We start from the raw sequence: 115,343 nt of genomic DNA on the forward strand, positions 1-115,343 counted from the left end.
TGCATGTATTAGGCACGCCGCCAGCGTTCGTCCTGAGCCAGGATCAAACTCTCCAATTAGGTTTTATCGAGCAGCTGCTTCCCCGAATCACTCCGAGAAAATAACCCTCCATAAAGATATTGAAAAGAGCGATTGCTCATTTTGAAACATCTGACGAGAATTTGCATTCTCTACCGATTCATCTCCAGCATTTGCATGCTGTAAGAATCCTCTTTGTTTGGATTTCACTTTCGTGAATTCCCACTCACTCGTTGTTCAGTTTTCAAAGATCAAGCAGCCTTCTCAATTGGCCGGATAATTAATATATCATGTTTGTTATAGTCTAACAAGTTGTAATAAATTCCAAATCGTTATTCACCAGTCAGTGTTGGCGACTGGACTAATAATATAACATTCTCGTAAGAAGAAGAACAACAATCAGAATATTCCAGTCTCTATAGAAAAGACGTCACAGCTGACACCATACCACTCTACCAATAATCATGCAGTCAGGTCATGGTAAGTCAGATCGCTCAATTCCTCTTCAAAGTTACATGATTTAAGAAATCTCGGCGTGGTCGTCACCACCGGAACGGACGAAAAAGAAAATATCCCGCCCTGGCGCTTTCGTCCAAAACGGGATGCAAGTGCTTATTTAGTTATTTGCGTTTTCCTTGGTCACCAGCTTCAATTCAGCCGGAATCGATTTCTCTACCTGCTTGCCTTCCAGCACATCTAGAGAAGCTTGCACCGCCAACTGGCCAATCAGTACCGGCTGCTGAGCAACCGTGGCCGTCAACTTTCCGTCTTGAATGGATTGGATCGCATCGTCGTTGCCGTCAAATCCGATCACGGGAATGTCTTTGCCTGAGCTTTGGATCGCTTCGATGGCTCCCAGTGCCATCTCGTCGTTATGGGCAAATACCGCCTGCACATCAGGATTGCCCTGCAGCAGGTTCTCCATCACATTCAAACCTTTGGAGCGATCAAAATCGGCAGACTGTTTGGCAACCACATCCAGTTTCTGGTCGGCAACTTCATGGAAGCCTTTCCCCCGCTCTCTCGTTGCGGAAGCACCGGGCACGCCTTCAAGCTCAATCACCTTCGCTCCCTCACCAAGCTGTTCAACAAAGTGTTCCGCTGCCATTCGCCCGCCTTTGACGTTATCGGATGCGACCAAGGCCGCCACCTCGCCTTTGTCAGCGGAGCGATCCAGCGTAATAACGGGAATGCCCACACTGTTGGCGGATTGAACCGCCGTGGAGATCGCCGCGGAGTCCGCAGGATTAATCAGGAGGGCATCGACTCCCTGCTGAATAAGATCATCCACATCATTGGTCTGCTTGGCCGAATCGTTCTGCGCATCAACCACGATGACCTGAATCCCCTGCTTTTCTGCTTCTGCAACTACCCCGTCCTTCAGTGACACAAAGAATGGATTGTTTAGAGTAGAAATCGACAGACCGATTTTCTTCTGTTCCTTACTTCCAACCGGGTCAGGCTTAGCCCATCCCGGCGGCTCGAGAGAGCACCCGGCCAGAACGATGATTATCAGCATGCTTACGAGCGTTAAAGTCCATTTTTTCATGTTTGCTTTCCTCCTTAAGCCGTTTTTTTGCGGTCCAGCAGGACAGCAATGGCAATCACGATACCTTTCACAACCATTTGATAAAAGGAATTCACCCCGAGCAGGTTCAATCCATTATTCAGCACGCCGATAATCAGAACACCGATCAATGTGCCGACGATTCGTCCGCGTCCGCCCGAAAGGCTTGTTCCTCCCAGAACGACGGCCGCGATAGCATCTAGCTCATAGGACGTTCCGGCCGTTGGCTGTGCGGAGTTCAGACGCGATGTTAGAATCGCGCCTGCCAGCGCCGCAAGCATGCCCGCCAGGGAGTAGATCATGATTTTCACGCGCGTTACTTTGATCCCCGAGATAATGGAGGCTTTCTCATTGCCGCCGACGGCATACGTTTTGCGGCCAAAGGCCGTTTTATGCAGAATAGTCCACAGAATCATGAAGGTAATCAGCATTGTTATGGCAGGTACCGGAATGCCCAGCAGGTAACCGCGTCCAAACAGTTGGAACAGCAGGCTGTCGCCGAGCCCCGTAATCGGGTTGCCATTCGTGTATACAAGCGTTAATCCTCTGAATATCGTCATGGTCGCCAAGGTGGCGATGAACGGAGCCATTCTGCCTTTGGTAATCATCAAACCGTTCACCATACCCATGACACCGCCGAGTACTACCCCGATAATGATCGATAATATCGGGTCCAGGCCGGATAACATCATATTGGCTACAAAGGCACTGGATAAAGCCAGAATGGAGCCAACCGACAAATCGATTCCGCCTGTCAGGATAACAAACGTCATACCGAAGGCAATCAGCGCATTAATCGAGACCTGGCGCAATAGATTCAAGATGTTCAACGGTTCCAAGAAGCTTGGATTCAATACCGATACGATTACAATAAGAATGATCAAACCGAGCAGTGGTCCTAATTTTTGTGTCACGTTTGACAAGCGGAAGCCGCTTTTGGCAGTTTTGTTTTGCTGCATTGTTGTCATTTCACTGTCCCCCTGTGGCCAATGTCATAATGTTTTCCTGCGTTGCTTCTTCCCTCGCCAGCTCGCCGCTGATGCGCCCCTCATGCACGACCGCGATCCGGTCGCTCATGCCGAGCACTTCGGGAAGTTCCGAAGATACCATAATGATCGCGACCCCGCGGTCTGTCAGTTCATTCATCAACTGGTAGATTTCGCGCTTCGCTCCGACATCCACCCCGCGCGTCGGTTCATCAAGGATGAGCACGCTTGGACCGATGCCGACCCATTTGGCGATAACTACCTTCTGCTGGTTGCCCCCTGACAGATTCCGGGCCGCCGTTTCTGAAGATTGCGTCTTAATCTGCAAACGTTTGATCAGCGTATCGACGAAATCTTGTTCTTTTGCAGCCGAGATGAACCCTTTGCTTGAGAAACTGAACAGATTTGGCAGCGCCATGTTCTCGCGAATGGAGAAATCAAGCACAAGGCCTTCATCCTTGCGGTCTTCCGTAATGAAACCGATGCCATGTCTGACCGCATCTGCCGGCTTTCGGATGTTCGCCTTTTTGCCACGGATCATGACGTCGCCGCTGTCCATCGCATCCAAACCAAAGATCGCTCTCATGATCTCTGTCCGTCCCGAACCCATCAACCCTGAGAAGCCGAGAATTTCACCCGCTCTTACAGTGAAACTGACATTCCGAAACAACCCTTTGCTGCTTGCGTCCCGTACTTCCAGAACCACTTCACCATAAGAAGGATTCCGGGCCGGATATCGTTCCGTAAGCTCCCGACCAACCATTTTCCGCACTACTTCATCAAAACTTGTCTGTGAGATTGGTTTGGTATCTACCGTTTTGCCGTCACGCATCACGGTAATCCGGTCACAGATCGTAAAAATCTCCTCCATCCGGTGAGAAATATATACGATGGATACCCCGTTCTTCTTCAGTGAGGTGATTACGCCAAACAGCTTCTGTATCTCGCGCTCCGTAAGCGCTGCGGTTGGTTCATCCATAATGATGACCTTGGCATCGGTCATCAGCGCCTTGGCGATTTCGATCATCTGCTGCTGGCCGACGGAGCATTCTCCCGCAGGCCGTTCCAGCGGAACTTGCACGGACAGCTTGGCGAATTGCTCCGTGGCAAGCGCTTTCATTTGTCTCGTATTAAGCAACCCGAAGGAAGACGTCACTTCCTTACCGATGAAGAGATTATCAAGCACCGTCATTTCAGGCCAAACATTCAGCTCCTGATGGATAAAAGCAATGCCCAGTTTCTCTGCTTCCTTCGGACTGCCGAAATAGGTTTCCTTCCCGTCAATGGAGATGGTTCCCTGATCCCGCTGATGGAGTCCGATCAAAATGTTCATCAGCGTGGATTTGCCGGCTCCGTTCTCGCCCATCAGGGCATGAACCTCACCTTCCTTCAGTTCGAAATCCACTCCGCTCAGCACCTGATTGGTGCCGAACGCTTTATGAATATCTTGCATCTGAATATGCATAATGAAGTAACCCCCTTTTATCCGAAATGGACACCCGATTGTAAAATGCAATTGGCATACGGCGTGGCTTCACCCGTGCGAATGACCGCTTTGACCTGCCGGGTTAGCGCTTTGAATTGTTCGTGGCTGACGGAAGCATCAATTGCATCCTTTCCGAATTTCTCCGTAATGAACTGCAAAGCCACGGGATTGCCTTCCCGGGTCTCTTCTGCAACAATCACTCTCTCAACGACCATATCGTCCGCGATCAGTTCCACCACTTCCCGAAAGCTTGGCGTTCCCAATTTCAGAGCCACATCGATTTTGAGTACCCCTTCAGGAACGGGAAGGCCAGCATCCCCGATGGCAATCATGTCCGTATGGCCCAAATCAGACAGTACCTTGGAAATGTGACTATTCAATATGCCGTTTCTTTTCATTACAAACTCTCCTCTACTTCATCTCTCGTCGGCATGCCACCCTGAGCTCCGAATTTGGTCACGGACAACGATGCAGCCCGATTGGCGAATCGTATGCTCTCCTGCAACGGTTTGCCTTCAGCCAAAGCGACCGCGAAAGCGGCGTTGAACGTGTCCCCTGCCCCGGTGGTATCCAATGCCTCCACCTTGTAAGCCGGTACAACAATTTCCTGTTCCCCGTCAAAATAACGTACGCCTTTGCTGCCCTCCGTTATGAACAGCTTGTTGGGATATTGGCGCAATGCTTCCGCCGGACTTATGCCTTGAAACAAGATCTCGGCTTCATGCTCGTTCGGCGTGAGATATGCGGCATTGTCGATAACTTCTTGCGGCAATTTTCTCGCCGGAGCCGGATTGAGCAGCAGAGGCGTTCCGGACCCGGCGCACATCGCGCTGACATGAACCACGGTTTCCTCCGGAATTTCCTGCTGAATCAGCACGATATCGGCACTGCGAATCAACTCAGCCGCCTGATCAACATATGCAGGAGTGACCTCGCGATTCGCCGCCTCGACGACCACGATACTATTATCGCCTTCCGCAAGTACGATATGAGCCGTGCCGCTTTCCATATGTGTAACCGGTTTCACATATTGCGTATTTACAGTATTTGCTTTGAAATTATTTAAAATGGCCGTGCCGAAAGCGTCGTCGCCTACCCGGCCGATCATCGCAACTTCGGCACCCAGCCGTGCAGCGGCAACAGCCTGATTGGCTCCCTTGCCGCCGGGAACGGTTTTGAAGCTGTCGCCAAGGACGGTTTCACCCGCCCCAGGTCTCTTTGAAGAGGTAACAACCAGATCCATGGAGCTGCTGCCGATTACGCATATTTTAGCCATTTGTACTCACCTTTCTCGTTGTGCCCCGTTCAATGAACTCGACGGGCAGCTGTATGTTTTTATTCTCGATTGGAGCCTGTTCCACAAGTCCGATAAGTAATCCCGCCGCTTTCCTTCCCATCTCGTATGCCGGTTGGCGGATGGTGGACAATCCCGGCGATAAAATGCTGCTCATCGGGATATCGTCAAAACCGATAATTTGCACGTCATCGGGAACCTTTCTACCGATTCGCAATGCCTCATGCAATACCGCCATGGCTGCGATGTCATTGCTCGCAATGACCCCGTCTGTATCGGAATGTTTGCTGAACAGCTCTTCCGCCCATAATCCGGCCTCGTTAAAAGAAAAGGAGGTGGTCTGAATTACGCGGTAATCCAAACCGGCGTCCCGAATGATTTCGATGGCTCCTTCGAAACGATCCTGCGCAGGCCTGATATGTGACGGTCCCTGCATGACTGTAATCCTGCAGCTTCCGCGCTTGATGATCTCCCTGGCAGCCAGTCGTCCGCCCTCTCTGCCGTCCGCATACACGGATGGACTATCGAGTGAAGTCCTGTCAAGAAACACAACGGGGATCTTCAAGTTCTCGTATATTGGAGAATGGGGGTAGTTCGTTGAAGAGATCACACCCATCACGTTATTCTGGATAAACGTCTGGATGTAATCCTGCTCCTTCCGTTCATCCTCATCACTATTTCCGAATATCAGCCTGAAATCCTGCTCCTGCATCCCGTCCTCTACGCCGCGGGCCAACTGCGGGAAGTAAGGGTTTGCAATATCCGGCAGCAGCAGGCCTATCAGTTTGGATTTACGTGTATATAATGAGCGGGCCACTTCATTGGGGGAGAAGTTAAGCGCCTTCACGGCATCTTCCACTTTCTTGCGCGTGTCCGCATGAACATAACCCCTGTCATTAATGACCCTTGATACGGTGGCTACCGATACGCCAGCCAGATTAGCTACGTCTTTGATTGTTGTTGTCATGTACTGTTCACCTCTATGTGTAACCGGTTACAGATATTAAATTATCATATTTTTTTCGATTTGACAATCACTTTATCACTGGAAATTTATCCAAGCCGTTCTTGAGCCAGGTGTCTTTGGCTTACCCAATCATAAAACGGCCACAAAAAAAGGCCAACCAGAAGATTCTGGCTAACCTGATATCCATGAAACGCAAAAATCAGCGCTTCAAACTTCGTCATGAAGTAGCCAGAATTTGAATCAAAATCTCCATTTGTAGACCAAAGGGCTTCTCGCTGAAAATTATCTAATCAAGAAACCGGGCAGGTTCAAGGCATATTTTGTTCTTTTACGCTCAAGCTTCTCCAATCATTTGCCGTTCGATTTTCTTCATCTCATAAAAATAGCCTTTTTGCTTCATCAACTCGGAGTAGGAACCCGTTTCCACTACCCTGCCTTGTTCCATGACCACGATCCGATCCATCTCTTCCAATCCGGTAAGGCGATGACAAATCAGGAGAAGCGTATCTTCAGCCGCCTGTGCAAAAAGATGCTGCAATACGCGCTGCTCTGTCACGTAATCCAGCGAAGACGTCGGTTCGTCCAGAAGCCATAACCGTCCTTTGCGTAACATTGCCCGCGCCAGAGCCAGCCGCTGCTTCTCGCCATCCGATAGATTCTCCCCTTTTTCATACACCATATCGGTCAACGATGTGTTCGGCAGTTGCACTTTAGCCAGCACATCCGACAATTGTTCGTTAGAATGTCCTTCTTCATTCAGCAGCAGGTTGTCCCGGATCGTTCCCCGGAAGAAATGACTTTGCTGCAACACCACATTAACGGTTTGCCAAATGCTCGCCTCATCCAGTTCTTTCACCGACTCGTCGTTTAATCGTATATCGCCAGCCGTTGGTGTACGCAGCTTGAGCAGCAATTCGATAATCGTTGATTTTCCGGACCCGCTCGGCCCGACAATCGCCGTTTTGGAGCCTGGTAAAATATGCAGGGACATATCCTTCAGCGCCGGTCTCCACTCTCCTTCATATTGAAAGGTAACACTGGATAGCTCTACCGAAACGGCATGATCGGCAGACAACACGCCGTCTGGTTGCGCAGACTGTACATCGGAGGTCAATACCGTTTCCGTCAGCCGTTTGGCTGCGTGTTCGCTATCCTGCTTATACGCGGGTAATGTGGACATTGCTGCAGCTTCTTCGAATACCGTAAGTGAGGCCATGACCAGCATAGCAAGAAACACGCCAGCAAGTGCTCCGTCCATGATTAAGTAGGCTCCAAGCGACAGCACACCCCAAGAAATGAAGAGTGTAACAAAAGCATGCATGGATTGCCCGCGCAGCAAGTGCCCGGCTGCTCGTTGCTGCTCGGCTGCCAATCTAGCGGAAGCCTGCTGAAGCTGCTGCTCCCGCTGTGCCAATTGGCCGTATACTTTCAAATCCCGGAAACCATACAACACTTCGGTTACTTCCGTAGAAAGCATAGCCCGTTGCTGGCGAACACGTCCATGTATTTTCCGCTGCCCTAGTAAAACAATTCCCGGAACAACCAATGCCGTTACCAGCATTCCTAGTACAAACAAGCACGCAATCCAGAACGAAAAGGCAGAAGTAAACAGTATCGTAGCTAAAAAGACCATGACGACAATGATCGGTGGATAGGCGACGCGCAAAAAATAATTTTGTAAGCTTTCCACATCCCCAACGATCCTCGCAAGCAGATCCCCGCTTCGATTTTTGTTCAATATACCAGGCGTTAAAGGAATAAGCTTGGCAAAAAAGGAGGTCCGTAAACGGCTAAGCATGGAGAACGTCGCCCGGTGGGAATACAAGCGTTCTCCGTAACGACTCGCCGCCCGAAGCAGGCCCAGCAGTTTGACCATCGAGGTGAGTACAATTAATGTGTATAGCGGTGGCGCAAATACCGTTTGCGAAATCAAATACCCGCTCGCGGAAAAGAGAGCCACACCTGCTATACCGGCGATAAATCCGCCCACAATCGAAAGGACGATATCCTTGCGCTCCTGCATCATCGCCTTTGACAGAATAGCTAGCTCATTCATGCTAACCCCCCTTTTCGTTGAACATCAACCATCTCGGCATACTGAGGCAGGCGCTCCAGAAGCTCATCATGACGTCCCGAATCCACTAACACTCCATTGTCCATAAACAAAATGTTGTCGGCATGTTGAATCGTATATAATCGGTGAGCCACCGTAATCATCGTCGCCGTTTTTGCCAGTGTAGCAATGGAACGTTGCAGTACCCGCTCGGTGTGCAAATCCAGTCCCACTGTGGGTTCATCAAACAAAATGATAGCAGGTCGCTTCAAAAAAGCGCGTGCCAAGGCAAGCCGTTGCTTTTCCCCACCAGACAGTCCCCTGCCGCCTTCACCAACAAAGGTATCAAAGCCCTGCTCCAATTGGGCGGCAACCGCAGCAAGTCCGGCTTCCTCCGCCGCCTGTTCAATTTCAGCCCTGGAGACCTTACGACCCGCGCCAATCGCAATATTTTCAGCAAATGTGCCTGCAAAAATATACGGATGCTGTGTTATGTAGCTAACACGTTCGAACCATGCAGTCTCATCGTATTGCGAGAGTAAACTTCCGTTCACCAGAACCGCTCCCGATGCTGGTTTCAGCAACCCGGCAATGAGATGAAGCAAAGTCGTTTTACCTGAGCCGCTTTTTCCGACAATGGCGATGTGTTCTCCCGGTCCAAGCGAGATCCGGCCAGCCACAAGCTCAAATGAATCGGGTGCGTACCGAAACCGGACATTGTCCAGTTCAATGGATGGTGGCATTGGAATCACTTCCGTATAGGCTGTGCGGCTCCCTTCCGGCTGCGCCATCCGATCGTTTCTATCGCTTGTGTACTCTCCCTCTTCACCCTCGGTTTGCGCGCTTCTGCTGCTCGTTTCCGCAAGCATCTGTTCCACCTTACGAACCGCTCCCATACTTGTTCGACCACTGTGAAAAGCTGTTCCCGTATTCTTTAACAGGCTGTAAAACTCGGGAACGAGCAGCAAAACGAGAAAGGCGGTGTGGAACGTCATAGATTTGAAAACAAGCAACTGAATGGCCAGTTCGAGGGCAACAATGCCGATGCTTAGCATAACGATCGATTCCAGCATGAAGGTGTTCGTAAATGCGATTTTCAAAATGCCCATCGTGGCATCACGATAACCTAAGCTGCTGCGTTCAATTTCCTGCTGTTGACGGTGAGCCCGTCCAAATATTTTCAACGTAACCAGCCCTTGTAGAGAATCCAGAAACGTACCGGAAAACTCGGCCAGTTGCGCATATTTCTCTTCTGATTTGTTCTTCGTTTTCAGACCCACCAAAATCATGAACATCGGGATAAACGGCGCCGTAAACAGCATAATGAAGCCTGTATTGGCATGTTGGATAAACGTAACGGCCAAAATCAGAATCGGGATAATAGCAGCTTCCATCATACGCGGCATGTACTGACTGAAATAACTGTCAGCCTCATCCACAGCATCCAGGGCAATGCTGACCTTTCCTCCCGTCTGTCCACGAAGGGTTGAAGGCATGGACGCATGGGTCAGGTTTTGCAGCACGACTGCTCGCATATTCGTCTTGGCACTGGCAGCCATCTGCAAGCCAACTTTCCCGTTTCCATACGACAACAGTGTGCGTACAGCCATAACAGCCAACAGTATGCCGAGCAACATGACAACCGATGAAAAAGAAGCTTTCTCCACAAAAATCCGCTGGACTGCTTCAGCAAGCAATGCGGCCTGGCTTGTAATAGCTACACCAAGTGCCAGTGAAATGATGGCAAGTATAACTATGTTTTTCCTTTGCGAAGACATTTGATGAGAGATCAGACTGGACTTCCGCTTCACAGAACTCTCCTCCTCTATATAAAAGCCTGTAAGGGAACCACTCACATGGCTTTATGATCAATCAGCCTTATTTTTTCCCTTTTACATAATCCGCATCAAACAGGAAAAGTTTGAAGACCAGAATAAGGGAAGGGATCAATAGGCACAGACCACCGATAAATACAACAACTAGCGCGAAGCCCATCGATGGTGAAGTGGCGCTGCTCTGAATCGTGATATATGGATCGAGAATATAAGGGTATTGCCCAATCCCGTAAGCGAAAAAGGCGCAGAAAAATTGCAGCATGATGGATATAAAAGCTAATCCGTAACGGCGTCCATTATATAACAGCCACATCGCGATCATGAAGAAAGCAACGGAAAGTGCAAGCAGCCACCATAAATCCATCATATTTTGAAAATGCCGCTCATTGTGTTGGCCCAAATAAATAAATGCTGTCAGTGCGAGAATAATTGTCGGTGTGCTCCAGAACAAGGCATAGTTCCGCATCAGCTTCAACGCGGAGTGATCCTCTGCCCGAGAAGCATAAAATGCCAGAAATGAACCGCTAATGAACAAAACTGACACGATCGCCAGTCCAACGATGCTCCACGATAACGGATTTGTAAACAGCGCCCAGTAATCCAGAGAAACCGTCTCACCCTGCTTCACGATAAAGCCACCTTCAGACAGCGTCAGCGCCACTGACAAGGAAGCCGGAATAAGCAAACCCGTAGCTCCATATAAAAACAGATACACGATGTTATTTTTGGAACCGTAATTTTCAAAGGCATAAAACGAACCGCGAATGGCAAGTAGAATAACTGCAATGCTTCCTGGAACAAGCAGTGCGGAGCCATAATAATAGGCCGTATCCGGAAAAAATCCGACAATGCCGATGTAGAAAAAGACAAAAAACACATTGGTGATCTCCCAGACCGGTGATAAATAACGGGAGATCAGACGATTTATCAGGTGGTCCTGCTTCGTCAGGCGTGCATAGAAGGCGAGGAAGCCCGCCCCAAAATCAATGGAAGCTACAATTAAATAGCCGTACAAGAACAACCAGAGTACCGAGATGCCAATCAATTCATAACTCATCGTGCAGGCTCACCCTTCTCCGTAGATTGATTAGGCTTCTCCTTCATCCATTTCTCCATCTCGAGTTCAGCGGGATTATTATGGAACAGGCGTCTTAGCACGAGAACACACATGATGCCCAATACGATGTACAGTAGCAAGAAGAGGAAAAATAAAATTCTCACATTCGGTGAAGAAGTAGCGGCTTCCTCTACACGCATATATCCTCGGATAATCCACGGCTGCCGCCCTATTTCTGCATAAAACCAGCCCATCTCAACAGCCAGAAAAGCAAGCGGTGCGCTCAGTGCAATGACACGAAGCAGCCACTTGTTAAGCTCATTGCGCTTCTTCCAGAACACAAACAGGAAATACAGGAATGAAATAGCCAACAGAACGAATCCGATTCCGGCCATTAAATCAAACAAATAATGAACAAGAAGTGGCGGACGCTCATCCAGAGGGAATTCCTCCAGCCCCGTTACCTCTGCATTAAAGTCTCCAAAGGCCAGGAAACTGAGAACTTTCGGCAGGTGTAGAGCCCCTATAATTTCATGCTCTGCATTAAGCCATCCCAATAAAATCAAATCCGCACCGCTTTCAGTCTCAAAATGCCATTCTGCCGCTGCAAGCTTCTCCGGCTGATGCTCGGCCAAAAACTTGGCGGATACATCTCCGGCTAACGTGTTAAGCAAGCTGAACAGCAAAACAACTGCCATCATGAGGTTCAAGGCTTTTTTGTGGTATGCAGACACGCCTTTTCTCAGCATCGTAAAGGCTGCAATTCCAGCTAACAGGGCAGCTCCTGTCAGATAGGCCGAGCTTAATACATGGAACACCTTGGAGAACGTCGCCGTATTCAGCATTGCTTGCACAGGGTTAACCGCTATGAATTGGCCTGCTTCCATTACAAAGCCGCCAGGCTGGTTCATGAATCCGTTCACCGTCGTAATGAAAACAGCAGACATGCCTGCCCCGGCGACAATTGGAATTGTCAGCAACCAATGGATATACGGATTTTTGAACCGGTCCCACGTATACAAATAAATGCCCAGGAAGATGGCTTCAAAAAAGAACGCGAACACTTCCATAAATAACGGAAGTGCAATGACATTCCCAGCCAGTTTCATAAAGTTCGGCCACACCAGAGCCAGTTGCAGTGATATCGCTGTGCCTGTCACGACACCAACCGCCACAGATATAACAAACCCTCGTGACCACCTCTTCGCCATAAGTGTGTAATGGGGATCCTTCTTGCGGATCCCGATGAGCTCTGCGATAGCGATCATCAGCGGTATACCGACGCCGAACGTCGCAAAAATAACGTGAAACCCAAGAGTCATGCCTGTCACCAGCCTGCTCCACAGCACCGTATCAATTGCCATTCTTTATTGCCTCCTTTCAAACTCTAGGCCTGCTACCCATTAGACTACATTCAATATCAGGTGACTGCATTCAAAGTATTAGTATAGACCTAATAATTAAAATTAATATATCTTAGGTTTAAACGTTCATGAAAGGATCAACTCTTTCTGACAACTTGGTGAAAAACAAAAAAATCACCCGATCGAGCTATTGATTCATTTAGCTCATACGTGGTAATACAAGTCCGCTCAACTACATAGGAAAATTTAGTTTTTTATTTTGCATAACGATAAAGAACCATCAAGCGGCAATACCTTCCATGGCTATTCACCAAGCTGCCTCAGTAATAAAACCAGAAAGTAACGGGAATTCTAATATGGATATAAGGTCAACTTGCTTTATCAGAAATTTTAATAAGGGGTGGAGAACGATGAAAGTAGTGGTGACAGGAGCAGCCGGAAAAATCGGCCGATGGACGGTAAGAACCCTATTGGAAGCCGGTTATGAAGTTATAGCCACAGATCGATTATTAAGGGAGGAATCTGCATCAGAAAATTTTATTCAAGCGGAGTTACGTGATTATGGTCAAGTCTGTCAGCTTTTGATGGGAAGTGATGCCGTTGTCCATCTTGGGAATATCCCAACCGATGTAAGGAATACCCCTCAGGCGATATTCGAGAACAACATGCTAGTTAATTTTAACATTCTTGAAGCTTGTAAGGATTTTAAAATCCCCAAGCTGGTATGGGCTTCAAGCGAAACTGTTTTGGGCTATCCTTTTGTTCCGGAAGAGCTTGATTACCTTCCTGTTGATGAAGAGCATCCAACTACAGCAAAGTCATCCTATGCCATGGCAAAGCTGCTGACTGAACACCTAACAGGGATGTATTACAAACTTACGAATCAACAGCTCGTCACTCTTCGCTTTGCGAATATGTATGAACCTGATGAGTATGGAAAAATCCCTACGATGCATTGGAATGATAAAGAAAAGGATATTCAAAAGAAAAACGCCTGGGCCTACTGTGATGTTAGAGATGCAGCAAAGGCATGTCTTCTTGCAATAGAGAAGGACAATTTAGGTAATCAGGTCTTCCATATCACTGCCCCGGACACCATCATGCCGGATCTTAGCCAGGATTTGGTCAAACGATTTTTTCCCAATGTGTCCTTGAAGAGAGAGGTGCAGGGACACGAGACGCTGATGGCAATAGATAAAGCCAGGAATATTCTTGGATATGAACCGAGTTATTCATGGCGGAATGTTCTTCATAACGATGGTTCATCGAAGGCGCTGCCCGAAGATCAACTTGCTTTATCGGCAACAAACATATAATAATCAGATCAAAGAATAAAAGAAACATTATGTCCAAAATCCGTCTCTTCATAAAAAAATGAGCTCAGGTAACGACGTCTGAGCTCATTTTTCTTTGATGCACAAAAGATAATAAGCGTCAAACTACTTCCCACCTTCGAAAGCGCAATCGCTATGAGATACTCTCCCCCAGAAGCCAAGAAGCTAACCAAATTAATCGCCGTCAGCTTTACGGACATCCTGAATGCCCCGACAAAGAAGGGGGTTTACTGTAAATGCAGAGATTCATCAGGATCCATCATTTCCGTTGCACCCGGAGTAACGTTGGCTCCTGGGGAAGGTTTTTGTTTGCCCGGAGGGAAACCGGCATAATCGATCTGCAATACTTGGGCTAAATCCCGGTCGACTGTAACCAGATCCATTTTGTTGATTTGTGCCAAATCCGTTTTCCCAAGGGCATACGCAACTAATTTCATTTCTTCGACGGACGACTTGAGGAAATTAGCTAAATGTTCAGCGCCCTTTTCAACGTCCAAATCTTCTTTGAGCTTTCCCAAATATAAAGGGATTTGCGGCGGGGGTTCAGTCGGAAGCGCCTCCGCTATTTGCGTCTGAAGCAGGGCGATCAGGGCGATTGAACCGATATAGACCGCGTCCGCCCCTAATGCCATAGCTTTGAGGAAATGCCCCGGCGTCGTTAATCCCCCACTAGCGATGACGGAAATGCTTTGTTTGACTCCGTGTTCTTCCAAATACTGAACGGTTCTTGCCAACGCAAATAACGTTGGCAGTCCGACATCATCCTGAAGTGTCGTCGGACCTCCCTGCGTTCCTGCTTCCGCCCCGTCCACGACAAAATAATCGACTCCCGCTTGAACGGCGACATCCAACTCCCGTTCCATAAAATGAGTCGCACAGATTTTAATACCCACTGGTACACCGTATTTGTTTTTCAAGTTCTGTACCAGTGAAATAATGTCCTCCGTTTTGTTTACTCCCGGGATGCGGGAATGAATGACGGAATTTTCGCCAGGTTTCAGTTTTTTGGTGATCCGCAAATCCTCCCCAATCTGGTGCGACCCCATCGACGGAGCGGCCGCCCGAGCTCCTTGACCGAGCTGGATTTCTATAGCGTCCAATTGGCGGAGTGATTCATCGATGTTCATCCATCCGCCACGATGATACTGGCCGATGAAAAACTTGGCTTCCCTTCGTTCTTCATTAATGAAAAGCGCTTCTCCTGAATTGGTAGCCGTACCGGCTATACTGGCACCACGAGCCAAAGCGGCCTTCGCCTTCAAACTTATTGCTCCACCATAAGACATACCGCTAATGAGAATAGGAATTTCGAGATTTAGTGGCTTTTTCGCTTGAGGTCCAATGGTGACGCCTGTTTGGATTGGCACGTCGTCTTGTGTGGGCAGGCGGAACATATGCACGGGGTTAAGCAAAATTTTATGCCAGTCCGACAACACAATCGTACTCCCCAAAGTACGTTCGATTACTTTTCCGCTTTCCGCCCGTATTCCGGCTTCAATGATCGCCCGCGGCGTCAGCTTTTGCATGATTGCAAACATGGAAAACACATTTTCCGTATATGGATCTTGCATCATACGCTTCATATAATGGTCCGCCATCGTGTCCATGACACCGTTCGTCATTTTGCGAATCATCCAACGAAACAAAGAAATCTCCCCCTTGTATGCTAATAGCAGTTACCGGTATAGCTTATTTTTCTCAAGGTTTTTACATAGTAACTCTACTATTCTATTTGTAAATCACAGGTATTTGATACTATCCGGTGCATTTGATGGGCTGTTATGCATTGACTTATTATTTCTTAACGATCCCATCCTATTCATGCGATTCCGTATACTTAACGCTTTTCAATATTTCGATATACCCTTCTGTTCCATGCACGCGAATTCGTTGCCCGTCTTTTATCAGTTTGGTAGCATTCTCCACTCCGACAACTGCCGGTAAGCCATATTCACGTGCGATAACGGCTCCATGGGTCATCAGTCCACCAACTTCGGTGACTAGGCCTTTTATGGATACAAACAATGGTGTCCAGCTGGGGTCAGTAAAGCAGGTGACTAAGATATCTCCATCTTCTAGATCAGCATCCTCCATATTTAAAATGACCCGCGCCCGTCCCTCTATAACTCCGGAAGAAACAGGCAGACCTACAATAGCTTCGGCTGGTAGATTTTCCCGTTTGTACTTACCTGCAATGATTTCACCATCAGATGTGATCACACGCGGTGGAGTTAGTTTGTCATAAAATTTATACTCTTCTTTTCGTTTATTGATGATCTGATAATCCAGTTTATTGGTGCGTACGACTTCGTGAAGTTCTTCAAAAGTAAGATAATAGATATCTTCTTTTTCAAGAATAACGCCTGCTTCTACGAGTTGTCCGGCTTCTTTCAGTAAAGTCTGCTTATAAACAAAGAAGCGATTAATATATGCATATTTTGGATATTCCCGATATCCAATGAGATTTCGGACTAGGTCGATCATTCGTTTTGTCTCTTTGGCTTTTTGTTCGCCATCCGGCAATCGCTTCAACCGCTCTAATAACTCTTGTTCTTTATTCAAAGCTTCCTGTCGCCCTTGCTCAAATTTCCGCTTTCCGGCATTAGGCTCAAAGTTTTTGATGTTACCCAGAATCATGGGGACAAGGGTAATTGGCTTTTCACTCCAACGGGTTCTGGTAATATCGATCTCTCCGGTGCATCGCATTCCGTATTTGCCTAGATAAGCATAGATCGCGTCTTGGGATTCTTGCCCGCCCTCAAACTTAACCAGTTCATCCAAAAAGCGATCATTTTTTACATGTTGTAAATAAGTAATGACATCCGGATAAGGGCGTATCACATCTGCGACATCCATTAGAGCCAAGCCCATTTCCGAAGTGATATTGTTAGGTACAGATTGAGACAGCGTATCTGCTGCGTTTTTTTCACCCAACCACTCCATCATTTTTTCATTGATCCATGCTGAAGCATTCATAGCAGTCATAATCACACCAAAGCTTCGTGGATCAGATACGTTCTTCCTCGTCCTTAGTTCCTGGATATCTTCTTGAATAAAATCAAATAGATCCGCTCCTGATTTCGTTTGGATCTTATATTTTAACTCTTCGATCGATGTTTCACTTCGCTGAATCAAATCAGAAACGATGGCCGGATCATAATCGTTAAGTGTTTCATAATTCGCAGGCGCCGGACCTTGATTGCTTTTACCGTCACTCTGTTCTGTCTTATCATCCGGTGTCGGTTTTATAAAATCCCCCCGCTCTATGACGGTCGTCAATGCATCTTTAATGAGCGGATCGTTTTTTCCCAGGACATTTATTAAAGTTTCCCTGCCGGAAGGTGAAGCCAGCATAAGCGAAACATCAACAAACAGCCTTCCGCCTGCTTTACGCATGGGCGCTGGAGTTAGTAACAGGTAAAAAGACAAGCCCAGTGGTTTCATGGGATCTGTCATCATTTGTTGGTGACCGACAGACACATAAACGTGATTCTCTTGATCATTCGCTTCAGGAATCGGATATAAAGTAGTAATTGGCCGGCTTTGGACAATATAAAAAGTACCATTGGCCAAACACCATTCGATATCTTGCGGGCAGCCAAAATGAGCTTCGATTTGCCTTCCGATGCGTGCCAGCTGTAAAATTTGTGGTTCAGTAAGTGTTTGAGCGGTTTGCTGATCGGGATCGAGCTGCCGGGTATCTGTTCCGCCTTCTTTTAGTCCATAAATAGCCAGTTTTTTGGTTGCAATCCTCTTATCGACGATTTCCTCTTCCTGTACCTTATAACAATCGGCAGATACCAAGCCTGAGACCAGTGCTTCTCCAAGTCCAAAACTGGCATCGATCGATAGCAGCTTCCGGTTTGAAGTAATCGGATCGGCGGTGAATAAAATCCCTGAAGCCTGCGGGAAAACCATCCTTTGCACGATAACAGATAAATAAACTTGACTGTGGTCAAATCCATTATGCATACGGTAGATTACCGCGCGATCCGTAAATAGGGAAGCCCAGCATTTGCTGATATGCTGCAGGATTGCATCGACGCCGATGATATTTAAAAAGGTGTCTTGTTGACCGGCAAAAGAGGCATGCGGCAAATCTTCAGCAGTCGCACTAGAACGCACTGCATAAGCATGATCATCACCAAGCTGGGAGAGATAGTGAGTAACTGCCTTCACAACATCGGAAGGAACTGCTGCTTCCATGATGAGTTGGCGAATCTTCCTGCTGATTTCACCAATTTGATCTCGATCTTCTGCTTTTAGCGTGGTTAGTTGATTGAGCAAACCATGATACGTTTCGTTTTGTTCGATGGCTTTTTGATATCCCGCTGTTGTAACACAAAACCCTTCTGGCACTTGAATTCCTTCAATTTTTGATAACTTCCCCAAGTTCAAACCTTTTCCGCCAACAAGCAATAGCTGCGAATGTTCCACTTCCTGAAAACCGAGAACCAAAGCACTCATTCATGATCTCCCCTAACCCTTAAATTGAAAAAAACTGTTGACAAGAGCTTTCTGGCATGGTAAATTTAAAATGTAGAATACGATATTTTTGTCCATGTATGCCACAAAAGTTGTAAGCTGATTATATCATCGTGCCTGTTTATATGCAATATAAAGAACCTGATAAACTATCCAGGTTCTTTTTTGATTTCCCGCTATATTAGTATCATCAAACCATGGTTCTAGACGAACTCCGTCACTTTAATTGAATGAGTTAACACTATCTCTAAGTTAATTGCTCTGCAATCTCCCAGACATGGCCTGCCGGATCTGTGAAGGCAGCCGTGCGTACTCCCCATGGCCGGTCTACTGGACCGTTAAGTAGAGCAACTCCACGTGTTTTTAATTCGTTCCATACTGCATCTACATTATCCACTCGGATGGTAAACTGAAAGCTAGATCCGGATTCTGGGATTGCGACAGTTCCTGGATGGATCAGATCATATGCTTCGGAAATATTCAGAAGGTTAATGCTCATATTTCCGAAGTTGAATACCGCAGAAACATCGTCTTCATATACAGCGGAAAATCCAAATACTTCTTGATAGAACGCCCTCACCCTTTGCAAATCCTCCACAAACAACGTAATAACATCAACATTCAACGACCCTAAAGTCTTCATACAGTACACCCCTTCACGTAAAAAATATCGAACCAATCCCGTGCGTTGAGCCACCCAAAGCCATCATGTTAAATTGCCTCACCTTAACATATCGTCAAATCAACTTATTTCTATTCTAGAATAGGTTGAGTATTTTAAATTTCTTTTTGTTTGCTATGTTGAGCAATTTTGAGTTCTAGTGCCCGTTAGATTAGCGTGCTTCAGTTAAATCAGAACCACCCGTCCAACGGGTGGTTTGCTCCTGGGGTATAACCCCCTGTTGCCAAACTGCGCCTAAAGACGCTAGCCTGACCACAAATCTGTTCAGGCTCAGTGTTATTTGTCACTTTCACTTACCAGTTAAACTGGTTTATTTCTTTTTGCTCCTGTCGCTGCTGAATGGATCTTCATACTCTTTTACACTCAGCTTATCTATGGCTTGGTCATGTGCTTCTTGTTCTCGAATATATTTTGCTACCGTTGCTTCATTTAAGCCCACTGTACTCACATCATATCCTTCTGCCCAGAATTTCCGATTCCCGTATTTATGATCGGGCATCATGTGGCCTTCTATGATCTCTACTCCCTTGTATTTACATAAGCGTTTGAAAATTTCTATTAAGTCTCTTCTCACTTGATTATAGATCTCTTTCCGTCTATACTTCGGGGTGAATACAATGTGGTATTTGCACATCCACTTTGTGTGAGCTAGGCTGTAGCTCTTGTTTGCCATCTTTGACCATTCCTTTCTGTTGAGCCTGAACATCTCAATTTTATCGGAACGGTCTTGGTGGTCAAACCCTCGTTCCCTCCACCCGCATAGCGGGTGGTTTTTTGTTTCGCGCGTTTCACTCACTCAACTGGCTAAAGCCATAAAACTAAAAACTCCGCGCTAAGCGCGGAGTTACTAATCATTTAATCCCTTTCCATTGAGGATATGCGCGATATATTTTTCAACCCTTGACTCTCGGGTTTTGGATTGCTTTGGGGTAGAAAAATGCAGAATGTATGCTCTTTGCCGTCCTGGCGTCAATGCTTCAAAAGCCGTTTTTAAGTCGGGGATTTCAACGAATTTATTTTCTAATTCTTCAGGCATGATGTATTCCGTATTCTTTTTATAGTTCACTTGCAAGCCGGCTTTCTCAACTTCAATGGCTTCATCAATATATGTTTTCAAGATAAGTTGCATTTCATCGATTTCTTTAACATTGGTGAAGCGAATCTGGCGTGCTGCCTGAACGTTCTCCGTTTGTTGGATTAGGATCCCATGGGGATCTTTTAACAACGCGCCTTTGTGAAACAGAAGCGCACAATAATCCTTAAACCCATGAATCAAAACGATGTTTTGATTGTCAAACGTGTAACAAGGATGCATCCACTTAAAATCCTCGGTCAACTCGCAGTCAAGAACAATATCTCTCAACAGCTCAAATTCTTCCTTCCACTTCTTAAGTTTGTTAAAATAGGGATCAATCTTAGTATTCTTTTCACCTTTAATCATCAAGGTACCCCCTTCTGTTTTTTGATTTAACTTGCTCAATTCGTTCCGATAAATAAAAAGCCCGCGGTTTTCACGGGCTTCGTACGGCCCCTGTTCTTGTTCAACCGACACTTCTATGAACTAAAAAGGATGCGGCAATCAAAGTAATGATTATGGATGGCATCGCTTGTCCGGAAGGATGCTTGATTCTCAAATGTTTTACAATTTATCCAATACCTTTTCAAGCTCGCCGCACCATTTACTCCAGCCATACTTAGCACCACCCAGTGCTTGAGCATTTGAGATTCCGGTTTGTTCGAGATGAAGGTTAACCTTTCCGTTTCCTAAATCTTGTAGCGTCCAGGTGACCGTGTGCTTCTCACCGCTCTCCCAAGTATAGGACAACCGGTGCGGTTCCTCCACGACCAGTACTTCGCCTTCAATAATTCCATTCCAATATTCGGTCGGTTGAGTTCGAAATTGAAAACGGTGTCCTACGACGGGTTCAAAATCATTATCCATCGCTTCACCGGTCTGGATGTTGGCCACCCACTTGGCTAGCTTACTTGAATCAGTTAAGGCGGACCAAAGCTTCTTAATCGATGACGTGAACTGAAAATCCATAGATAATGTTAAACTCATTCTTCTTCCTCCTCTAATAGTTGGTTCAAGCGCAACATATTCTCACTCCAGAACTTGCTGTAGAAAGCTAACCAATCTTGAATTTCTCTGAGTGGTGAGGCGTTTAGCCTAAATCGCGTTTCTCTGCCGACTTTTCGGTCAAGTACCAGTCCAGCCTCTTTAAGTATGGTCAAATGCTTGGATACCGCCGTACGGCCCATTTGAAACTGTGCCGTTAATTCATGAAGCGGTATCTCCTTTTCCTCTGCTAACAAACGAATCAGTCGGCGCCTAGTTGGATCTGCAATCGCATCAAAAACATCCCGCAACTGGTTGTTCTCGCTCACAACACCCTCTCCTATGCATTTCGTCGATTCCTTCATAGGACACCATTTGGTGACAATTCAATTATAGGACACCATTTGGAGTCCTGTCAATAAAGTTTTTAAACTTACGCGGACTTCTAATCGGTTATGTATCCAAGGTCTTGTCAATTTCGGCCAAGTATATCAAAAAAAGCCGAATTTATGCGGCTTTCAATGTCTATATGTTCTTATCGCCCGACATTATTATTCCCGATAAATCGAAGTATATCGTTACATGGGGCTAAATTCGCTGAAGCTAAAAGTTATAGATTGCTGATTATATGAAGCAGCACCCGGCGTTCACCAGGCGCTGCTTGATCAGATCTTATCTTTAGCGCCTGCGCCGGGAAGCATCCAGCCATTCCGGCGTCCAAGCAGGATCTTGATCGTCCATTCTTCTCCCGGGAGGAACGATCGCATCTATGGCGTCCAGCAGATCGGGGCTAAGCGTCAAATCCGTTCCGGCTAAATATTGTTTCAATTGCTCCGGTGTGCGCGGCCCCACAATGATCGAAGTGACCGCCGGGTGGCTCTGGGCAAACGCGACAGCCATATGCGCCAGTGTCATCCCCACCTGATCGGCAACTTGCTGCAGCTGTTCGATGAGCGCGAACTTTTGCGCATTTTCCGGCAATTCCGGATCGAGCATGCGGGCGGCTGGCCCCGTTAAAAGCGCCGCGCGCGATCCGCTGTCCGCTGCCCTGCCAGATGCATACTTGCCCGTCAGTAGACCTCCGGCCAGCGGGCTGTAAGTCAACAAAGCGAGATCGTGGTGCCGAGCGACTTCGGCAGTATCCATCTCGATGCTTCGGTTAAGAATCGAGTATGGAGATTGCTCGCTGACAAACTGCTGCAAGTGGCGACGCTCGCTCGCCGCCTGCGCCTCTGCCAGCTGCCAGGCTTGATGATTGGAAGTTCCGATATAATGGATCTTGCCTTCTTGGATCAGATCGCTCAGCACGCCCAGAATTTCTTCGAAAGCAACGTCCCCGAACGGGCGATGCAGCTGATAAAGATCGATAAAATCCGTCTGCAGCCGCTGCAAGCTTTGTTCGACCGCTTGCCGAACCCAGCGACGGGAAGCGCCGCCTTGATTCCGCTCGCCATTCGGCTCGGCCCCGAATTTCGTTGCCAGAATAACCTCGTCCCTTCTGCCCTTGATCGCCTCGCCGATAATTTTTTCCGATTCCCCATCCCCGTAACGGTTGGAAGTATCGATCAGATTAATACCGGCGTCCAGCGCCCTGTGAATGATTCGGATCCCCTCTTGTTTGCCGGTAAGCGATCCAAAAACGCCCCCTCCCAGGGCATATTGACTCACCCTAACGCCCGTACGCGCCAAATCTCGATATTGCATGAATATCCATCTCCTTTTAATGAACACGTGTTGATACGCTTCATGGGATCCATTATAATAAGGCCAATCGTTCGAAACAATCAACAATACAGCCGAACTGTTCAATAATAAACAGAAGAGTAATACTGTCCATTACGTTTGGCTATCGAAAGGAGTACGGATGATGGAGGGTAGTACGGATCTGCGGGCGGTTCGGAGCCGCAAGCTCATCGAGCAGGCGCTGACAGACATCCTGAGTAATCAAGGGATCAAGGAGTTAACCGTTAAAAATCTGTCGCAAAAAGCCGGCATTAACCGCGGCACCTTTTATTTGCATTACAAAGATATGTTCGACCTGATTGAGCAAACGGAGTGGATGCGGGGTTTGCTGGACATATTCGAGCCCATTATGCTGAGCGATCTGATGAAGCATTCGGATGAGAAATCGTCTTTCCCGGCGATCGCGGAAGCCTTTCGATATTTGCACCGTCATGCTTCTTTTTTCAAGGCCGTCTTTCATCCCTCCGCCCCCGTCGAATTCAGAGAGCGGCTGCAGCACCTGGTCGGTACCCGTTTATACGAAAGTCTGAAGCAGGAGCAACCCGGTTCGAGTTGGTCCGTTCAGCCCGCCGGTTATATCATCGCTTATCTGGGCTCTGGCCAGTTCGGGTTGATCCAGCATTGGTTCATGACCGGTCGAACGCTTCCACCGGACGAGATTGCGTTGATGCTGACTCGGTTTATCCGTAATTCTCCCTGTCTTTCCCATCATTTTAGCGGGATCTGACTCAACAAAAGAAGACGCGGATCGGATCCGCGTCTGCAAGACGGATGCACCCCGGCACCGATTGGCGTTTCTCTTCTTCACCATTTTACTTATCCCTTGATACGTCGGACTCCTTGCACGATCTTTTCTCTCTCACTCTCCCTCAACGAATAGATTACAGGTGCCGTAGGAATCTCAAACTTCAGATGAGAATGAGGAATTTCTGTCAATAAAGTTCCAACAGGTTGTTGGCTTTTTTTACTACGCACAACATTCCAAAATATCCTGGATCTATTTTCCACGGTTCCCCATTTTTCAAGCGAATTTCGGAATAATAAACATTTGCCAATAACGAAATCATGGTCCTCGAGGGGTTCCGTTACTTCGAATCCGGCGTCCTCAAGGCCATCAAATAGTGCAGGCATAAACTGGTCCAAATACAGTCCATAGGCAGCATCCTCGATCTCACGAAAAGCGACCGTTAGTTGATCATGCATCGAATCGTACAAGGGCTTCCATGCCGATCCGATATACCGATTACCTATCTGGGCAATCTCTTCGATTGTCATATCGTAACGAAATATTGCATTAAAGGTCATTCTTATTCCTCCTTGATTTGAACTAACTTCATCATATAACATATAAGCCAATTAGAAGGTTTTTCGGAAATCCCCAAATAAAACAATATAAATACCGGAAAAACGTTACAATAGTTTTAATGTTTTTCTATTCATTAGATAGGGGGGATAACATGGGCTTACGACCAAAAAAACTTGCGAATACATTTATGATAAGCGCCAACACTTTGCGAAACTACGAAGCGAAGGGGGTAATCCCTCCTGCTGAGCGTTCTGCCAATGGATATCGCATGTATACGGAACGGCATGAGGCCTATCTGGCATGTATTCAAGCCATGACCCCTGGATTTGGAATGGAAGTGACGACCGAGGTGCTGCAAGGTCTCCAAAGAAATCAGTTGGACGATGCATTGTGGATCGTTAGGGAAAGGGAGGTCATGCTGCTTCGGGAAAAAGCAAGTTTGGATCAGCTGGTAAGGGAGCTGAATTCGTATGCCGATGGAAGTTTAGCTTACGACTTAAACCAACGCTTCAGCATCCACGAGGTCTCTAGACGGACGGGGGTTCCTAAATCAGCGATCCGTTACTGGGAGAAAAGCGGCCTATTCACTACTGAGCGGGACCCTGATAACGAATACCGTCTATATAATGAAGCACATCTTCTTATAATTAAGATGATTCAGGTGTTGCAGAGCTCTGTTTATTCCGAGGAGACCGTAAACTTAAAGCAATCGATTGCACTTTTAGAATTCCAAAACATCGAGCATGCGATAAAGCTTGCGGAAAGTATCCGAATTCACCTGCATAAAACGATCAAACTCCAGATGCGAGGTATCTACTTTCTCTATCGCTTGATTCAATCATTAGGCTTTTCGGAAACAACCGAAGCCCACCGTTGATCACTCCTCCATACATTGATCAGTATTATCGTAAAAAAAAGAGCCGCCAAATTGGCGGCTTCTTAAACGATATAGATCCGTGTTGGTCTTTGAGCTGGTATTCGCGAGAGCCTATTTATTTCCCTTTTTTATAGGTTATTTCTTTATTACTTACAATGATCTTCCCCTTATCACCGGCATCGCCCACTTGGCGATTCGTTGTAACAGTTGCACTGGGCGGCATGGACTCAGAGGTATCCCCTTTCTTCTTTTTCTTTACATCATAGAGATAATAAGAAACATCCGTCACCTTCAACCCTACATTTTCTGTGTCCTTAAGCTCTACAGTATAGGATTTCATCACAGCAACATTAGCGTCAATCCATCCAGCAACTTCTACCGCCGCCCCCTCACGCCCGCCTTCAGCCTGAACAGATCCAATGGGAAGCCCGTCAGGGTTATAGAAATTGATTTCTTGAGGGGCTATTCTCAAATAATCGATATCGATGTCAAGGATCCGGTTCCGTGTGTCCTCTGCCCGATCCATCCAGGCAATCGTGCCTGCCGGATTCCACTTTATTTTCTCAGAGGGCACATATTGATCCGGTGGCAGCGGTACAGTACGAAGCGGAAATCCTTTATTATTGTAAAAGGTCAATTGGCCGCTCTCATCATCATGTACAAACCTCTTAAAGGTTGGTGAGAGGAACAGGGATGGCGCCCCGGTCGTCGAATGAGGGATTACGCGATATTTCAGAAGATGGACATCGTCCTCTCCTGTATTCAGATCAAAGATCCATACATTCCCGAGGTAACTCTGCATGAATAATTTTTGCTCATTGGTTTTCCATTGGTGTTTATAGATGTAATCATACTCGTCTGTAAGCGGCCAGAAGTCTTCCCGAAGCCGTTCGATGGTCCCTGTGACCACATTATAAGAGGACAAATGATATTGCCCAGCTTCTTCCGTGAGTTCCGATTCCAGAAATAATAGATGATCTTCATCCAACGGAATCAGCATATTGTAGCTGCTCATGAATGTATTGTTCCAACGATTATCGGAATTGCTCAGCTCATCGCTCCATTTCACATGCACCTCGTCCGTAGAAGGATCATGGGCTAACAAAGCGTTGATTGCGTTATGGTCCCCATAGAAGAGATGAATGGTGTGATACAAGATCCCCTGCAGCTCAACCACAGGTCCGCCGCTTATCGAATAGTTATTTTCCGGTAGGCCTACTGGCCTAGCAACAAGCTCTCCATTTGAGTTCCGCTCTGCTCTAAATTCCAAACCTGTGAAGCTTGATTCCTTGAACATGATCTTTTTCATCTCAGCAGTTGATTCTTTAGTAAGTGTATAGCCAATATGCGTTTCTCTCACATCCATAAGCATGGCTTGTTCACTGGTTTCGTTGATCCATAGATGATAAGCGTATTCCTTGTTTTCCGAAGCAAGAACGATATCGTAGTCAGGAATCGCCGTGTTTAATATTCCTGGCGTTTGGACTGCGGTATGGATGGCTCGGACGAAAATTCCTATTGTTTCATTATCTGCGTATTCAACCTTAATTTCAGGATTCACTGAGCCATGGGTAAGAGATTTCGCGAGTGTGATTTGCCTGATGTCCTCCTCTATCTTTAGATTATGGAGTTCGTTTTGTTGTTCATCCGGTTGAAACAAGTGAAGTAAAGCTTCCTTCCCGGTTCCCGGCAGCCTGTAATGCCCATTCTTCCCGGATTTGGTGAATAGGCCGTCATTCTCTCCCTTAATCCAGAATGAGAACTTTTCGCCTTCGCTATCCCCCAATTTTACGGAAGCCACATAATCCGGTCCTGTGATATCAAGCTTTGCGCTGTCGTATTCAGCAGTATGTATAACTTCATCGAAACGTTCCAATAACTTGTCGTCTGTTATGGCCATCAATCCGCCGCTATCGTTCCGGATTGTAATGGAATCAACAGCGTTCAGGTCGATCAGAGTTTGATCCTTCTTCTTGTCCTTGTAGTCCGAATCGACACATCCAACAAGGAGCGCTGAAATGACCGTTAAAAGGACTAGAAGATTTATCTTCTTCATCTAGAGCCCCCCCTTCTTATTCTCTTGGACGCTAGATAGAGGATAAAGTTGCAAATTCATGGAAAATTATGTCCCTTTAACTAAAACAGTCGCAGAGAACCGGCGGTCATGCCGGTGCCCTGCGACTGTTTGACGCGTATTAGATCGAGAAACTTAGTTCATTGGGCTTCCTCATCGGCCGAGGGGCCGTACATGCCCGGCACCGGAATATCGAGAAGCCGCAAATATACCCCGAGCTGCGCCCGGTGGTGGATCATGTGGCTTATTCCGAAGGTGCGGAGAGCAATCGCCCGCGGCTTGCGGAGGATGATATGGCTGCCGTGGCGCAGCGTCCATTCCTCGCCAAGCGTTTTCTCGTCGCATTCGGCGAGCAGCTGTTCAAACTTACCGAGGTTCGTGTCGAACTCCTCCAGAATATCGGCGCGTTTTTCCAAAGGCTCCCGCCGTAGCGGCACTGTCGAAAGATCGAGCTCCGGGTACTGGAAAATCGCGATTTTCCAGTTCAGCAGGTTGATCAGGTGCGTGGCCAACCCTCCAAGCGTCATCGATTTCTCGTGCGGCTTCCACGACATATGCTCCTCGGGCAAGCGTTCCAGAATGCGGCGCGTAGTAGCCAGTTCATGTGTTACGTCGCCGACGATCAGTTGTTTTACCAATAAAATCCTCTCCTTTCTTATGGTTTAGCATACTATAAATTCCACTCGAGTGGAAAGCTTTAGTCCCGGTAGTTTGTCGTTCTTCTAAACTTCAATTTTGCTTGTTTATTACAATCGACAAATTGTAGTTTGCATATTCATTTAAACTTACAAGGAATTGATCTAAAACTTCGTTGGATGGAAATCTGCTCTCAAGAATATAGCATCCATCCCCACTCACTTTGTAAGTATTCAATATGTAATGCTCTTGCGTTTTTATAAAAGAGAGAAAAGATTGATGATACGGATTATTCAGTCTAATCGTAATAAAAGCATGAATTAAACAGTTTAATTTTGCCTGATTTATTGTAACCGTATATTTCTCAATTATGCCGCTCTCCTCTAACTTTAACACTCTCGATGCAGCTGCTTGTCCTGTGAGATGAACCCTCTCTCCCAGCTTCTTCATAGTAATGCGACTATTTTTGGATAACTCTTCAATGATTAGTTTATCTATATTATCAAGCATACGTGATCAAACCCCTTAAATTATTATTCTCATAAATAAAAAAGCAATACATCAAATGAGTGAACTTTCACTCTGTTGTGAATACTAACTTAAAATACTTTCATAATTCAAGTGAATCATAAAAAAGACTTGATCGAATCCATGTACTGTAAATTCCTCAAAGTGTAAGCTATTTATAAATACATTATCAAAGGAGAAGCACAATGAAAATAAATCAAATTCGCAATGCTACTATTATAGTTGAATATGCAGGATATAAATTCTTGATTGATCCATTTTTAGCTGACAAAGGCACCTATCCCCCATTTCCTAATTCTGCAAGGCAAGATCAGATGAATCCTTTAATTAGTCTCCCGACAACTATTGAAAATATAATTAGTAATATAGATGCAGTAATCGTTACTCATCTGCATATAGACCATTTTGATGATGCTGCGAAAGAGGCATTACCTAAAGACATCAAAATGTTTGTACAGAATGAGGAAGATGCCACTGAGGTTAACAATGCCGGCTTTGTCAATGTTGAGGTTCTTCAAAAAGATACCGTCTTTAAGGGGATCCATCTGGTTAAAACCAAAGGTGAACATGGAAGAGGAGAAATATTGAAGCTTGCGGGTCAAGTGTGCGGGGTAGTCTTCAAACACACCAGTGAGAAAACCTTATATGTAGCTGGTGACACCGTGTGGTATGAGCCTGTCCAGGAAGTGATTAACACCCACAAACCAGAGGTTATCATTGTAAACGGTGGAGATAATCAGTTCCTTCAAGGCGGTTCTCTTATGATGGGGAAAGACGATATTTATGAAGTATATAAAGCCGCCACTGACGCAAAAATTATCGTTGTCCATATGGAAGCTGTAAACCACTGGGCTCTGTCGAGAGAAGAATTAAATAACTTTTTGTCTGAAAAAGGAATATCAGGGAATGTTGCAGTACCGGAGGACGGAGAATCCTACGTATTTTAAAAATATATAAGATGACGCGTTTGAATAAAGAAACCCCTATTTCACCCATTAATCGGGTAAAAAAGGGGTTTCTTTGTTTTAATTTAAATTCAGACTAAATGGTTGATATCAAATAAGATAGTGACTTTCAATTAATTTATTCATTTTCGAGGAAATGGCAGCAGTGGCTAGGGGCGTCCACGACTTTCGTCCAGTTCCGCCACCTGCTGTAGTCTGTTCCGAATCGGGCCGTTCTCTGGTACAATATATCCAAATCTTTTGGAGGAGCATTTGATAATGAATTACGAACAGAAAGTGCGCAACGAAATCGCCGCTTGGGAGCGCCAGTTTTTCAATCCGCCCGGATGGCTGGAGAGAACCTCTAAGACGATCGGTAAGCGAATTAACAACTTGATTCCAGCCAAGGTGCACAACGTCATTACGACCACCATAAAGTCGATCGTACGTACAGCGCTGTTCGGGGCGGAGTACTCTCCTCAAAAACCGGTGCAGGGCACTCTCCATCTAGAACTCACCGATCAGGAGGCCAAACGTTTGTTATCCTTATACCAAAAAATCGCGGCTGCCGAAGGCGCAGGCACTGGAGCAGGCGGTATTATGCTTAACATCGTGGACTTCCCTGCGTTAATCGCGATCAAGATGAAATTTTTGTTTGAACTGGCTCATCTTTATGGGTATGACACGAAGCATTTTTCCGAGCGTGTATTCATTCTTAAGGTGTTCCAAATGGCGTTTTCGGGGTCCGAACAGCGTGCCAAGCTGTTAGATTCGATTAAACATTGGGATATTGAAAAGGAGCTGTGGATCTCGGATACCGATTACTACAAAAACATGGACTGGGAGACGTTCCAGAAGGAATACCGCGACGCAATCGACTTTCGGAAAATGCTGCAGATGGTGCCCGGGATTGGAGCCGTGGCGGGCGCCTGGGCGAATCACACCATTCTCGAGGAGCTTGGTGAAGCCGCAACAAACGCATATCGGTTGCGAAGATTGAACGAGCGCTAATGATTTATAGACAAATACAGAGATGATACTCCCCTCTCAAGTGTGAATGGGGAGTATTATTCAGTGGCTGGTCTTCTTATCCTCCGAAAATTCATCCTCATACATTTATTTTAAAATTTATACATTTTACCAAAATATATGATATAGTTGATGAGCAATTAAAAAATAATCGAGAAAAGAGGCTATTATGAAAAAGATTATTTTACTTATATTTGCGGTCTTCATGCTCCAGCTCCCTATTGCCCCTGCAACATTTGCAGCCGGTGAACGTCTTACGACTTCTGAAACAATGTATAACAATGCAATTCCGCTAGTATCAAACAACATTACTTATTCCCTACAATTTAGTGCTGCCGGAGATCTTCAGCTATGGAACAACCGCACACGCACCATGTTATGGAACACCAAAACCTCCGACCTTAGAATATCACAACTCAGAATTGATCAATATAGTGGAAAGCTTAAGTTAATGGATGCTTATAATACTCCGTATTGGACGTCAGACAATAGTGCGTGGGCTAATGCATGGTACGGACAAGGTAATGTCCCGGTGAACCTCGTGGGTGATCTTTTAATAGTTCAAAATGACGGGAATTTAGTTCTTTACAACACAAAAAACGTGGGTATAGGCTGGTATCCTGTCTGGGCTTCAAATACAGGTGGGCAATAGGAATATAATAGTTAGAGCCGTGTTACGATACGGCTCTTTTTGTTTGGGTGAGGTGAAGCGCAGCCCTGGTTGAGCATACGTAAGTTGATTTTGATGTATTACTTCAAGTATCTTCCCGTGATCGACTGCTCCGCATGGATGATCTGCACCGGTGTGCCTTCGAACACCACCTGGCCGCCCTTGCTGCCTCCGTCTGGCCCGATATCGATGATCCAATCCGCTTGGCTGATCACATCGAGGTTGTGCTCGATGACGATCACCGTATTGCCGGCATCCACGAGGCGGTTCATGATCTCCAGAAGGTGACCGATATCTGACATATGAAGGCCCGTCGTCGGCTCGTCCATTACATAGATGCTGCCCTTCTTATGCAGCTCGCTTGCCAGCTTAATGCGCTGGCATTCCCCTCCCGAGAGCGTGCTGAGCGGCTGGCCGAGTGTAATATAGTTCAGCCCCACATCACTCATGGCCTGGAGCTTGCGCACAACCTCTTTTAGCTGGAAAAAATCCAATGCCTGCTCTACAGTCATCTCCAGCACTTCTGCAATTGACTTGCCGTTCAGCTTGTACGCGAGCACCTCGTCCTTGAACCGTCTCCCCCCGCATACTTCGCATGGCAGTTTCACGCTGTCGAGGAATGCAAGGTCTGTATACACAACACCCAGCCCTTGGCAATTCTCGCAAGCCCCCTTGGAGTTGAAGCTGAACAAGCCTTGGCCCACCTTGTTCGCGGAAGCAAACGCCTTGCGCACATCATCCATAATGCCCGTGTAGGTCGCGGGATTCGAGCGTGTTGACACTCCTACTGCCGATTGGTCGATAACGATCGCATCCGGATGATGGCTGAGGAATACTTCGTTAATCAGCGTACTTTTGCCCGAACCGGCGACACCCGTAACTGCTGTCAGCACTCCGGTTGGAATATCTACACTCACGTTCCGCAGATTGTGCAGAGTGGCATCCTTGATGGATAGCTTGCCGGACGGCTGCCTGCAATCGTGCTTCAGCTGGAGCGGCCGCTTCATATGGGTGCCTGTCAGCGTTCCTGCCTCCAGGAGGCCTTGAAAGCTTCCTTCATACACGATGGTACCGCCGCGGCTGCCGGCGTGAGGCCCGACGTCGACGATATGATCCGCCAACTTGATCACATCGGGATCATGCTCAACGACAATCACGGTATTGCCCTTGTCGCGCAGCTTCTGAAGCAATTCATTTAACCGGTGCACATCACGGGGGTGCAAGCCTACACTTGGCTCATCGAAGATGTAAGTGACATCTACCAGACTGCCGCTCAGGTGTTTCACCATCTTGACGCGCTGCGACTCGCCGCCGGACAATGTATCCGTCTCACGGTCCAGGGTCAAGTAGTCAAGTCCGATATCCACCAGATGCTGCAACCGCTCCGTCAGCGACTTGACGACCGGCGCGGCGACAGGATCGTCAATCTCCCGAATGGCGCGGATGAGCTGCCCGACCTCCATGGAGGACAGGTCCGCAATGTTGAGACCATTGATCCTGCAGTTGAGCGCGGCCTGACTCAGTCTCGCACCGTGGCAGCTGGAGCAGGGACCCTCGGAGATGAACGGCGCAACAGCCCGCTGTGTACGCTCAGACTTCATCTTCACATCCTGCTTGATGTATTTGTTGGTGAACTTCTCGATGACGCCTTCCACTGTAATATTCGTTGCCTTCCCGGCGAAATCCATCTTAACTTTCCTTGCCTTGCCGTACAGCAGTTGTTCCAGGTCCTCCTCGGAATATTCGCTTAGCTTCTTATCGGGATCAAAAGACCCTGACTGCACGATCATGTTCCAATCCCAGCCGTTCACCGAATAGTCCGGCAGTATAATTGCCCCTTCATGGAGCGACTTTGACATATCCACCGCCTTACTCATGTCGATACCCAGCCTGCGACCGATCCCGTTGCACTCAGGACACATGCCTTGCGGATCATTAAACGAGAACAGGTTAACTTGTCCAACGTAGGGCTGACCCACTCGGGAAAAGAGAAGACGGAGAATGGGAGAGATATCGGTAATCGTGCCCATCGTGGAATGGGAACCGCCTCCCAGCCGCTTCTGATCCACAATTACAGCCATGCTTAGGTTCTCGATCGCGTCCGTATCCGGCTGCGGATAGCGGGGCAGGAAATTACGCACGAACAAGCTGAAGTTCTCATTCAGCAATCGCGTGGATTCTGCGGCGATCGTATCAAAGACGATCGATGACTTGCCGGATCCGGATACCCCGGTGAAGATCGTGATCTGCCGCTTGGGAATACGCAAGGAAACGTTCTTGAGATTGTTTTCCCTCGCACCCGAGATTACGATATACTCCTGATTAGATTCGCTCATGCCAACATCCTCCCGGGTAGTGTTACTTTCTACTTATATTCACATTGTACCATTCAACAATGTATCATTTGCTCTATAATTTAAATTTAACGTATTATCGGTTAATGAAGAAGCTCGCTTTCCTTTGCTTTTCGGACGATCTTCGAGCTGATACGGTTTATCCATGCTTTTAACGTCAGGCCAAGTATAAGAGCCAGCGCAGCGTACACCCCCAGCAGACACACGTCGCGTACAACGACCTCCCATACGATGCCGCCGACAGCTTCACGCATTGCACTGATCGCGTAGGTGAAAGGGAGAAATGGATGTAACGCCTGAAAAAAAGCGGGAGTCACTTGAATTGGAAACGTCCCGCCGGAACCGGAAAGCTGCAAAACCAGAAGCACAATTGCAAGGGCCTTGCCGACATTGCCGAATACGGAAACGAGCGTGTAGACGATCAGCATAAACAAGGAGCTAATTAACACCCCAAAGAAGATAAACCAGCCTGGATTAGTGACGTATGTGCCGAGCAGCGCCATATCTCCGATGGTTACGAACAAGGACTGTACAATTGCAATCGTCCAGAACGTGAGGAAGCGGCCGAAATAGACTTGGTGGCTTTTGTAAACGATAGCTGAGTATTTATGGATGTCGACCGACAGCAGTGAGACGAGCAGCAATGCTCCAACCCAAAGCGACAATGTACTGAAGAAAGGCGACATCGCGGAACCATAGTTTGGGATCGGGAACAGCCGGTTTTCTTTCAGTATGACCGGTTCGGCGAAAAACTCGCTTTCCTTAGTGGCATCTCTCCTCAGCAGCGCGATCAGATCCTCCAGACTACCCTGCTGCTCCAACGTACGTATTCGCTGCGCCAGCCCTTGCAGCCTTGACACAGCGTCCGGAAAACGGGTGACTGCCTCCTGCAAGGCTTTATCGCCTGCGGCCAGGCCTTGCGCCGCATCCTCTATGATCTGCTGCACATCCGGGATACTTGCAGTTGCCTCATGCAGCACATCTGCAGCAGTTTGCGTGGTTTTCAGCGCCTTGGCAAAGCCCTGCGCAATTTCCGGTTGGATCCCGGCATCGTATCGTTCAATAAGTTCGCCGAGTAAAGCCGAACCGTCCCGGGACAGTTGCTCGAACTCGGCGAGTAGCGATTCGGTTAACTTTCCGCCGTTTAAGATCGTGGTTCGTGCCGTTTCGACCAGCGTGTTCTGCCGTTCAAATTTCGTCTGGATAAGCTTGAGCCCGGAGATCGCCGGCTGTAGCTTATTCTCGCTGGTCAAATTATTCAAACGTTCAAACAGGCCAATCAATGTGACGCTGGCGTTTGATGCTGCGGTCAGCCGTCGGGACATTAAATCCAGCGCCGCCTCCACAACAGCGGGACCGGTATTATTATCATGCAGAACGTATGCCAGCTGGGCGCTCGCGTCCGCAGTTGTTTTTAGCAACTGCATGTTTTGCTTGATAAACGGTCCGGCGGTATCCGCCTCCTTCGTGACACTGTCCAACACCGTAGACAGCCCCAGGGCAAGCTGCTCGCCGTCACGGACCATTTGGGCCATTTGCGGCATTCGCGCCTGAACGCCCGCGACGATGTGTTCTGACGTTTCGACATTGTCCGCAGCCATAGTGAGTGCCTGTCCGATTTCCGGTGTCATCGCTTCCAGCTTGAATATGTAATCGCGCAACGCAAGTAAAGCTGGTAAATTAGCTTGAAGCTCAACGCCGATTTCGTTAAAAATACGAAAAATGGCGCCGTTCGCCGCTTCGGTAAAGCTGCGGTCCACCTGCTCAATAATGCCGCTGGCCCCTTTGGCGGTAATCTTTGGCGCTACAGCGTTTATTTTTTCATTGACATAGTATACGAGCTCGGCTTTTTGCGGCTCGTTCGATAATACGGTAGCAATGCGGGCAGAGAATTGTTGCGGAATAATGATACACGCATAGTAGTCCCCTTGTTTTACGCCTGAAATCGCCTGCTCCTCGTCCGTAAAGGTCCAGCCAATATTGTGATTTTCCTTCAGCGAATCAACGATTTCGTTGCCAAGGTTAATCGCCGTTCCACGCAGCGAGGCTCCTTGATCGAGATTGGCAACAGCGACAGGCAAGCCGCCGGTCTGACTGTACGGATCCCAAGAGGCCAAAATGTTAAACCAGGCGTATAAGGATGGTAGCACGGCGAGTCCGAGCACGATGACAGCGGCCGGCCAGTTGCGAGCGATCCGACTTATATCGTCCGAATAAATGCGAAGAATTGACCTCATGGTTGTTTGTTCCATCCCTTCTGTAATTTCCATCTTAGTATGAATGAAAGAACGGGAAGCCATACGTTAACGTCAATTTATGTTAAGCTTAATATCTTAATGGAAGGGGGATTTAGCGCGAAACCACACACTGTGGCAAGCATGGCGCCTGGAAGAAGGTATCCATGAACTATTTGCCGGCAACATCATATTCTTTTTCATACGGACGCTTCTCAATCTGCTGGTAAAACACCTCTGAATGTAAGTGATTTAGGCGTTGATCTTCTTACTTTGGCTGGACATAAAATGTATGCCCCGAAAGGAATTGGGGCCCTTTATACAAAGAAAGGGATTCATTTGGAACCTCTGATCCATGGGGCAAGCCACGAGCGCGGCAGAAGAGCCGGAACGGAAAATGTCATGTTTGCCGTCGCCTTGGGGACTGCATGCAAATTAGCCTCGGCAATGGACATTGAACAGACCAGAGAATTGACTCGCTACTTCTACACACGTTTGAAAGCTGCTTACGGCGACATTATAAAGCTTAACGGTCATCCGGAAAAAAGACTTCCCAATACACTCAACATTAGCTTTATTGGTTCAAACGGACATGATATTTTAGACGCATTAGATCATGTCGCTGCTTCTACCGGCTCTGCATGCCACTCCGGATTGTCTTCGGTTTCACCTGTATTGAAAGCCATGGGAGTTAATGACTCCGTAGGACAAGGGGCTATTCGGTTTAGCCTTGGCAGATATACGACCCCTGATGAAATTGAAGAAGTGTTAAAGCGACTTTCTCAGATCATTCCGGTAGTTCAGTAGTTCACTAATTCTAATTTGATGATCGAGAATAACGAGGGGGCATGAAGTCAAAGTGAATCGAACCACAGAGTTAAAAAGTTATGTGGATTCTCCAGAAAAACAAAAACAGTTATATCGCCGAACGTTACTAATCGTTGTGATCTCTCAAATCTTTGGCGGAGCTGGGCTTGCTGCCGGGGTAACTGTGGGCGCTCTATTGGCTCAAGAAATGCTTGGAACAGATAGTTATGCGGGTGTACCTACTGCCCTATTCACTTTGGGTTCAGCAGGAGCGGCATTATTAGTAGGGCGACTTTCCCAACGTTATGGACGGCGTTTAGGGCTTGCAACCGGATTTTTGACTGGGGGGATCGGCGCCGTAGGCGTAGTCCTTGCAGCTTTCACTAGTAACATTGTACTTCTTTTTATTTCATTGTTAATCTATGGTGCTGGAACTGCCACCAACCTGCAGGCCCGTTATGCAGGCACTGACCTGGCAATATCCACTAAGCGGGCTACCGCCATTAGCATAGCTCTGGTATCCACAACTCTTGGCGCAGTGGCTGGACCCAATCTAGTCGGTCCAATGGGGCGATTCGCCACCGCACTCGGCGTTCCGGCACTGGCCGGTCCATTTATTCTTGGAGCCGCTGCTTACATTCTTGCAGGACTAGTGCTGATTATGTTTCTTCATCCTGACCCCCTCTTAGTTGCACGTGCAATAGCAAGTGAGGAGCAAAGCAGCATCGGCAAAGACACAGAAGAAAGTTTGGCCCATTCAAAAATGGGAAAACGTGGGGTTATTCTCGGAGCTACAATCATGATTCTAACGCAAATTGTCATGGTTGCAATTATGACAATGACGCCTATACACATGAGGCACCATGGGCACGCCTTAAGTGAAGTCGGTCTAGTTATTGGCATTCATATCGGCGCCATGTATCTCCCCTCTCTCTTTACGGGAATTCTGGTCGATAAAATCGGGCGTATGGCAATGGCGGTAGTAACTGGTGTTACACTGCTCTCAGCGGGTGTTGTGGCTGCTATTGCTCCTTCTGATTCTATGACGCTTCTTATCATCGCGCTCGCTTTGCTTGGCCTGGGTTGGAATTTTGGCCTAATCAGTGGAACAGCGATTCTCGTCGATTCCACTACTTTATCTAACCGGGCAAAGACCCAAGGTTCTGTCGATGTGTTAATTGCTTTGGGAGGTGCAGTTGGAGGCATCTTATCCGGTTTGGTTGTGGCCCACTCCAGCTTTGCTATACTTTCATATACGGGTGCCTTCCTTTCCCTTCTGCTCATACCCGTTATACTATGGTCGCTCAGCAATCGAAAATCTGTGTAGAAAAAGGCTCCCTTCATGTAAATGAAAGGAGCCTTTTTGTTGATCTTATACGGAATATAACTCAAGCCTCCTTCTTAGCCAGAAAGGAATTCAAAGCCATTTCGGCTTCCTCCAGGTTATTAACCGAAAAGGTTATTTTCTCGGTTTGGTCATATTGGTGGGAGGAATGATCATATTTGGGATCATAATAGTGTTCCAACAGCAGCGCTACAGCCTCTGCGAACAGATCCGCTTGTAAATTACGTTCAATTTCTAAAGCCACGGGAATGTGAATCCGGGATTTAATGCTTCGAAATGCAGAAATGTATTCTTCCTTATATTGCTCCGGCCGATAATCCTCAAGAATTTGCTGTACCCTGGAGTGCAGCGGCATCTCAATCCAAATCTGCGTGGCACATTCTTTCTGCTGAGCAGTGGTAGTTCTAGGTTTACTTAATGGCATAGCAGGTGCAATTTTCCTATAAACAAAAGCTCTCTTCAATTCTTATGAAGAGAGCTTTTGTTATAATCAACAGGAGCCAGAATAGCCGTCATCCAAAGTGGATGGCTTACCATTAGTACAAATATGCTTGCTGCCTCCATCCGGTCCCATATCGATGATCCAATTCGCTTGGCTGATCACATCGAGGTTGTGCTCGATGACGATCGGCTCGTCCATCACGTAGATGCTGCCCTTCTTATGCAGTTCGTTTGCCAGCTTGATGCACTTGTATTCTCCGCCCGAAAGCGTGCTGAGTGGCTGCCCGAGCGTAATAAAGTTCAGTCCCACATCACTTATCGCCTAATAAAATGATCAATAATTTTCATAACTTAACCTCCTAAACAGTGTGATCAAAAAGTCAAGTCACCTCCCTTCTGACAATTCCCCAAACTACATGTTCGTATCAACCACAACAGCAAAAATATGGTTTTATATGATTATCGCCAACAATAAGTTTATCAGGAGTCCTCTACGTCCATACTGGATTAAAAGAATCCTTAAGGAGAGGGAGAACGTTCATGCGTTTTCGTAAAAGAAGCCCCCTTAACAAAGTTAAAAAGTCCCAGGTCCAGCACAGCAAGAGTCAACCTGCAGATTCAGAGGAATCGATCAGTGCAAGTCTTGGACAAAACCTTCAGCAGATCAGACAAACCGTCGGTAACAGCACCGACATTATCATCAGGGAAGTTCGCATTGGCAAGGACGGGGGCCAAATCATCGCGATCCTCTATACCGACGGTTTGGTGGATAAAAATATAGTCTCCGATTTCATCATGAAGTCGATGATGCTCGATAGCAGCCTGTCCGAGGACGTGAACCGCAGGATTCAAATCTCCTCCAATGTCTTGCAGATTTTGAAAGATTACGCTCTGACCATCGGTGACATCCGGGATATTACCGACTTTGAAACCTTATATAACGCGCTGTTATCCGGGGATGCAATCATCCTGATTGACGGCGAGACGAAGGGAATAGTGGTCAGCGCACGTGGATGGAAGGATCGCGGTGTCACCGAACCCGCCTCAGAAAATGTCATCCGTGGACCGCGGGAAGGATTTTCGGAAACACTGGGCACGAATACGGCCTTGATCCGGCGCAAGATTAAAGATCCGAATCTGTGGCTGGAAACGAAACAAATCGGTCGCGTGACCAAGACCGATGTAGCTGTCATGTATATCAAGGGGATCGCGAACCATAAATTGGTCGAGGAAGTGCATGAGCGATTGAATCGTATTGATATAGACGGTATTCTCGAAAGCGGGTATATCGAGGAGTTAATCCAGGACGAAACTTTCACCCCTTTTCCAACAGTGTACAACTCCGAACGTCCGGACGTCATCGCCGCCGAACTGTTGGAAGGAAAGATCGCTATCGTAATTGATGGAACCCCGTTTGTGCTTGTCGTACCTGCGCTGTTTGTATCCTTCCTGCATTCGGCAGAGGATTATTATCAGCGTGCAGACATCAGCAGCTTCATCCGGATTATTCGTTACGCGGGGGTTTTTATCTCCCTGCTCGGCCCATCCCTATATGTTGCCATCACTACATTCCACCAAGAAATGCTGCCGACCTCACTGCTGATCGGTTTGGCGGCACAGCGGGAGGCTGTTCCCTTCCCGGCCTTTATCGAAGCACTCATGATGGAGATGACTTTTGAAATATTGCGGGAAGCTGGTGTTCGCATGCCGAAGTACATCGGGGCAGCCGTCTCTATCGTAGGCACACTCGTCATCGGGCAAGCAGCCGTCGAGGCGGGCATCATATCTGCGGCAATGGTTATTGTCGTATCTATTACCGCGATTTCCAGCTTTGTTCTTCCTGCCTATAATATGGCCATCGCTTTTCGTATGCTGCGGTTCCCCTTGATGGGACTTGCCGCTTCATTTGGGCTGTACGGAATCATTGTCGGAGGCATTGCCCTCATCCTGCATCTGTGCAGCCTTCGTTCGTTTGGGGTTCCGTATATGAGTCCGCTTGCGCCCCTGATTCCGGCAGACAACAAGGATACGTTAATACGGCTCCCGCACTGGATGATGGTCTCCCGTCCCCGGTTACTTAATCAGAAGAACGTGAATCGCCAAAACAACGCTTCATCCCGAAAATCACGGGAATAAACCAGAGGAGGCAGATGCGGATGGAAAGGAGTGGACAAGCTTGAAACAGAAGGCCTTTCTTTTTCTAATTCTTACACTGGGCACGCTTCTGACTGGCTGTTGGAACCGCAAAGAATTGAATGAGCTTGCAATCGCCGTCGGTTTGGGAATCGATAAACAGGGAGATCAATTCCGGGTTTCTGTCCAAGTCGTAGATCCTGGAGAAGTATCTACCCAAAAAGGGGCAAGCGGGCGGGCCCCCGCCATATTGTATACATCGGAAGCCGATACCGTATTTGAAGCGGTCCGAAAAATAACAACGCTAAGCCCTAGAAAAATCTATTTTCCCCACCTTCGCATATGCGTGATCAGCGAGTCGATGGCCATGGAAGGAATAGCAAAAGCCCTGGACTTCCTATCCAGGGACCATGAATTTCGCTCCGATTTTTACCTTGTAATATCGAAAGGCGCAAGTGCGGAGGATACGCTCAAAATCATGACGCCCTTTGATCCTATTCCAGCAGACAAGCTATTCTCATCCCTGGAATCTTCGGAAAAAAACTGGTCCCCCAGTACAACGGTAACCTTAGACCAATTAATGGCCGATCTCATAAGTGAAGGAAAGCAGCCTATCTTGACTGGACTTCAAATCGCTGGAGATCAAGACTCTGGAGAAACAAAAAAGAATGTCGAAAAGATCTCCCCCCCTACTAGCCTACAATTTTCTGGGCTTGCTGTATTCAAAAAAGACAGATTGATCGGCTGGTTAAATGAAATTGAAAGTAAGGGTTACAACTTCATCCTCGGCAAAGTCCAAAGCTCTGTGGGATTTGTATCCTGTCCCAAAGGTGGGAAAGTTGCCTTGGAAATCATCCGGACCCAATCCGCCATAAAAGGGAGCGTTAATAGGGGCGAGCCCCGGATTAATATTAACCTCCAGATTGAGGCCAACGTGGGGGAAGTCGAGTGTAGCGATCTGGATCTGACTAAGGTGAGCACGATTTATGACCTTCAGAAGAGAAGCGAAGAAAAGATAGCAGGAGTGATAGAGTCTGCCATCAAGAAGGCTCAAAAATCGTACAAAGCTGACATTTTCGGATTCGGTGAAGCCATTCACCGCAGTAACCCGAAGGCTTGGAAGTCACTGAAACAAAATTGGGATAAAGAGCAATTTCCAGAACTGCAGGTGAACATCAAAGTTGATTTCAGGATTCGACGCTTGGGTACGACTGGAAGCTCATTCCTGAATGAAATTAAGAAGTAGGCTGCCAATTGGTATCATTTTCTCATGCGAAAGAAGGTGATTAACGATGCTAACCCATATGACGGTCATACTGGGAATAATGCTGTTCGCTGTTGCGATCATATTTCTAGAAGTTCCCTACATGTTGAGAAAAAGGTTAAAAAAGGAGCTATGGGTGTTTTCCATCCTGCTCCTCCTTGCGGTGGGGATCAGCAGCGCCAAGGCACTGCAACGGGATATTCCCACCCCTTTGGATTGGATTACAGCCGTGTATAAACCATTCACCGATTTTCTAACCCATATCGGTCTAATAAAATAAAGACGAGGTGAAAGTGGTGTCTAAGCAAGTCAAAATCTCCGGACGTCAGTTTATGGTCTTAACGACTTTATTTACAATCGGCAGCGCAATCCTGATCATCCCCTCAGGTATGGCCTTCCTGGCCAAACAGGATGCGTGGATCGCCGCGCTCGTTGGCGTGGGATCCGGTTTTTTACTTGTATGGATTTACAACACAATAGCGACCCTTTATCCACGGATGACATTGGTTGAGATCATTGAAACCCTTCTAGGAAAATGGTTGGGCAAAACCATTTCTCTTCTGTTTATCGTTACTCTATTCTTGAGTGGTCCTACCGCAGTGTTGTATGATGTAGGAAATTTTCTAACCACCCAAATCATGCCGGAAACGCCGGCTCTATCCGTGAATATTCTTTTTGCCGTCATTGTAGTCATGGGGGCACGGCTTGGAATTGAAACGTTCGCCCGTTCTGCCGAACTATTGTTCCCCTTATTTATCCTTCTTTATATTTCTTTGGTTATTTTAATTGCGCCTGAGATCAAACTGGAAAATGTCGAGCCTGTGCTGGAGGCAGGAATAGGACCGATCTGGCCTGCTGCACTATCCTTTATTAGTGTTTTGTTTCTACCCCATATCGTTTTGTTAATGATTTTTCCGGCTGTGAATCGTATCGATAACGCCCGTAAAGCTTTTTTCAACGGAAGCATGTTTGGCGGGCTGATGATGGTCCTGATTGTTGCATTGGCGATTTTGGTTTTAGGACCTGATTTAACGGCAAGAAGTATATTTCCAAGCTACTTCTTAGCCCAAAAAATCAGCATCGGCAATTTTCTGCAGCGCATTGAAGCCATCATGGCCGTCATGTGGTTTATTTCGCTCTATTTTAGGGCCACTATATACATATATGGAATTGTGTTGGCCATAGCTCAAATTTTTAATTTGAAAGATTATCGCCCTCTAATTTTACCTCTCGGAATGATCTTGGTTGTCATGTCGGTCGTCATATATCCGAATGTTCCTTACCAACAAATGTGGGATGGGACAGTATGGTTATCTTATACGTTATCTATAGGGCTTCTTTTGCCTTTACTGCTGCTCTGTATTCATGTGATACGAAAACTATTGTCAAAGAAAAGAACAGAATCAAAAGGGTAAATCACATCTATTATTCGGATTGAAAAATCGAGTCCATAGGTGGCGAGTTTCATCAATGCCGGACAAACCTCCACCCAAACCATCCCAACGCCATAGAACCTCATGTCCCTTGAGATGCAGCCCTCCAAACCACTCGTCGATGCCCCCTGTACAGCCATGCGGCCCGCTGACCCATCCAGTACTCGATCATGAACGGCCTGAAGCGTAGTCTGTTCCATAATGCCAAGACCGTTCCGCTCCGAAGGCAGCCGCATGAGATGCGCTGTGAAGGCTCATAGGCAAAAGGCGGGCCGGAGGCTGCCTGTTCTGCCTTCTTGTTTGCCAGCAGATCAGCCATTTGAACCGGATCAGGAGAAGCATACGCCTGCCAGAGTTCGCTTCCGAGCTCCATTTCTTGTTACCCGATCTCAGGTCCCGGGTAAGGTCTGAAGCTGTGCTGGAAGTTCTTAGTAGAGATTACACTTGTGGACAAAGCCTTCGAGCCCACCTTGATCGACTTACAATAATTAAAGAATTGGCTTACTACAATCAAACAGTACTTAACAAGATGTCACGGATGATAAACCTGTAAGTACTACTCCTGACTCAACATTTTCAATGAGTTTGCTCTTTCATAATCGTAAATGAGCCGTCGTTTCGGTTCTGGAATACAAGATGCTGCTTAATGCTACCTATGTAGTCGGATAGCAAAAATTCGTTGTTGCCGATCTGGTGCAGTCCTGAACCGTCCAGACGAATGGCGAATGTTCCTCCCATTTCCATGTTTTCAGCACTTGCGGTGAAATACACCCATTCATGCTGGATGTCCAACAGCTCAAGTTCCCAACCGATTATTTTACGAATAATTTGATGTCTCGTAATTCTCAAAAAGGATATTGCTGTAATTACCGTTCAGGACCGGATAAGTCTTCGTCTTGTCAGGACTGGCAACCGTCTTGTACAGCCCCTCATTTGCTTTTGCCCAAAAGATTGTCAACGGTTCCAAGGGCTTTGTATAAGCGATTTGTTGGACTTTAATCTTTAATTCAGGTGCTTGTTCTAGATTTGGAGCGATTTGAGTTGCCCATAATTCGAACTTTTTCTCCTGGTACAAATATTCCACATAAAAGACTATATTCCTCTACTTTTACATAATCAGTAAACAAAATGAATATATATTGAAAACGGTCTCTACAGAGAAAAGGATCACAGAGCGGAATAATAAGCCGCCTGTGATCCTGCTATTGATTGTATATTAAAATGAATTAGAATACCTCGTAATTATGGCCATAATTATTATCCCAATACGTTTGCCCGCCAGTTGTATACGAAATCGTATATTTAACATTTGTAGCATCCGGAACATTGAAACTGTAGCTCCATCTTTCAACACTATCGAAATTATTCACGGAGCCATTAAAAGTGGCGTAGCCCTCATGAGTCGTTGCCCAGTCGTCCGTTGTGTACAGTACTTTTACTGTTTTCGCCGGATTTAGGTTTTTCACATAGATATTTCCGCTAAATTCACCATTGCTCAGGGTACTATTGGCGTTAAGCACATTTGGTGTTCCCAAAATCACAGAACTTAGGGGAACTGTATGATTCACTTCATTGTAATAATTCGCTCCCCCGTTGTTATCCCAATAGGTCTGGTTATTCACTTCGTATTTAATTGCGAATTTTATGAAGCTCAGATTCTTCAACTCTAAATGATCTATTGAGGAATCAGTTCTGGAAATGCCAAAATGCCATTTCTCACGGTTTACATCCGCCGACCCTACATAAGACGCACTCGTATCATACCAGTTTGTGTTATCTGTCGTGTAATGGACAGTTACATTCTTCGAGGGTCCCAGATTAGCAACATCAATATTTCCGCTGAATCCGACATATCCAGGTTTATAAATAACGCTGACATCCGAGTCAATGAGCTTTACCTCATCACCGCTGGCAAATGCTGATCCAGCAAAAGATACACCAAAAATCAGAGTAAACATCATCAATCCAGCAAATAGTTTTTTCATTACTTTCACAGTTCTCGCTCCTCTATTTTTAAATTTTTCACACCTGACTCTGAGTCGACGAGGAAGACATACATTGGTACGCTTTATTTTTCTTTCATCCCTCCTTTAACACTTCGAAAAAAAGTTGTAATTTACAGAAAGGAAATCATTTCCTATTAACAGGATAACTTTAGCTAAAAAATATGTAAATAGTTAATAAGTAACATAATTTGTATATTAAACTATGACATATTTTGTAATAAAAAGTCTAAATAACAGGAATTCAGCACCAACTAGATATTGCGTGCCTCTGGGCACGCAAACAACAATAAAAAAAGCCGCCAATATGGCGGCCTTCAAGAGATAACACCGTCAACAATCTGATCGCTTCAACTCCCATCCGCGTCGGATGTTGCCCCAACAGAATCTCCCGTGATAGTTACCTTGTTGGGCTTACCTCCAAAATACTGGCTATTGCTCAAACGTCCTACTTACTCACTACAGATCGGCGGGATTAATTATGGCCAGAACCTGATGATCCTCCCACACCCCGTTGATTTTCACATTGCTTCGGGAGATGCCTTCTTTGTGGAACCCGGCATTCTCAAGCACTCGGATCGATCCGGGATTCCGGGGAGAGGCTTCCCCTATGATCCGGTGAAACTTCAGCTCGACGAAGGCATAGCGTACCACCTGCTTCACAGCCTCCGTCATATAGCCCTTCCCGTTATAGTCCTGATCTAGGCTGTATCCGATCATACAGCTCTGAAGCGGGCCCCGCGCCACAAAGGAAAGTCCTATGTTACCAATAATCCGGTCGTCCTCTGTGTGGCATACCATGAAGTCATATTTCCGGTCCTCCGCTCTGTCGGCCTTACTCTTAATAATCATTTGGAGCTGGTGCTCCTCCGTATAGACCTCCAGGTTGCTTGGCGAAAATTTCTCAAAAAACTCCCGATTGTGCTTGTACATAGCTGTCAATTCTTCGGCGTCCGCATCCTCCGGGAACCGGACGTACACTCGCTGCTCTGACATCTGCACCATCCCCACAAACCATTATATTTGGATAATTATATCACAGAATAAATGGTTCAGATATTGAAATGCAGTACCTGAATCACCTTAGGATGAGTATCGATTTGCACTAGTACTCCATCAGCCTTTAAAAGATGGGAATAGACGGCGCATTCGAAAGCTACCTCCCGGGAGGCACGCTGTAAACCTAGAGCGAAGATCGCTAGAGTGCACTTTATACATCAGTATGAGGAAAAGGAGGCTCGTTTTAGGATTTCAGTGTATTTGGTGCAGCAGGAACCGCAGCATGAGCCGAAAAGTGCTTTATGGCTATCCTTTGAATGTACAAAATACATCATGATGAATGTTTGAGTCTCGTTTAAACCATTCTGATGTACTATATACATTAGAACAAATTGAAGGCTGGTATTTTTAATCTGCTGCTGTACTAGGCTGCTTCCTTTCAAACACAAACATCCCGCCAGTAAATTTCTGATGGGATGTTTGTATAACACCTTACTTATTCCAGCGACCTGTTTTCAGTCACAAACATTTCATTCAACCTGAGCAGCCGGTCTACATTTACTGTGAAACCGGGATGAGACGGATGTAATCCAGTTCGGCATAACCTGCGCTTCCTTTGGACAGGCGGATAGTGTTGGCACCGTTGTTCAAATTGACTGTCGTTGACACAGTGCCGAATTGCCCCCATCCCGCCGTGGCTGGATAACTGAGGGTCAACGTCGATCCATTATTAACGTTCATACTTTGGGTCGACTCGGTTCCAGTCCCGTTTGCATAGCGGACCTCCAGCTTATAAGGACCTGCCCCCGCTGCCTGAACAGTGAATTGAACGTAGCTGTCCGCATAATCAATCTGACCTATATATTTGCCGGCCGAAGCTCCAGCCGCTTCATTGACGTTAGCATTATTCACTGTCGCGCCTTCCGCTTCATAAATGGCAGCTGGACTCGACACATCTCCCAGTTTAAGTGAAAAGGACTTGAGAACAGGTTCACTCGCCTCATCATAGTCTCTCAGCTTGACTGTGAAGTTATAGGTGGACTGCGGTGCCCCAGACGCCACCGTACCGCTGATCGCTCCGGTAAAGCGGTTTAGCGAAAGGCCGGGCGGCAGGCTTCCGCTCTCAAGCGTCCAGTCATAGAACGGCACCCCTCCCTTGGCTATCAGCTGTGCCGTATAGCTTTTCCCTTGAGTTCCATTCGGGATAACGCTCGTAGTAATCGATGGCGCCAGGAATGGAGTCAGATTCTTGTTTAGCTTCCAGCCTGCATTCTCCGCTATCAGCAGGGAAAGCTTGGTCTGCAGCCATCTTCGGGTAGGAAAGAAATGGTTCCAGCCTCCGCTCTGCCCACTAATCCGATCCCAGCTGGCCTGATCACCAGGAATGTGATAGCTGTTATCCAGTTTCACTGCATGGCCCTGGTAAGCAATCACTTCCGGATCATTGGTACCGTTGCTGTTATAATAAGCAACCATCCCGGGCCAACTGTCGCTGTATGCGAAGCCGTGACCAAATTCATGCATGATCAGGCCATAGACATCGGTGACCTGGCTGAGGTCCGTCTTATACCAATCATCATCGTTGATCGAAGTAAAGACGTTGGTATTCTCATAGAAATCAAGTGCCGCCCCAAGTGAACGGTGCAAATTCCCAGGGGCATTGCCCCCATTAATTTTGTGATATTTTCCGTTGTTGGAGGACCAGCCTGTGGAGTAAGGACCATTGATTCCCCGCAGGAAAATCCACTCTCCCTTAAAAGGGGCATTGTTAGTTACCGTTGTGTTGCCGTTAAAATTGTCGTTGGGTACAATATTGACCTCGTCTCCGGCAGGAACCGTATCAAAGGACGGAAGATCCAGAAAGTAGAAATAATCCTTGATCGCCCGCTCTGCGGCGGTTCGGATTCCGGGATCGTCAAAATAATGATTAACGGTGTCATAACGGTAATCAAACACTAGCGGAAAAGTGCTGTCTGTGTTGTCGTCCTGATCGAGAACCCGAATCGGCATCGTCTGGGTTCTCGTGTTGCCGTTGTTTTCACGGATTTGCATTGAAAGCGTATAGTTCTCCACACTACCTGCATCGCCAACCCGGTCAGGAGCAATTTCGAGCAGAAAGCTTTTGGACTCCGCAGCGTTTGCGAACCTCAGCGTCTTGGTCGCACCGTTTGCAGACAGGGTACTGGGCAAATCCATCATCAGCCGGGAAGAGCCTTCGGCCTGCAGTGTTACCGTAAGGGGATATACAGCATTCGCCGGTGGCTTAACAGTAAGTTTGATATAGGGATTCGCCAGATAACCCTGCCAGTCTACCAGATCAACCCCATATCCGTTCACCTCACGTTCGAATATATCTATCACTGACAGCTCGTTGGCAGCAGCAGCGCTGACTTTACTTCCTGTCTCTCCATTCAAGAATGTTAAACCCAATACCATGGTAGAGCACAACAGCAAGCTGACTCCTCTTCGCATTCAGATTACCTCCGTTTCTTGAACAGACTGATACTGCACAGTTTTCCTGCAGCTCCCTTTTTATGGATGGTCAATTGAATCTTGGGGAGTTTCAGGAGTTTCAGGAGTTTCAGGAGCTTCAGTTGTTTCAGATGATTCAGGCTGTATCAACGAGTCTTCCTCGGAGGGAATGTCCAGCGGCTGGTTTCCTCCGAACAGAGCGGTGATTTCAGAGGCGCTCAGTGCACGGCTGTATATGATAAAATCATCCACGGCTCCATCCAGATTCGGATCGTCGTACTGGGATTTCCCGATATAATTTTGACTGGTGGATCCCAGACTGGACGGTTTCAGGGTCATGCCTGTGTTGACCGCGACTTGTACCCCGTCGACATACATCCGACCCGTATTGCCTGACATTGTCACAGCCACATGCTTCCATTGTCCCGTTACCAGCGGTGAGGATGATGTAAGCTGCTGCTCACTGCCATTACCTTCACTCGTAATCGCAAACCTCATCCCCCCGCCATCGCCGCTCTGCGGGGCCAGGAACATATAGCTATCGGTTCCCGTTCCAAAATCAAAGATCCGGGACCAGTCGCTGTTGGCGGTAATACGTACCCAGGCAGAAACCGTAAAATCATTAAGTTGGCTGACCACACCGGCCGGAAGCGAAGCGTAAGCACTGGTACCGCTCAGATTCAGCGCATTGCCGGCTCCGGAGCGTCCGCCCCCCCAGGAAGTGGTCCCTGTCAGAGCGGCATGGTTGTTGCTGCCGGATGAGTCGGACACAGTGGCTCCGGAAGACTGATTCATGTTGTATTTCACAATTATGCTGGGCGAGGGAGCGACTGTGCCTTGCTGCACCTTAATTGCATAGCTCGCAGCAGTGCCAATGTTCAGGTTTGCCTTTGCCGGCTGACCACTGACCACTGTGAAGCTTCCTGAAGCCACATTGTTGACAGTTACGTTATATGTGCCGGGAGCCATTCCTGTAAAGGTCACCATTGTCGAATGAGCTGTGCCCGGTGTAGCATTGCTGAGCGTAAAGTTGGCGCTGTTCTTCGCTTTGGCTACCGTTGCCGAGGTGTATCTGTCCCGGCCGAGCTCCATACCCCATTTCTCCGTAATCAGGTTCAGGCGCTGGAACACACCATCCTTAGGAGTGACCACATAGCTGGTGCCATTGTCGGTAACGTCGCAGCCATAGCCATAAACTCCAAAAATCGGATCCACCGCCACATCGGAACTAAGCAGTTTAATGGCCCCAAACAATCCTAAATCTGCTTCACCGGACATGCCTCTCCAGCCATTGAACAGGGGGCCGTTATCCAGACCAAGGGCTCCATGATTACCCTTCATAGCCTGGTAGGTCCAGGACACAGCACCGATATCGGCGGGGTCCGGGCTGATCTGTCCGGAATTGATAGCACTCAGGTTCGCAAGCTTTGCAGCATAAGTCAGACGCTGTTCGTATTCCGGCGATGCGGAGTGGTTGCGTACCCAATCATCCATTGCCGTTCCAGCTAGTGAAGCGGTGTACTGGAACTGCCACCAAGGCTCCCCATTGATGGTGACCGGGTCGGAGTGGTAATACCAGACCGGCATTTTCCCCCGGACGGCCCGGGTTTTGGTGTTGATTTTGCTCTTGATGGTTGTATTGTTTTTCATTTTAGCGAGCATATATACGGCTTCCTCACCGGTGTTGTCATAGTTGTATTCCGAGCCGTAAGGATAGGTTGTATTGGAGAAATTATTGTATTTGGTGTTCATCTTGGCAATGATATCATTCGCCTGAGAGGTGAATCCTTCATCTTGCAGGGCTTTGATAATCTCCGGCGTGGTCACTTCACCCATCAGCCCTGTGTTCCAGTTATAAGCCACCGGACCGTCGTAAAGCGCCTTCATAATATTGTAAGCCCGCAGCAGATACGTTGAGCTCGGCTGGCTGTAGGTTACCAGACCGGGATACAGTTTGGAAATCTTGTACATGCTGAAATACGTGTTGTAAATATGAGGATAAGCATAACCCCGGTAGGTAGGAGTCGTATTGGGTGGGGCCATAAGGAAATCGGGAATTAGATAATCGGTATGATGGTCAGCCATCAGAGTCCCCCAAATTGCGGTTTCCAAATACTTGTCGACAGCCGTGATTTCTGAAGCCACCGGCTTCTGCACATTTTTTTCGGCCAGGAATTGACCATGCGTATATCCCCAGTCATCGCCCCAGCCCCAGTAGCCGGCAAAATTATTCCGTTTGGCGTTGTTCTGCATCATCCAATCATCAAACACCTTGTCACGGATATCACCGGGTACATTCCATTGCTGATGATTTACCATAAATGTAGCATGACGCTGAAGTGCGGCATCCACTGGCTCGATCGCGTAAAACTGGAGTACTGTTTTCTCGTTGTCTCCATAATTGACGGTGATATTATTCGGACCCAGGCGGTTCATTTTTAAAGAATAGAGGTTGTGGTCCCCGGCTGTGTTGCCAAGCGAAGTAAGGGTTGTTTCATTTGGATATTGCGCCGTTACAGAGGTGACTTCTTTGGAGGTGCGGAGATCGAATTTGGCTGTCTGGTCGGTTGGGACAATCATGCCAGGCACGACAGAAACATCAACCAAACCTTCAGAGTACAGCTTGTCTTGGAGGGCTTGTTCATTGGGTGACTTGAAGAACTTGAAAGCATAAGTCTTGCTTGCTCCCGGAGCCAGCGTCAGACTGCTGCTGGGCAGATAACCTCTACCCGTGCTTTTGATTACGTTGGAGTGAATGTAATAGACAGAGAGTCCTTCCACCCAGCCGCCCTGATCCCCTGCCCATTTGCTTCCGGGATGATCTTGAGTACGCCAGTTGTCCATATATTCAAACCCGGCTCCAGTGGAAGCATCTGGCACCAGAAGCAGAGAAGGTCCAATGCCGCTTGGTCTCTGGGCAGTTACATAAGAGCTGTTGTTACCAATGAAGGATTGGGTAACCACACGCGTTTCGTAGATTTGCTCGTCACCTCCTCCGGTCCAGAATTCATTAAAGGGAAGCGGAAGTCCGAAATCGCCAATTTCCAGCGTTTGATTGCTTGTATTAGTCACCTGAATACTCCACAGCAAGTAATCGCTTACAAGAGAATACGACTCATTCACCCGAAAATTGCGGATGCCCTCACTGTTTGCTGAGTTCTGGTAGGTGATATTGACGGTATTACCGGACTGGCTTTGTGTGCGGGCATCGGCGGATTTGCTTGTCCAGGCTTTAGTCCAGGCCCCATTATTCAGGCGGTACGTAAACATCAATTCACCCAGCCACTGATGATCGCTCGTATTCTGGTTAGGGGCATTGCTGCTGTTCATGACATAGTTCGTCGGAAAATTGTCGCCGGTCAGTTTCAGACTGGAAATATCGCCATTTGCTCCGGTACTGATATTAAACGTGTTGTTTGACAAGGTGTAGGCGGATACTGGCTGAGCAAACGATAAAAAGCCTAAGGCAGTGGCTATTATCGCCGTGCTTAATAGAGTTCTTTTTTTGAAGAAAACTTGAATATTTCCCGACATGGATTAGCCTCCTTGTGAAGCGGATTATTCAGTATGATTTCTTCTATCTAACTCTCTTGAACTTTTCGGCCAATACGTTAACTCACGCCCCTTTCTTTTGACTTGTCCCTATTTATATATCCTGTTGCCGCCTGAAAAGAGACATCTGGATAGGGATTGCTAAAATTGTAGGCCGGCCATTTTCTTGCTTTTTATTTCTTTAATGCCATTTTCTGATAGTCTATTTATTTCTAATAATACAGGTTTCAGTATGAAAAAAAACAAACAATTTCAACTACATTTTTAACTATTTCAACCTGCTTGAAGTAGATTGCGTCGCACTCACGATAGGAATCCAGGAAATTAGTCTTCAATAAACAATAACCCATATCACCTTTCTGCCATATTCTAATGAAAACGGCAAAAAGGTGGATAACGATGACGGAAATACAAATAGCTGCTGTCGGAGATCTTATGGTCAAACGTTATATTATTTCGGATGCTAAACAGTCTAACGGAACCTATGCGTTCGGCACCCTGTTCGCGAAAGTGGCCCCTTATCTGAAACAGGCAGATTTGACGATCGGTAATCTTGAAACTACCTTTGCCGGAAGCGGGCCAGAATCCCGGAAAAGTCCACGATCTGGGGGTCCGATATTCAAGTGTCCGGACGAACTGGCTCCGGCGCTTAAAAAAACCGGATTCGACGTACTAGTAACGGCGAATAATCACTGCATGGATTATGGTGCCCCGGGCCTGATTCGGACGTTACATGTCCTGGACCGTAATGGAATCGAGCATACCGGTACAGCTAGGTCATTACAGGAATCCAATAACGCTCTGATCAAAAACGTAAAAGGGATTACGATCGGGATCCTTTCCTACACGTCAGGAACCAACAGGATTCCCGTACCGGCGAATCGGCCATGGCTGGTCAATCGGATAGAAACCGGCAAAATCATTCGGGAGATTCGAGAGTTAAAAAAGAAAGTCGATCTGGTCTTGCTGTATATGCATTTCGGTAATGAATATCGGTACACTCCAAACAAAAGGCAAAAGCAGCTGGTAAACCTCTTCTTTAAAAATGGCGCTAATATCATACTGGGATCACACCCGCATGTTCTTCAACCGATGGAAGTTCGGGGGAAAAAACAATTCGTTATTTATTCGTTGGGTAATTTTGTTTCGACTAAACTAAAGAATAATCCTTATACACAAAGCGGAATCATCCTTACTCTTAACATCAAAAAGGATCAAAAAGGAAATACAAGTATAACTAACATCGATTACATCCCGACTTGCGTAGATCGAAGAATGAGAAACGGCAGCAGAATTACAGAGGTCCTCCCTATTCGTGATGCGTTAAAGACGAGCGTTTTTGATCTAAAAACGGGACGGCGAAATCTCCTGAATCGTATGTTGAAGCATACGATGGCAACCTTAAAGCATAATGATTGAGAGGGATTTGACTGCCGCTTCAACCCGGAAATGAAAAAAAACCGGCCATTTTTTCATGGCCGGCTCTTCTTCATTAAGATCTTATAGATAACGCGATATTATGTCTCTTGTGCAGCAGGTGTGTGATCCGGAGCTTTTTGGTTCATGATCGGCACCATGACCAGTGCGCCCAGAAGAAACAATAATCCTGCTCCGCTATAGATCGTACCCAGTGAAAAGGCATCCTTTAACGCACCAGCGAAAGACATGGAAACCACCATCATACCAACGAACATTGGATTCAGAACCCCATTCACCCGGCCCACAATGGAAGAATGTGACCATTTCAGAATCATTGTGCTGATCCCGATATGAATGCATGGGAAAGCAAGCCCATTCAGAAATTGAACGGTCAGTGTAACCGGAACGCTCGTCGAATTCCCGACAATGACTGTGCAGACCGCGCCTGCCAGCATGCCTATCGCCAGAAGAAGCTGCGGCGGAACCCGCTTCGCGAAGACGGCTACGATCCCGCCCCCGATCAGCATGGCTGCGCCATTCACCATCAGCAGATATTGCAGGAACTCCTCACTCCTGCCCAGCCGCTCCGTTACGATGAACAGGTTGAGAGCTTGGGCTACGCCAACAGCGAGTCCCGCCAGAATAAACGCGAGTCCGAGCATACGCAGCACTTGGCTTTGCCAGACATAGCTGAAGCCTTCAATGAAATCTTTACGGAACTGCCCTTTTACAGCGACCTTTTGAGACTCCATCTTATCCTCGGGCAGGCGAATAAGGACGAGTGCGGAAAGCAGAAAAACCACGCCCATTACAGCGATTGATGTTTCAAGGCCAAACGTACTATAAATAAAGGTACCCAGCATAGGGCCAAGCACCATAAAGATGGCCATCAGCGATTGGAATAGAGCCATTCCTTGCTGCAGCTGTTCTTCCGACACATGATACTTAAACAATCGCATGCTTGAAGGCTGCGAGAACTGCGAAAGAATAGCCGAGATGAATGCGACCAGGTAGACGGATTGCCAAGAACCGTAATGTATGGTCAGAAGTACTACGAATACCGATACCGCGGATAATAAATCGCACCAGATCATCGTTAGCTTCGGCCGCCAGCGGTCGGCAAATGTACCTCCGATGAACGAAAATACAAAAATAGGCGCGAATTCAGCTACACTGATTAGTGAAATGGCGTATGGATCATTGTTTGTTCTATCCGCAACATACAGGAGAATAGCGAAATTCCGTACCCAGATGCCGATCTGCAGGAGTACGCTTGATAATAAAATCGTCTGCAGGAACCGATTGCGAAGCAGGCTTGGTGCATTGGTGCTTTTTTCGTGCCCATTCAATCCTTTCAACCTCCAATTCGTCTATAAGGATGCCCATCTTGATTAATGGAATGACTCTCCTTTCCATTCCTAATTATACGGAACTCATCATCGTTCACCTCCTACTAAAGACTGAAATTACAGAGTGCATCTCCAAAAATAACAGTCCGGGTGTCCAATGTACCAATAATAATCAACAATTATCTTAATGGCGAATCCACATTTTGTTTGCTTTTTTTGTCAATTATAGCATACTGGAATATTTGATATTTCTTATCGTTTGCTATGTTGAGTTTTTCTTAAATATAGCTTCGAGTATCGTTGTTCCTGCCAAACTTGTAGACGGCGATTAGAGACAGAACTCCGGCAAAAGCAGCTAGAATCAAAAGGTTCAAAGATAGGTCTCCCATCGAAACCCCTTGCTGTAAATTGCTGAAGGTATCAAGCAGCCAATACTGGGGCAGAAAGTGCGCAAGCTGCTGCATCGCTGCCGGCATTAAAGCAATCGGGAACATACACCCCGCCATCAGGCTGGTAGGAATAGGAATAAGAATCATATTCTGCATTCCACTGGCTATGGAGGAGCGGCTTGAGAAGGCCACAATTGCCAGGGATAGACTTATCGCCACCAGAGCAAATAGCATAAGAATCAGGAACATGCTCCAGAAAGGGATTCCCGACAAGCTCGAGGAGGACACCAGCATAAGGATTAGCAGGTAGCCTATCGACTGATTAGTCTTGTTGTGATTAACGGATTGATTCTCTACTTTCTCAGCTGATAAATGGAAGCCTGACTTTTGGAAATCCTCATAAAGGTCATTAAACTTAACCTCATCCCCATTAGCTACCTGTCCGGTAACCTGTGCGCCCTTGATGGATACGATCTGCACCTCTGCGGGCTTACTGTCAATCAAGCTCTGTGTGAAACCGGCAGGAAGGATGATCGCTGCATCCAGCTCTCCTGAGGCGATCAGATCCTTTACCTCGGGCTCCTCAATCTCTCTTACAAGCATCGAATCTAGTCTGCCTACCGAATATAACAAGAGGTTTATGGGATTCTTAAAGGTAGATAAGAATGTCTTCCGAACCAGCCATAATGTGTCTATCATCCTTATAGCCCCTCCCTTCTGCGCATCATGGTTATTGCGATACCAAGCAAGACGACCGAAAAGCCGACATTTAACAACGTAGCATTCGCCGCCGCAGAAAGGCTGTCTGCTGCTGGATGTGATCATGTCTTATTTTCTATGTCCTCTTTGAGGTCAGCAATTCTGCTTATGTTGGTGTTAAGCAAACGGTAGTAGAGGGAACTTAGCATCGCAACGAGACCGTATGTAACCAAGACGGCTTGAGATTCTTGTGACAGCATCAAGAGCGGAGCCAGCATGAGAAAAATAATAATTCCGCGTTTATGCAGGCTTTTCTTCTGCGGACAGGCAGCCGGTAAAGGATAAAAGGCCGCTTGCCTTCTAAAAAGGACCAAGCGGCCTTTTGCCCAAAAGGAATCAGCGGGCAAGTTTAAAATATACATGATAACGTTCATCTTGAATTAGATACAGGGGAACAAACTTGACGGCATCCAGCATAAACATCAACGGGTTATCCTTTTGCTGAATGATTTGATCCAGAAGTTCTTGCTCACTGCATGTCCAGGTGAGATAATCCTGTTCCCCGCTTATTGCCGCCAGGACATAAGGTCCATAAGCTAGTGTTTTAAGGGTATCGTCATCGGGCGCACCAACCAGTCTCACGGAGCAGGGCAACGTCAGCTCGATTTCATCCTTTTTCCATTCTTTGCGCAGTTTTAAATATCCGTCTTCATACTCCAGATCACGGCAAGGCTCTCCGTTAATCTTTACTTGAAGGGGCGCTGATACCCAATCGGGAATTCTGAACATCAGGGTCGTTTCGGAACCGCCCCCGATCTCAAAGCGGACCGTCTCCAAGCCGTCCCGGTTCTGGATCAGGCTGAGCCCCTGCTCGCTCCAATCCAGTTGAGAAGGAATATACAAGTTCACATACAACCTGTCTTCATTATGAAAATAGATGGCTTCCTGGTATTTAAAATGATTTTCCAGACCGGTTCCATGACAGCAGGTATTCTCATGTGTGTCGAATTTCTTGATCGATCCGGGCGCCAGTGGCATAAAGTAAGTGCTGCCGCCTTCTGCTTTTTGACTATTCTCTGAGGCAAGAATATGGTTATACAGCGCCTTCTCATAATAGTCCATATACGTTTTGCGCGGATTAAACTGAAAAAGCTCTTTGGTCAACTTCAACATATTATAGCTCGCACAGGTTTCCGCCGTTTTATCGGTGAGAAAACCGGCAATGGCGTCTGGCTCCCTGAACATTTCTGTCTCTCCGGTGCCTCCGATGGAATAAATATGACTTTGTGTCACCATCGTCCAGAAGTTATCTGCGATATTGAAATAAGCCTCGTCCCCCGCAACCTCAAACAGCTTCAAGGCTCCAATCACCTGCGGAATGTGTTGGTTGGCATGCATATTTCCCAGAGTGTCTATATTTTCCTTCATCGGAAGGAAGAGCTTTTCATTGTCAAAATATTTTGCGGTCATCAAATATTGTTCATTGCCGGTGATCGCAGATAATTTGGCCAATACCTCATTCATGCCCCCAAATTCCCCGGCAATATAAAGTGACCACATTTTATGCAGTTGCTCTCTTGGAAGCCGGCTTAGCCGGTTGTAGAGCCAATGGCCCAGCTTATCGCAAATTTCCAAAGCTTCCCTCTGACCCGCCAATTCGTAACAATCCAGCAGACCGGCCATAATCTTGTGCAGCGTATAGTAAGGAGCCCATATTTCCGGATAAGTTGTGTACTGCTCCAGCAGATTGAACTGTTCTTCCGAATATGCACTCAGGAAACCCTGGCCATAGCCCGCCAGTTCTGACATGGCTGTTTGACATTTGCCCAATTCTGCAACCATGTATTGAATTTTCCCCAGCAGCACGGAATCCCCCGTGGCATCATAAGCCAGAGCCAGTGCAGATAGGTAATGTCCAGTGGTATGCCCTTTCAGATTGCATTCGGGAGCGTCCCATCCCGTCATCGGCTGTGCTCCTTTGGTATCTCCGGTGGCTGCTGCTCTGAAATTATACAGCATCTGGTCATCATCCGTTGAGCGCACATACTGCAGAAAGCGGTTCATAGCCGCTCCGAATTCACTTTTCCTTTCCAGGTGTACCTTTTGCCCCTTAAATTCTTTTAACCGCTTGGTATGATCGGTTGTTTCCAGAGCCTTCTCCACCACTTGAATGGTGGCTAAGACTTTCAAAGGACTTCCTTCTACTGTACCGTGGATCGGAAAAAATCCAGGTTGCCGGTAAGTCTCCTCTTTGACCAGGTCCCAGGAAACCGGGCTTACCGTATAACTTCCGGTATCATTTTTTACAATGACGACGGTTGGCAGTTCCGGCTGTTCCCCAACATTCGTGCGCACGGTCAGCGGATTAACCGCAACGATCTTTGCTTTATATTCTTCCTGGAGAACCGTTGCTTCAAATGTCTTGCGGGTTTCTGCTCCTTCATATGTCAACGTCGCGACAAGGATAACTTTCCGATTGCCTACCCCAAAGGTAGGTCTGGTAACCTTGCCTGTATGACTTATAAACAGAGTCTCTTTCGATTCCCATTGAATGGAAGAGCCATACTTCCCCTTCAGCGGAAGTTTCAAATCAGCTTCTACTGTATTTAAGTTTCCCAGATAAATTGCATTACCGTCCAGTTCCGTTATTTCTTTCGCGTTTGCCGTTCTGACGGCATTTTGTCTCAGTTCCATCTCCAATCCGCCTTTCTGTACTCTACGCCTGCGCTGCAGCGCCTATTTTTTGTTTGATCCAGTTCTTGCCTTCGATGATCCGTGAAATCACCATACTAATGGCCGGATCGCCGGTTACATTCACCATAGTGCACAGCGGGTCTGTAATCGTTCCCAGAATCACCAGGATCGGAACCGCTTCCATCGGAAACCCGAAGGCGGTACATATAAACAGTTCCCCAATAAACCCGCCGCTGGGAATTGTGCCTACAATAATTCCGCTGATTAAGGCAACCAGAACGGCCTTGACCATATCTCCCGTGCCCATTGTCATATTAAAAATCCCGAACAAGAAAAGAATTTTAATCATTTGGACGGCTACTACGCCATTTTTGTGCATACTTGCGCCAAGCGGTATGATAATGTCACCGATTTCATCGGGAATGTCCATTTGCTTCACGGCCAGTCTGTTCACAGGAATACAAGCTGTACTGCTGCAAGTTCCCATCGCTGTGGTCAGCGGCAGCCATATATTTTTCCAAAAACGCTTGACCCCGGTTTTACCTCCCCCATAATACGTAGCCAAAAAGGAAAACAGAATGAAAAACAGTATACAAAAAACCACATAGATAACGGACGCCCGGGCAACGGACCAGACAATTTGATTGCCTACCTTACCGATCAGTGTCGCGAAGTAGCAGGCGATACCCACCGGAGCGTAATACATAATAATAGAAACGAATTTATTCAGTACGGACGTTAAACTGCTTAGCATTTTGGAAACCGGAGTTCCCTCTTCTCCAATGGAGCTTACGGAAATTCCAAAGAGAATTGCAAAAATAATTAAGGCCATCATATGTTTTAAGGACAATAATTCAACGAAATCGCTTACAGTGATCAAACCGACAATGTCCAGCGACGCAGCCGCCTGGTCCTGTACAGCTTCGCCAAAGCTAACATTAGCGTTCAGGGCCGGATTAAAGATCAAGCCGGTGATCAACGCCAGCACAGCAGTAATGATGCCAGTAACCACCACCACCAAAAAGAATATGCCCAAAATTTTCCCGAGCTTTTTCAAATTAGTCATGCTTGCAATAGAACTGGCTATGGACACAAACACCAGCGGCACAATGATCACAAATACCATGTTCAGAAAAACATCTGCAAAGGGCTGCAGTACAGCGGATTTTTCGCCCATAATCGTGCCAGCAATCGCCCCTATTAAAACACCAGCCAGCAGTATAATCGAAAATTTATAGTTCTTTAGAACTTGCATCCTTCTTCCCCCCAGGTAAATAATGAAATGACATGCTCATTCCGTCGACTGAATGAAAGCGTTATACTTTATAAGCGGACCGTCTTACTGATATTAGTATGACACCCGGCAAGGTAGATTAAAATCATTAAAATAAACCAAAAATATAAGATTATTAACATTAAAAATATAACATTATTATCATAATAATATTTTAGGATTGGTGAATTTATCCTTTTTATCAGCCTTAAATCTGAATTCATTGATCATCCCGACGTTTCCATGCTATGATTTATATAATAAAATTGATTTGAGGTGGCAGAATTGCTATACATCCATTTCAGCTGTCCTCCCTTGCCTCATCTTATCGTCGGGGGAGTATCGCTGTTCCGGAAAGGAGATCTTCACGAGCGCCGTGTACTTGACCAAACCTTTGACCTGATCTTCGTTTTTTCGGGTGCTCTTTATCTGGAGGAGGATGGACGCAAATATACGATTGAGCGCAACCAATATTTAATTTTGCCGCCCGGGAATTTGCATAAAGGCTACAAAGCCTGCACTTCCGACACGACCTTCTCCTGGGTTCATTTCTATACAACGGGACATTACTTCTATTCCGAGAATCCCATCACTCAGGTCGATTCCAAAATGAACAAAACGAAATACTATAAAAAAGATGTGTTTTATATTTCACTTCCCCAATACGGAAGGATTGACGACAGCCTGCATGAAATCATGAAGAATTATATGGATAGTATTTCACAGGTCAAAATTGATAAATATCATAATGAAAAGCTGTTTTATTCATCGACCAAATCCCAGATCGAATACCAGCAGTTATTTCTGAAAATATTAACTATTTTGCGTGATTTACGGGAACATGAAAAAGAAAAAGAGCTGGCAGAGGTAATTTTAGATTATTTTTCTTCACATTATCAGAACCCTTTCGACTTGAACCAACTTGCCGCCCAGTATTCCTTTCATCCGGCCCATATCATTCGCTCCGTTAAGAAAAAATACGGACTGAGTCCATTGCAATTACTGCTCACCATCAGGGTTCAAAAAGCAATGAAGCTTCTGGAAGAAGAACGCCACTCCGTCGGGCAAATCGCTTCCCTCGTCGGCTTTACCGACTCTTCTTACTTTTGCAAGCAGTTCAAAAAGATCACTTCTTTAACCCCTTTGCAATACCGTAATCAGCCAGGTGTCAACCCGTCGACAACAGAGCTTTGATTACTGTATAAACTAATTCTCCGAAAGCACTAGGACAAGAATATATGCATTTAAAAGAACAAAATCACCCTGGCGGGTGAATAACAACTCGGAGCTTAACAAGGCCCGGATTATTGTACAATAGGCAAGATTATCGTCCTTTGGCTTGCATAGAACTCACACTGTTGTACAACGTGCACAACACTCACCCCTATAGCGTGGTTAAGACAATGGTTGATTGTGCGATTTTGCGTGGGTCCCTCTGCGGACACGATGAGGTCCCTTCACGATCTAGCCGCGGCTGATGCGGACAGGAAATCCGTTAATTAGGGAGGATTCGTCTATTCAGCAGGACAAACGGACAGAGATTCCGCTAATTGTCCCATCTCCCCTAATTCTAGGCACAAATGAACGATATAAAGACTCCTGAGTCCGAATTCGCCAGGAAAGCACACTTTTTCGCAAAATAAGATCTTCTCAGTCCGCTTCACTCCGCTGATGGAGCCCAATCCTCCTGCACCGCTTATTTCATATTAAGCTTCCAAGATATCCACATTTTTGGGCATCGCATAATTTCCTAATCGACAAAAAAGCCGCATAAATTGCGGCTTTCAAAGTTAATGATGTTCTTGTCATCGGACAACTAGTATCGTAGAGGTGTTTCTAACCGGCATCATCCGTCGTCACCATTGATCACTGGGGAGTCCTGCCTTCACCGTCGGCCTTCGGCTGCTGGAGCTGCCGCCTCTCCTTAATCAGTTGCTCGTACCGCTCGCGGATCTTCGGTATTGCCTCCTTTCGAGTCTGTTCCAACCTCTCCTCTGCCAGTCGATCCAGCTTCTCTTTCTGTTCCGGGTTAACCTTGTACACTTTTGCCGATATGACCTCAGTTGTTTCAAAAACCGTTTTCGGTTTCTCTAGTGTCTTATTATCGTTGTCCAAGTTTGACACGTTCCCCCTCCTTTCTATTGATTTTCATGACCTTATTGTATCATTGAAAAGCAACTCCTCTATATTGAAATCGTCGGCTGCCGCTTTGCCGGTTGTACTCGTTGAACCCAGCTTATACAACCGGTGCAGCAGCACTGCCGCCTCGGCCCGGGTCGTACCGGCCCGGGGCTTGAACATGCCCTGAGCCGTGCCTTGCAGAAGCCCGGCGCGCTGCAAGCTTATCACGCTCTCCCTTGCGTAACCCGCAATTGAGCCTGCATCGCTGAAGATTTCCTCCGGCGCCTTCTGTATGCCCATTCCGTCCAGCCCGGCCACCGGGATCAACCGGTGCACCATCACGGCCATTTCCTGCCTGCTGATTGGATCGTTGACCCCGAACGAACCGTCTGTCCGGCCTTTGGCAATGTCCAGCAGTTGCATGGCTGTCACTGCCTGATAATACCAGGCACTGCTGTCCATATCGGTCAGCTTGCCATCGCCTAGCTTTACACCGGTCTGTTTCCCGCTCCCTTTCTCATCCGCCGCTTCCCTGCCGGCCAGATCCAACTGTTCGCCAGGAATGGCGTCCGCGAGGTCAAAGATATTCATCAGCAACATTGCAAATTCCGCCCTGGTAACTTCCGCCTCCGGTTCAAAACGCCCGTTTCCCGGCCCGCGGAGCATGCCTTTGGCCGCCAGCTCTTCAATACTCTCCATTGCCCATGGCACCGTACCGATGTCGCTAAAGCTCAGTTCATGGTAAGCCGCGCCGAAGGGCTGAAATGTTTTCAATTGGAAGGTCAGCTTGGCAGAAGAGGGTTCATACCGCCCGTGCCGGACAATCTGCGGGGTTCCGTCATCCCGGAGAGTATAGGCCACCACTTTGCCGGGCTGCTGATCCGGCTTCAGTGTATACCCAAGCTCCAGCAGTACACCGTTTTTCACGATGCTTACTGTTTGGCCATCCAGCTTCAGCAGAAGCTGATACGCCGGGTTATACTCCCATCCGGCAGCAGCATCCCCACTCCCCGACTGCTTCACCAGCGAAGCCTTGCCAAAAATCAGCTCCAGCGTGGAGGCGTTTCCAAATTCTCGAAGCGTATCTGCTGTTAGCGAAATGTCGGCTTCTCCTGCCGCAAGACGTAAGACGTCCAAGGCGTTCAACTTGTCATGAAGTGCAGCCCGCAGTGTCTGCAGCGGAATTTCCAGCCGGATTGCCATAGCTTCTGGCGGCAGTGAGGCCTCTATCGTAAGAATACGGCCAGACTTTGGGCTGAGCGCAGCAGCAATATCCTCTTCGGTGAAGCGGGTAACCGCTTCTCCCTCTGCATTAACCTCAGGTATCGCCTTCAATCGTCCCGGCTCCACTTTAACGCCTGAGGCCGAGGCGGCTATGGCATCGCGCCAGGTGAACGGCATTCCGCCCGTCTTCGGATCCTCCCCCGGCTGTTCTTCCTCAGGCAGCTCCACATCCGTGCCCGGAGGTTCCGGCACTTCCTCCCGAGCCTCCACCCTGAAGCTGTACACGGCAGCCTCCTTAGCTGCTTCGCTGTGCGCTTGCAGTTCGGCGGTCCCCGGGCTCACTGCGGTCAGCCACACGCTGGATAATCCGTTCTCCGGGTGATATACCGCTTCCGACACAGTAGCGACCTTAGGATCACTGACAATGAAGCGGATCGGACCTGCCGTGGCTTCCGCGGGATGAACCGCAGCGGTCACCTGGAAAGAGTCGCCGGGATACAGCACGGAAGGTAGCTGATAGGTGTCCATTGTGACACTTGCATCTTCCATCTGCGGAACCAGCCGCACCGTAACCGAGGTCTGCACCTGACGGCCGAAACGGTCTTCCGCCGTCAGGTCAATCCGGTTCATGCCTTCAGCGAGCGGAATGGCGAGCCGGAAAACGTTCAAATAATGAACACTGTACGGGGTCTCCAGGTCCATTCCGTTATGTTTTACCTTTAGGATGACGCCTTCGCCCGTTCGCCCTGTGATCTCATAGACCGGCCCCGTTGTGTCGCCGCCGGACTGATCCAGCTGCAGCACCGGAGGTGGTGTATCCGATACGGTCTTGGCAGTATTCGCATGTGTAGCTCCGTAAGGATCGGTGGCGGCCAGCGAAAATTTCACAGCATCGGCAACCGTCGTATTGGTCCCGTTAGTTGTCAATTTGACAGAGTTGCCAGTGCCTGCGGCAAGCGTATAGGTTCCGATATGCACCCACATGTTATCATTGTTAGTCTGGTGAATTTTGGGAGCCGTATCTATTCCTCCCTCATGAGTAATCTCCAGCGGAATATTATAGCCCCGGTTCGGGCTGGCGTTCCACAGCATATAGATGTTGTATTGCCCGGGTACCGTGACATATGGCGTCCACTTCGCCCATCTGCCGGCCACGTTGCCGTCATGAAAATAATCTGCGCCAAACCGCGACGCCGACCAGCTGCTGCTGCTCCACTGTCCATCCGAAGCAAACCCGCTATCCCGGTTGTCCACGATAATATCCAGCCGCTCGTCCGCAGGGGTAACTGCTTCGACTGGTGCCGTGCTGCCCGAGGAATTTCCCGAGCTGTCCACAGCCTCCAATTTGTAATAATAAGTGCGGTTCTCCTCGATGCCTGACCGGTCCGCATAGGAATTGGAGGTAAGCAGCGAGGTGATTTTATTAGATATACCAGGGGTGAAATCGGCCGCAGTGCCGCGGTACAGATTATATCCCATCAGATCGGGTTCGGTATTGGCTAGCCATTCCAGCATAATACGAGATGCAGCGGTATCGGTCACCCGGAGGCCCTGCGGGAGGGCCGGAGCCTCCCGGTCCTCTCCTTTGGTCACCGACCGGACCTGGGCACTGGCAGCGGAAATATTACCGGCATAATCCAGCGCCTGCACTTGAAAGGCATACTCCGTCTCCGGTGTTAAACCGGAAATGCTATAGGAGGTGCCATACGTATCAGCGATGAAGGTACCATCCGCATACGACACCCGGTATCCTTTGATGCCCGATCCGGCATCCGTGGCCTGGTTCCAGCGCAGATCCACACTGGTGCGGCGTTCAATCGTAACTTCAAAACCTGCCGGTGCGGAAGGCGCTTCTTTGTCGTTCTCATATACGGGTGCTTCTGTCTCTGCCGATTTGGCGCCGTACAATAGCCCTGTGCCGTTGGTGCCAATGTACACTCTCCCGTGCACTTGCCGGTCCCCTGCCATCGCATTCGGATCATTACCGGGAAAAAAGTCGTCATCGCTTATCTTTATCCAGGTTACACCCATATCGTCCGAGCGGAAAATCGCCTCTTTGGCATATCCCGCTACTTTGCCGTATACGAAGGCGGCGGGGTTCAGACGGCCGGGAGCGTTTTTGCCAAAGCTAAACAGGAAGGCCCGCTCTACGTTGGCGATTTTACTGAAGGAAGCGCCGGCATCGCCGGAGCGGTACAGCCCCTGATCCCCCAGACCGACCCATACCTCGCCCATGGCACCGGGAGCGGCTTGCACGGTATGCCAGGCTACAGACTGTCCGGGCAGCGAAGACACTTGTGTCCATGAGGCTCCCCCATTGGTGCTGCGGTAAAACTTGCCCGATTTGTCGTAAGCGTAAAAATATTGGCCATTGACCTTATCGGAGGATAATGGCTGGTAATAGTTGCCGAAGACATCGCTTCCGGCTTGCAGCTCCGAGGGCAGGCCGCTGCTTTTCACCCAATTTGTGCCGCGGTCCCGCGAATAATAAGCGGCGCTTTTTTGCGGAATCCACACAATATTGTTCCCGTCTGTTGCTGACACAGCCACTTTGCCACCTTGGACGCCTTTGAAGGGCAAGGCCGGGAATGCTTTGTAAGTTATTCCGCCGTCCAGAGAATATCCCCCGTTCCCGGGATCGGGCAAAGAGTCGCCGTTCCAGCCATATGTGCCCACTCTGACCGTAAAATCCGGCTGCGTCTCCTGCACATCAATGCCTGTAGTGGTCAGCAAACGGATGTCCCCGCTTCCGGTAAAATAAGTGGACACCGGAAACTCCGTCAACGAAAAATGGTCAAAACCTCCGTTATCGGCAATACCGCTGTGGAGAACCGCTTTTCCGCCGGGCGGGCTGACCAGATTGCCTACGTTCACTGTCGTTTCCAGTCCTGAAGCATAATTGGTCCATACGGAGGGCGCCGCTCCGATATTGTCCGTCCGCCACACATAATACCAATCGGCCATCCAGACGCGCTGCGGATTGAACGGGTCAATCACCAGCGATGAGGTAGCTGAAGACCAGTGCCAGGCCGGAATCCAAGGCGTCGTAATCTCCCGCTTGATGTTCCCCTGATCCAGGCCAAAAGTTTTCCAGGTGGCTCCGCCATCCTCCGAACGGTAAATCGGATTCTTGTGGTCATCCAGTTTGCGCGAGGTCATTATAACGTCCGGATTGGCCGGATCGATAGCCACCGGGCCAAAGGCCTTGCCTTTGTCGGCCGCAGGCGTAATATCCTCCCAGGCGCTTCCGGTCAGCCTGGCCAAACCGCCGTCATAGGTAACATACAGTCGCCCGCCGGGATCTAGCGCAGCCCGAAGCGGCTTGGCGGGGCTGCCATTCAGCAGTGACCAGGTAACCCCGGCGTCCCTGCTTACGTACACCCCTGAATTGTAAGCGCCTGCATAAAGGGTCTTGCTTGGAGATCCTTTGCGTCCGCTGGCTTGATCAAAAGCGATGAAGGTAATCCCGCTTTTGCTGGTGTCGGCGAAGGACGGGAATGAGCTTACCTTGGCCCACGAGCCGCTCTCCGCCGCGCGGCTGCTGCGGAACAGCCCCTTGGTCCGGGAGCCGAAATACACCGTATTGCCGTCATTCGGGTCCACGGCAAGCCGTTCAGCCGTACGTGCCGGCCCGTTGGCGAACATCGGCACATCAGCTCCATCAGCCTTCAGGTTGGTGCGGGTCCACGTTTCTCCACGGTCAGTTGATTTGTAGATGTCACTTGGCTTCCAGTAATCGTATTTGCCGAGCGCGGCATATACAATATCCGGGTCGGACGGGTCAATGGCAATACTCTCCCCGCCGTACAAATTCACCTCGCTGCGATCGGCAAAGCCCACAAGCTGCTTCCAGCGCTTGCCGGATTCCTCCCAGCGGTAAATGCCGCCTACATCAGTCCGTATGTAGGCCAGATTCTTCTCGGCGGGATGCACCAGCAGCCCGGTCACATACCCTCCGCCGCCAATGGGAACATTGCTCCACACATACGGCTCCGCTGCTATCGCAGCTCCCGCTTCCCCGGCAGTCCTTGCCGTTGCTTCCTCTGGCGGCGTCAACCATACAGCTTCCGCAATTGCTGCATCTTCCGAATCTTCCCGCCCTGCCACTTCTGCCGCAGGTAATCCTCCTGCGGATACTTCTGCCGGTGCCTCAGCAGCCCGGCCCGTTGCCGGGCTCCACACCAGCGTAATCACCATTGCCCAAACGAGCAACTTACTAAGGTTCGTTGTCCTCCGTATTATTTTCAAATGATTCCCCCCTATTACTGTCCGCCAGGAAATAAAGCGCTTTCCATAAATCTTGCGGCAAACCGTTCGTCCCCTGGATTCAACTTGAATCTTAACAAAAGCTGCCTTCCGCAATAATCATCAAATCTTGTGTCCTACGTGAACAAATCTAATTTTGCTGCGGTAAAGGGTACATGAGCTGGAATGGAATATGATTTAAGGGAAATAATGAGAGAAATACCGGGGACGGCAAGTGACATCCTGGCGCGGCTCAGGCCTACCGGAAGGCCTGCTTTTGCGGATCTTTGCGGCTTGTTCTTCCGCACCACCGGGTACCCGTAGTTGCAAAGCGTACGCACAGCAAAAAAGCCCAATGGAACGGCAGGGGCTTCGCCGGTCGCTTGGGCTTTTAGTGATGGTGGGGTTTCATGGCCAAGAAAATGGCTCTAGAGTATCAAACCAGCTTTTCCAGCCAAATATCTTTAAAATCAATCCATCCCAGTGTATTCAGACTGACCCCTCTAATGGATGGATGCAGGGACGTCCGCAACTCCTTATGGTGGAGAAAAATAACGGAAGCTTCGTCCCGCAAATGCTCCTCGATCACTTTCAAGTGCTGGCGTCTGCACACTACGGTATCGGCGCTTAAAGCGTCGTCGATCCGTCCGTTGATCCAGTCTAGAAGCTCGTCGTCCAGATATTCCTTAAAGACACTGTCTCCGTGCTCATAAGCTTCAATCTCACACACTTCGTCTTCGGCCAGAACAAATCCGTGGATCAACAGGTCTTCATCGTGGACCGGAGAGCCGCAGCCTGGAGCTTCTGCCCAGGTAAGAATCTTCATTTCTATATGGATACCCCACTGCCCCAGGCGCTCTACAATCCAGTGGGCATCCTCCCTGAACTTTTCGTGGGCAGTAAAGCGGATGACCGAACCGTCATAATGGGATTCACGCAGAGCGGTCTTTACCCGCTCTGGCCGGAACGGCTCCACGGATCGGGACTGACTCGCTTCCGGACGGAAGCCGAAAGCCGGCATTACACGGTCGCCCCCAAGTTCCGACACGAGATCGCGGGTATTCAAAATCATGCGCACAGCCCGGCGGAATGCTTCTGACTGATGTGCTCCCGGCCGCCGCAGATTCCAGGTCAGCAGTGTGCAGCCACGGCATAATTGCTTGATCGTCTGCCAGTTTTCTTTGTGCTTTTCCAGCGGATGATTCTCGGCGAATTCGTGATGCAGCACCTCCGGCATCCCCACCGCCGTTTGCAAACAATCCTCCGGCATAATAATCACGTCAACACCATCCAGATAGGGTCTTCCCTCATGGTAAGTGGCGTGGGCAGCCAATTCGATGCAGTGAGGCGACTGCGAGACGATCCGGAATGGGCCGGTGCCGATGGGCAGCCGCCAGAACTCCGTCTCCTCCATGCCGCCCAGATTCGCAGGCAGGATCGAGGCCGCGCAGGAGCACATATACCTGTCAAAAATCCGGTTCGGCCGGTTCAAATGTATCCGCAATACACGCGGCCCGAGTACTTCAATTTGCTGCACACCGCGCAGCAGCCAACGGTTATGCATTTCTCCGCGCAGACGCTCCAGTGTAAATGCCACATCTTCCGTGGTCAGCTCCTGACCGTCATGAAAGCGAACACCCTTGCGCAGGTAGAACGTCCACTCCGTTGCTTCCGGATTGGACGTCCAGTAATGGGCGATGCTGGGGGCAATCTTGCCCGCAGCATCATCGAACTGCAGCAGACGGCCATAAATCTGCCGCACCAGATGTGCGTCAAAGGCGTAGTTCACATGGGCAGGATCAAAGGTCGTGACCGGACGGTATACGGGAAAGCGGAGTGTGTCACTGGCAGAGATGCCGTCACGGGCTTCCTCTTTTCGATAGCCGAACTGGCCGTTCAGCCATTCGAGGAACTTGGGCTTGGCAAGAGTCCCCTCCCCGAACGATTGCAGCAATTCAAAGGCTTGTTTATAGTCTCCTTTCTCAGCCCGGTTTTGAGATAATTCCAACAGGAAGGTCTCCTTGTCGGTCTTGAAGGCTATCCGTGAGCGGTTGCCGCGCCCGCGGCCTGGCAGCCAGTCGATCAGCCCTTCTTCCTCCAGCCTGCGCAGAATGAGTTTCGCATTCCGGGTCGTGCAGAACAATGCTTCTGACAACTCCTCCAATGTGGCTTCAACAGGCAAGCCCCTGCTCCGGTCACCTCCGAAACGTCCATAAAGCGTCAAATACCGTTCAGCCGTAATCACCTTTTGTTGCCTCCTTCCAGTGTGTTTCCTTAAAAGGGGAAATCAATTGTGGTTATTATACGCTTTTTATCCCCTTTTGGACAGCGCATAATAAGCCTTAACGAAAGAAGGAAACGGAGGAGAACAGAATGTTGGAACATCCATATATCATAGAGAAACTGGAAGAATACCGGGAGAGGGAAGCCGGAGGGCGGCTTCTTCGCCGGATTAGGAACTGCACAAGAAGACTCATGAAAAGTGAAACAGGCTTCACTCATGAGAAGAGGTCGTCAGGTGGGGATAGTGAAATTATATGTTATAAATAATAAATTTATATAAGTTTGTGATATAATAATCACATGAAAATTAATGCTGATTCTGATGATTTCAACGTCGCTGATTTCGCCATGGTATTTGAGGAACTAACCCGGATCATTATTCGCTTGCCATCCATTGAAAAACTAAGCTTCACTACCCTTTCCGTCCTTCATACATTATCTCGCAAAAGCCCTATGCGGCTAACCGAGCTGGCTGCCACTGAACAAATAACGCAACCGGCGATCACTCAGCTTGTAACCCGTTTGGAGCGAGATGGACTTGTACAGCGCCGTTCGGATCCGAGTGATGGCCGGGTAGTTCAAGTGCATATTACCGAACAAGGGGCAGAAGTTATTGATTCGCGTCGCTCGGAGCGCATAGCGCAGCTCTCCAAATTCTTTGAAGGACTTACGCTTGAGGATAAAACAGCAATTGCATTGGCAATACCTTCGCTGCAGCATCTGGTGGAAATTGGAAACCACATTTAGTCAGGAACCTTTCAAAGGAGGAACTACTATGTCTACCGTTCCATTCCCGCATGAACCCCAACCAATCTACGTATCAGAGGAGTTACTCGCCGATCTTATCAACCGGCTAAAGTCTACTAAATGGCCTCTCGACTCCAGTAACGATGACTGGTTTTATGGCGTAAACCGCAACTACCTTGAAGGTCTGGTCGATTACTGGATAAACTGTTTTGATTGGCGTAAAGCCGAAAAAGCAATTAACTCATACGAACACTATAACGTTCAGGTTGAAGGAGTTCCTGTCCACTTTATGCGTAAACCTGGCAAGGGGCCTAACCCGATCCCCATAATTCTGTCCCATGGCTGGCCTTGGACCTTCTGGCATTGGTCTAAGGTCATTGATCCGCTGGCGGACCCTGCCGCATTCGGGGGCGATCCGGCCGAAGCCTTTGACGTAATCGTACCTTCGCTTCCGGGCTTTGGATTCTCCTCGCCATTACTTCACCACCCGGACATGAACTTTTGGAAAATGGCCGATCTGTGGCATACGCTCATGATGGAAATCCTCGGCTATTCCAAATATGCTGCCGCGGGATGCGATGTGGGTGCGCTTGTGACCGGTCAACTTGGACATAAGTATCCAGATGAACTTTACGCCATCCATATCGGTTCCGCGCAGAAACTAAATATGTTCAATGGGGACCGCGCCTGGGATTTCGCCAAGGGCCGCCCACTTCCCGACAACCTTCCAGAGAGTATCCGAACAAGAACATTGGAGCTGGACCGCCGTTTCGCTTCGCATCTCGCTGTGCATACTCTTGATCCCGGTACGCTCGCCTACGGTTTAAGCGATTCACCGGTGGGAATGCTTGCATGGATACTGGAAAGATGGGTCAAATGGAGCGACAATAAGGGGAATATCGAAAATGTTTTTTCAAAAGACGATCTCCTTACACACGCCACCATCTTCTGGATCACGGGCACCATTGAATCCTCCATGCGTGTCTATGCCAATAATAACCGCTATCCGTGGACACCCGACCATGACCGCTGGCCCGTTGTCGAGGCTCCAACCGGTATAACTTTCGTCGGTTATGAAAATCCACCGGGCATCCAGACAAACAATCGCGTACAGCATTTTCTGGAGAGTGACCGAGCTCCCTGGTATAACCATGTCAACATCACTGCACACGAGCAGGGAGGACACTTCATCCCTTGGGAGATTCCCGAGGAGTGGGTTCAGGACTTGCGCCAAACTTTCCGCGGTCATCGGTGACCTGAATTTGGGCTTCCTCCAGCCAGGTTTCATCCATACCGGACCAGACCTCCACCTAGATTATCCCAGCGCCATGGAACCTCATGTCCGTGAAGGTGCAGCCCTCCAAACCACTCGTCGATGCCCTGAACTGCCACACGATCCGCTGATCCAGCCAGTACATCATTACCCAATTCAGTCAGACTTACTGTGCGGTTCAGAAACTCCGGGATTTGCCTGAAATCCTGGCCAGCTTCAGCCCCGTCAATAATCAGCAAAGGAGAATCGCCTTCCACCAAAGCACGAAGAACTTTCCAATATTCGAGATCACCCATGCCGAGCACATGCAGGGCGTCAGTTACCAGATGAAACAATGCCAATGGGGTACCCCTTCCATCACGAACAGCCTGAAGCGTGGTCTGTTCCACAATGCCAAGGCCGTTCTGCTCCGAAGGCAGCCGCATGAGATGCGCTGTGAAGGCTTCATAGGCAAAAGGCAGGCCGGATGCTGCCAGTTCTGCCTTTTTGTTGTCCAGCAGCTCAGCCATTTGAACCGGATCAGGAGAAGCATACGCCTGCCAAAGCTCGCTTCCGAGCTTCATTTCTTCCCGTCCAATGGTCCTCCAGGTCCCTGATAAGGTCTGAAGCTGTGCCGGAGTGAGCTGTCCCAGACCATGAAACCGTTCGATTCCCGGGAACTCCCCGATACAGAGCAAACTCAGCTTCGTACGGCCCAGTTTCTGTCCTTTGAACCAGTGGAGCAGATAAGCGAGCATGCTCTGATCAAACAGGTCATGCTCAAACCACAACACGACTTCATCGTACTTGGCATATTCACGAAGTGTTCTCTCTTGTTCCTCACAGCCCGTTATATATTCTCTGGCCGGAATACCCATCGTTTCCTCCAGAACCCGTGCCCGCAATGCACGTTCCTCAGCTTCTGCTGGATTTGCAAATATCGGCCCCGCCGGATAGACCTCTCTCCATACAAGTACGTCACCCTGTACAACGCCCTGCTTCAGCATATCACCCACAACATCACCGTTAACAATATGCAGCATGTTTTGGCCTCCCTCATATAAATGATTGAACACGGAAATGAGATCAGCTACCGGGAGCGTACCTTTCAGCTTTTGTCGTGCATCGTGCAGCCGCTTCTTGAGCGTCGGGACTGGAGTGCCCAGATAATCGGAGATCTCATGAAGAGAGTAGCCATAAAAATAAAACAGCCGCAGAGGTATGCGCAGCTTGGCAGAAAGCGCCTCTACTGACTGTTGCAGAACCCGGCTCTCTTCTCTGCGCTCTGCAATTTCCGCCACCCCCGGCACTCCTCCGGATAACTGTACGGCTTCATCCAAAGGGAGCGTTGAATGGCGCTTACGCCGCAGCGTCCGCTGGCATTGTCTTACGACAATGGTCTTGAACCAACCTGGAAAAGCGGACGGCTCCTGCAGCTTCCCTAGGTTCTGATAAGCCTCCATGAATGCATCCTGAACGACATCTTCCGCGAAATGAACATCCTTCAGCATGTCATAAGACACCGCGTACGCCATCCCGCGAAAATGCAGCATCAGCTGCCCGAACGCTTCCGTATCCCCTTGCTGCGCCTTTTCAACCCACTGCCTCATACGTCCCTAGCCTCTTTTCTTTCGTGTTCTCAACCTTAAGTGCCGGCTTAGTGGAGGAAGGTTACAAATAAAGCTCAGTTAGCTAATATATTTAGGGATTCCTTCAAAGTTCGATGCTGCAGTTATCCCTTTAGGCACAGGTTTGTTGTACCGATTCAACCAAATTGCTTCTATTCCTGCTGCTTTCGCACACTCAATATCACTTCTCAATGAATCTCCAATATGAATGACTTCTTCAGCCTTCAAGCCCGCTTTTTCGAGAGCATACAAAAAAATTTCCTTCATTGGTTTGGAATATTTGGCCTGCTCGCTAGTAATAATTCCATTCGCTTGTAATCCGTGATTATGTATAGCTTGATTTATGAATGAATCATCACTGTTGGTTACGAAATAAATGGGGAAATTTGAGTGTCTAATGAACTTTACGGCGTCGTCATAGATTGGTGGGTTGCACCAGTGGTCAACCATCATATCACACAGTTCTTTGGCGTTCTCCTTAGAATTAAAATGGTCTAGGACTTCTTCAAAACTCTCGAGCGCCAGATCATACTGTAAGCGGTGATTCTTCCCCTGAGCTCCCTCCAATCTTTTCTGAAACGAACGACTCCAATGTTGCACTACTTCTTCTGGGGTATTTGCATTTCCGCTATTAAATACTCTCTCAATCACTTTATAGGACTGTGGTCCATTTTCATGTACAACTGTTCCGTAAAAATCCAGGAAAATAGCTTTTTTCATAATGGTTCCCCCCGAAAATTAAATTCGTCACCAGGCTGAATTAAATCAAAAAGTATACTCCGAAAACCCTAAGAAAAGATCCTTAGGGCCACGGCTTTCTGTTATATAACATAGCAGAGTGTTAATCGAACCGGTAGGTCCAGAACTGTTCTGTTCCGAACCGGTTCCGGATTTCTTCATCCGTCAGCTCCCGATTCCCAACGAGCTCCGCCGCTTGAAATTGCGAACGGTGCGCCCGAATCGACGCCATTTTTTTCGTAAGGAATGCGGTCACGTCCAGCTTCACATCCGCTTTCCCGATCATCTGCTCGTGATTGCTGGCGAACGCGACGCAATGCACAAGCGGCCGCTCTGCTGCGGGGAGCCGACCAACCGTTCTTGTGACGGCGGCTCCGGTGGCATCGTGATCTGGATGCACACTGTATCCTGGATAAAAGGTGATGACCAGCGACGGGGTCAGTTCCTTTAGCAGCTTCAGGATCAGAGAGTCCAGCAGTTGCTGGTCTTCGAATTCAATCATTTTATCATGGAAGCCGAGCATCCTTAAGTCCTGGATGCCAATCGCAAGGCAAGAATCTGCCAGTTCCTCCTTGCGGATCGTTGGCAAGGTGACCCGGTTAGCAAACGGCGGGATGCCCATGTTGCGGCCCATCTCCCCTAGTGTCAGACAGGCATAGGTAACTTGGGCTCCGCCTTCTATGTACATAGCCAACGTTCCTGCTGCAGCGAACGCTTCGTCGTCGGGATGGGGGAACACAACTAAGATGCGTTGATGTTCGGCTTGTATAGTATTCATGGCTTCTTGATCCTCCATTTTCATCAGAACCTTTCCCGGCTCAGTTGCAAAGCCACAATTAGCTTGCCTTGACTGTCGTGTCCAGCCAGGATTAGCCGTTCCGTATCGTTCTCGTCAACGTGTGTAAGGCCCTCGGCATAAACCCAGCCCTGTTCTGTTTTTAAGCCGACTCGGTATGGACCCGTACCGGAAATGGAGCCATTCGTATATCGGACGGCCGCATTAGTAATGAACGCCGACGCCGAGGGTCGGGTGCTGTCCAAGTGACTGGCATATGCACCTGTCGTGAGTTCAAGGTGTAGGTATAAATCCTGACCGGCGAGGCGATCGATATGGGTTTGGATGTCTTGTGGTTGTAGCGGCAGCATAGTGGCCTCCTTATTGGGTGGAAACGTAAAGTACTAATGCCATTTTAGCATATGCACTGGAATGTAGATAACTTTGTGTCACTGGGCATCCTTGGTGGTATTTTACCCTTCAACCACATCAGCTCGCAGATCCGTTGCAATTTCAATCATTTTGGGAACTATAGCTTCGTTTGAAATAGCTACATATAAATCTCCCATGTAAAGCCGGAAGGGAATTTCCACGTTCCCATGCTTCCACATAAAAAAATCACCCTCAATAGACATGCTGCTATCTGGTCCTTTAACGGTAAAAACCTGTGAATACGTAAAGTCGGATTTGGATGCAAAGTAAGGTTTGCATTCTTCCAAAGAGATGGATTGCTCCGCATTGTTTTCTTGCATCGATCGTGTTATACGAAAACGCTGATTCATTGAAATGCCTCCAAGTTTTTTAATCGATTGATTCTAAAATAACAGCTTTACCATAATCTTCACTTAATAAAATCTCAATTAGTTTATTTGCTGTGTATTCCGGCGTCTGGAGTTTCCCCTCTTCAGAGAGACGTATAAATTCGTTGACATAAGGAAAATGATCACTGCTTAGAGAACGAATTTCAGATTGTAAATTTGTATCGATCATGCCTGGATATACAGCAGCAACTTTCGCAGGAAATTCACCATTTTCCTGTTCAATCTTTATACTTTTTGTAAATGAGTCTAGACCGGCTTTTGCAGTACTGTAGCAACTTTGTGAGGGCAATAAATATTTAGCCGAAGCTGAAGATATATTCATGATTCTTTTATCCACATTCAAATTCATAGTCAGTTTTAAAAAGTTTGAGGTTATTATCATTGGAGCTAATAAATTGATATGGATATTTTCTATTATTTTCTCCGTTTCAATAAGTTCAATGGGGCTTACAGGCGTTAAGATAGCGGCATTATTGATCAGGTAGATTGCCTCGTTGTTGAACTTTGAATCCAGGATCTCGCTAAAGATATCCTTCATAAGCTGATCGATAGCGTTAAGATTATTTAAATCATGGTTAAAATAATCAAGTCTGCAATTTTTCACTTTGGCTTGGCCGACAATTCGTTGATTAGTGCTTCTGGATATGCATATGAGATGATGGTTCTCATCAATCAATTGTTCAGCCAGTGATTCCCCGATTCCCCTTGATGTACCTGTAATAATAAAGTGTTTCATATGTATCACTCCACTCCACTTCAACTTAATCTTTTTGAATAAGCATGCTATAAACTGCTTCCTTCCAAATCTCCGGATACTCCATTTCGAATTTCATCATCTTACATCTGGATAAATTATCAATGAGCAGGGCAAGGATTTTAGATTTACTTTCAATATTTGATGGTGAAATAAGTCCCAACTCAGAGCCCTTTGCTAAAAGATTAAAAAAACCACTCACAAAATCCTGCTGAACCTTTAGTAATGGAGTTCTAAATTGTTCATCCCGCTCCGCCAGCATCATAAATTCACTTAGTACTCTTAATGTCGAACGATGTTCTTCGTCGCCGCTCGGCAACATTTTTAAACCGCCCTCATATAAAGTCTCCACAAAAGTATCTCTATGAACAGAGGCAATATTAAAGTAAGTTGCAAAATAATGATCCTTAAAGATATGGTCAAATGTTCGGCTGATCAGTTCTTCTTTCGAGTCAAAATGATAATAAATGGATGATTTAGTAATCCCTACTTTTTTTGAAATCATACCCAAGCTTGTTCTCTCTACCCCATATTCTGCAAAAAGCTCATACGCTGCTTGAATGATTTGATTTGAAGTTATCTCTCTTTTTTTAATGGTCATTTGCTCCTTTCCTAAGAATTTAATTCATTATAAATATTATCGATATGAAATGTCAATATTTTAACGACCGATCGTTCAAAAAAAGTGTCAAAGCCCGGAAAATAACAATAAAAGCCGCCAATATGGCGACTTCCAAAGTCTCTAGGGGATTGTTATAGGCATCCAACCTGTGAGCAGCGCTCCACCCTCCGGATGGTTGCCTGCTGTAAGTTCACCTCCGTGTCTCCTGACAATTCGTAGTGAAATAGCTAACCCTAAGCCGCTGCCTCCAGTTGAACGACTTCTGGATACTTCCCCGCGGTATAAAGGTTCAAACGCACGCGCTAGTTCTTCCGTAGAAGAAACTGGCCCTGAATCGCGTATCATAAACTTTACTTTATTGCCGTCTTGTTGACATTGGACAACAATTTCACCACCCGCGGGTGTGTGTCTAACCGCATTATCCAGCAGGTTGCTCATGGCACGCTCCAATAAATGCGCGTCGCCGCTCATGATGCAATTCTCTGCAGTATGGTTGGCGATAGAGATGTTTTTTTGCCGGGCCAGTGGACTTAGACTGTCCATCGACTGCCCGAGTATACGTGTGAAATCAACAGGTTTGCTTTTCAGTTCCTTCTCCAAATACTCCATCTTGGTAAAAGTGAACAGGTCCTCTACCAGCCGATCCAATTGTGCCGATTTCTCCATACAAACTGCTACATATTTTGTTATTTTCTCCGGCGACTGCGCAATCCCTTGTTCCAAACCATCCAAATACCCCCGCAAGGCGAACAACGGTGTCCGCAAATCATGCGCGACCGCAGCGATTACGAATCGGCGTTCTTCTTCCAGTTCCGCTTGTTTTTGAAACGATTGCTGAAGCCCCTTCACCATCACTTCGAATCCGTCGCGTACTTCAGCGATTTCGGTGATTCTGGACAAAGGCATCCGCATATCCCAATCTCCGGCTGCTATTTGTCTGGCTGTAGCACTCATTTTCTCAAGGGGTTTGAGTACAAACCTTCTCATTTCAACACCGGCCACAAAGAAAGCAAGCAGTAGGCCGGCAAGGGCCGAAATCATTTGAACTGAATTGGATTGGGGCAGAAACAGCGTAACTCTTCCTATCAACTCACCGTCCTCTATGACGGAGAACCGTTCAGTCGATGACAAAGAGCCACGGCGCTCCGGGTTAGACCGGTAAATGTCCAGATCTGACGCCGATTGAAGAACCACATCCATCTTCGCTTTCTGCAATTTTGTATAGAGTTCGTTCTGCCAATTCGGATCGGCCCATTCTTCCGTACCCGCTTCAATCAGACGAATCGTCCCGGTCAAATCCCTTTGCAAAGTCTCATTTTGGGTCTGACTTTGTGTGAACCTAAGCGTGTTTGTTTCCATAAAGTGAGCGCCGAGAAAGAAGATCCACGGTAATAAAAGGATGAGAAAAAAGCAGAGCAGCGTAAACGTACGAATGCGCATTGTCCTCATGTTATCCTCCCTCGAAGCGATACCCTACTCCCCATACGTTGACCAGGTATTGCGGATGGTTCGGATCGGATTCGATTTTCTCGCGAAGCCTGCTGAGATGAACCCGAATCGTATGCCTGTCGCCCACCCCTTCCCAAAATTTCGCAAGCAATTGATCATATGAAAAAACAAGTCGCGGGTGCTCGGCAAACAATCGCAGCAGCTCATATTCCTTCGGTGTGAGCACGACGTCCCTCCCATCCACGACTACTTCTCTAGTGTCCAAATTTAACTTAAGGCGGCCAAACTCCAAGAGCCTTCCATTCATTTGCTGCTGGGAAGTTGTACGCCTCATTACAGCTTTTACCCTGGCAACGATCTCTCCAGGTGAAGCTGTTTTGACGATGTAGTCATCGCCGCCGAGCGTCAGCCCGCGAATCTTGTCCACGTCATCGCTGCGAGCACTCAAGAACAGGACCGGAATGTTGCTCTCCGCCCGAATCCGGCGGCACAACTCAAATCCGTTTTGTCCCGGCATCATAATATCCAGCACGATGCAGTGGATCGAATTTTGCTGAAATATGGCCCACGCCTGGGTCGTATCACAAGCGGTCATAACCTCAAAGTTGTCATTCTCAAGAAAGTCCCTCAATAGTTCAACGATACTTTGATCGTCGTCTACAACGAGTATCGTATGTATTCCACTCATGCATCTCCCACCTTCTCATCCTATATAAGATGAACTTAAGAGACTAACGCAAGCTTCGCTCGTCACTACGGTGAATGCTTGGACCTCCGGCCGCTGTTGTCTTCATATTTCTTCAATTCAAACCACTACCTGTGGTTGAAATCTGAAGACAAAGGCGGTCGCTATCGCTCCTACAGTTCCAAACTTCCCCTCCCCTCCTTCTCGCCTTTTGTTATTTTCTTTTGTTCATCTTGTATAGTTTATCATTTTTCAGCAAAAACAGATGAGCCCCCTGTGTTTTGTGATGGATTGTTTATAGTTTTGTGACCTTTTCGCAGCTTGGTTTGATATATTCGTTTGTTACGATTCTTTTTGCGGACATGGACGTCATCTACTGCGAGTTATAACATGTCCTGCGCAGAAACGGATGAAGGAGGGATATTCATGGGCTTAGAAAATGACAGCTTCTCTTTTTTTCCATTTGGTGCTTTATTTTGTCTTACGCTGTTTTGTTTCGTGGCCGTTCGAATCTACGCTATTCGTCATCGTTGCACAGATCGCGATCAAAAGGAGCGAAACATTGATTTGATATTAAAAAGCCGGATGGCTAAGGGTGAACTTGACGAGAAGGAATATCACAGGTTGAACGATCTTCTGACCAAATAATGACTGGGAGGATTTATGAATGCTAATGGTTCAAATCGTGTTATTTGATGGCTTTGACCTTCTGGATGCCATTGCACCGTATGAAGTTTTCTGTGCTGCGGCCATGAATGCCGACAATGCAGTAAGCGTAGAATTCGTCACCGCTGAAGGACCGCGGTCCGTGGCCAGCGGCATAAACGGGTTAACCCTTGAAGCAAGCGGCCGGCTGAACCCGGCACAAGCGGGGATCATTCTTGTGCCTGGCGCGGCCGGTGGTGTCGATGGTGACGGCCCCGATTCGATCCCGGCTGTATTGGGCCGGGCCATGAATACGGAGTTGACCGGTATGATTGGACAGGCATTCGGACGAAGTGACATCGTAGTGGCCACCGTATGCGGCGGCTCCCTATTGCTTGCCATGGGCGGGCTCTTGGAAGGCAGACCGGCGGTAACGCACATTCTTGGCATGGAATTGCTTGGAGCAACCGGAGCCATTCCCGTCCCGGCACGTGTCGTGGATGCCGGCAACCTGGTTACCGGCGGCGGCGTAACTTCAGGACTTGATGTAGCTCTATACCTGGTGGAACGCGAGCTTGGGCCGCGTATTTCACACGCGGTCGAGCAGCTGTTTGAATTTGAACGTAGAGGAACCGTTTGGAGAGAAACTGGAATGGCAGCTAAGAGTCAAAAAGTTTTGCCGCTTGATGAACCGAACATCGCGGCAGATAAAGCGCCAATGAATTATAGTACGCCGGGTGGCAACATCACACAGGCCTCTGTTTTTGACGGCGACTGGGATACGGCTATCGCTACACCAGTAGGGAAGCTGCAGGTGAGACTCTCCATATCAACAAGTCACGGAATGATTCAAGGCAAGGCGACGCAAGGGCATGAGACGGTCGAGTTCTTGACTCCCGTACTAAAGGACAACAGGCTTACCTGGTTGCTTCAAATCACAAAACCTATGCGCTTAAATCTGAAATTCGAAGTTGTTGTCGACGGAGATCACATGAGCGGAAGCGCCAAGGCCGGTATGCTGCCGGCATCCAAAGTAACTGGCAGACGGGTTTCCTCACCTGGTGTGATGTAGTGGAAATAAATAAGGAGCCGCGGAGGTTTTAGCACACATGAAGATACGGAAAACACTATACGGACTTCTGGCCTGTGTAAGCATTCTATTTATCCTTTACGCCTTGGTGAACAATTACCTGATCGATCCCGGAGCCAAGGGCTTTATAAGCCAAAAAACCGGGCTGAAACGCGAGCTTCATCTCCCGGTCTGGTTGAATGTGATGTACGTTCATGTTGCATTTGCCTGTATTGCCATGGCATCGGGGCTGCTCAACTTTTCGAATCGGATCTTTGAAAAAAGCCGCAAATTCCATCGCTTCAATGGTTATGTTTATCTAGTGTCCGTACTTATTGTCGTGGTGACTTCCGGGTATATGGCGCCTTACGCCACAGGAGGAAAGATCAGCAGCATGGGGTTTAACCTGCTGAATATTATATGGCCGGTGATAACCATCACGGCGCTCGTCCAAATTAAAAAGAAGCGTATAACCCGGCACCGAAACTGGATGATCCGAAGCTACGCCTTTTGTTTCACGAATCTGTTGATTCATCTCATCACCTCCCTTTTTCATCACGGATTCGATCTCGTTTACGCTACCAGCTATACCATTGGTATTTACGGCTCCATTGTGCTCCTCCTGATCATTCCGGAAGTCATCATCCGAAAGATTGCTCAGTCCTGAGATTCTAAAGCGAAAGGTATAGGGTTTCGACCTGCGCCTAGGACGGAGATCGCTACAGTGCACTTTATACATCAGGATGGGCAAAAGTAGGCTCATTTTAGGATTTCAGTGTATTTGGTGCAGCAGGAACCGTTGCATTCGCCGAAAAGTGCCTTATGGCTATCCTTTGAATGTACAAAATACATCATGATGGATGTTTGAGCCTCGTTTTAACCATTCTGATGTAAGATATACATTAGAACAGATCGAAGGCGGAAGGTATTGCGCCGATCGACTCTTTGCCTGGAACACAGGAATGAAATACTGAAACAAAAAGAGCGGCTTTCGAGGCATCCCTCGAATCCGCTCTTTTTGTTCATCATCAGCTGGTTCACATGCAGCGTATAATTCTAGTTTTCCTGCGGAAAAGCTCGATAAGTTTTGCACAGGATTTACATTTCAGTCTTCTTATTGGACACCATCGCTCAGAGCACGGGTCCATTGCTCGCTGCCATCTTCATTACGGATAGCCTCATGCGAGTAAGTGGCTTCCTGTACATCCCCAAAGCCCCAATGGTTCGCAGGGACATCAGGAAATTGTGGTGTAAGACCCTGCAGAGGGCCGCGATACAACATCCGGTTAATCATTGTAACCGCCTCAACACGGGTAATGACACTATTCGGCTTGAAGCTGCCATCCGGGTAGCCGCTCAGGAATTTCCCATTAAACAAGGCTTCCACGGCATTGCCGGACCAGTGGCCCGCAGTGTCTGCGAAATGGGCCGAAGATGGAATGCTAACCTGAAGCTTAAGGAAACGGGCCATTACAGTGGCCAATTCACCTCTCGTCACCGGAGCATCCGGACGGAATTCCCCGCTTGCATCGCCGGTGAAGTAGCCATGTTTCGTAGCAATGCGGATATAGTTGGTTGCCCAGTGTCCCGCACGAATATCATTGAATGGAAGCTTGTAGCTAACCGTTTCGTTTTCAGTCAGTCTGGCTACAATGGCTGCCAGCTCTGCACGGGTTAAGGAGCTGTTAAGCTTGAATTGCTTATCAGGGTAACCCAGAATATAACGGTAATGCTTCAGTTCACCAAAACGGTCCGAGTACACGTTGACCTTCACAGACGATTTGGCTGAGCCTGCTGCATTACCCGCAACAGTAAATTGACCAAGAATATCATATTGCTCACTCGCCTTGTTCAGGTTCCCCCATTTTACGACCACCTTGAAGTTTCCGGTACCGTAAGCAGGTACATTGGATAATTTCCAGGTAATTGTTCTTCCATTTACCGTTCCACCATCAGCGCTTACGAGTTCTGCTCCTTCAGGAAGTGTAATCGTAAGATCAGCTGCGCCCAAAGTGGATGCTCCAAGATTCTTATAGTCAACAGTGATCGTCGATTGTCCACCTTCCTTGACCTGATCGTTATCCACAATCAGACTGAAGCCAAGATTGGCAGCAGGCGCTTGAACGACGCTTGGATTGGAAGGACCGCCTGATGAAACAGGCTGCATGGCAAAATTGAATGCCAGAATATCCTTTCCAATATGAATAATGCCATTCTCAATATAGCTGTCTGAACCTTCCGTCTTAGGCAACGTAACCTTGCTGTTCAGTGTGCTGTAAGCTGCGTATCCGCTTCTGGTTGCTACAATATAATAGTCTCCTTCAGGGAACGTCATCCAGGCGTACTGACCAGCCAGATCTGTCAACTGAGGGTTCTTATTTTGGTTAAGCGGGAAATCCGGCAGTAGAGGCAGGTCAACCAAGGTATTTGGCAAGCGCCCTTTTTGCCTGTTGAATGCTGTATCTGCCCAGTACAGCTCAACCTTTACATCCGACAGCGTGCTGCCTGTAAAAGCATCGGTTACTGTACCATAAGGATCGACCAGTGAATATACCACTCCGAGTTGCCCGTTTTCATTCACATTCACAACTTCAGACGGGCTAGTCAATACAGTTCCATCCGGCGCTTTCAACTGGTAGGTAATTTTATATTTCCCTGCGGAAATCTGATCCAATTCGAAACGTCCATCGGCATCCAAAGGCAAGAGGGTCTTAAATTTATTACCATCCAGACCTTCAATTTCGACGAAGGCTTGTCCTTTTCCAAAGAAGCCTCCTGCCGGTACTGGAGCACTTTGCCCAGCTGCAGCAGCGATAAACAACTGTCCACTCAGTTTATGTGCAGACTCAATGATTAGACCGGCATTGTTCAAAGAACCTACGACAGCTGTCTGTGTTTCTTTTAGAACAACTTTCTGGCCATCAATCTGTACCGGTGTTTGTATACTCAACTGATACGTAAAGTTACCACGCGGCACCGGTATCTGATAAGACCCATCTGCTCCTGTAATGATCTCTGCAGAAAAATCAATGACGCCGTCTCCGTCGAAATCGGCTTCAACTGTAACGCTTGCGCCCGCTGCCGGTTGGCCGGTAATCTGATCAAAAACGATACCTTTGACTGCAGCCGGATAGTAAACAACCTGTGTGCTGCTGGTTTTGACAAGACCGCTGGCCGGATCCTTTGCCGTTGCGGTAATAGCTTCACGTGTGGGTATAATTCCTTGAATAGGCTTCGGTGTATAAGTAACGACAGCAATACCTTGATCGTTCGTTACACCTTTCAATACCTCGCCTGATTCAAGAGTGAACTCAACCGGCACACCCGCTACCGGACTGCCATCTGCTGCTGTGGCTTTGGCAGTTACTGTAACTGGAGTCTTTCCGTCTCCAATGGCACTCGCTGGAGATACGCTAAGTTCCAGCGTGTAAGGCAATTGTTTGTTTTGTACTGTTACGGTCTCAGTAACTGTTCTGCCTTCAAAAGCTGCTGTAATGACAGCAGTTCCCGGGGCTACTGCAGTTATTTTACCCTCAGCGTCTACAACGGCCACTTTCGGATTGGAAGAGGTATACACTGCTATGCCGGTGACATCCTGCAGACTTTCATCCAGTCTAACAGCAGTTACTTTCGGCTGGTGAATATCTCCGGGTACAAGAGTGATACTCGCCGGGTCTATCAGCAGATCCCGAAGCGATGTCGTTGTTGCCTTCACCTCTTTGGAAGCTGGTGATGAGATCCCATTGCTGACAGCTTTTACTGTGAAGCTATGCGGAGTTCCTGGCTGCAAACCAGTTACTTCATAGCCAGGTTCCGTAATACCGGAAGCAATCAGCTTGCCATTATCATAAATTTCGTAAGACTGGGCATACGGCACTGCAGACCAGCTTAGCTTAGCACCATTGGAAGTGACTTGCTCAGCAGTCACCGATGCCGGAGCTTCGATGTTGACAGTAACATTGGCTGTTACAATCTTGCCATTGTACACAGCCTCAACCACCGTAGTTCCAGCTCCTACAGCCTTTACTACACCATCCGGACCGACTGTGGCAACCTTGCCGTCAGTGCTGTTGAAGTGTGAATATCCAGTCACATCCAGAACCGTTCCATCCGAATATACAGAAGAAACAACGGTCTGATGGGTTGCGCCTGTTGGCAAGTTATATTTCGTGCTGTCAATGGAAAGACCCAGCGTCACAGGCAAGGTTACCTGATTCGAAGGACCAGACTCAACGATTCCGGAATCATTACTGGTTACAGCAGTAACCGTAAAAGAAGCAAACTCTCCGGGAGTCATGTCAGTTACCTTAAAGAAGGGATCATTAATATTGGAAGCATACAAAATACCGTCTTTGTACAGGTTGTAATAAGTAGCTTGTGTCACGCTGTTCCAGCTCAGCTGATTAGCCGTCTCGGCAGTTGTTCCTGAAGTCAGCTTGATTGGAGCCGGCGGAACTTCCACAGTGGCATACGCGCCGCCTACAGTGGAGACGGAGATTTCACCGGAAGGCGGGTTATTGCCGTAATTCAAAAGTGTTGTAGCTTGACCGTTGCTGCCTGAGGTCAGCAATGTATCCGTCAGATCACCTTGTTTGGAAGAGAACGTGATGGGTGCACCTTCCACCGGATTACCATTGACATCCAATGCGGTAGCCTTAACCTGATATTGTCCCGGCTGGCCGGTTGGAACCGTTTCTATTCTAATATCAGTAGGTGCTTGCTTATAGGTATGTTTTTGCGTGTCGATAGGGTCCAGTTCATTCACAAAATACCATGAAAGGATATCATGGGTCTCCATTGCCCCGCCTGTAGCTGCGGTAAATCCGGCATACACTCCGGCTTTACCGGCAAAGACAGTATCCAGATCAATGCCGCTTGTCTCCAGTACAGGAGTCGCAGGCCGTGCTAGAGTTTTGCTAAGATAGACCTTAACGGTTTTACTGTTCCCGTCATAGTCAATCCAGGAATAAAGGTCCTCCCCGCCGGCCAGTCTTATTCCATTCAAATTGGTTGTTTGCCAATTGGGATTGGTATTGTTTACATTCCCGTTAAGTGCCAGTCCGATATAATTGTCCGAAGGATCATTTACTGGAGAACCATTCTCGTAGGTGTCATATTTAACCGCAAAGCTGGGTTTGATCCCTCCGTACCCAAGCCCTACGCCCACACTGCCGGCATCATTGGACTGTGCCTGAATCGTGAAAGTAATACCATCTGCCGGATTAGCTGATCCGGATTCGTTCATACGGAATTTAAAGAAAGTGCTGAAAGAATAATGGTTGCCGGTTGAAATCAGTTTCTTGTTAAAAGCTGTTCCGAACCTGTTGCCCACAGCTTCAGTCAGACGAAGGACCTTCCTTCCCTTTCCGTCTGTCTGGGCCTTCGCTTGGCCGTTCAGCGCAAAAAGCCCCAGCTGATTAGCATCAGAGAAATCTTCATTTTGATAAGTGACCCACTTGACAGCATCGGCATAAGCCGGAAGCGTCAACGGATGCACTATCGAAAAAAGCACACAAATAGAAATAAATAATGACGTAATTCTTATCCCTTGCCTCATTACAATTTTTCCTCCCTTTATAACTAATTTGAATTCTCTTCATTCGAATTCAATGTGCGTTTTACCGTTGTGAAAAACGAAAAAACATGATTCGAACTATAGATGTAAGATTATAGAAACGACCTATACAATATCTGAACAAGCTGGTGATTATTCGAATTAGAGGAGGAAATCGTCCAAAAGTAAATACACTCTCATAAGAACAAAATCACCCTACGAGTGAATAACAACCCGGAGCTTACGAGGCCCGGATTGTTATACAATAGGCAAGATTATCGTCATTTGGCCTTCACGATCTATCCGCGGCTGATGCGGACAGGAAATCCGTTGATTGGAGAGGATTCGTCTATTTAGCAGGATAAACGGACAGAGATTCCGCTAATTGTCCTATCTACCCTCAATCTAGGCTCAATCGAACGAAATAACGGCTCCTGAGTCCGAATTCGCCAGGAAAGCAGACTTTTTCGCAAAATAGGGTCTTCTCTGTCCGCTTCACTCCGCTAATGGGGCCCAATCCTCCTGCACCGCTATATGGATCTGAAGCTTCCAGGATATCTACACTTTTGGGCATTGCATCATTTCCTAAACAATAAAAAAGCCGCCATGCACAATAAATGGCATGGCGACAAACCCAAGGAGAAATATAAGGAATCAATACCGCTTCGAGAATATACAAGGAGAGCGGGATCAAGGAACCCCGAAATATTCCTTGATCCCTGCCACAATGGCAGCCGCCACCCTGTTCTGAAACTCATCCGAGAATAGGATGGCTTCCTCGGTGGCATTGGAGAGGAAGCCGACCTCCAGGAGCGTGGCGGGCATGGTTGACCGGGTCAATACCAGATAGTTGTTATTCTTAACCTTGCGGTCTTTAAACTCCGTTGCACCCAAAAGATGCTTATGCATAACATCAGCCAGCTCTTTACTGTCTTTTCTGTAGTAATAAGTTTCGGTTCCCCGTACATTTGGTTTGCCATCAGCGATGTTAGCATGAATGGAGAGGAATGCATCCGCTCCAAGCTCGTTGGCGATGTCCGCACGTCTGCTATTGCTAGGATAGGAATCATCGCGGCGTGTCATTACAACGTTGAAGGCAGGCTCCTTCAGCAGTAGCTGCTCTACCTTCAAAGCCAGGCTAAGGTTGAAGACCTTCTCCAGCTTCATAGTGGCGCCGACACCGCCGGGATCGTGGTCGCCATGACCCGCATCAATGACAATGGTCTTCTTCCCGTTATCGGGATTGACCGGTGGCGTCGTGGTTGGCTCAGGCGCAGATGTGTTCAGGTCGACCACAAAAAGGGTGGAACTGGCATCTATTTCAACATTGCTGGTATAGTTGGTGCCGGCAGTAAGCTCAATTGTCACCAGCACGGTGGAGGCGTCGATTCCCGAGACCTCGTAATATACTTTGCTGATATTCGGGTAACCGGTAATATCCAGCTCCCCGGATTTTGTGTTGTTATCCCAAAGCATCGCCTGTGTGAAGTATGCGGCAAAATCAGTATGCGGCAGCTCAACCACAATCTGGGGCGGTTCGTTGACGGTATGTATCAGCGGTTGAACATTGCCTTCGAGGGCAATCATCAGGCGGTTGTCGCTGAAGCTGATCTCATTGACTGTTGAAGTGCCTGCAGCCGGGGTCGGTGTTGCCGCTGGCGTAGCTGTACCTTCAGGGGTTGCAGTAGCTGAAGGTCCCGGACTTGCTGTAACGGAAGGAATTGCGCCTGGGCCGGCACTCGGCTGCGGGAGAGGCGACGAGGTCAAGCCTACGACCTTGCTGCTGTTGTCCCAGGTCACACCGACACCCATCGCTTCGCTAATGAACCGCAGCGGCACTAACGTGGTTCCGCTCCGGTTCAGCGGAGCCGTAGTCAGCTTCTGGGATGCTCCATCGACCATCGCGGTTTTTTGGCCGATTGTCAGCTCCACACTGCCGAATGCCTTTGGAATGGTTATGGTACTGCTCTGCTGGTTCCAGATTACGCCCATTCCCAGATTCTCGGCAATAATCCGCAGGGGAACCATTACACTGCCATTGATAATCTCAACCTTGTCCTTCTGCTGCATAGGGATGACTTGTCCGTCCAGCAGAATCGTGCTTGTCTTGACGGCAGCCATAGCCTGTCCGCTAACTGGTAGTAATAAGAACAGAGTTACGAACAGGAGCATAAAACTGAACCTTTTCAAACTTTCACCTCATCCATTTCGTCTAATATTATGAAATTCTACGTTCAAATTATAGACGCCAATAATTGGAATAGGTTTCGGAAAATCCTGGGATAAGGGTTACATTTAACAACTCCATAACAAAAAGGCTATCTCCAGCAGGAAATAGCCTTTTGCAAATATGAATTTATTTATTTCGACGGATAAAAGCCCTTCAGCACATCCCGCATTTCCTGCTTGATGTTAATATCTGGACGCTTTTCTTTTGCCAAGGCTTCAGCCTCTTCTACAGTGGTGGCAAGGCCCAGTTCAAGGAGTACTCCAGTGGCTACCGTCCCTGTTCGATTCCGTCCACCCGCGCAATGGAAATATACCGTCTTACCACTATTCACAGCTGCTGTAACCGCCTGGATAGCCGCTTGTACTGAACCCTCCTGGCCGCTCTCATCCTCCACAATCGGAAAATGATGACGGGTTACCTTAGCAGGAAAGCCTGCTGCCTCAGTACCGGTATCTCTTAAGTCAAACACATCGGAAATCGCCTGCTCCTGAAGAGCATCAAGTAGTGCTTTCTCCCCGCCGATATATACTTTGCCTTGAATCAGTTCATGATAATTTGCCATTATAGTTCTCCCCTGTGAAGTTTCAATGAAATTCTTATTTGCCAGTTTCCGAAAACTGTTTAATGCGCTCCCCCACCTGGTCACGAACCCGCTGGAAGACAGCCCATTTTTCTTCATCCGTTCCTTGCGCTTTCGCCGGATCATCAAATCCCCAGTGTTCACGTTTTACTTTAGGAGGGGTAATTGGACATTTATCAGCGGCATCTCCACATAATGTAATGACGAGGTCTGCGTTATTCAGCAGCTGCGGATCAATAATATCTGAGGTTTGACCAGAAATATCAATACCTGCTTCGTTCATTGCCTGCACGGCTTTTGGATTTAAGCCATGAGCTTCAATGCCGGCGCTGTAAACATTCCACTCATCACTCAGGTATTTTTTCGCCCAGCCTTCTGCCATCTGGCTCCGGCAGGAGTTACCTGTACACAAAAAGTAAATGGTTTTCTTATCCATGATTCATAATCTCCTTTAGTTTTAAAATAGGATCAACGTTATATATAGGCCAAGCAGCGTGATGAACAACGTGGGGATCGTAAGAATAATACCTGTTTTGAAATACGTTCCCCAAGATATTTTCACGCCTTTGGCGGAAAGCACATGCAGCCACAGTAAGGTAGCCAGTGAACCAATTGGCGTGATCTTTGGTCCCAAATCAGAGCCAATAACATTCGCATAAATCAAGGCTTCCTTAATCAGTCCCGAGGTATGCGTAGCATCAATGGCCAGGGCATCAATCATAACCGTAGGCATGTTATTCATCACCGAGGAGATGACAGCGGCAATAAAGCCCATCCCCATTGTTGCTGCGAACAGCCCTTGATCCGCAACTGCCTGAATCACATCGGCGAGTACATCCGTAAGGCCGGCATTTCGCAGCCCATAGACGACGACATACATGCCGATGGAGAAGAATACGATCGCCCATGGTGCACCTTTAACTACTTCCATGGTGGGTACGGAAGGACTTCTTCTTGCCATGAGCAGGAAAAAGATAGCTATGATCCCGGCCACCACAGAAACCGGAATGTTCAGGAATTCACTGACGAAATATCCTGCCAGCAGGACAGCAAGCACAACCCAGGACAGCTTGAACATCTGCTTGTCTTTAATGGCCTCTTCAGGGTTTTTCAGCTGTGAGCTGTCAAAGTTCCTTGGAATACTTTTACGGAAGAAGAGATAGAGCACGAGAATACTTGCCCCCAAGGAAAACAAGGTAGGCATTAACATACGCCCGGCATACTCCATAAAGGTAAGTCCGAAAAAGTCAGCCGATACGATATTCACCAGATTGCTCACAACCAGCGGCAAAGACGTAGTATCCGCAATGAACCCGCTGGCAATGATGAATGGAAATAGCTTTTTCTCATCAAAATGGAGTGCCCGGACCATCGCCAGCACAATCGGAGTTAAGATGAGCGCCGCACCGTCATTGGCAAAAAACGCGGCTACTACTGCTCCAAGAATGGTGACATAGATAAACATCCGCGTTCCATTCCCCCGGGCAGCCCTCGCCATATGTAGGGCTGCCCATTCGAAAAATCCAATTTTATCGAGTATCAAGGAAATCAGAATGATCGCAACAAATGCCAATGTGGCATTCCAGACAATCAAGGTGACATCAAGAACATCGTTAAAGCTGACTACGCCTAGAAGTAGAGCAAGTATCGCCCCGCCGCAAGCCGACCATCCAATGGACAGGTTTTTGGGCTGCCAAATAACAAATACCAATGTGATTATAAATATAAGGCTTGCAAGAACTACCAAGTCTTTACCTCCCAATTATGTCTAATCTCCACTCTCCCTACACTCCTTTCAAACACAAATAGAATGACTCCGAGCATCATTATATAACTATATTCTTATATAATCAATAAGCTAATTGTCACTCGCAGCAAACAGAAGTTGGCACCTTGTTCATAAAGGATAGGACTGTATGGGAATCCGGTGTAAGATTAAGAACAGCCTTAATGTGGGGCTTATCTTCGATATTTAGGGAATAGTATACCCATTGCCCCTTCTTTTGTTCCTTTACGATCCCTTTGCTTTTTAGTTTACGTAAGTGCTGGCTTACGGCTGGCTGAGAAATGTCAAAGAGATCCACAAATTCACATACGCACCACTCCCGCTCTTTTAAAAGTGAAAGTATCGTGAGGCGTGTTTTGTCCCCCAGAAGTTTTAAGTCGTCTGCCATATCAGTAAGTACATCCATACAAGTATCTCCTCCCCATATATATAAGACGATGCTTATATTCTAAAGCTATTATTACAAATAAGCAATGACCCGGCGTTGTGAAATTGATCCTACTAACTAAACAGAGGCTGCCCCAAGCAGCCATTTCATGGTTTTTGGGACAGCCTCCTTTCGCCGGTTCTTTGATACAATATTCAGTTGAACCCGCCGTTTACACGAATTGTCTGTCCCGTTATCCAACGGGCTTTGTCGCTGACGAGCAGCTCGATTGCATTTCCGATGTCCTCCGGTTCACCAAGCCGTCCAAAAGAGTTCATTCGGCGGTAGGAATCTATCAATTCCTCTGATTTCCCGTTCAGGAATAACTCGGTCGACACTTGTCCCGGTGCTATGCAATTGATGATGATGTCCTTCGGACCAAATTCCTTTGCCAGATGACGGGTCAACTGCTCGGTAGCACCTTTCGTTGCAGCGTAGACGCTGTACGTCGGGAGCATCGCTCCCGATACGGAGGTTGAGAAGTTGATGATCGACCCGCCTTTTTTCATATGCTTCATTGCTTGTTGGCAAGCGAAATAAGTCCCTTTCACATTGATCGCGAAATGCCGGTCAAACATCTCTTCCGTGACATCCGCGATAGCCGTACATTCCATGATACCGGCATTATTGATCAGTATGTCCAAGCGTCCAAATCGCTCAAGCGTCTCCGTGAACAAAACTTCGACTTCGCTCACCTTGCTTACATCGGCGCGTATGGCCGTCGCTTCGCCGCCGGACCGCTCAATCGTCTTTACCACCTCGTCCGCTTTCATCTGATTCGAGGAATAATTGACGACCACCTTCGCGCCGGATTGCGCCAATTGGATAGCTACTTGCCGTCCGATGCCCCGTGATGCCCCAGTGACGATTGCGACTTTTCCATTCAAATTCATTCCCATTCTCTCCTTTAATGTTGTTTTTGACCGATCGGGCTTTCACCGTGTTCGACCTTGTAAATTGATTATATTGAATGTTTGTCTTAACCGGTTAGAACATACCTGTTCATTCCTTGCCTAATTCTCTTCTGTCTCACTATAATAGTAGTAAACTACAGTCTTTCAGGAAAGGAAACCGCAAACATGGACGAATCCCTGCGCATGGAACAAGCCCTGCAACAATTGGCGCTATTGATCCGTCGCCATGCTCCTTCGAATGGCACGCATCCGACGTCCGTGTCTTCTTTGAAGCTGATGCATACCACACAGTTGTCAGAACCGCTGGAATCTGTGTATAAACCATCCATTTGCGTAGTAGCGCAAGGGGCAAAAATGGCCACACTGGCTGACGAAATCTACCGGTACGATCCTTCAACTTACCTGGTCACATCCGTCGAATTGCCGATCATCGGCAGAATTATCGAAGCGTCGCCCGAGATCCCGTATTTAAGCTTAAAACTGAGCTTCGACGCCGACATCATCCTGGACCTTGTAAAAGAGATGAATCGACCCGCTTTCGTTCCCGCGGAATCCAGTCGTGGCATAACCGTGAACCGAACGTCTCCCACATTGCTTGAAGCCATCGTGCGGCTCCTGCAGTTACTTAACACGCCTGAGGACGTTCCGATTCTGGCGCCGCTTGTCATCCGTGAAATTCTGTATCGGGTGCTTCAAAGTGAACAAGGCGCGCTCATCCATCAATTCGCGGTCATCGGCAGCCATGCACACAACATCGCTCAAGCGATCCAGTTGATTAACCGGCAATACGACCGTCCGCTCGTAATTGAGCAGCTTGCAAAGTCCGTAAACATGAGCACATCGGCGTTTCATAAACATTTCAAGCGCGTCACAGCGATGAGCCCGTTGCAATATCAGAAAACGGTGCGTTTGCAGGAAGCCCGGCGTTTAATGTTGACGGAAACCGTGCAAGCCTCTGATGCTGCCTTCCGCGTAGGTTATGAGAGTCCGTCCCAGTTCAGCCGGGAGTATGCCCGTATGTATGGACGACCGCCGACGCTGGATATTCAGGAGCTTCGCGGATCAGTCGTGGGCTCCAATGTGCTTGGCTGAATTTCAGGAATGGCAGCAAGAGAAAAGTTCCCCGAAAAGAACAGGGCCCTGACGTTTGATACGTCAAGGCCCTGTTCTTCTTTTTGTTATGGCTGACCCAGAAATCCCTCCTGAAAGATGTCGAGCAGGTACTCAAGTGTAGTCGGATCGCTGTAGGTGGATGCTTTCGTTTCAAATTCAATCACCCTTTTATTCTGCACTGCAGGAATACTGTTCCAGATGTTCGATTTCATGATTTCATTATCGGTGTTCATGTTCCTGCTGACGACGAGGAAATCACCCGAGTATTCCGGCAACACTTCCAGTGACAAGGAATAACTTCCCGATTCCTGGGTATCCTGTTTGACTTTCTCCGGCATGGCCAAGTTCATGGCCTGATATAGAATTTCAGTGCCTCGTGCCCAGTTATTACCCATTACGAAGACACTTTTGTCACTGATTTCGATTGCAGATACCGTAATATTTTCTCCATGTTTGGCTTTGATCTCTTTACCGATGGCTGCAGTTCTCTGCTTGAAATCGTCAATCCACTGCTGTGCTTCTGCTTCTTTGTTCACCAGTTTGCCAATCTCCAACTGTTGGTTCAGATAGTCCAGCTTTCCCCATGTGAAAGAGACCGTTGGGGCTATATTAGCAAATTGATCAAGATTTTTCATATGCGATCCGGCAATAATAAGATCAGGATTTTGTGCGGCAACACTCTCCGGATCTTCCTCGGATACAATAGCCACTCCTTTTAACTTGTCAGTAAAAAGAGGATTAGCCGCCGTCCATTGATCAACACCGACCAGTGTTTCTCCTAACGAAAGCACATTTGGCGCATTGGTCAATGCAACGATTCTTACAGGCTTGGCCGGAATTTCTACGGGGCCGCTTTCCGATTGATAAGTAATGGTTTGGGAGAGTTCCCCGGCAGTTTGCTCCGCTACAGGCGTCTCTTGAGAATCAGCAGTCGACTCTTTACTCCCGGAATCGTTGCCACAAGCGCTCATAATGATGGTGAGCATTAGCAGGACAACCATAAGTAAGTATGATTTGTGTTTCATGTTTAAGTATTCTCCCCCTGGATAATCGGTATTCTGATAATGATAATTATTATCAATATCATCAAATGAAATTCTAAGGTAGAATCCTCGAGATGTCAATCCTGGTCACATCGTAAATCAAAAAAAAGCCCCCCACTTGAGAGCTTTTTATCAAGACCGGAACTATCTATTCTTAAAAGTCAGATTCAACATTCTCCATCGATAGATTTGATTTGTTCAATTCTTTCAGAGCTTGCACGGTTAGGTTGGAGAAATATTCTGCTGCAGGCAGCAGCAAGGTCTCGTCAGGCGCAAACTTTGGATGATGAAGAGCATGCGCAGCACCTGATCCGATCATCACAAAGGCTCCGGGAATCGTCTGCAGGTAAAAAGAAAAATCCTCCCCTCCCATCTGGGGACCTATCTCAAGAACCCGATAGCCTTGCTCATCAGCCACCTTGCTCATGAATTCAGACCATCTGGAATCATTTATGGTTGCAGGCGGCCCAGGATACCAGTGCAGTAACGCTTCGGCCCCGGCTGCAGCAGCCAACCCCTGAAGGATTTGATCCATTCTGCGGGGGATCTCCTGCTGAATAGATGTATTTAAAGTTCGAACCGTCCCTTCCAGTACCACGTTTTCCGGAAGCACATTCCATGTATTGCCTCCGGTAATCCGCGTTACGCTCACTACTACAGATTCCAATGCACTAACAGACCGGCTGCTAATGGTCTGCAAAGCCAGCACAATCTGTGAGGCGAGTACAATCGAATCTGTCCCTTTCTCCGGCGACGCAGCATGAGCTCCCGTTCCCTTGATTGTAATTTCAAATCGGTCTACTCCTGCAGTAATTGCGCCGGCCCTCGTCCCCAATTCGCCTACCGCAAGTTCGGGCCAGTTATGCAAGCCAAAGATCGCCTCAACATCTTTGAGACCTCCAGAATTTATGATCTGTTTGGCTCCATGCCCCGTCTCTTCAGCGGGCTGAAAGATGATGCGCACAGTTCCCGGCAATTCTTCCTCCCGCTCTTTAAGATTATAAGCGGCCCCCAGAATTACTGCTGTATGTAAATCATGACCGCATGCATGCATCTTGCCCTCTACTTGGGAGCTATAGGGAAGTCCCGTCTCTTCTTGTATCGGAAGAGCGTCAATGTCCGCACGAATAGCAAGGATTGGCGCTTGTCCAGTGCCAATCTGAGCGACCAGTCCTGTTCGCAATAGAGGCAGATCCAGGACATGGATCCCTGCTTCATCTAACCAGCCCCTTAGCTTGCGTGTGGTGGAATATTCTTCATTGGATAGCTCTGGGTTTTGGTGCAAGTAATGACGAATTTCCTGCAATTTCTGTTCTGAGTTCTTCAATGCAATTCCTCCTTAATGTCTACGATATATGCTTTACTCCAGATAACGCCCCAATTCTTCCGTGTACTTGTGAATGAACTTAAGGATGATCCTCTGCTCTTCAGGGGAGTAGTTGTCAAACTCTCTATCGATGTCTGCACTCCTCGTCTCATGTATCTTATAATGGCCCTCAAAGGCTCCTTGTCCCAGTTCAGTCAGCCTGAAATAAACCTCTTTTTTGTTTCCTTCAACCTGATATTTCGAAACAAGGCCTTTGGCTTCTAGCTTGGACAACAATTTGGAAGCGGTTCCTTTTGTGATGTTAAGAACATTTGAGATTTCAGTTAATTTACAATCCGGATGGAGACCAATTGCCTCAATCATATGAATTTCAGATAAATATAAGACGACTCCAGAACTGTACTCTCTCGGCATCTTATTCAGTGTATTATAGACCTCGAACATACGGACCAAAGCACGGTCCAGTTCAACATGAAATTTCTCCAATCTTTAACGCTCCTCTGAAATATTGTTTTCTTACGAAACAATTTCATACTATACGTACGCCATAGGATTCGTCAAACAATAATTCCATCATCTAAGCACCCGTGACTTGAAGGTAATCTCATGTTGAATGCCGGATCGCGATATACTTTTGTATATTTAGTAAGTATCGCCAAGCATAGGACGAATACTGATCTCTTCCACCACTGCCTGCGGGCTGAGGTCAAGCATCGTCTCGACGATCTTGGCTATATCATTTGAGGCAAGGAATCTGTCTTCAGCAATACCTTCCCCTGGTACTCTTCTTTCAGTAAATGTCGCTCCAGGATGAATGAGGGTCACCCCTACGCCAAATGTTTTCAGTTCTTCTCTTAGGCCATGGGCATAATTACTCAAGGCTGCTTTAGATATAGCATAGAAAGAGCTGTCCGAACGAAGAGCCGCTGTTGATCCGATAAAAAAGATACGTGGATAGCTTCCTGCCTTGATTGCCGGAAGAAAGGCCTTCACCAGAGCCACATTCGCAAGCAGATTTACACGTAATATACGTTCAAGCTCTGTCACATCGGGCTCTATCACCGAACGGCTTGCATCGTAGAATGCTGCAGCATTAAGCACCAGTACATCCGGCGAGAATGTATGCTCTTTGGCATATTCTGCCAGCTGGTTGATCGAGGACAGTTCCCCAGCATCTGCAGTCAAATACAACGTATCCTTAGGAAGTAATGCTGCAGCGGATTCGAGATGATGTTTGTCACGCCCGGATATGAGCAGACGATGCCCCCCTGCTCCAAGCTTCCGGCTGATTGCAAGTCCAATTCCTCTGCTCCCCCCGGTAATCAATATATTCATTCTGTCACCTCCGAGGCTATTTGTTGAGAGGGGATACACTAAATGAAATACTCCGTCTGATCCGCGGGAGGGTTATTGATACTGATATAGATTTTCTCCACAATATTCAGAATTTCGGCATCGTTTCTGCTGCGCGGTCTTTCAAAAGGAACCTCGAATATCTGATGAATGCGCCCCGGACGAGGGCTGAGCAGGACAATACGTGTAGCCAGGTATACCGCTTCAGCCACATCATGAGTAATGAAAAATACCGTTTTCTTCTCCTGCTGCCATATCCGTATGATCTCATCCTGTAGTGTTAGCCGTGTCAGGTGATCGACAGCACTGAAGGGTTCATCCATCAGGATTACCTGCGGATCAGCTACCAGCGTCCGGGCTAAGCCGGCTCGCTGGCGCATACCTCCGGATAATTGATGAGGATATTTATCGGCAAAGCCGCCTAGCCCCACAAGATCAATCGTGCGCTCTGCTCGCTCACGCCGCTCTGGACGCGGAACCCCTGCAATCTCCAAACCGAATTCAATATTTCGCCGGATCGTGCGCCAAGGAAATAGAGCGGAATCCTGAAATACAACTCCGATATCTCTGCTCGTTCCAAACTGCACCTTGCCGTCCAAAATGATCTCACCGCTGGATTGTTTAAGCAGGCCGGCCACGATTTCGAGCAGCGTGCTCTTCCCGCATCCGCTTGGACCAAGAACGCAGACGAACTCACCATCACTCACCTGAAGATTTATATTTTTGAGCGCTAAAGTCTGCTCATCGTCCACACTGGAGTATTCCTTGTTGATGTTACGGAGTTCAATAGTAGGCATATGCGCTCCTCCCTGTGTGATTATTTCTGTTTTGCATATTTACCAAGCAGCAGTGTCTTAGCGACCTTCTCGGCAAATGTATTATCGACAACCCCGTCAACAGAGATCGCTTCACGCTGCATGCCATACTTGGTCAGCAGATCTTCTGTAACCTGAAGGCGCTTCGTATCGACGATTGGATTGTTCTCCCACAATATGATCTCGGAATTAATGGCTTTTTTAGCTGTTGCTTCATCCAAATTCAGATATTCGGCTGCCCAAGGAAGGAATTCATCAAGATGAGTCTTCGCATATTCATTCGTATAGAAATAGACTTCCAGCAGGCGTTCAACAACTTCCGGCTGTTCATCAATCAGCTTCTGGCTGGCTACAAGCACACCCGTCTGATATTCGGGTACATACTCCCAAGTTTTAGCGAGAACGTGGGCAGTCCCTTCTTGCTCTGCCAGCGTGGCGAACGGTTGGTGAATGATCGTGGCGTCAACTTCCCCCTTCACAAAGGATGCGTAGGCTTCCTGATAAAAGTTGTTCGCCGCGTATTCTACATCCTTCTTGTAGTCAATGCCGTTCTGGCTAAGAACCTCCATAACGGTCAAAGCCATCCCGCCTGTGGCTTGACCGGTTCCAATGGTCTTGCCTTTGAGATCTGCCCAAGTCTTAATCTCCGGTTTGGCAATAATCCAGTAGGCGCCCCGGCTTCTCCACATATTGCCGACTATTTTCATCGTAACACCATTAGCGATGGCCGGGATATATGTACCCGGGTCGCCATCGGCAATGTCCACCTCGCCTGCGCCGAATGCAGCTACAGGATTGGGAATATCAACAATATCAAGATCTATGCCGGCATCGGAATACCAGCCTTTCGCTATGGCATATTGATTTGCAATCCCGGTCATCCCTTTGGCGAAACCGGCATTGATTTGGACGCGCTTATTGTCGCGGCCCTGCCAGGGAGGTACACCATCGGCCGGACTCATAGACACAGTCTCTTCATTGCCTGTATTCGAAGAGGAATCTGTAGTGGTATTACTAGAAGTGTTAGTGGATTTATTGCTCACAGTATTTGGAGCAGCGTTAGATCCGCACGCTGCCAAGAGGAGCGATAAGATGAGAATCATGGATAAAAGGTTGATTGTTTTATTAGGCTTGTTCATGTGGATCACACCTACTTTATTTAGATTGATGAGGGCTCGTCATCCAGCGGCGGCAAGTAATCCGCTCGACAAGATTGACGATATTCACGAATAAGACGGACAAGATCGTCACGATGATAATAACGAGGTAAAGCCTGGGTGTATTAAGTACGGCTTGAGACTCATTCAACATAAATCCTAATCCGCCCTTGGAGGCAGCCATCTCTGCAAAGACAACGCCGGTAATCGCTGTGGCCGCAGTGATCCGCAGCCCGTTGAAAATACTTGGCAGTGCCGATGGCAGAAGTACCTTGAATACGGTCTGAGCTCTGCTTGCCTTGAAAACACTGGCCAATTTGATATGATCATTCCGGGTCTGTTTGGCACCTGTAACGGTGTTGTAGAGAATATTGAAAAAACAGAAGAGAATGACCAACACTACCTTGCTCGTAAACCCAATCCCAAACCAGACGATGAGCAGCGGCATTATCGCTGTCTTCGGGATAGCCATTACTGATGCTACCAGCGGATCGATCAGCTTTTCCAAAGTCGGGAACGACACGAAGAGCACACCGAGTCCGATTCCGGCAACAACAGATATCGAGTAGCCTACTGTCACCTCCTTCAGACTAAGGATCAGATGCGGCCACAGCGTATTTTCTTGAATGGTATAGACGAGCTCATTCCAAATTTGTGATGGTGAAGCCAGGAAAACACGATTAACCCAGCCTTTGGACACTGCAATCTCCATCCACCCAAGCAGCAGTATTACAAATGCTACCTGCACAATGATAATCCAAAGAGGTTTTTTCCCCGTTCGGCCTTTCCTCTCTTTGGCCATACAGTAACCTCCCCTTCTATGCCTGTTTTGTCAGATGATATCCGACAGCAGCCTTAGTTCAAGTAGTACAGTGAACCATGAAAATCGACATATTCCAGCTGACTTCCGGGTCCTCCGGAACTTAATCCTACAAGGAACGGTCGCTGTCCACGGGACTTTAAGGCTTCAGCTGCCAGCCCCTCTTCCACCGGCTCCACAAAGCTGAGCAAAGTCCCATGCAGATCCAGGGTCTGCCGCTTGCCTTTCAATTTAGGATCATAGACAACTTCACCCGCATAGACGCGGAACCACTTCGCCCATTTTTCGACTGTCTCTTGCAGACGGCTAACAGTAAAGCCGACCTCTCGAAGCTGGAGAGGTCCACGTTCATGTGGAAGGATCACTCCGGCCTCCTGCAATTCTTGCTTCCGGTTAGCTTCTTCACCTTCCCACTGGATGAAGAAGGGCAGCGGAAGGCCGTCTTGAACGCCGGCTTCTCCTGCGAACAACAGCTTCCACTTCAACAGCGTTCCGTCCGGTCTTCTGCGGCTGCCTTCCTCCGGCCCGGATACCTCAAGACCTTGACTGTGCAGATGCTCTGCAAGTCCTTCAATATCATGGGTACGAAGTGCGATCCTGCTCAGCCCTTCCTTGAATGAATCTATGGCCAACGTCTCGATCAGACCATAACGGCTGGTCCGATCTCCAAGTGGAAGTTGACTGTGATCGAATACACCAATCCACTCGATGTAGCTGAGATCAAAGTAGCTGAGTGCATTATAAGTCCCAATGAGCTCGTGTCTCCCGCCATGGACGGCACTGATGCCGTAAGGCTTCAACTCTTCAATTACCTGCTCCGGCTGATTTACATAATGAACAACATGATCGAACTGTAATGTGAATCCGATGGTGTCCGCCTCCCTAATGCCTTATGGCTTTATAATGATCTTGCCGAAGAATTCACGCTCTTCAATGATGCGGTGAGCTTCCCTGATGTCATCCAGTGGCAACACTCTGTCAATAATCGGCTTGAGCTTATGGTTCTGCACAAGGTCAAGCAGAGTGATCAGATCGCTCGCTTCCCAGCCGTTGGACCCAATAATTGTGATTTCGCGTACCCATACATATCTCAGATCCGTCACTGCTTCATAGCCAGTTGTTGCACCGCAGGTTAGAATTCGTCCACCGACCCGAGTCGACTTGATACTCTGAGGCCATGTTGCCTTACCCGTATAGTCAACGACGACATCCGCCCCCTTTTTGCCGGTGTAGTCCCAGACTTCTTTCGAGAAATCTGTTTTATTGTAGTTAATGACCAGATCAGCCCCTAGTTCCTTCAGCTTCTCCAGTTTGTCATCAGATCCGGCAGCAGCAATGACTTTGGCACCGGCCAGCTTGGCGATGAGCACTGCTGCGTTACCTACGCCGCCGCTAGCGCCGAGGATCAGGATTGTTTCGTTCGCCTGCAGCTTACCTCGTGTTATAAGCATTCTCCAGGCTGTTCCGTAAGCAATAGGGAGGGCAGCGGCCTCCTCGAAGGAAATCTCATCCGGCAGCGGTATCAGATTCTGCGCCGGAACCTTCACATACTCGGCAAGTCCTCCTGTCAGGTCTTCCCCCAGTGCTCCGTGGCCCGGGATGGATGGATCAATCAGAACCCTGTCACCAGGCTTGGCATTTATAACTCCTTCTCCTGCCTGTTCCACAATTCCAGAGATGTCCCCGCCTGAGATATGCGGCAGAGGAAGCTTCCTTCCCGGAATCCCTCGGCGTACGAAAATATCAAGATGGTTCAGGGAGACCGCTTCAACCTTAACGACAACTTCCTTCGGCCCGGCTTCCGGCTTTGGATACTCTCCGACAACAACATTATTTCGATCTCCATGTTTAAGAATAAGTGCGGCTCTCATAAGATATCTTCTCCTCTTAAATCATATTTTGAGTGATTTGCTTTTTTAAAAGCGTTCGGTCAAGCTTGCCCGGTCCGGTAAGCGGCAAGGCATCCACAAAAATGACTTTGCGGGGATGAGCGTAAGCGGGACCGTTCTGGATAAAAAATTGCTTCACTTCATCCTCCTTTAGTTGCCGTCCCTTGCCTGTCACAATGACCGCTACAGGAACCTCGCCCTTCATTTCATGAGGAATAGGCAGGACACAGACGTCATTAATCAAAGGATGCTTCAAAAGAATGTTCTCCACCTCTTTGGGATACACATTCTCTCCTCCTACATTCATCATGTCGTCCTTACGTCCAACAATGTAAATGAATCCATCCTCATCTCTGCAAGCGGCATCCCCTGTCTTCAGCCAGCCGTCCGGCGTAATCTTGCGGGCAGTGATGTCCGGGAGATTCCAATACCCGTCAGCCACACCCGGGTTGTTAACCCAAAGCTCACCCGTTACATTCGGACCGACCTCGTTCTCTTGCTCATCCACGATTCGAATCTTACAGCCCGGCACTGGAATACCTGCGGAGCCTGTCCGCTGAATACCCTCCCGGGACTCCAGCACAACTGGTCCCCCTTCGGTAAGACCATATCCTTCATACATCGGAATCCCCATAAGCTGTTGAACCTCTTCGAGCAGTTCGCTAGGTGTATCCGAGGAACCGCAGATGCCAAAACGCAAGGATGTAAGATCGAACTCCGGGTGCTCTTTGAGATAACTTATTATCATTCGATATAAAGCGGGTACACCCGTCATATATGTACAGCGGTGTGTCTCAATGGACTTCAGGATCTGCTCAGGATCTGCTTTAGGGAGTATGACGGCTGAAGCACCAAGATAGAAAATGGTCTTCATTGTCGTCATAGCATTCTTGTGGTAGAGAGGCAAAGAGATGATCACCCGCGTCTCTTCAGTTAAGCCTCTTAGCTGCGAGGTGGACTTAACGTTCCACAGCTGCCCGCGGTGAGTTAACCTGCATCCTTTGGGATTCCCGGTTGAACCGGATGTGTATGGGAGGAAGCAGATCCCGCTCTCCTCTGACGGGTACAACTCCAGACTTAAGGACTGCAGAGGCAGCAACTCGTCGTAGGACAGAGCGGCAGGATCCTCTTGCTCATTCACGCTGGCACAACGCACCAGAATAGATGCTTCACTGATCTGCTGTACAGCCAGTGCCTTCTCCCTCAGTTCACCGTGAAAGATCAGTACACGGCTTCCGCTGTTGCGGTAGACATAAGCCAAAGTCTCAGCTCCCAGCTTGGCATTCATCGGCACCGGAATAGCTCCGATCAACATCAAACCGAAACAAATTTCCAGGAACCGGTAATCATTATTGAATAATATACTGACACGGTCTTCCGGATTAACACCAAGGTTCAGGAAGAGATTCCCCGCTTGATTCACACGCCGGGCCAGCTCTGAATAATTCAATGTCCTCTGGGGCGTGATCACTGCAATTTTTGCAGGATGACGTGTAGCAGATTCTTGTATGATGCTTGCAAAATTATACGTACTCATAACTCCTCCCCTTCTAGAGCTGGCATCCCAATATATACGGTTACTGCTTCGAGCTGAACAGGCCTCGGCCAACAGCAACTTCCTTTCCTGCGTGGTCTGTTACCAAAATATCGGCCAGACTCACCGATCTCCCCAACTTAACCACAGAGGCCTTGGCACGCAGAATACCCGGCGCTGCTGGCCTCAAATAGTTGATCTGCAGATCAACGGTAGGTGTAGGCAGATTCACCTTGCGATGTACCGCAAAGTATCCGGCGATGTCGATCAGCGTTGCAATGATCCCGCCATGGATATATTCAGCGTCCCCTGTAACAAACAGAGCATTGCCAGGGAGTGAAATCGTAATTGATTCTTCACTTAATTCATCAACTTGAACATCCAAAAAGCGGTGATATGCCGAGCTTCTCAGCAAGGCTTCAATCTGCTCCCGGTTGATTGCATCTTTCATGCTGTGTCACCCCCTTTTTGTTTGCCAACGAAACATTTTTAATCATACTAAACCGCTCTGATTAATTTGTCAATATGCTTTTTGAATAAACAATTTTAATTAAAAAAGCGTTGACACTGCCGTATTTCTCGATTATAGTTCATACTAATTTTTATAATTCCGATAGTTACTATTGTTTTAAAAGGAGATGTAAATGAATCATACCGTGCAGCGAATACACCAAGTGAGATTACCTCTGCCGATGCGACTCAATCATGTGAATAGTTATCTCATAGAGGATGAAGAGGGATGGAGCGTGATTGATCCTGGTTTAGCTACAGAGGATACCATGACAGTCTGGGCCGACGTTATGAAACGTTATCGTCTGACTTTCGGGGATATCAGGAGGATTATAGTGACTCATTACCACCCGGACCATTACGGTCTTGCGGGTTCGTTTCAGCAGTGGTCAGGTGCCGCTGTTTACAGCAGCAGGGAAACTTTTGAATGGGCAGATCGCACTTACCACAGCGAATCAATCAGGAAGACAGCTCAATTTAGCCGAAAATGCGGCGTTCCCGCTTCGCTCGTCGCTGAGATGAGCGGTCACATTGAAGAACTGTTTACTTGGGTGAAGCCGGTCGGGGGAGACAAAGTGATCCTGGAGCCAGAGGCGGAGATTCAACTGGGTCAATGGCGGTTTCAAGTTAAGCTTGGTAGTGGTCATGCTGAAGGGAGTATTGGTTTTCTTCATCAAGCAAGCAGAATGTTCATAGGCGGTGACCTTCTGCTAGAGAAAATCACACCTAATATTACGTATGACTATAGCACCGACACAGACCCCTTAAAAGATTATTTTGATACCCTTAACATGCTGCGAACATTACATATACAAAGTGTCCTCCCTGGGCACGGACCGTTGTTTCAATTGTCTGATTCCTTCATCGACCGCGTGATTGAGCATCATCTTGAACGGCTTCAGGAAATCCGGTCCATGTGGAGACATTCCAACACCAGAGAGTTCACCCCTTACGAGATCAGCACCCGTTTATTCCCCAAGGTGGTCGATTCTGCCTCCTTAAGTTTCGCGCTTGGGGAGACGGTAGCACACTTGCGGTATTTACAGAACAGGAATGAACTTGTCATTATAGAGCGAGACGATGCGTTATTTTGTAGGTACAATTCCATATGAAAAAGAGTCGAACGACTCACAATGTTTTGTGAATCGTCCGACTCTTTAAATTTTATTCGTAGGGGAGCGGCCTTTTTCTGAACTATTTTGTCTCCTCCATATATTTCCTGAAGTTTTCAACGATTTCTTTTGCTAGGGTATGGTGTAAATAGTGTCCTCCTTCTAAAATCATCACTTTTCCATGTACAGAATCTTTGGCTTGCTCTTCATGCAGTTGGATCCAATCTTCAAGCGCTGGATTATTCGCTTGTACAAACAAGATCAAAGGCAACGTTTTGGGGAATTTTAACTTTTGGGCCTCTTTAAAATTAGAAGAAATATGCTTCATTTCATTCATCAAAGTGGCATTATTTCCTCTTATATTCGAAATCATTTTCATTTGTTCTTTGGTTTGATCATCAAATGTTGATGAAGCATAGGGGTCATTCAAATTATTGGCTAATCTTAAAAACCCTGATTTTTGGAGAAAGGTTAATGTTCCTAATGGTAATTCAGCATCCATCCCCCCTTGTGTTGGAACACTGCTATCGATTCCGGCAAATGCAATCACTTCGTCTGGATATTTATTCACATAATCCAAGCTGTAAATGCCTGCAATGGAATGGCCCATTAAAATGTAACGGTCGATATTTAGCTGTTGTAAAGCTTCATGAACTTCACTGACAATATTCTCCGTGGTCCGCTCTTTTTCAGTTTCATCACTGAGTCCGTAACCAAAAGGCTCAACCACGACAACTTTGTAAAATGGAGATAGTTCATCTATGAGCGGCTTAAAGTCAAGAGCTGGCGCTGCGGTTCCGGCACCAGTCAGGAGTACGACGGTTTCATCGCCTTTTCCTTGAATCAGAACATTCATATTTTTTCCATCGACAGATACTTTCTGGCCATAGGGTTCAATTTTCCCCTGCTCAATTTTGTTGCAGACAATATTTACAATAAATACAACGGCTAGAAAAAGTACTATTAATCCAGCTATAACTCCTAAGGATTTAAGTATGATTCGAGGCAGTTTACCCATCCTCTTTTTTGTTACCTCTTTTTTTAGTTCCACGTTCATCTTCTCCTGTCTTCATCTGTTGATTGGGCTGCGTTAACAACGCCGTTAAGGAAAGCTTATATGAGAAAGATGAACTCCCGATGACGGCAATATGAACGGAGTATGAACAAGCAAAAAAAATGCTGCGGCGTCACATGCAAAAAAGCTTGCACATGAACCGTAGCCTGGAGAATGAATCTAGCTAATCTGTTGACGTTGTGATGGGCAAAGTGACAACAAGGGTCGTTCCTTGGCCGGGTTCGCTTTCCACCCGGATATCGCCTTGATGAAGCGATACGATCTGTTTAACGATAGCAAGGCCCATACCGCTGCCGCCATACTTTCGACTGTGGGAACGGTCGGCTTTAAAAAACCGTTCAAATATACGTTTCTGGTCCTCGGGGGAAATACCAATGCCCGTGTCGGAAATTCGGACGGTCACGTTTTTGATATCTTGTCTGATGCTGACGTCAATCACACTGTTATCCTTGGAGAATTTGATGCTATTACGGAGTATATTGGTCCATACCTGATTTAATAGGTCATAATCGGCCATTAGTTGAACGGCCTTCAAATTGAGCTCGAAACGGATGTTGCGGGCCGACCATTGCGGCTGGATCGCGACGATGACTCGTCTAATCTGTTCATCAAGGCCAAACGTGACCATCCGTAGCTGCTGTGACTGCGATTCAAGCAAACTTAGCTTGAGCAGGCTATCGCTCATCTTGGACATCCGCTCTGCTTCAGCGATAATAATATCGAGATAACGGCTTCGGTCGTGATCTGCGATGTTTACTTGCTTGAGCGCTTTAGCATAACCTGATATTGAAGTGAGCGGCGACTGAACTTCGTGCGAGACGTTCGATACAAAATCCCTGCGCATCTGCTCAAGTTGCTGCAGTTCAAACATCATGTCTTCAAAGCTGCGAGCCAAAGTACCCAGCTCACCCTTCTGCTTAATATTGAGCTTGACGTTGAAATCTCCGGTCGCTATCTGCCTGGTCGCTTTTGTCAGCTTTTTGATCGGTCTGACGAGGAACATGGCAGCAACCAGAATAATTAGACTTCCTGCGATTAAAGAATAGGTCACAAAACTCAAAACCCACTTGATGATAAAAAAAGCTGAAGGTGGAGCAATCGCGTTCACAAACATCGCTTTGTTTCCCGTTTCCGTTTTGAGCAGCAGCCCTAAAAGGTTCGTTTCCACACCAGTAACTTGAAGAACTTCTCCATCCAGTACCTCCTTAACTTGTTCCATAGTGACTGTGGAAAGATGGCTTCCGTTAAGTGTACCGTAAGACTTGAACTGCCCCGTTTCTTCATAAATTCGGATATAATAATTGAGCTGTTTCATTCCACTTAAGTAGGTGTCTGCTTCACTTGCTGGAAATAACTCGTAAATCCGGACGATATCCTGGCCAAAATAAAGTAAGTTGGTTTTTAAGTTTTCATTAAACTGATCAAAATATACCCAAGTAGTCACCAAAAGAGCAATGATCGTGCCCCCGATTACAGAGCCTAGATAGGTCAGGACGACACGTGTGTATATGGATTTGATCATTCATTCACCTCAAGCCGGTAGCCAAGCCCACGCACTGTTTCGATACGAAAATCCGGTGTAGTCGCGAACCGTTCACGCAGGCGTTTAATATGTACGTCTATCGTTCGATCATCTCCAGCGTAATCGAGCCCCCAGATTTGATCGATCAACTGCTCGCGTGTATAGACTTGTCCAGGGGTTCCAGCGAGCTTGTACAGCAACTCGAACTCCTTGAGTGGCAGCGTGAGCGACTCCGTTCCTCTCATCACCTTGTAGGTCTGCCGGTCAAGGACGACGTTGCCGAACTGGATCGTCTGTGTGGAGCCAATGCGATATCGTTTTAGCACTGCCCTAACACGAGCCGTCAACTCGAGCGGATCGAAGGGTTTTGTCAAATAATCATCGGTCCCCAGTTCGAACCCTTTCACTTTCTCCCAGGTTTCGCCTCTCGCAGTCAGCATAAGTAACGGGAGATCAGGATTGGCTCGTCGCAGCTCCTTGCATAACGTCCAACCATCCATAACCGGCATCATAATATCGAGCACGACAAGATCGATATGCGTTGAGGCGTAGACGGTCAGTGCTTCCTTACCGTCCGCAGCTTCGGCTGTTTCGAATCCGTCGTTGCGCAGAAATAAACATACGAGTTCGCGAATGTTCGCATCGTCGTCAGCAACCAGTATAGTAGGCATCCGTTCCCTCTTCCCTGTTTTCCATTCCAATTTTATTGCCGCCAAAAAGTTGAACAATCTGCCTTATCCAAAATATTAAACTCGATCAATTTCTCCAGTAGTGAGAAATCCACTGGACTATCCCACCGGATACGAACCAGCTGCTTGGTGTGATCATAGCCAGCCTGCACAATTTCATCGGAGAAATGAATAATCCCGGCCCTTTCAGGGGCAACAGCCAAATGAGGTTTGGCTACGCTGAAGCCAATAATAAATGTGCCGTGATCGGTAAACATAGGCTGATTCCAGGCGATTTTTGGCATTAAATCCGGGAACTTCTTAGCTACCCAAGCCAAAACTTCTTCCGTTCGGGCCCGATGCTCCGGGTGATCAATCTGCGCTAAATATTCTGCAAAGACTTCCATGTTGCTCCCTCCTAAAATAAAAATGATGTCGTTCAGAGAAGTTCCTCATTTCCAACTATAATAATTACAAGCTGAATAGTCAAAATGGCTTAAACAAAATGGAGCGAAAAAAAGAGCCCGGGTGCCCCAGGCTCTGATCCTTTTCGTTATGATTGCCGCCAGATCAATCGATCACTTCTGCATTAGAACTGCATGGCTTGATCGTCATTGACTATTCATTCATTGCTTCTTGGTTGAGACAATCCTTACATTGCTGATGTTCGACATGTTGCCGGAAGTATCGTACGCAACGATAAAATAATGATAAGCTGTTTCCGGTGTCAAGCCGTTATCTTTGAAATCGGTGGTCTCTGTTGTTCCGATGACGGAATTATTACGATAAACCTTATACTCCGATATTCCCGCATTATCAAAAGAAGGAGTCCATTTCAGCTCTACGGATGTACCGGTGACCGCCGTCGCTTGTTCGATGGTTGGCTGCACCGGTGCTTCCGTATCGGCAAGGGTCGGTGACCACCAGTTGCCCGAAACAACAATCATACTTAAGAGACGCAGGGTATTCCCAAAATAGACATCATCTTTTGTAGAGCTTGAAGCATTGTGATCCCACAAACGGTTAAGCCAATCCTGATTGGCCGGATTGATCATCGCGCTGACCATCATTGGCGAGGAGAATGCGATATCCGTATAATCCACAAGCGGTTTCGAACCGTCCAGCTTGTAACCTCCATAGATTCTGCTTGGATCATTCCCGGATACCTGGCGGATCCAGGACGTCATTTGGTTTAACTGCGCCTTGGCACGGGGTTCCCCTGTCATGAGAGCATCAGTACCGATCCGCCAAGGAATTCGCGACGAATTATAGCTGAAGTCGCCGTCCGTTTCAGACTCCAGGAATGTCGCATCTGCCGGAGCATAGCTGCCATGTTTCTTGACCACAAAATCGGGGAGCAGCCCCGCCTTCGGACTGAACTTTTTGTACATCCCTTCGCTGACAGAATAGGTTTTGTCAATAACCCGGTCCCAATTAGCATCTCCACTCACGTTCCGGAAGTCCCTCATGTGCTGCAGCATAAAATCGGAAGGGCGCGTTCCGCTGCCGTATTTAGCATCGTTGTCGCTTACCCAATCGGCAAGCTTCAAAGTCCACTCGGAGTGATTGACATCGCTGCTCATAATGGCGCCGATTACTTTCTTGGCTTCGGCCAGGTAGTTGATCTCATCGCCGCTTCCCCACTGCCGGTCGGCAAGGAGCAACGCGTAGGCGATATCCATATCTCCGTCCGTGGCCGAATCAGCCCCGCCGACATTCACGACGGCCTTACCCGTATCGCCCTGCTTCCATGCCATAAGTTCAGGGTTGATCTTGCTCGGATGCGCTCTGAAATAACGGTATAGTCCGTCAAAAGATGCCTTGGCTGTAGGATCATGACCCGCCATGTAAGCGGTAATCAGCATCCCATATCCGTGCGCTTCGGAAACGGTCATCGATTGATACTTGACCTTAAGCTCCTCGTCATATTCCTCCTTGAACCAATCCCCGTCGGCATACCAGACATAGAACTGGTCCGGCTCTGCTGGTTGAAGATACGGCTTCTTTTTCAAGTATTTCTGCTTCCACTCATCGTATAACCGGGTGACGGTTGCATCCAGATGTGCTTGATCCAAATGATCCGGCTTGATCGAGCCGGAGGCGTAGGCCGTATGCTGCGGGAACGGCTTATAAGGCGCGGCGCCTTGGGAAGAAGGCATCGTTTTCAAACGGATATCTTTAGTCGGCAGCGATTCGGTTCCCCCCATGTTGACAGCTTTCACCTGGTACAGATATTCCGTATCGGGCTTCAAGCCGGTATCGATATAGGTAATTTCCTTGGTTGATCCAAGTTGAGTTCCGTTGCGGTAGACGTGATAACGGTCCGGTGCCTTGCCGGAGGGCGCTCTCCAGGTCAGATCGATTTGAAAAGGAGAAATTCCTTTGCCTGCCAGACCCTCCGGTGCAGATGGAGGTTCATTCCCTTCGGGATGATCCGAAGTGCTTACCGTGATTGGACTGGAATTGTCTCTTCTCCCGACGGACTTGATCACCAGGTTATATTGGATCTCCGGATTCAAGTGATCGATAACGGCGCTGTACTGGGACGTTCCCGTCTTCATTGGCACGTAGAGGCTCCAATGCTTGCTGATTTTGTCATCCTTTTCATAAATACGGAATCCCCTGATCTGCTCTTGGCTGGAAGAAGGCATCTTCCAGGTCAAAGTAGCCTTGGTCCCTTGAAGTTTAACCTTGAACTCCTCCACCGGAGCGGGTTTGGTGTCCGTTCGTTTGATGCCGTAATGGTCGTATACCTTTAGCCCATTTTTTCCGTATCCGGTTTTTCCTTCATCTTCAACAGCAGCCGTATAGGCATCAAATTTCAGAATCTGATCTGAAACCGACACATCCGTAAACATTTTTTTCTCCGGCTGCTTGTTGACTGCTGCGAAGAAGTCGTCATACGGTTCGTTTTTGAAATAAAACTTGTTTCCAAAAGCATTGGACATCAGATACACTGTGCCCTGGGGATTGACAACGTTGCCTGCCTCGTCCTTCTCCAGCTTTTTCGGATCGATGACCTTATCCCCATACATCTGGAAAGAACGCATATACATATGATCATGAGCCTCAAATACCATATCGATACCAAGCTCGTCAAAGACAGGAATCAGATGTTTCCTGTAGAATTTAACACGATCCCCTTCCCACTGTGCGGAATTATCGCCGGATGCGTAAGGTGCCTTGTGAAAGGTGACGAATTTCCACTTCTTGTCACTTTTAGCCACCGTATTCCGCATCCAAGCGATCTGGTTCCAAAACTGCTCATGCTGATCGTCATCCCAGTTGACGGAGCCGTCCTCATTCAGCTTGCCGTCAAACTGCGAGTTGTACACCATGTAAAGGGCGTCGCCATATTCAAAAGAATATACTGAACCGTCATGCGTAGCATCCACCACTTTCCGGGGCAGATTGAAGTGGTTGTAAAAGTTGTTATTCGGCGTCGTTTCATCGCCATCCCAATCTGACACCTCATGTCCGCCCAGCACGGGAACAAATGGGACCTTCATTAGATACTCCTGTGCGAGCCCGAGCATCCACTGCCACTGCTCCTCCAGGTCACCGTTATCGACCAAATCACCGGCATTGATCAGGAATTTGGGGTTGCCGATATGTTCGTAGGCTTTCCTGAAGGTATCCGCCCATGGCTCAAAACCCGATTTGCTCGAGGCCTGCGAGTCAGAGCCTACAATAAAGCGATAGGGCTGGGAGGCCGCAGTATCAGTCTTAAACGATCCGGTAGAGCTCCATGCGGAGCCGTCGCCTACCCTGAATACATATTCGGTTCCCGGCTTTAATCCATTCGCAGCAGCTTTATGGCTGAAGAACTTTTTCTTCTTCCCGGTCGATCTGTCGCTCTTGGTCATATAAGTCGAGATTTCCTCGGAAGATCCGGTGAACTCGAGAACCCCCTCATTCGGGAACTCGTTTCCGGTTCTCCCTGTTGTTTCGGCAATCTGGACTTTCGTCTCCGCGGAGCTATCCGTGTACCATGCGAAAGCCATGCTTGTTTTGGTATCGCCGTTTAAAGTCATATTAATAAGTTTGGGCTGAGACGCGGAGGCTTGTGTCGTAAAGCTCCATTCGACATTCCGTATAAGGGGGGCCCCATCTTTTCCTTGGAGCGCGGTTTTGGGTATAGTAACTCTATATAATTTCCCATGACCTAATCCGCCATGCCCGATGCGTAAGGCCGTTTGGTTAATAACTTCGGCGGTAAGGTTAGCAACCGGCTGATTCTGGTCATCCCGTATTGTGATGGCCTGTTTATCCTTTAGGATGACCGGTTTGTTGAACTTGACCTCAACCGGCACCGTCACGGTTACCTTTTCAGCGCCATCTCCAGGAGAATGCGACAGATCGATTGCCGGCGGGATGGGTGTTTGACCTGGAATCAAATCCCCGGTCACGCGAATATTCCGGATTTTGCTGGATCCTCCTTCGCCAATGCCTTTCGGATTATCTTTGGAGTTGGTTGCCTTATTGGAATTAACCAGCCAGCGGATATACAGCAGTTCCTTATCCTCTGCATTCGGCAGGGACACCTTGTTGAGCTTGCAGGATTGGCCCGGACAACTGTAGCTTGAAACGGTATTCATCTGAATGGTGCCCCCCGGGGCGTCCGTCCAGACTGTCCGGTCGGTACTTACCTGTACTTTGAAATCGTTAGGCCCGGAACCGGAAGAGCTTTGTTCCGAGGATAATCTGATATTCTTGTAGGCAGACGTTGAAATAGTTGCCAACCAATACTTTTTGCCCTCGCCTTTGTCCCAGCCCTGATAGCTGATGTCTTTGGCTTTACTATCGAAGTTTTCAAAAGATCCTCCGATCTGTTGTAGAAACGAGGAAGACAGGTATTGTCCCCCGGTTGCAGGATGGACTCCATCTTCCCCCTTGTTTTTGAACACCCATTCGGCGATTACGGCCTCGGCTGCTTCCATTGGTTCAACGGAGTTTTGCCCGGGCTTGCCTGTCATGGAGCCGGCTTGTGAATCTGCCGGGAATGACCAGGGGATCAACAGGAGTGCTAAGAACACAAGGAACATTCGTTTCGGATTACTTCCTCTCTTCTTCTTGATTCGCATGTTTCGCAACCCCTTTCCCGTTCAAATGAACGGATTAGCTTGAGGATTCATTAAGAATCCCGCTTTCTTGAATATAGCCCATGTTCACCTAAGGATTCTCAGGGAATCTTATTTAAAAATCGCCATTTTCAACATATAATGCTGTTATATTGATCAACAATTCAAATGGCTTCGGCTACAGCGAGGATACCTTAAACTGCCGGAGTGCCGGAAAGGTGATTAACATGAACTTTTTCCATTCTGATCCCTTTTATATCAGCCGAGAGAGCAAATCCCGTTCCAGCATTCCTTCGTTCCACTATCATGACGCTTATGAAATACTGTATATTGTCTCGGGTGAGCTTCATTATTGTATCGAAAGCCAGCCGTTTCAGCTTGTGGGCGGCTCCATGCTGCTTATTCGGAAAAATGACGGACACCGGCTGATCAATCCCAACGGTGCCGCATTTGAAAGAGTAACCCTGCTCTTTAAAGAAGAGTTTTTAGGCGGGTTGTTGACTGAGGAATTGTCATTTCATCCACTATCCGCATTCCAATCCGGTTCCGGCTCTCTTCGGCTAAAGGGGCAGGAACAGGGTTGTGTCGAAGGTATTTTTGCGAAGATGGCCGCCGAGTCGGCAAACGGATTTCCGGAGTCGGATTTCTATCTCAAAATCCTGTTGTCCGAGCTTTTAGTCTTCATACACCGTTTGTTAAACAGCGGCCGTCAATATATGAATTACTCAACCAACCGGGTTTATCAGCGCATCTCCCATATCGCCCATTTCATCAATCACCACTATGATCAGCGTCTGACCTTGGAAGAGCTCACCGGCCGGTTCCATGTCAGCCCCTCCCATCTTAGCCGGACTTTCAAAGAATCGACGGGGTTCACCCTGATCGAGTATGTGAACCATGTTCGGATCAAACAAGCCTGCCATTTGTTGAAAGACTCCAATCTGCAAGTTTCAGCTATTGCCGAAAGCGTCGGCTTCGAGAATTCAACCCATTTCGGCCGGACGTTTAAAAGCATAACCGGTCTCTCTCCCTTGAAATTCCGCAAAAATCCACAGGCGGATATACGGCCGTAAAACAACAAAGAGCCTGAACTCCTTCAAGGGAATTCGGCTCTTATCATTTACGGGGACCAGCAGATTGTCTGTAGCAAAATAAATCCGATAAACAACAACGATCGTAACTAATCATCACCTCGTTGAGAATTAAAGCTTTGGAAAAGCTTCATTTTTCGAAACGTGTATCATCTTATGAGGGAAGCTTTTCTTAAAGTATTTTTCAACTCTGACATGGATATCTCTCCGGTACCATTCCGATAGCCCATGTCCTTCAAACAATTGAGGCATTCCCAGCCGCTCTGAACGTCTCCCCATCGAACCATCCCCGATAGTCAGCGTATCGATCCAAATACGATCCACGATTCCCTCTACCAATTTAGGAAACTCAGGGGTAAAGGGTAACACAGGAGAAATGGACACCTGTGTAGCTATTCCGGCCGCATGTATTTCTCTTAAAGCTTTGAGGCGCAATTTGATCCCGGGTGCGTACGGAGAAAAAATCCGCTTGATGTCCTCTCGATCTGTTTCGATCGTCATGGATACAAGGACTTCACATTTCTCTTTTAATTTGACTAACAAATCAAGATCCCTTGTGATAAGTGGGCTTCGTGTCTGGATTTGCAGCAGATTAGGCGGATTTTCAATCATTGCTTCCAATATTCGTTGTGTAACGGCTGCCTTTCGTTCCATCGGTTGATAGGGGTCCGTTGCCGAGGACATAAAGATATTTACCGTTTTGTTTTTTTGGCGCAGCTTGATTATTTCGTCCCGGTAATTTTCAGCTGCATTTGTTTTGATATCTACCCATTCTCCCCAAGGAATATCTTTGAACTTTTGAATCGGCATTTCTCTTACGTAGCAATATC

General features: G+C 47.7%; 94 protein-coding genes, 1 rRNA gene and 1 pseudogene (1 of these 96 running past the window's edge). 22 read left to right on the forward strand and 74 right to left on the reverse strand.

Translation table 11 applies throughout. The features are described 5' to 3' along the window. The 11 genes from IEY53_RS19660 to IEY53_RS19710 form a co-directional block, all read right to left on the reverse strand. Positions 1-59, reverse strand: a 16S ribosomal RNA gene (locus tag IEY53_RS19660); the annotation flags it as partial. A gap of 575 nt (positions 60-634) precedes the next feature. Beyond that, entirely contained in the window at positions 635-1,567 is a 933-nt protein-coding gene (gene rbsB / locus IEY53_RS19665) for a ribose ABC transporter substrate-binding protein RbsB (protein ID WP_189027971.1), read from the reverse strand. Positions 1,568-1,581: 14 nt separating this feature from the next. After that, positions 1,582-2,544, reverse strand: a complete 963-nt coding sequence (locus IEY53_RS19670; protein WP_373293893.1) for an ABC transporter permease subunit — start codon at positions 2,542-2,544, stop codon at positions 1,582-1,584. A 10-nt stretch (positions 2,545-2,554) separates the two neighbouring features. Continuing rightward, positions 2,555-4,036 carry a sugar ABC transporter ATP-binding protein gene (locus tag IEY53_RS19675; protein WP_189027975.1) on the reverse strand — a complete coding sequence of 494 codons (1,482 nt, stop codon included), beginning with the start codon at positions 4,034-4,036 and terminating at the stop codon, positions 2,555-2,557. A 17-nt stretch (positions 4,037-4,053) separates the two neighbouring features. Beyond that, positions 4,054-4,455: a D-ribose pyranase gene (rbsD, locus tag IEY53_RS19680; protein ID WP_189027977.1), complete on the reverse strand. Its 402-nt coding sequence runs from the start codon at positions 4,453-4,455 to the stop codon at positions 4,054-4,056. Then, positions 4,455-5,333, reverse strand: a complete 879-nt coding sequence (rbsK, locus tag IEY53_RS19685; protein ID WP_189027979.1) for a ribokinase — start codon at positions 5,331-5,333, stop codon at positions 4,455-4,457. Before rbsK ends, rbsD begins: the two co-directional genes overlap by 1 nt. Further along, positions 5,326-6,318, reverse strand: a complete 993-nt coding sequence (locus tag IEY53_RS19690; protein ID WP_189027981.1) for a LacI family DNA-binding transcriptional regulator — start codon at positions 6,316-6,318, stop codon at positions 5,326-5,328. The genes rbsK and IEY53_RS19690 overlap by 8 nt, the downstream gene beginning before the upstream one ends. A gap of 334 nt (positions 6,319-6,652) precedes the next feature. Beyond that, a complete protein-coding gene (gene cydC / locus IEY53_RS19695; RefSeq protein ID WP_189027983.1) occupies positions 6,653-8,374 on the reverse strand; it encodes a thiol reductant ABC exporter subunit CydC in 1,722 nt (573 codons plus the stop codon). Continuing rightward, positions 8,371-10,182 (reverse strand): thiol reductant ABC exporter subunit CydD, encoded by a 1,812-nt coding sequence (gene cydD / locus IEY53_RS19700; protein WP_189027985.1) that lies wholly within the window; start codon positions 10,180-10,182, stop codon positions 8,371-8,373. The genes cydC and cydD overlap by 4 nt, the downstream gene beginning before the upstream one ends. Before the next feature lie 67 nt (positions 10,183-10,249). After that, positions 10,250-11,263, reverse strand: coding sequence for a cytochrome d ubiquinol oxidase subunit II (locus IEY53_RS19705; protein WP_189027987.1), 1,014 nt, complete (start codon positions 11,261-11,263; stop codon positions 10,250-10,252). Beyond that, positions 11,260-12,627, reverse strand: a complete 1,368-nt coding sequence (locus IEY53_RS19710; RefSeq protein ID WP_189027989.1) for a cytochrome ubiquinol oxidase subunit I — start codon at positions 12,625-12,627, stop codon at positions 11,260-11,262. Before IEY53_RS19710 ends, IEY53_RS19705 begins: the two co-directional genes overlap by 4 nt. 410 nt (positions 12,628-13,037) lie before the next feature. Between IEY53_RS19710 and IEY53_RS19715 the strand changes: the two genes are divergently transcribed. Continuing rightward, entirely contained in the window at positions 13,038-13,943 is a 906-nt protein-coding gene (locus IEY53_RS19715) for an NAD-dependent epimerase/dehydratase family protein (RefSeq protein ID WP_189027991.1), read from the forward strand. 245 nt (positions 13,944-14,188) lie between these two features. Here the strand turns inward: IEY53_RS19715 and IEY53_RS19720 are convergent, their stop codons facing one another. The 8 genes from IEY53_RS19720 to IEY53_RS19755 all read right to left on the reverse strand — a co-directional run bounded on the left by IEY53_RS19720 (position 14,189) and on the right by IEY53_RS19755 (position 22,891). Beyond that, a complete protein-coding gene (locus tag IEY53_RS19720; protein ID WP_229696245.1) occupies positions 14,189-15,607 on the reverse strand; it encodes an FMN-binding glutamate synthase family protein in 1,419 nt (472 codons plus the stop codon). A gap of 169 nt (positions 15,608-15,776) precedes the next feature. Continuing rightward, on the reverse strand, positions 15,777-18,428 hold the full coding sequence (gene ppsA / locus IEY53_RS19725; protein WP_189027993.1) for a phosphoenolpyruvate synthase: 2,652 nt from the start codon (positions 18,426-18,428) through the stop codon (positions 15,777-15,779). Between the two features lie 265 nt (positions 18,429-18,693). After that, a complete protein-coding gene (locus IEY53_RS19730; RefSeq protein ID WP_189027995.1) occupies positions 18,694-19,089 on the reverse strand; it encodes a VOC family protein in 396 nt (131 codons plus the stop codon). Positions 19,090-19,438: 349 nt separating this feature from the next. Further along, on the reverse strand, positions 19,439-19,801 hold the full coding sequence (gene tnpA / locus IEY53_RS19735) for an IS200/IS605 family transposase (protein WP_189028164.1): 363 nt from the start codon (positions 19,799-19,801) through the stop codon (positions 19,439-19,441). 174 nt (positions 19,802-19,975) lie between these two features. Beyond that, positions 19,976-20,569, reverse strand: a complete 594-nt coding sequence (locus tag IEY53_RS19740) for a YdeI/OmpD-associated family protein (RefSeq protein ID WP_189027997.1) — start codon at positions 20,567-20,569, stop codon at positions 19,976-19,978. A 198-nt stretch (positions 20,570-20,767) separates the two neighbouring features. Further along, positions 20,768-21,190: an SRPBCC family protein gene (locus IEY53_RS19745; RefSeq protein WP_189027999.1), complete on the reverse strand. Its 423-nt coding sequence runs from the start codon at positions 21,188-21,190 to the stop codon at positions 20,768-20,770. Beyond that, positions 21,187-21,516, reverse strand: coding sequence for an ArsR/SmtB family transcription factor (locus IEY53_RS19750; RefSeq protein WP_189028001.1), 330 nt, complete (start codon positions 21,514-21,516; stop codon positions 21,187-21,189). Before IEY53_RS19750 ends, IEY53_RS19745 begins: the two co-directional genes overlap by 4 nt. A 349-nt stretch (positions 21,517-21,865) precedes the next feature. Then, positions 21,866-22,891 (reverse strand): aldo/keto reductase, encoded by a 1,026-nt coding sequence (locus IEY53_RS19755; protein ID WP_189028003.1) that lies wholly within the window; start codon positions 22,889-22,891, stop codon positions 21,866-21,868. A 163-nt stretch (positions 22,892-23,054) separates the two neighbouring features. Between IEY53_RS19755 and IEY53_RS19760 the strand changes: the two genes are divergently transcribed. Next, positions 23,055-23,657, forward strand: a complete 603-nt coding sequence (locus IEY53_RS19760; protein ID WP_189028005.1) for a TetR/AcrR family transcriptional regulator — start codon at positions 23,055-23,057, stop codon at positions 23,655-23,657. 89 nt (positions 23,658-23,746) lie between these two features. Here IEY53_RS19760 and IEY53_RS19765 read toward each other — a convergent pair whose 3' ends face one another. Beyond that, positions 23,747-24,235 (reverse strand): DUF6022 family protein, encoded by a 489-nt coding sequence (locus IEY53_RS19765; protein ID WP_189028007.1) that lies wholly within the window; start codon positions 24,233-24,235, stop codon positions 23,747-23,749. 152 nt (positions 24,236-24,387) lie between these two features. Between IEY53_RS19765 and IEY53_RS19770 the strand changes: the two genes are divergently transcribed. Further along, positions 24,388-25,113, forward strand: coding sequence for a MerR family transcriptional regulator (locus IEY53_RS19770; RefSeq protein ID WP_189028009.1), 726 nt, complete (start codon positions 24,388-24,390; stop codon positions 25,111-25,113). A gap of 115 nt (positions 25,114-25,228) precedes the next feature. On the opposite strand, the gene IEY53_RS19775 is transcribed toward IEY53_RS19770, so the two are convergent. From IEY53_RS19775 to IEY53_RS19785, 3 genes are all read right to left on the reverse strand, one after another. Further along, the gene (locus IEY53_RS19775; RefSeq protein ID WP_189028011.1) at positions 25,229-27,169 is read right to left on the reverse strand and encodes a YhfM domain-containing protein; all 1,941 of its coding nucleotides are present in this window, start codon (positions 27,167-27,169) and stop codon (positions 25,229-25,231) included. Between the two features lie 158 nt (positions 27,170-27,327). Further along, positions 27,328-27,825 (reverse strand): DinB family protein, encoded by a 498-nt coding sequence (locus tag IEY53_RS19780; RefSeq protein ID WP_189028013.1) that lies wholly within the window; start codon positions 27,823-27,825, stop codon positions 27,328-27,330. Between the two features lie 91 nt (positions 27,826-27,916). Then, a complete protein-coding gene (locus tag IEY53_RS19785) occupies positions 27,917-28,333 on the reverse strand; it encodes an Lrp/AsnC family transcriptional regulator (protein WP_189028015.1) in 417 nt (138 codons plus the stop codon). Positions 28,334-28,536: 203 nt separating this feature from the next. Here IEY53_RS19785 and IEY53_RS19790 point away from each other — a divergent pair, with 203 nt between their 5' ends. From IEY53_RS19790 to IEY53_RS19800, 3 genes are all read left to right on the forward strand, one after another. Beyond that, positions 28,537-29,298, forward strand: coding sequence for an MBL fold metallo-hydrolase (locus tag IEY53_RS19790; RefSeq protein ID WP_189028016.1), 762 nt, complete (start codon positions 28,537-28,539; stop codon positions 29,296-29,298). 276 nt (positions 29,299-29,574) lie between these two features. Beyond that, positions 29,575-30,306 (forward strand): EcsC family protein, encoded by a 732-nt coding sequence (locus IEY53_RS19795; protein WP_189028018.1) that lies wholly within the window; start codon positions 29,575-29,577, stop codon positions 30,304-30,306. A 187-nt stretch (positions 30,307-30,493) separates the two neighbouring features. Beyond that, a complete protein-coding gene (locus tag IEY53_RS19800) occupies positions 30,494-30,976 on the forward strand; it encodes a hypothetical protein (RefSeq protein WP_189028020.1) in 483 nt (160 codons plus the stop codon). A 98-nt stretch (positions 30,977-31,074) separates the two neighbouring features. Here the strand turns inward: IEY53_RS19800 and IEY53_RS19805 are convergent, their stop codons facing one another. After that, positions 31,075-33,330 (reverse strand): ATP-binding cassette domain-containing protein, encoded by a 2,256-nt coding sequence (locus tag IEY53_RS19805; protein WP_189028022.1) that lies wholly within the window; start codon positions 33,328-33,330, stop codon positions 31,075-31,077. Positions 33,331-33,431: 101 nt separating this feature from the next. Next, the gene (locus IEY53_RS19810; RefSeq protein WP_308424236.1) at positions 33,432-35,618 is read right to left on the reverse strand and encodes a YhgE/Pip family protein; all 2,187 of its coding nucleotides are present in this window, start codon (positions 35,616-35,618) and stop codon (positions 33,432-33,434) included. A gap of 138 nt (positions 35,619-35,756) precedes the next feature. Here IEY53_RS19810 and IEY53_RS19815 point away from each other — a divergent pair, with 138 nt between their 5' ends. Next, positions 35,757-36,389 carry a cysteine desulfurase family protein gene (locus tag IEY53_RS19815; protein ID WP_189028168.1) on the forward strand — a complete coding sequence of 211 codons (633 nt, stop codon included), beginning with the start codon at positions 35,757-35,759 and terminating at the stop codon, positions 36,387-36,389. 52 nt (positions 36,390-36,441) lie between these two features. Then, positions 36,442-37,716: an MFS transporter gene (locus tag IEY53_RS19820; RefSeq protein WP_229696246.1), complete on the forward strand. Its 1,275-nt coding sequence runs from the start codon at positions 36,442-36,444 to the stop codon at positions 37,714-37,716. A gap of 61 nt (positions 37,717-37,777) precedes the next feature. Here the strand turns inward: IEY53_RS19820 and IEY53_RS19825 are convergent, their stop codons facing one another. Both IEY53_RS19825 and IEY53_RS19830 read right to left on the reverse strand, forming a co-directional pair. Next, a complete protein-coding gene (locus tag IEY53_RS19825; RefSeq protein WP_189028024.1) occupies positions 37,778-38,158 on the reverse strand; it encodes a tRNA 2-selenouridine(34) synthase MnmH in 381 nt (126 codons plus the stop codon). Between the two features lie 66 nt (positions 38,159-38,224). Further along, positions 38,225-38,497, reverse strand: a pseudogene (locus IEY53_RS19830) (excinuclease ABC subunit UvrA); the annotation flags it as partial. A 218-nt stretch (positions 38,498-38,715) separates the two neighbouring features. On the opposite strand from IEY53_RS19830, the gene IEY53_RS19835 reads away from it, so the two are divergent. From IEY53_RS19835 to IEY53_RS19850, 4 genes are read left to right on the forward strand one after another with little or no spacing between them, the layout of a single operon-like run. After that, complete coding sequence (locus IEY53_RS19835; RefSeq protein WP_189028026.1) at positions 38,716-40,311, forward strand: spore germination protein; 1,596 nt, start codon at positions 38,716-38,718, stop codon at positions 40,309-40,311. A gap of 40 nt (positions 40,312-40,351) precedes the next feature. Further along, entirely contained in the window at positions 40,352-41,554 is a 1,203-nt protein-coding gene (locus IEY53_RS19840) for a Ger(x)C family spore germination protein (RefSeq protein ID WP_189028028.1), read from the forward strand. Between the two features lie 58 nt (positions 41,555-41,612). Further along, positions 41,613-41,852, forward strand: coding sequence for a hypothetical protein (locus tag IEY53_RS19845; RefSeq protein WP_229696247.1), 240 nt, complete (start codon positions 41,613-41,615; stop codon positions 41,850-41,852). A 16-nt stretch (positions 41,853-41,868) separates the two neighbouring features. Further along, on the forward strand, positions 41,869-42,987 hold the full coding sequence (locus IEY53_RS19850; protein WP_189028032.1) for a GerAB/ArcD/ProY family transporter: 1,119 nt from the start codon (positions 41,869-41,871) through the stop codon (positions 42,985-42,987). A 100-nt stretch (positions 42,988-43,087) separates the two neighbouring features. On the opposite strand, the gene IEY53_RS19855 is transcribed toward IEY53_RS19850, so the two are convergent. From IEY53_RS19855 to IEY53_RS19880, 6 genes are all read right to left on the reverse strand, one after another. Further along, entirely contained in the window at positions 43,088-43,378 is a 291-nt protein-coding gene (locus IEY53_RS19855; RefSeq protein WP_189028034.1) for a hypothetical protein, read from the reverse strand. A 203-nt stretch (positions 43,379-43,581) separates the two neighbouring features. Beyond that, positions 43,582-43,854, reverse strand: a complete 273-nt coding sequence (locus IEY53_RS19860) for a hypothetical protein (RefSeq protein ID WP_189028036.1) — start codon at positions 43,852-43,854, stop codon at positions 43,582-43,584. Between the two features lie 377 nt (positions 43,855-44,231). After that, positions 44,232-44,990, reverse strand: coding sequence for a carbohydrate-binding protein (locus IEY53_RS19865; RefSeq protein ID WP_229696254.1), 759 nt, complete (start codon positions 44,988-44,990; stop codon positions 44,232-44,234). Between the two features lie 477 nt (positions 44,991-45,467). Next, positions 45,468-46,004 (reverse strand): GNAT family N-acetyltransferase, encoded by a 537-nt coding sequence (locus IEY53_RS19870; protein ID WP_189028040.1) that lies wholly within the window; start codon positions 46,002-46,004, stop codon positions 45,468-45,470. A gap of 561 nt (positions 46,005-46,565) precedes the next feature. Then, positions 46,566-48,443, reverse strand: a complete 1,878-nt coding sequence (locus IEY53_RS19875) for a putative Ig domain-containing protein (RefSeq protein WP_229696248.1) — start codon at positions 48,441-48,443, stop codon at positions 46,566-46,568. 96 nt (positions 48,444-48,539) lie between these two features. After that, entirely contained in the window at positions 48,540-52,013 is a 3,474-nt protein-coding gene (locus IEY53_RS19880) for a DUF5695 domain-containing protein (protein ID WP_189028044.1), read from the reverse strand. Positions 52,014-52,430: 417 nt separating this feature from the next. Between IEY53_RS19880 and IEY53_RS19885 the strand changes: the two genes are divergently transcribed. Then, on the forward strand, positions 52,431-53,450 hold the full coding sequence (locus IEY53_RS19885; RefSeq protein ID WP_189028046.1) for a CapA family protein: 1,020 nt from the start codon (positions 52,431-52,433) through the stop codon (positions 53,448-53,450). Positions 53,451-53,548: 98 nt separating this feature from the next. Here IEY53_RS19885 and IEY53_RS19890 read toward each other — a convergent pair whose 3' ends face one another. The 5 genes from IEY53_RS19890 to IEY53_RS19910 all read right to left on the reverse strand — a co-directional run bounded on the left by IEY53_RS19890 (position 53,549) and on the right by IEY53_RS19910 (position 59,836). Continuing rightward, positions 53,549-54,799 carry an MFS transporter gene (locus IEY53_RS19890; protein WP_189028048.1) on the reverse strand — a complete coding sequence of 417 codons (1,251 nt, stop codon included), beginning with the start codon at positions 54,797-54,799 and terminating at the stop codon, positions 53,549-53,551. A gap of 278 nt (positions 54,800-55,077) precedes the next feature. Then, on the reverse strand, positions 55,078-55,887 hold the full coding sequence (locus IEY53_RS19895; protein WP_189028050.1) for an ABC transporter permease: 810 nt from the start codon (positions 55,885-55,887) through the stop codon (positions 55,078-55,080). A 122-nt stretch (positions 55,888-56,009) separates the two neighbouring features. Beyond that, the gene (locus IEY53_RS19900; protein WP_189028051.1) at positions 56,010-56,309 is read right to left on the reverse strand and encodes a hypothetical protein; all 300 of its coding nucleotides are present in this window, start codon (positions 56,307-56,309) and stop codon (positions 56,010-56,012) included. Beyond that, entirely contained in the window at positions 56,284-58,581 is a 2,298-nt protein-coding gene (locus IEY53_RS19905; protein ID WP_189028053.1) for a beta-L-arabinofuranosidase domain-containing protein, read from the reverse strand. The genes IEY53_RS19900 and IEY53_RS19905 overlap by 26 nt, the downstream gene beginning before the upstream one ends. 22 nt (positions 58,582-58,603) lie before the next feature. Further along, entirely contained in the window at positions 58,604-59,836 is a 1,233-nt protein-coding gene (locus tag IEY53_RS19910) for a dicarboxylate/amino acid:cation symporter (RefSeq protein ID WP_189028055.1), read from the reverse strand. A gap of 303 nt (positions 59,837-60,139) precedes the next feature. On the opposite strand from IEY53_RS19910, the gene IEY53_RS19915 reads away from it, so the two are divergent. Continuing rightward, entirely contained in the window at positions 60,140-61,048 is a 909-nt protein-coding gene (locus IEY53_RS19915; RefSeq protein WP_189028057.1) for an AraC family transcriptional regulator, read from the forward strand. A 672-nt stretch (positions 61,049-61,720) separates the two neighbouring features. Here IEY53_RS19915 and IEY53_RS19920 read toward each other — a convergent pair. From IEY53_RS19920 to IEY53_RS19930, 3 genes are all read right to left on the reverse strand, one after another. Beyond that, positions 61,721-61,978: a hypothetical protein gene (locus IEY53_RS19920; protein ID WP_189028059.1), complete on the reverse strand. Its 258-nt coding sequence runs from the start codon at positions 61,976-61,978 to the stop codon at positions 61,721-61,723. A 24-nt stretch (positions 61,979-62,002) separates the two neighbouring features. After that, on the reverse strand, positions 62,003-67,447 hold the full coding sequence (locus IEY53_RS19925) for an S-layer homology domain-containing protein (protein ID WP_189028061.1): 5,445 nt from the start codon (positions 67,445-67,447) through the stop codon (positions 62,003-62,005). A gap of 433 nt (positions 67,448-67,880) precedes the next feature. After that, positions 67,881-69,689: an SgrR family transcriptional regulator gene (locus IEY53_RS19930; protein ID WP_189028063.1), complete on the reverse strand. Its 1,809-nt coding sequence runs from the start codon at positions 69,687-69,689 to the stop codon at positions 67,881-67,883. Between the two features lie 338 nt (positions 69,690-70,027). On the opposite strand from IEY53_RS19930, the gene IEY53_RS19935 reads away from it, so the two are divergent. Both IEY53_RS19935 and IEY53_RS19940 read left to right on the forward strand, forming a co-directional pair. After that, positions 70,028-70,474: a MarR family winged helix-turn-helix transcriptional regulator gene (locus tag IEY53_RS19935; protein WP_189028065.1), complete on the forward strand. Its 447-nt coding sequence runs from the start codon at positions 70,028-70,030 to the stop codon at positions 70,472-70,474. 28 nt (positions 70,475-70,502) lie between these two features. Further along, on the forward strand, positions 70,503-71,729 hold the full coding sequence (locus IEY53_RS19940; RefSeq protein WP_189028067.1) for an epoxide hydrolase family protein: 1,227 nt from the start codon (positions 70,503-70,505) through the stop codon (positions 71,727-71,729). Between the two features lie 29 nt (positions 71,730-71,758). Here the strand turns inward: IEY53_RS19940 and IEY53_RS19945 are convergent, their stop codons facing one another. The 9 genes from IEY53_RS19945 to IEY53_RS19985 form a co-directional block, all read right to left on the reverse strand. Beyond that, the gene (locus IEY53_RS19945; protein ID WP_189028069.1) at positions 71,759-73,336 is read right to left on the reverse strand and encodes a sigma-70 family RNA polymerase sigma factor; all 1,578 of its coding nucleotides are present in this window, start codon (positions 73,334-73,336) and stop codon (positions 71,759-71,761) included. 78 nt (positions 73,337-73,414) lie between these two features. Next, on the reverse strand, positions 73,415-74,074 hold the full coding sequence (locus IEY53_RS19950; RefSeq protein ID WP_189028071.1) for an HAD family hydrolase: 660 nt from the start codon (positions 74,072-74,074) through the stop codon (positions 73,415-73,417). 121 nt (positions 74,075-74,195) lie between these two features. Next, positions 74,196-74,870, reverse strand: a complete 675-nt coding sequence (gene bshB2 / locus IEY53_RS19955) for a bacillithiol biosynthesis deacetylase BshB2 (RefSeq protein WP_189028073.1) — start codon at positions 74,868-74,870, stop codon at positions 74,196-74,198. Between the two features lie 23 nt (positions 74,871-74,893). Further along, entirely contained in the window at positions 74,894-75,238 is a 345-nt protein-coding gene (locus IEY53_RS19960) for a YojF family protein (RefSeq protein ID WP_189028075.1), read from the reverse strand. A 102-nt stretch (positions 75,239-75,340) separates the two neighbouring features. Next, entirely contained in the window at positions 75,341-75,649 is a 309-nt protein-coding gene (locus IEY53_RS19965) for a hypothetical protein (RefSeq protein ID WP_189028077.1), read from the reverse strand. A 19-nt stretch (positions 75,650-75,668) separates the two neighbouring features. Beyond that, a complete protein-coding gene (locus IEY53_RS19970; RefSeq protein WP_189028079.1) occupies positions 75,669-76,424 on the reverse strand; it encodes a (S)-benzoin forming benzil reductase in 756 nt (251 codons plus the stop codon). A 25-nt stretch (positions 76,425-76,449) separates the two neighbouring features. Beyond that, the gene (locus tag IEY53_RS19975) at positions 76,450-77,043 is read right to left on the reverse strand and encodes a TetR/AcrR family transcriptional regulator (RefSeq protein ID WP_189028081.1); all 594 of its coding nucleotides are present in this window, start codon (positions 77,041-77,043) and stop codon (positions 76,450-76,452) included. Positions 77,044-77,184: 141 nt separating this feature from the next. Beyond that, positions 77,185-78,513, reverse strand: coding sequence for a sensor histidine kinase (locus IEY53_RS19980; protein WP_189028083.1), 1,329 nt, complete (start codon positions 78,511-78,513; stop codon positions 77,185-77,187). Position 78,514: 1 nt separating this feature from the next. Next, positions 78,515-79,201, reverse strand: coding sequence for a response regulator transcription factor (locus tag IEY53_RS19985; RefSeq protein WP_189028085.1), 687 nt, complete (start codon positions 79,199-79,201; stop codon positions 78,515-78,517). A gap of 423 nt (positions 79,202-79,624) precedes the next feature. Here IEY53_RS19985 and IEY53_RS19990 point away from each other — a divergent pair, with 423 nt between their 5' ends. From IEY53_RS19990 to IEY53_RS20000, 3 genes are read left to right on the forward strand one after another with little or no spacing between them, the layout of a single operon-like run. Continuing rightward, on the forward strand, positions 79,625-79,846 hold the full coding sequence (locus IEY53_RS19990) for an SHOCT domain-containing protein (protein WP_189028087.1): 222 nt from the start codon (positions 79,625-79,627) through the stop codon (positions 79,844-79,846). Positions 79,847-79,865: 19 nt separating this feature from the next. Continuing rightward, a complete protein-coding gene (locus tag IEY53_RS19995) occupies positions 79,866-80,915 on the forward strand; it encodes a DJ-1/PfpI family protein (RefSeq protein WP_189028089.1) in 1,050 nt (349 codons plus the stop codon). 37 nt (positions 80,916-80,952) lie between these two features. Then, entirely contained in the window at positions 80,953-81,579 is a 627-nt protein-coding gene (locus tag IEY53_RS20000) for a DUF2306 domain-containing protein (protein ID WP_189028091.1), read from the forward strand. A 447-nt stretch (positions 81,580-82,026) separates the two neighbouring features. On the opposite strand, the gene IEY53_RS20005 is transcribed toward IEY53_RS20000, so the two are convergent. From IEY53_RS20005 to IEY53_RS20035, 7 genes are all read right to left on the reverse strand, one after another. Further along, entirely contained in the window at positions 82,027-86,469 is a 4,443-nt protein-coding gene (locus tag IEY53_RS20005) for a lectin-like domain-containing protein (protein WP_189028093.1), read from the reverse strand. Positions 86,470-87,156: 687 nt separating this feature from the next. Next, entirely contained in the window at positions 87,157-88,656 is a 1,500-nt protein-coding gene (locus IEY53_RS20010) for an N-acetylmuramoyl-L-alanine amidase (RefSeq protein WP_189028095.1), read from the reverse strand. 170 nt (positions 88,657-88,826) lie between these two features. Beyond that, the gene (locus tag IEY53_RS20015) at positions 88,827-89,258 is read right to left on the reverse strand and encodes a protein-tyrosine phosphatase family protein (RefSeq protein ID WP_189028097.1); all 432 of its coding nucleotides are present in this window, start codon (positions 89,256-89,258) and stop codon (positions 88,827-88,829) included. A 34-nt stretch (positions 89,259-89,292) separates the two neighbouring features. Beyond that, positions 89,293-89,712 (reverse strand): arsenate reductase (thioredoxin), encoded by a 420-nt coding sequence (gene arsC / locus IEY53_RS20020; RefSeq protein WP_189028099.1) that lies wholly within the window; start codon positions 89,710-89,712, stop codon positions 89,293-89,295. 21 nt (positions 89,713-89,733) lie between these two features. Next, on the reverse strand, positions 89,734-91,023 hold the full coding sequence (locus IEY53_RS20025) for an arsenic transporter (protein WP_189028101.1): 1,290 nt from the start codon (positions 91,021-91,023) through the stop codon (positions 89,734-89,736). 118 nt (positions 91,024-91,141) lie between these two features. Beyond that, entirely contained in the window at positions 91,142-91,468 is a 327-nt protein-coding gene (locus tag IEY53_RS20030) for an ArsR/SmtB family transcription factor (protein ID WP_189028103.1), read from the reverse strand. A gap of 176 nt (positions 91,469-91,644) precedes the next feature. Further along, positions 91,645-92,382, reverse strand: coding sequence for an SDR family oxidoreductase (locus IEY53_RS20035; protein WP_189028105.1), 738 nt, complete (start codon positions 92,380-92,382; stop codon positions 91,645-91,647). Positions 92,383-92,568: 186 nt separating this feature from the next. Here IEY53_RS20035 and IEY53_RS20040 point away from each other — a divergent pair, with 186 nt between their 5' ends. Then, positions 92,569-93,495, forward strand: a complete 927-nt coding sequence (locus IEY53_RS20040) for an AraC family transcriptional regulator (protein WP_189028107.1) — start codon at positions 92,569-92,571, stop codon at positions 93,493-93,495. 86 nt (positions 93,496-93,581) lie between these two features. Here IEY53_RS20040 and IEY53_RS20045 read toward each other — a convergent pair whose 3' ends face one another. The 11 genes from IEY53_RS20045 to IEY53_RS20095 form a co-directional block, all read right to left on the reverse strand. Next, the gene (locus tag IEY53_RS20045) at positions 93,582-94,541 is read right to left on the reverse strand and encodes an ABC transporter substrate-binding protein (protein WP_189028109.1); all 960 of its coding nucleotides are present in this window, start codon (positions 94,539-94,541) and stop codon (positions 93,582-93,584) included. Positions 94,542-94,713: 172 nt separating this feature from the next. After that, a complete protein-coding gene (locus IEY53_RS20050) occupies positions 94,714-95,886 on the reverse strand; it encodes an amidohydrolase (protein ID WP_189028111.1) in 1,173 nt (390 codons plus the stop codon). Positions 95,887-95,919: 33 nt separating this feature from the next. Continuing rightward, entirely contained in the window at positions 95,920-96,372 is a 453-nt protein-coding gene (locus tag IEY53_RS20055; protein ID WP_189028112.1) for a MarR family transcriptional regulator, read from the reverse strand. Between the two features lie 156 nt (positions 96,373-96,528). Next, on the reverse strand, positions 96,529-97,221 hold the full coding sequence (locus IEY53_RS20060) for an SDR family oxidoreductase (protein WP_189028114.1): 693 nt from the start codon (positions 97,219-97,221) through the stop codon (positions 96,529-96,531). Positions 97,222-97,259: 38 nt separating this feature from the next. Then, the gene (locus IEY53_RS20065) at positions 97,260-98,036 is read right to left on the reverse strand and encodes an ABC transporter ATP-binding protein (RefSeq protein ID WP_189028116.1); all 777 of its coding nucleotides are present in this window, start codon (positions 98,034-98,036) and stop codon (positions 97,260-97,262) included. Positions 98,037-98,056: 20 nt separating this feature from the next. After that, the gene (locus IEY53_RS20070; protein WP_189028118.1) at positions 98,057-99,016 is read right to left on the reverse strand and encodes an ABC transporter substrate-binding protein; all 960 of its coding nucleotides are present in this window, start codon (positions 99,014-99,016) and stop codon (positions 98,057-98,059) included. Between the two features lie 193 nt (positions 99,017-99,209). Continuing rightward, positions 99,210-100,013 carry an ABC transporter permease gene (locus IEY53_RS20075; protein WP_189028120.1) on the reverse strand — a complete coding sequence of 268 codons (804 nt, stop codon included), beginning with the start codon at positions 100,011-100,013 and terminating at the stop codon, positions 99,210-99,212. A gap of 53 nt (positions 100,014-100,066) precedes the next feature. Further along, entirely contained in the window at positions 100,067-100,918 is an 852-nt protein-coding gene (locus IEY53_RS20080; protein WP_189028172.1) for a VOC family protein, read from the reverse strand. A 3-nt stretch (positions 100,919-100,921) separates the two neighbouring features. Further along, entirely contained in the window at positions 100,922-101,902 is a 981-nt protein-coding gene (locus IEY53_RS20085; RefSeq protein WP_189028122.1) for a zinc-binding dehydrogenase, read from the reverse strand. Between the two features lie 16 nt (positions 101,903-101,918). Continuing rightward, positions 101,919-103,457, reverse strand: a complete 1,539-nt coding sequence (locus IEY53_RS20090; RefSeq protein WP_189028124.1) for a class I adenylate-forming enzyme family protein — start codon at positions 103,455-103,457, stop codon at positions 101,919-101,921. A gap of 40 nt (positions 103,458-103,497) precedes the next feature. After that, positions 103,498-103,905 carry a PaaI family thioesterase gene (locus IEY53_RS20095; protein WP_189028126.1) on the reverse strand — a complete coding sequence of 136 codons (408 nt, stop codon included), beginning with the start codon at positions 103,903-103,905 and terminating at the stop codon, positions 103,498-103,500. A gap of 241 nt (positions 103,906-104,146) precedes the next feature. Between IEY53_RS20095 and IEY53_RS20100 the strand changes: the two genes are divergently transcribed. After that, the gene (locus IEY53_RS20100; protein ID WP_189028128.1) at positions 104,147-105,076 is read left to right on the forward strand and encodes an MBL fold metallo-hydrolase; all 930 of its coding nucleotides are present in this window, start codon (positions 104,147-104,149) and stop codon (positions 105,074-105,076) included. Positions 105,077-105,158: 82 nt separating this feature from the next. Here IEY53_RS20100 and IEY53_RS20105 read toward each other — a convergent pair whose 3' ends face one another. From IEY53_RS20105 to IEY53_RS20125, 5 genes are all read right to left on the reverse strand, one after another. Continuing rightward, complete coding sequence (locus IEY53_RS20105) at positions 105,159-106,133, reverse strand: alpha/beta hydrolase (protein ID WP_189028130.1); 975 nt, start codon at positions 106,131-106,133, stop codon at positions 105,159-105,161. Between the two features lie 181 nt (positions 106,134-106,314). Next, a complete protein-coding gene (locus IEY53_RS20110) occupies positions 106,315-107,673 on the reverse strand; it encodes a sensor histidine kinase (RefSeq protein WP_189028132.1) in 1,359 nt (452 codons plus the stop codon). Continuing rightward, positions 107,670-108,344, reverse strand: a complete 675-nt coding sequence (locus IEY53_RS20115) for a response regulator transcription factor (protein WP_189028134.1) — start codon at positions 108,342-108,344, stop codon at positions 107,670-107,672. The genes IEY53_RS20110 and IEY53_RS20115 overlap by 4 nt, the downstream gene beginning before the upstream one ends. A 32-nt stretch (positions 108,345-108,376) precedes the next feature. Next, positions 108,377-108,748 carry an iron chaperone gene (locus IEY53_RS20120; RefSeq protein WP_189028136.1) on the reverse strand — a complete coding sequence of 124 codons (372 nt, stop codon included), beginning with the start codon at positions 108,746-108,748 and terminating at the stop codon, positions 108,377-108,379. Between the two features lie 219 nt (positions 108,749-108,967). Next, positions 108,968-113,425, reverse strand: a complete 4,458-nt coding sequence (locus tag IEY53_RS20125) for a glycosyl hydrolase family 8 (protein ID WP_229696250.1) — start codon at positions 113,423-113,425, stop codon at positions 108,968-108,970. Between the two features lie 224 nt (positions 113,426-113,649). Between IEY53_RS20125 and IEY53_RS20130 the strand changes: the two genes are divergently transcribed. Continuing rightward, positions 113,650-114,495, forward strand: a complete 846-nt coding sequence (locus IEY53_RS20130; RefSeq protein ID WP_189028138.1) for an AraC family transcriptional regulator — start codon at positions 113,650-113,652, stop codon at positions 114,493-114,495. Between the two features lie 129 nt (positions 114,496-114,624). On the opposite strand, the gene IEY53_RS20135 is transcribed toward IEY53_RS20130, so the two are convergent. Then, a protein-coding gene (locus IEY53_RS20135; protein ID WP_189028140.1) for an SPL family radical SAM protein crosses the window boundary here: on the reverse strand, positions 114,625-115,343 show its 3' portion. 118 nt of this gene lie beyond the right edge of the window; only the last 719 of its 837 coding nucleotides appear in the window; the start codon falls outside the window, past its right edge; it ends in the stop codon at positions 114,625-114,627.

Origin of the sequence: Paenibacillus albidus, from assembly GCF_014644435.1 — a bacterium.
Taxonomy (GTDB): Bacteria; Bacillota; Bacilli; order Paenibacillales; family Paenibacillaceae; genus Paenibacillus_AQ; species Paenibacillus_AQ albidus.

What these genes read in the sequence shown, in the direction of transcription:
- IEY53_RS19970 (WP_189028079.1), bottom strand. Translation starts at nt 76,424, where the DNA reads ATGAAACACTTTATTATTACAGGTACATCAAGGGGAATCGGGGAATCA.
- IEY53_RS20125 (WP_229696250.1), bottom strand. Translation starts at nt 113,425, where the DNA reads ATGCGAATCAAGAAGAAGAGAGGAAGTAATCCGAAACGAATGTTCCTT.
- rbsB (WP_189027971.1), bottom strand. Translation starts at nt 1,567, where the DNA reads ATGAAAAAATGGACTTTAACGCTCGTAAGCATGCTGATAATCATCGTT.
- IEY53_RS20065 (WP_189028116.1), bottom strand. Translation starts at nt 98,036, where the DNA reads ATGCCTACTATTGAACTCCGTAACATCAACAAGGAATACTCCAGTGTG.
- IEY53_RS19875 (WP_229696248.1), bottom strand. Translation starts at nt 48,443, where the DNA reads ATGGTATTGGGTTTAACATTCTTGAATGGAGAGACAGGAAGTAAAGTC.
- IEY53_RS19800 (WP_189028020.1), top strand. Translation starts at nt 30,494, where the DNA reads ATGAAAAAGATTATTTTACTTATATTTGCGGTCTTCATGCTCCAGCTC.
- IEY53_RS20045 (WP_189028109.1), bottom strand. Translation starts at nt 94,541, where the DNA reads ATGAAACACAAATCATACTTACTTATGGTTGTCCTGCTAATGCTCACC.
- IEY53_RS19765 (WP_189028007.1), bottom strand. Translation starts at nt 24,235, where the DNA reads ATGACCTTTAATGCAATATTTCGTTACGATATGACAATCGAAGAGATT.
- IEY53_RS19975 (WP_189028081.1), bottom strand. Translation starts at nt 77,043, where the DNA reads ATGACCATTAAAAAAAGAGAGATAACTTCAAATCAAATCATTCAAGCA.
- IEY53_RS19885 (WP_189028046.1), top strand. Translation starts at nt 52,431, where the DNA reads ATGACGGAAATACAAATAGCTGCTGTCGGAGATCTTATGGTCAAACGT.
- IEY53_RS20115 (WP_189028134.1), bottom strand. Translation starts at nt 108,344, where the DNA reads ATGCCTACTATACTGGTTGCTGACGACGATGCGAACATTCGCGAACTC.
- ppsA (WP_189027993.1), bottom strand. Translation starts at nt 18,428, where the DNA reads ATGAGTGCTTTGGTTCTCGGTTTTCAGGAAGTGGAACATTCGCAGCTA.
- IEY53_RS20095 (WP_189028126.1), bottom strand. Translation starts at nt 103,905, where the DNA reads ATGAAAGATGCAATCAACCGGGAGCAGATTGAAGCCTTGCTGAGAAGC.
- IEY53_RS19835 (WP_189028026.1), top strand. Translation starts at nt 38,716, where the DNA reads ATGCGTTTTCGTAAAAGAAGCCCCCTTAACAAAGTTAAAAAGTCCCAG.
- IEY53_RS19675 (WP_189027975.1), bottom strand. Translation starts at nt 4,036, where the DNA reads ATGCATATTCAGATGCAAGATATTCATAAAGCGTTCGGCACCAATCAG.
- IEY53_RS19965 (WP_189028077.1), bottom strand. Translation starts at nt 75,649, where the DNA reads ATGAATCAGCGTTTTCGTATAACACGATCGATGCAAGAAAACAATGCG.
- IEY53_RS20120 (WP_189028136.1), bottom strand. Translation starts at nt 108,748, where the DNA reads ATGGAAGTCTTTGCAGAATATTTAGCGCAGATTGATCACCCGGAGCAT.
- IEY53_RS19945 (WP_189028069.1), bottom strand. Translation starts at nt 73,336, where the DNA reads ATGAGGCAGTGGGTTGAAAAGGCGCAGCAAGGGGATACGGAAGCGTTC.
- IEY53_RS19905 (WP_189028053.1), bottom strand. Translation starts at nt 58,581, where the DNA reads ATGGAACTGAGACAAAATGCCGTCAGAACGGCAAACGCGAAAGAAATA.
- IEY53_RS20015 (WP_189028097.1), bottom strand. Translation starts at nt 89,258, where the DNA reads ATGGCAAATTATCATGAACTGATTCAAGGCAAAGTATATATCGGCGGG.
- IEY53_RS19855 (WP_189028034.1), bottom strand. Translation starts at nt 43,378, where the DNA reads ATGGAGCTCGGAAGCGAACTCTGGCAGGCGTATGCTTCTCCTGATCCG.
- IEY53_RS19715 (WP_189027991.1), top strand. Translation starts at nt 13,038, where the DNA reads ATGAAAGTAGTGGTGACAGGAGCAGCCGGAAAAATCGGCCGATGGACG.
- IEY53_RS20070 (WP_189028118.1), bottom strand. Translation starts at nt 99,016, where the DNA reads ATGAGTCCGGCCGATGGTGTACCTCCCTGGCAGGGCCGCGACAATAAG.
- rbsK (WP_189027979.1), bottom strand. Translation starts at nt 5,333, where the DNA reads ATGGCTAAAATATGCGTAATCGGCAGCAGCTCCATGGATCTGGTTGTT.
- IEY53_RS19775 (WP_189028011.1), bottom strand. Translation starts at nt 27,169, where the DNA reads ATGAAGAAGATAAATCTTCTAGTCCTTTTAACGGTCATTTCAGCGCTC.
- arsC (WP_189028099.1), bottom strand. Translation starts at nt 89,712, where the DNA reads ATGGATAAGAAAACCATTTACTTTTTGTGTACAGGTAACTCCTGCCGG.
- IEY53_RS19810 (WP_308424236.1), bottom strand. Translation starts at nt 35,618, where the DNA reads ATGGAAATTACAGAAGGGATGGAACAAACAACCATGAGGTCAATTCTT.
- IEY53_RS19960 (WP_189028075.1), bottom strand. Translation starts at nt 75,238, where the DNA reads ATGCTGCCGCTACAACCACAAGACATCCAAACCCATATCGATCGCCTC.
- IEY53_RS20100 (WP_189028128.1), top strand. Translation starts at nt 104,147, where the DNA reads ATGCGACTCAATCATGTGAATAGTTATCTCATAGAGGATGAAGAGGGA.
- IEY53_RS20090 (WP_189028124.1), bottom strand. Translation starts at nt 103,457, where the DNA reads ATGAGTACGTATAATTTTGCAAGCATCATACAAGAATCTGCTACACGT.
- IEY53_RS19990 (WP_189028087.1), top strand. Translation starts at nt 79,625, where the DNA reads ATGGGCTTAGAAAATGACAGCTTCTCTTTTTTTCCATTTGGTGCTTTA.
- IEY53_RS19910 (WP_189028055.1), bottom strand. Translation starts at nt 59,836, where the DNA reads ATGCAAGTTCTAAAGAACTATAAATTTTCGATTATACTGCTGGCTGGT.
- IEY53_RS20085 (WP_189028122.1), bottom strand. Translation starts at nt 101,902, where the DNA reads ATGAGAGCCGCACTTATTCTTAAACATGGAGATCGAAATAATGTTGTT.
- tnpA (WP_189028164.1), bottom strand. Translation starts at nt 19,801, where the DNA reads ATGGCAAACAAGAGCTACAGCCTAGCTCACACAAAGTGGATGTGCAAA.
- IEY53_RS19790 (WP_189028016.1), top strand. Translation starts at nt 28,537, where the DNA reads ATGAAAATAAATCAAATTCGCAATGCTACTATTATAGTTGAATATGCA.
- IEY53_RS20060 (WP_189028114.1), bottom strand. Translation starts at nt 97,221, where the DNA reads ATGAATATATTGATTACCGGGGGGAGCAGAGGAATTGGACTTGCAATC.
- IEY53_RS19710 (WP_189027989.1), bottom strand. Translation starts at nt 12,627, where the DNA reads ATGGCAATTGATACGGTGCTGTGGAGCAGGCTGGTGACAGGCATGACT.
- IEY53_RS20005 (WP_189028093.1), bottom strand. Translation starts at nt 86,469, where the DNA reads ATGAGGCAAGGGATAAGAATTACGTCATTATTTATTTCTATTTGTGTG.
- cydC (WP_189027983.1), bottom strand. Translation starts at nt 8,374, where the DNA reads ATGAATGAGCTAGCTATTCTGTCAAAGGCGATGATGCAGGAGCGCAAG.
- IEY53_RS19785 (WP_189028015.1), bottom strand. Translation starts at nt 28,333, where the DNA reads ATGCTTGATAATATAGATAAACTAATCATTGAAGAGTTATCCAAAAAT.
- IEY53_RS19950 (WP_189028071.1), bottom strand. Translation starts at nt 74,074, where the DNA reads ATGAAAAAAGCTATTTTCCTGGATTTTTACGGAACAGTTGTACATGAA.
- IEY53_RS19805 (WP_189028022.1), bottom strand. Translation starts at nt 33,330, where the DNA reads ATGAGCGAATCTAATCAGGAGTATATCGTAATCTCGGGTGCGAGGGAA.
- IEY53_RS19940 (WP_189028067.1), top strand. Translation starts at nt 70,503, where the DNA reads ATGTCTACCGTTCCATTCCCGCATGAACCCCAACCAATCTACGTATCA.
- IEY53_RS19880 (WP_189028044.1), bottom strand. Translation starts at nt 52,013, where the DNA reads ATGTCGGGAAATATTCAAGTTTTCTTCAAAAAAAGAACTCTATTAAGC.
- rbsD (WP_189027977.1), bottom strand. Translation starts at nt 4,455, where the DNA reads ATGAAAAGAAACGGCATATTGAATAGTCACATTTCCAAGGTACTGTCT.
- IEY53_RS20030 (WP_189028103.1), bottom strand. Translation starts at nt 91,468, where the DNA reads ATGGATGTACTTACTGATATGGCAGACGACTTAAAACTTCTGGGGGAC.
- IEY53_RS19705 (WP_189027987.1), bottom strand. Translation starts at nt 11,263, where the DNA reads ATGAGTTATGAATTGATTGGCATCTCGGTACTCTGGTTGTTCTTGTAC.
- IEY53_RS20040 (WP_189028107.1), top strand. Translation starts at nt 92,569, where the DNA reads ATGGACGAATCCCTGCGCATGGAACAAGCCCTGCAACAATTGGCGCTA.
- IEY53_RS20075 (WP_189028120.1), bottom strand. Translation starts at nt 100,013, where the DNA reads ATGGCCAAAGAGAGGAAAGGCCGAACGGGGAAAAAACCTCTTTGGATT.
- IEY53_RS19900 (WP_189028051.1), bottom strand. Translation starts at nt 56,309, where the DNA reads ATGTATATTTTAAACTTGCCCGCTGATTCCTTTTGGGCAAAAGGCCGC.
- IEY53_RS20000 (WP_189028091.1), top strand. Translation starts at nt 80,953, where the DNA reads ATGAAGATACGGAAAACACTATACGGACTTCTGGCCTGTGTAAGCATT.
- IEY53_RS19870 (WP_189028040.1), bottom strand. Translation starts at nt 46,004, where the DNA reads ATGTCAGAGCAGCGAGTGTACGTCCGGTTCCCGGAGGATGCGGACGCC.
- IEY53_RS20130 (WP_189028138.1), top strand. Translation starts at nt 113,650, where the DNA reads ATGAACTTTTTCCATTCTGATCCCTTTTATATCAGCCGAGAGAGCAAA.
- IEY53_RS19795 (WP_189028018.1), top strand. Translation starts at nt 29,575, where the DNA reads ATGAATTACGAACAGAAAGTGCGCAACGAAATCGCCGCTTGGGAGCGC.
- IEY53_RS19770 (WP_189028009.1), top strand. Translation starts at nt 24,388, where the DNA reads ATGGGCTTACGACCAAAAAAACTTGCGAATACATTTATGATAAGCGCC.
- IEY53_RS19740 (WP_189027997.1), bottom strand. Translation starts at nt 20,569, where the DNA reads ATGATTAAAGGTGAAAAGAATACTAAGATTGATCCCTATTTTAACAAA.
- IEY53_RS19995 (WP_189028089.1), top strand. Translation starts at nt 79,866, where the DNA reads ATGCTAATGGTTCAAATCGTGTTATTTGATGGCTTTGACCTTCTGGAT.
- bshB2 (WP_189028073.1), bottom strand. Translation starts at nt 74,870, where the DNA reads ATGAATACTATACAAGCCGAACATCAACGCATCTTAGTTGTGTTCCCC.
- IEY53_RS19755 (WP_189028003.1), bottom strand. Translation starts at nt 22,891, where the DNA reads ATGCAATATCGAGATTTGGCGCGTACGGGCGTTAGGGTGAGTCAATAT.
- IEY53_RS19865 (WP_229696254.1), bottom strand. Translation starts at nt 44,990, where the DNA reads ATGAAAAAACTATTTGCTGGATTGATGATGTTTACTCTGATTTTTGGT.
- IEY53_RS19690 (WP_189027981.1), bottom strand. Translation starts at nt 6,318, where the DNA reads ATGACAACAACAATCAAAGACGTAGCTAATCTGGCTGGCGTATCGGTA.
- IEY53_RS19745 (WP_189027999.1), bottom strand. Translation starts at nt 21,190, where the DNA reads ATGAGTTTAACATTATCTATGGATTTTCAGTTCACGTCATCGATTAAG.
- IEY53_RS19895 (WP_189028050.1), bottom strand. Translation starts at nt 55,887, where the DNA reads ATGATAGACACATTATGGCTGGTTCGGAAGACATTCTTATCTACCTTT.
- IEY53_RS20105 (WP_189028130.1), bottom strand. Translation starts at nt 106,133, where the DNA reads ATGAACGTGGAACTAAAAAAAGAGGTAACAAAAAAGAGGATGGGTAAA.
- IEY53_RS19935 (WP_189028065.1), top strand. Translation starts at nt 70,028, where the DNA reads ATGAAAATTAATGCTGATTCTGATGATTTCAACGTCGCTGATTTCGCC.
- IEY53_RS19985 (WP_189028085.1), bottom strand. Translation starts at nt 79,201, where the DNA reads ATGAGTGGAATACATACGATACTCGTTGTAGACGACGATCAAAGTATC.
- IEY53_RS19980 (WP_189028083.1), bottom strand. Translation starts at nt 78,513, where the DNA reads ATGAGGACAATGCGCATTCGTACGTTTACGCTGCTCTGCTTTTTTCTC.
- IEY53_RS19760 (WP_189028005.1), top strand. Translation starts at nt 23,055, where the DNA reads ATGGAGGGTAGTACGGATCTGCGGGCGGTTCGGAGCCGCAAGCTCATC.
- IEY53_RS19730 (WP_189027995.1), bottom strand. Translation starts at nt 19,089, where the DNA reads ATGAAGACTTTAGGGTCGTTGAATGTTGATGTTATTACGTTGTTTGTG.
- IEY53_RS19825 (WP_189028024.1), bottom strand. Translation starts at nt 38,158, where the DNA reads ATGCCATTAAGTAAACCTAGAACTACCACTGCTCAGCAGAAAGAATGT.
- IEY53_RS19670 (WP_373293893.1), bottom strand. Translation starts at nt 2,544, where the DNA reads ATGCAGCAAAACAAAACTGCCAAAAGCGGCTTCCGCTTGTCAAACGTG.
- IEY53_RS20110 (WP_189028132.1), bottom strand. Translation starts at nt 107,673, where the DNA reads ATGATCAAATCCATATACACACGTGTCGTCCTGACCTATCTAGGCTCT.
- IEY53_RS20035 (WP_189028105.1), bottom strand. Translation starts at nt 92,382, where the DNA reads ATGAATTTGAATGGAAAAGTCGCAATCGTCACTGGGGCATCACGGGGC.
- IEY53_RS19845 (WP_229696247.1), top strand. Translation starts at nt 41,613, where the DNA reads ATGACGGTCATACTGGGAATAATGCTGTTCGCTGTTGCGATCATATTT.